The 112,896-nt window shown below is 58.4% G+C and carries 108 protein-coding genes and 2 pseudogenes (2 of these 110 cut by a window edge); 43 read left to right on the top strand and 67 right to left on the bottom strand.

Features of this window, described 5'->3' with window-relative positions; translation table 11 throughout:
* The 8 genes in view from ACI514_RS14800 to ACI514_RS14765 are tightly spaced (at most 21 nt apart) and all read right to left on the bottom strand, a layout consistent with a single transcriptional unit that may run on beyond the window.
* Positions 1-899 carry the 5' portion of an O-antigen ligase family protein gene (locus tag ACI514_RS14800; RefSeq protein WP_405124165.1) on the bottom strand. Its footprint begins 469 nt before the window's first position, so only the first 899 of its 1,368 coding nucleotides appear in the window; the start codon lies at positions 897-899; the stop codon falls past the left edge of the window.
* A complete protein-coding gene (locus ACI514_RS14795) occupies positions 896-1,987 on the bottom strand; it encodes a glycosyltransferase family 4 protein (protein ID WP_160057250.1) in 1,092 nt (363 codons plus the stop codon). The genes ACI514_RS14800 and ACI514_RS14795 overlap by 4 nt, the downstream gene beginning before the upstream one ends.
* Positions 1,984-3,573, bottom strand: a complete 1,590-nt coding sequence (locus ACI514_RS14790; protein WP_122600406.1) for a Wzz/FepE/Etk N-terminal domain-containing protein — start codon at positions 3,571-3,573, stop codon at positions 1,984-1,986. The genes ACI514_RS14795 and ACI514_RS14790 overlap by 4 nt, the downstream gene beginning before the upstream one ends.
* 16 nt (positions 3,574-3,589) lie before the next feature.
* A complete protein-coding gene (locus ACI514_RS14785) occupies positions 3,590-4,612 on the bottom strand; it encodes a polysaccharide biosynthesis/export family protein (protein WP_038369600.1) in 1,023 nt (340 codons plus the stop codon).
* 21 nt (positions 4,613-4,633) lie between these two features.
* Complete coding sequence (locus ACI514_RS14780; protein WP_405124164.1) at positions 4,634-5,281, bottom strand: CpsD/CapB family tyrosine-protein kinase; 648 nt, start codon at positions 5,279-5,281, stop codon at positions 4,634-4,636.
* Positions 5,281-6,027 carry a sugar transferase gene (locus tag ACI514_RS14775; RefSeq protein ID WP_122854624.1) on the bottom strand — a complete coding sequence of 249 codons (747 nt, stop codon included), beginning with the start codon at positions 6,025-6,027 and terminating at the stop codon, positions 5,281-5,283. The genes ACI514_RS14780 and ACI514_RS14775 overlap by 1 nt, the downstream gene beginning before the upstream one ends.
* Before the next feature lie 18 nt (positions 6,028-6,045).
* A complete protein-coding gene (locus ACI514_RS14770) occupies positions 6,046-7,083 on the bottom strand; it encodes an NAD-dependent epimerase (RefSeq protein ID WP_405124163.1) in 1,038 nt (345 codons plus the stop codon).
* A complete protein-coding gene (locus ACI514_RS14765) occupies positions 7,080-8,432 on the bottom strand; it encodes a UDP-glucose/GDP-mannose dehydrogenase family protein (RefSeq protein ID WP_160057252.1) in 1,353 nt (450 codons plus the stop codon). Before ACI514_RS14765 ends, ACI514_RS14770 begins: the two co-directional genes overlap by 4 nt.
* 387 nt (positions 8,433-8,819) lie before the next feature.
* Between ACI514_RS14765 and ACI514_RS14760 the strand changes: the two genes are divergently transcribed.
* From ACI514_RS14760 to ACI514_RS14730, 7 genes are all read left to right on the top strand, one after another.
* Positions 8,820-10,517, top strand: coding sequence for a sulfatase-like hydrolase/transferase (locus ACI514_RS14760; RefSeq protein ID WP_405124162.1), 1,698 nt, complete (start codon positions 8,820-8,822; stop codon positions 10,515-10,517).
* Positions 10,518-10,691: 174 nt separating this feature from the next.
* On the top strand, positions 10,692-11,345 hold the full coding sequence (locus ACI514_RS14755) for an ABC transporter ATP-binding protein (protein WP_405124161.1): 654 nt from the start codon (positions 10,692-10,694) through the stop codon (positions 11,343-11,345).
* Positions 11,342-13,813 carry an FtsX-like permease family protein gene (locus tag ACI514_RS14750; protein ID WP_160057255.1) on the top strand — a complete coding sequence of 824 codons (2,472 nt, stop codon included), beginning with the start codon at positions 11,342-11,344 and terminating at the stop codon, positions 13,811-13,813. The genes ACI514_RS14755 and ACI514_RS14750 overlap by 4 nt, the downstream gene beginning before the upstream one ends.
* Positions 13,803-14,870, top strand: coding sequence for a lipocalin-like domain-containing protein (locus ACI514_RS14745; RefSeq protein ID WP_405124160.1), 1,068 nt, complete (start codon positions 13,803-13,805; stop codon positions 14,868-14,870). Before ACI514_RS14750 ends, ACI514_RS14745 begins: the two co-directional genes overlap by 11 nt.
* A 167-nt stretch (positions 14,871-15,037) precedes the next feature.
* Positions 15,038-15,280 (top strand): hypothetical protein, encoded by a 243-nt coding sequence (locus tag ACI514_RS14740; RefSeq protein ID WP_160057257.1) that lies wholly within the window; start codon positions 15,038-15,040, stop codon positions 15,278-15,280.
* Between the two features lie 10 nt (positions 15,281-15,290).
* A complete protein-coding gene (locus tag ACI514_RS14735) occupies positions 15,291-15,488 on the top strand; it encodes a hypothetical protein (protein WP_160057258.1) in 198 nt (65 codons plus the stop codon).
* A gap of 85 nt (positions 15,489-15,573) precedes the next feature.
* Positions 15,574-16,158, top strand: coding sequence for a hypothetical protein (locus ACI514_RS14730; protein ID WP_405124159.1), 585 nt, complete (start codon positions 15,574-15,576; stop codon positions 16,156-16,158).
* A 349-nt stretch (positions 16,159-16,507) separates the two neighbouring features.
* Here ACI514_RS14730 and ACI514_RS14725 read toward each other — a convergent pair whose 3' ends face one another.
* Entirely contained in the window at positions 16,508-17,317 is an 810-nt protein-coding gene (locus ACI514_RS14725) for a glycosyltransferase family 2 protein (RefSeq protein ID WP_160057260.1), read from the bottom strand.
* Between the two features lie 224 nt (positions 17,318-17,541).
* Here ACI514_RS14725 and ACI514_RS14720 point away from each other — a divergent pair, with 224 nt between their 5' ends.
* The gene (locus tag ACI514_RS14720) at positions 17,542-18,354 is read left to right on the top strand and encodes a VanW family protein (protein WP_405124158.1); all 813 of its coding nucleotides are present in this window, start codon (positions 17,542-17,544) and stop codon (positions 18,352-18,354) included.
* Between the two features lie 267 nt (positions 18,355-18,621).
* Here the strand turns inward: ACI514_RS14720 and ACI514_RS14715 are convergent, their stop codons facing one another.
* From ACI514_RS14715 to ACI514_RS14630, 18 genes are all read right to left on the bottom strand, one after another.
* Entirely contained in the window at positions 18,622-19,176 is a 555-nt protein-coding gene (locus tag ACI514_RS14715; protein WP_405124157.1) for a tetratricopeptide repeat protein, read from the bottom strand.
* A gap of 57 nt (positions 19,177-19,233) precedes the next feature.
* Positions 19,234-19,590, bottom strand: coding sequence for a hypothetical protein (locus ACI514_RS14710; RefSeq protein WP_405124156.1), 357 nt, complete (start codon positions 19,588-19,590; stop codon positions 19,234-19,236).
* A complete protein-coding gene (locus tag ACI514_RS14705; RefSeq protein ID WP_238785244.1) occupies positions 19,587-20,636 on the bottom strand; it encodes a DUF6708 domain-containing protein in 1,050 nt (349 codons plus the stop codon). The genes ACI514_RS14710 and ACI514_RS14705 overlap by 4 nt, the downstream gene beginning before the upstream one ends.
* 113 nt (positions 20,637-20,749) lie before the next feature.
* Entirely contained in the window at positions 20,750-21,802 is a 1,053-nt protein-coding gene (locus tag ACI514_RS14700) for a DUF6708 domain-containing protein (protein WP_238785247.1), read from the bottom strand.
* 158 nt (positions 21,803-21,960) lie between these two features.
* The gene (locus ACI514_RS14695) at positions 21,961-22,938 is read right to left on the bottom strand and encodes a tetratricopeptide repeat protein (RefSeq protein WP_405124155.1); all 978 of its coding nucleotides are present in this window, start codon (positions 22,936-22,938) and stop codon (positions 21,961-21,963) included.
* Positions 22,939-22,955: 17 nt separating this feature from the next.
* A complete protein-coding gene (locus ACI514_RS14690; protein ID WP_238785250.1) occupies positions 22,956-23,924 on the bottom strand; it encodes a tetratricopeptide repeat protein in 969 nt (322 codons plus the stop codon).
* Between the two features lie 69 nt (positions 23,925-23,993).
* Positions 23,994-25,121 carry a tetratricopeptide repeat protein gene (locus ACI514_RS14685; protein WP_405124154.1) on the bottom strand — a complete coding sequence of 376 codons (1,128 nt, stop codon included), beginning with the start codon at positions 25,119-25,121 and terminating at the stop codon, positions 23,994-23,996.
* Between the two features lie 111 nt (positions 25,122-25,232).
* Positions 25,233-26,204, bottom strand: a complete 972-nt coding sequence (locus ACI514_RS14680; RefSeq protein WP_160057264.1) for a tetratricopeptide repeat protein — start codon at positions 26,202-26,204, stop codon at positions 25,233-25,235.
* A complete protein-coding gene (locus tag ACI514_RS14675) occupies positions 26,197-29,208 on the bottom strand; it encodes a hypothetical protein (RefSeq protein WP_160057265.1) in 3,012 nt (1,003 codons plus the stop codon). Before ACI514_RS14675 ends, ACI514_RS14680 begins: the two co-directional genes overlap by 8 nt.
* A 1-nt stretch (position 29,209) precedes the next feature.
* Positions 29,210-30,043: a DUF4123 domain-containing protein gene (locus ACI514_RS14670; RefSeq protein ID WP_160057266.1), complete on the bottom strand. Its 834-nt coding sequence runs from the start codon at positions 30,041-30,043 to the stop codon at positions 29,210-29,212.
* Positions 30,028-32,106 carry a type VI secretion system tip protein TssI/VgrG gene (gene tssI / locus ACI514_RS14665; protein WP_405124153.1) on the bottom strand — a complete coding sequence of 693 codons (2,079 nt, stop codon included), beginning with the start codon at positions 32,104-32,106 and terminating at the stop codon, positions 30,028-30,030. The genes ACI514_RS14670 and tssI overlap by 16 nt, the downstream gene beginning before the upstream one ends.
* 130 nt (positions 32,107-32,236) lie before the next feature.
* Positions 32,237-32,752, bottom strand: coding sequence for an Hcp family type VI secretion system effector (locus ACI514_RS14660; RefSeq protein WP_007919523.1), 516 nt, complete (start codon positions 32,750-32,752; stop codon positions 32,237-32,239).
* A gap of 430 nt (positions 32,753-33,182) precedes the next feature.
* On the bottom strand, positions 33,183-34,562 hold the full coding sequence (locus ACI514_RS14655) for a VOC family protein (protein WP_405124152.1): 1,380 nt from the start codon (positions 34,560-34,562) through the stop codon (positions 33,183-33,185).
* Positions 34,563-34,650: 88 nt separating this feature from the next.
* Positions 34,651-35,871 carry a glycolate oxidase subunit GlcF gene (gene glcF / locus ACI514_RS14650; protein WP_405124151.1) on the bottom strand — a complete coding sequence of 407 codons (1,221 nt, stop codon included), beginning with the start codon at positions 35,869-35,871 and terminating at the stop codon, positions 34,651-34,653.
* Between the two features lie 2 nt (positions 35,872-35,873).
* Positions 35,874-36,923 (bottom strand): glycolate oxidase subunit GlcE, encoded by a 1,050-nt coding sequence (gene glcE, locus ACI514_RS14645; protein ID WP_405124150.1) that lies wholly within the window; start codon positions 36,921-36,923, stop codon positions 35,874-35,876.
* Positions 36,923-38,422, bottom strand: coding sequence for a glycolate oxidase subunit GlcD (gene glcD, locus ACI514_RS14640; RefSeq protein WP_405124149.1), 1,500 nt, complete (start codon positions 38,420-38,422; stop codon positions 36,923-36,925). Before glcD ends, glcE begins: the two co-directional genes overlap by 1 nt.
* 132 nt (positions 38,423-38,554) lie before the next feature.
* The gene (locus ACI514_RS14635) at positions 38,555-39,481 is read right to left on the bottom strand and encodes an alpha/beta fold hydrolase (protein WP_160057271.1); all 927 of its coding nucleotides are present in this window, start codon (positions 39,479-39,481) and stop codon (positions 38,555-38,557) included.
* Between the two features lie 21 nt (positions 39,482-39,502).
* On the bottom strand, positions 39,503-40,957 hold the full coding sequence (locus ACI514_RS14630) for a flavin-containing monooxygenase (protein WP_405124148.1): 1,455 nt from the start codon (positions 40,955-40,957) through the stop codon (positions 39,503-39,505).
* Between the two features lie 177 nt (positions 40,958-41,134).
* On the opposite strand from ACI514_RS14630, the gene ACI514_RS14625 reads away from it, so the two are divergent.
* Positions 41,135-42,208, top strand: coding sequence for a diguanylate cyclase (locus tag ACI514_RS14625; protein ID WP_077572152.1), 1,074 nt, complete (start codon positions 41,135-41,137; stop codon positions 42,206-42,208).
* A 213-nt stretch (positions 42,209-42,421) separates the two neighbouring features.
* On the top strand, positions 42,422-43,660 hold the full coding sequence (locus tag ACI514_RS14620) for a M20/M25/M40 family metallo-hydrolase (protein ID WP_405124147.1): 1,239 nt from the start codon (positions 42,422-42,424) through the stop codon (positions 43,658-43,660).
* A 511-nt stretch (positions 43,661-44,171) separates the two neighbouring features.
* On the opposite strand, the gene ACI514_RS14615 is transcribed toward ACI514_RS14620, so the two are convergent.
* The 8 genes from ACI514_RS14615 to ACI514_RS14580 all read right to left on the bottom strand — a co-directional run bounded on the left by ACI514_RS14615 (position 44,172) and on the right by ACI514_RS14580 (position 52,436).
* On the bottom strand, positions 44,172-45,041 hold the full coding sequence (locus tag ACI514_RS14615; protein WP_007919546.1) for an oxaloacetate decarboxylase: 870 nt from the start codon (positions 45,039-45,041) through the stop codon (positions 44,172-44,174).
* Between the two features lie 167 nt (positions 45,042-45,208).
* A complete protein-coding gene (gene astA, locus ACI514_RS14610; protein WP_077572158.1) occupies positions 45,209-46,243 on the bottom strand; it encodes an arginine N-succinyltransferase in 1,035 nt (344 codons plus the stop codon).
* 61 nt (positions 46,244-46,304) lie between these two features.
* Positions 46,305-47,321 carry an arginine N-succinyltransferase gene (locus ACI514_RS14605; RefSeq protein WP_160057275.1) on the bottom strand — a complete coding sequence of 339 codons (1,017 nt, stop codon included), beginning with the start codon at positions 47,319-47,321 and terminating at the stop codon, positions 46,305-46,307.
* 118 nt (positions 47,322-47,439) lie between these two features.
* Positions 47,440-48,789 (bottom strand): APC family permease, encoded by a 1,350-nt coding sequence (locus tag ACI514_RS14600; protein WP_077572161.1) that lies wholly within the window; start codon positions 48,787-48,789, stop codon positions 47,440-47,442.
* An 81-nt stretch (positions 48,790-48,870) separates the two neighbouring features.
* On the bottom strand, positions 48,871-49,623 hold the full coding sequence (locus tag ACI514_RS14595) for an N-formylglutamate amidohydrolase (protein WP_405124146.1): 753 nt from the start codon (positions 49,621-49,623) through the stop codon (positions 48,871-48,873).
* A complete protein-coding gene (locus ACI514_RS14590) occupies positions 49,607-50,938 on the bottom strand; it encodes a glutamine synthetase (protein WP_405124145.1) in 1,332 nt (443 codons plus the stop codon). The genes ACI514_RS14595 and ACI514_RS14590 overlap by 17 nt, the downstream gene beginning before the upstream one ends.
* Positions 50,935-51,579 carry an isochorismatase family cysteine hydrolase gene (locus ACI514_RS14585; protein WP_405124144.1) on the bottom strand — a complete coding sequence of 215 codons (645 nt, stop codon included), beginning with the start codon at positions 51,577-51,579 and terminating at the stop codon, positions 50,935-50,937. The genes ACI514_RS14590 and ACI514_RS14585 overlap by 4 nt, the downstream gene beginning before the upstream one ends.
* Positions 51,580-51,581: 2 nt before the next feature.
* Positions 51,582-52,436, bottom strand: coding sequence for a MurR/RpiR family transcriptional regulator (locus ACI514_RS14580; protein WP_405124143.1), 855 nt, complete (start codon positions 52,434-52,436; stop codon positions 51,582-51,584).
* Positions 52,437-52,764: 328 nt separating this feature from the next.
* Here ACI514_RS14580 and ACI514_RS14575 point away from each other — a divergent pair, with 328 nt between their 5' ends.
* Together ACI514_RS14575 and cobF are read left to right on the top strand one after the other, a co-directional pair.
* Complete coding sequence (locus ACI514_RS14575) at positions 52,765-53,334, top strand: histidine phosphatase family protein (RefSeq protein WP_405124142.1); 570 nt, start codon at positions 52,765-52,767, stop codon at positions 53,332-53,334.
* A complete protein-coding gene (gene cobF / locus ACI514_RS14570; RefSeq protein ID WP_160057281.1) occupies positions 53,334-54,089 on the top strand; it encodes a precorrin-6A synthase (deacetylating) in 756 nt (251 codons plus the stop codon). Before ACI514_RS14575 ends, cobF begins: the two co-directional genes overlap by 1 nt.
* A 218-nt stretch (positions 54,090-54,307) precedes the next feature.
* Here cobF and ACI514_RS14565 read toward each other — a convergent pair whose 3' ends face one another.
* Genes ACI514_RS14565 through ACI514_RS14555 form a run of 3 tightly spaced genes read right to left on the bottom strand, consistent with a single transcriptional unit; the run spans position 54,308 to position 56,889 of the window.
* Positions 54,308-55,489, bottom strand: a complete 1,182-nt coding sequence (locus tag ACI514_RS14565) for an acetyl-CoA C-acetyltransferase (RefSeq protein WP_160057282.1) — start codon at positions 55,487-55,489, stop codon at positions 54,308-54,310.
* An 11-nt stretch (positions 55,490-55,500) separates the two neighbouring features.
* Entirely contained in the window at positions 55,501-56,166 is a 666-nt protein-coding gene (locus ACI514_RS14560; protein ID WP_122843518.1) for a CoA transferase subunit B, read from the bottom strand.
* Positions 56,167-56,190: 24 nt separating this feature from the next.
* On the bottom strand, positions 56,191-56,889 hold the full coding sequence (locus ACI514_RS14555; RefSeq protein WP_016983257.1) for a CoA transferase subunit A: 699 nt from the start codon (positions 56,887-56,889) through the stop codon (positions 56,191-56,193).
* Positions 56,890-57,180: 291 nt separating this feature from the next.
* On the opposite strand from ACI514_RS14555, the gene ACI514_RS14550 reads away from it, so the two are divergent.
* Positions 57,181-58,068 (top strand): LysR family transcriptional regulator, encoded by an 888-nt coding sequence (locus ACI514_RS14550; protein WP_160057283.1) that lies wholly within the window; start codon positions 57,181-57,183, stop codon positions 58,066-58,068.
* A 200-nt stretch (positions 58,069-58,268) separates the two neighbouring features.
* Here ACI514_RS14550 and ACI514_RS14545 read toward each other — a convergent pair whose 3' ends face one another.
* Together ACI514_RS14545 and ACI514_RS14540 are read right to left on the bottom strand one after the other, a co-directional pair.
* Positions 58,269-59,111, bottom strand: a complete 843-nt coding sequence (locus tag ACI514_RS14545; protein WP_405124141.1) for an NAD-dependent protein deacetylase — start codon at positions 59,109-59,111, stop codon at positions 58,269-58,271.
* 55 nt (positions 59,112-59,166) lie between these two features.
* Entirely contained in the window at positions 59,167-60,213 is a 1,047-nt protein-coding gene (locus ACI514_RS14540) for a class I SAM-dependent methyltransferase (protein WP_160060072.1), read from the bottom strand.
* 406 nt (positions 60,214-60,619) lie between these two features.
* Between ACI514_RS14540 and ACI514_RS14535 the strand changes: the two genes are divergently transcribed.
* Together ACI514_RS14535 and ACI514_RS14530 are read left to right on the top strand one after the other, a co-directional pair.
* The gene (locus ACI514_RS14535; RefSeq protein WP_160057285.1) at positions 60,620-61,459 is read left to right on the top strand and encodes a DUF692 domain-containing protein; all 840 of its coding nucleotides are present in this window, start codon (positions 60,620-60,622) and stop codon (positions 61,457-61,459) included.
* A complete protein-coding gene (locus tag ACI514_RS14530; RefSeq protein WP_405124140.1) occupies positions 61,452-62,204 on the top strand; it encodes a DUF2063 domain-containing protein in 753 nt (250 codons plus the stop codon). The genes ACI514_RS14535 and ACI514_RS14530 overlap by 8 nt, the downstream gene beginning before the upstream one ends.
* 66 nt (positions 62,205-62,270) lie before the next feature.
* On the opposite strand, the gene ACI514_RS14525 is transcribed toward ACI514_RS14530, so the two are convergent.
* Both ACI514_RS14525 and ACI514_RS14520 read right to left on the bottom strand, forming a co-directional pair.
* Positions 62,271-63,578: an ATP-binding protein gene (locus ACI514_RS14525; protein ID WP_405124139.1), complete on the bottom strand. Its 1,308-nt coding sequence runs from the start codon at positions 63,576-63,578 to the stop codon at positions 62,271-62,273.
* Positions 63,575-64,315 carry a response regulator gene (locus tag ACI514_RS14520; protein WP_007919579.1) on the bottom strand — a complete coding sequence of 247 codons (741 nt, stop codon included), beginning with the start codon at positions 64,313-64,315 and terminating at the stop codon, positions 63,575-63,577. The genes ACI514_RS14525 and ACI514_RS14520 overlap by 4 nt, the downstream gene beginning before the upstream one ends.
* 298 nt (positions 64,316-64,613) lie before the next feature.
* On the opposite strand from ACI514_RS14520, the gene ACI514_RS14515 reads away from it, so the two are divergent.
* Genes ACI514_RS14515 through ACI514_RS14505 form a run of 3 tightly spaced genes read left to right on the top strand, consistent with a single transcriptional unit; the run spans position 64,614 to position 66,536 of the window.
* Positions 64,614-64,877 (top strand): DUF2790 domain-containing protein, encoded by a 264-nt coding sequence (locus ACI514_RS14515; RefSeq protein WP_405124138.1) that lies wholly within the window; start codon positions 64,614-64,616, stop codon positions 64,875-64,877.
* Between the two features lie 29 nt (positions 64,878-64,906).
* Positions 64,907-65,287, top strand: a complete 381-nt coding sequence (locus ACI514_RS14510) for a hypothetical protein (RefSeq protein ID WP_160057289.1) — start codon at positions 64,907-64,909, stop codon at positions 65,285-65,287.
* A gap of 37 nt (positions 65,288-65,324) precedes the next feature.
* Positions 65,325-66,536 (top strand): cytochrome c biogenesis protein DipZ, encoded by a 1,212-nt coding sequence (locus tag ACI514_RS14505; RefSeq protein WP_405124137.1) that lies wholly within the window; start codon positions 65,325-65,327, stop codon positions 66,534-66,536.
* Positions 66,537-66,553: 17 nt separating this feature from the next.
* Here ACI514_RS14505 and ACI514_RS14500 read toward each other — a convergent pair whose 3' ends face one another.
* The gene (locus ACI514_RS14500) at positions 66,554-67,015 is read right to left on the bottom strand and encodes a GNAT family N-acetyltransferase (RefSeq protein WP_405124136.1); all 462 of its coding nucleotides are present in this window, start codon (positions 67,013-67,015) and stop codon (positions 66,554-66,556) included.
* Between the two features lie 225 nt (positions 67,016-67,240).
* On the opposite strand from ACI514_RS14500, the gene ACI514_RS14495 reads away from it, so the two are divergent.
* Positions 67,241-67,513 (top strand): DUF4242 domain-containing protein, encoded by a 273-nt coding sequence (locus ACI514_RS14495; protein ID WP_405124135.1) that lies wholly within the window; start codon positions 67,241-67,243, stop codon positions 67,511-67,513.
* A 33-nt stretch (positions 67,514-67,546) separates the two neighbouring features.
* Positions 67,547-68,359 (top strand): class I SAM-dependent methyltransferase, encoded by an 813-nt coding sequence (locus tag ACI514_RS14490; protein ID WP_405124134.1) that lies wholly within the window; start codon positions 67,547-67,549, stop codon positions 68,357-68,359.
* Positions 68,360-68,484: 125 nt separating this feature from the next.
* On the opposite strand, the gene pcsA is transcribed toward ACI514_RS14490, so the two are convergent.
* Positions 68,485-69,207, bottom strand: a complete 723-nt coding sequence (pcsA, locus tag ACI514_RS14485) for a phosphatidylcholine synthase (RefSeq protein WP_105709010.1) — start codon at positions 69,205-69,207, stop codon at positions 68,485-68,487.
* 259 nt (positions 69,208-69,466) lie between these two features.
* Here pcsA and ACI514_RS14480 point away from each other — a divergent pair, with 259 nt between their 5' ends.
* Positions 69,467-70,228 (top strand): tellurite resistance TerB family protein, encoded by a 762-nt coding sequence (locus ACI514_RS14480; protein ID WP_405124133.1) that lies wholly within the window; start codon positions 69,467-69,469, stop codon positions 70,226-70,228.
* An 8-nt stretch (positions 70,229-70,236) separates the two neighbouring features.
* Here the strand turns inward: ACI514_RS14480 and ACI514_RS14475 are convergent.
* Positions 70,237-70,694 (bottom strand): annotated as a pseudogene (locus ACI514_RS14475) (REP-associated tyrosine transposase).
* A gap of 312 nt (positions 70,695-71,006) precedes the next feature.
* Here ACI514_RS14475 and ACI514_RS14470 point away from each other — a divergent pair.
* The 3 genes from ACI514_RS14470 to ligD are packed head-to-tail and all read left to right on the top strand — an operon-like array spanning position 71,007 to position 75,957.
* Positions 71,007-72,383 carry an iron-containing redox enzyme family protein gene (locus ACI514_RS14470; RefSeq protein WP_160057296.1) on the top strand — a complete coding sequence of 459 codons (1,377 nt, stop codon included), beginning with the start codon at positions 71,007-71,009 and terminating at the stop codon, positions 72,381-72,383.
* An 11-nt stretch (positions 72,384-72,394) separates the two neighbouring features.
* The gene (locus ACI514_RS14465; protein WP_160057297.1) at positions 72,395-73,348 is read left to right on the top strand and encodes a class I SAM-dependent methyltransferase; all 954 of its coding nucleotides are present in this window, start codon (positions 72,395-72,397) and stop codon (positions 73,346-73,348) included.
* Between the two features lie 17 nt (positions 73,349-73,365).
* On the top strand, positions 73,366-75,957 hold the full coding sequence (ligD, locus tag ACI514_RS14460) for a DNA ligase D (RefSeq protein ID WP_405124132.1): 2,592 nt from the start codon (positions 73,366-73,368) through the stop codon (positions 75,955-75,957).
* Here ligD and ACI514_RS14455 read toward each other — a convergent pair whose 3' ends face one another.
* The 3 genes from ACI514_RS14455 to sodC form a co-directional block, all read right to left on the bottom strand.
* The gene (locus ACI514_RS14455; RefSeq protein ID WP_405124131.1) at positions 75,958-76,359 is read right to left on the bottom strand and encodes a hypothetical protein; all 402 of its coding nucleotides are present in this window, start codon (positions 76,357-76,359) and stop codon (positions 75,958-75,960) included.
* Positions 76,360-76,439: 80 nt separating this feature from the next.
* Positions 76,440-76,754, bottom strand: a complete 315-nt coding sequence (locus ACI514_RS14450) for a DUF2388 domain-containing protein (RefSeq protein ID WP_141129811.1) — start codon at positions 76,752-76,754, stop codon at positions 76,440-76,442.
* A gap of 159 nt (positions 76,755-76,913) precedes the next feature.
* Positions 76,914-77,435 carry a superoxide dismutase [Cu-Zn] SodC gene (gene sodC, locus ACI514_RS14445; protein ID WP_405124130.1) on the bottom strand — a complete coding sequence of 174 codons (522 nt, stop codon included), beginning with the start codon at positions 77,433-77,435 and terminating at the stop codon, positions 76,914-76,916.
* 245 nt (positions 77,436-77,680) lie between these two features.
* Between sodC and ACI514_RS14440 the strand changes: the two are divergent.
* Together ACI514_RS14440 and ACI514_RS14435 are read left to right on the top strand one after the other, a co-directional pair.
* A pseudogene (locus tag ACI514_RS14440) lies at positions 77,681-78,436 on the top strand (MCP four helix bundle domain-containing protein); the annotation flags it as partial.
* Positions 78,431-79,294 carry a methyl-accepting chemotaxis protein gene (locus tag ACI514_RS14435; RefSeq protein WP_405124224.1) on the top strand — a complete coding sequence of 288 codons (864 nt, stop codon included), beginning with the start codon at positions 78,431-78,433 and terminating at the stop codon, positions 79,292-79,294. The pseudogene ACI514_RS14440 and the gene ACI514_RS14435, both read left to right, overlap by 6 nt.
* Before the next feature lie 141 nt (positions 79,295-79,435).
* Here the strand turns inward: ACI514_RS14435 and ACI514_RS14430 are convergent, their stop codons facing one another.
* Positions 79,436-79,867 (bottom strand): nuclear transport factor 2 family protein, encoded by a 432-nt coding sequence (locus ACI514_RS14430; RefSeq protein WP_095120253.1) that lies wholly within the window; start codon positions 79,865-79,867, stop codon positions 79,436-79,438.
* A gap of 470 nt (positions 79,868-80,337) precedes the next feature.
* Between ACI514_RS14430 and mqo the strand changes: the two genes are divergently transcribed.
* Positions 80,338-81,984, top strand: a complete 1,647-nt coding sequence (gene mqo, locus ACI514_RS14425; RefSeq protein ID WP_160057302.1) for a malate dehydrogenase (quinone) — start codon at positions 80,338-80,340, stop codon at positions 81,982-81,984.
* Positions 81,985-82,160: 176 nt separating this feature from the next.
* Here the strand turns inward: mqo and ACI514_RS14420 are convergent, their stop codons facing one another.
* Positions 82,161-82,589, bottom strand: a complete 429-nt coding sequence (locus ACI514_RS14420; RefSeq protein WP_160057303.1) for a nuclear transport factor 2 family protein — start codon at positions 82,587-82,589, stop codon at positions 82,161-82,163.
* Positions 82,590-83,023: 434 nt separating this feature from the next.
* Here ACI514_RS14420 and ACI514_RS14415 point away from each other — a divergent pair, with 434 nt between their 5' ends.
* Positions 83,024-83,470: an NUDIX hydrolase gene (locus tag ACI514_RS14415; protein ID WP_160057304.1), complete on the top strand. Its 447-nt coding sequence runs from the start codon at positions 83,024-83,026 to the stop codon at positions 83,468-83,470.
* A 184-nt stretch (positions 83,471-83,654) separates the two neighbouring features.
* Here ACI514_RS14415 and ACI514_RS14410 read toward each other — a convergent pair whose 3' ends face one another.
* Positions 83,655-83,846: a hypothetical protein gene (locus tag ACI514_RS14410; RefSeq protein ID WP_160057305.1), complete on the bottom strand. Its 192-nt coding sequence runs from the start codon at positions 83,844-83,846 to the stop codon at positions 83,655-83,657.
* A gap of 205 nt (positions 83,847-84,051) precedes the next feature.
* On the opposite strand from ACI514_RS14410, the gene ACI514_RS14405 reads away from it, so the two are divergent.
* From ACI514_RS14405 to ACI514_RS14390, 4 genes are all read left to right on the top strand, one after another.
* Complete coding sequence (locus ACI514_RS14405; RefSeq protein ID WP_405124129.1) at positions 84,052-85,548, top strand: helix-turn-helix transcriptional regulator; 1,497 nt, start codon at positions 84,052-84,054, stop codon at positions 85,546-85,548.
* A gap of 137 nt (positions 85,549-85,685) precedes the next feature.
* Entirely contained in the window at positions 85,686-85,943 is a 258-nt protein-coding gene (locus ACI514_RS14400; RefSeq protein ID WP_160057307.1) for a DUF1652 domain-containing protein, read from the top strand.
* A 697-nt stretch (positions 85,944-86,640) separates the two neighbouring features.
* Positions 86,641-86,853: a hypothetical protein gene (locus ACI514_RS14395; RefSeq protein WP_160057308.1), complete on the top strand. Its 213-nt coding sequence runs from the start codon at positions 86,641-86,643 to the stop codon at positions 86,851-86,853.
* Complete coding sequence (locus tag ACI514_RS14390; RefSeq protein WP_405124128.1) at positions 86,838-87,488, top strand: trimeric intracellular cation channel family protein; 651 nt, start codon at positions 86,838-86,840, stop codon at positions 87,486-87,488. Before ACI514_RS14395 ends, ACI514_RS14390 begins: the two co-directional genes overlap by 16 nt.
* A gap of 118 nt (positions 87,489-87,606) precedes the next feature.
* On the opposite strand, the gene ACI514_RS14385 is transcribed toward ACI514_RS14390, so the two are convergent.
* From ACI514_RS14385 to ACI514_RS14355, 7 genes are all read right to left on the bottom strand, one after another.
* Positions 87,607-88,374 (bottom strand): SDR family oxidoreductase, encoded by a 768-nt coding sequence (locus tag ACI514_RS14385; protein ID WP_034152479.1) that lies wholly within the window; start codon positions 88,372-88,374, stop codon positions 87,607-87,609.
* 22 nt (positions 88,375-88,396) lie between these two features.
* On the bottom strand, positions 88,397-89,464 hold the full coding sequence (locus ACI514_RS14380) for a phosphotransferase family protein (protein WP_160057309.1): 1,068 nt from the start codon (positions 89,462-89,464) through the stop codon (positions 88,397-88,399).
* A gap of 190 nt (positions 89,465-89,654) precedes the next feature.
* Complete coding sequence (locus tag ACI514_RS14375; protein ID WP_405124127.1) at positions 89,655-90,623, bottom strand: 2-hydroxyacid dehydrogenase; 969 nt, start codon at positions 90,621-90,623, stop codon at positions 89,655-89,657.
* Between the two features lie 172 nt (positions 90,624-90,795).
* Positions 90,796-91,224 carry a hypothetical protein gene (locus tag ACI514_RS14370; protein ID WP_160057311.1) on the bottom strand — a complete coding sequence of 143 codons (429 nt, stop codon included), beginning with the start codon at positions 91,222-91,224 and terminating at the stop codon, positions 90,796-90,798.
* Positions 91,225-91,239: 15 nt separating this feature from the next.
* A complete protein-coding gene (locus ACI514_RS14365) occupies positions 91,240-91,716 on the bottom strand; it encodes a DUF4822 domain-containing protein (RefSeq protein WP_405124126.1) in 477 nt (158 codons plus the stop codon).
* 357 nt (positions 91,717-92,073) lie between these two features.
* A complete protein-coding gene (locus ACI514_RS14360) occupies positions 92,074-92,598 on the bottom strand; it encodes a cysteine hydrolase family protein (protein WP_160057313.1) in 525 nt (174 codons plus the stop codon).
* 219 nt (positions 92,599-92,817) lie between these two features.
* Positions 92,818-93,201, bottom strand: coding sequence for a tautomerase family protein (locus tag ACI514_RS14355; RefSeq protein WP_122607114.1), 384 nt, complete (start codon positions 93,199-93,201; stop codon positions 92,818-92,820).
* Between the two features lie 251 nt (positions 93,202-93,452).
* Between ACI514_RS14355 and ACI514_RS14350 the strand changes: the two genes are divergently transcribed.
* The 4 genes from ACI514_RS14350 to ACI514_RS14335 all read left to right on the top strand — a co-directional run bounded on the left by ACI514_RS14350 (position 93,453) and on the right by ACI514_RS14335 (position 97,143).
* Complete coding sequence (locus tag ACI514_RS14350; RefSeq protein WP_405124125.1) at positions 93,453-93,647, top strand: hypothetical protein; 195 nt, start codon at positions 93,453-93,455, stop codon at positions 93,645-93,647.
* A 69-nt stretch (positions 93,648-93,716) separates the two neighbouring features.
* Positions 93,717-93,899, top strand: coding sequence for a hypothetical protein (locus tag ACI514_RS14345; protein ID WP_160057316.1), 183 nt, complete (start codon positions 93,717-93,719; stop codon positions 93,897-93,899).
* A gap of 233 nt (positions 93,900-94,132) precedes the next feature.
* Entirely contained in the window at positions 94,133-95,413 is a 1,281-nt protein-coding gene (locus ACI514_RS14340; protein WP_160057317.1) for an HAAAP family serine/threonine permease, read from the top strand.
* Positions 95,414-95,493: 80 nt separating this feature from the next.
* A complete protein-coding gene (locus ACI514_RS14335) occupies positions 95,494-97,143 on the top strand; it encodes a SulP family inorganic anion transporter (protein WP_405124124.1) in 1,650 nt (549 codons plus the stop codon).
* A gap of 51 nt (positions 97,144-97,194) precedes the next feature.
* Here ACI514_RS14335 and acnB read toward each other — a convergent pair whose 3' ends face one another.
* Entirely contained in the window at positions 97,195-99,804 is a 2,610-nt protein-coding gene (gene acnB / locus ACI514_RS14330; RefSeq protein ID WP_160060074.1) for a bifunctional aconitate hydratase 2/2-methylisocitrate dehydratase, read from the bottom strand.
* Between the two features lie 468 nt (positions 99,805-100,272).
* Here acnB and ACI514_RS14325 point away from each other — a divergent pair, with 468 nt between their 5' ends.
* On the top strand, positions 100,273-100,743 hold the full coding sequence (locus ACI514_RS14325) for a DUF1289 domain-containing protein (RefSeq protein WP_038366489.1): 471 nt from the start codon (positions 100,273-100,275) through the stop codon (positions 100,741-100,743).
* A gap of 53 nt (positions 100,744-100,796) precedes the next feature.
* Here the strand turns inward: ACI514_RS14325 and ACI514_RS14320 are convergent, their stop codons facing one another.
* Positions 100,797-101,660, bottom strand: coding sequence for a universal stress protein (locus ACI514_RS14320; protein WP_160057319.1), 864 nt, complete (start codon positions 101,658-101,660; stop codon positions 100,797-100,799).
* 159 nt (positions 101,661-101,819) lie between these two features.
* Here ACI514_RS14320 and ACI514_RS14315 point away from each other — a divergent pair, with 159 nt between their 5' ends.
* From ACI514_RS14315 to ACI514_RS14305, 3 genes are all read left to right on the top strand, one after another.
* Positions 101,820-102,428, top strand: coding sequence for a tRNA-(ms[2]io[6]A)-hydroxylase (locus tag ACI514_RS14315; RefSeq protein WP_127926765.1), 609 nt, complete (start codon positions 101,820-101,822; stop codon positions 102,426-102,428).
* A 244-nt stretch (positions 102,429-102,672) separates the two neighbouring features.
* Positions 102,673-103,380 carry a winged helix-turn-helix domain-containing protein gene (locus ACI514_RS14310; RefSeq protein WP_160057320.1) on the top strand — a complete coding sequence of 236 codons (708 nt, stop codon included), beginning with the start codon at positions 102,673-102,675 and terminating at the stop codon, positions 103,378-103,380.
* The gene (locus ACI514_RS14305) at positions 103,381-104,667 is read left to right on the top strand and encodes an ATP-binding protein (protein ID WP_405124123.1); all 1,287 of its coding nucleotides are present in this window, start codon (positions 103,381-103,383) and stop codon (positions 104,665-104,667) included.
* Between the two features lie 164 nt (positions 104,668-104,831).
* Here the strand turns inward: ACI514_RS14305 and ACI514_RS14300 are convergent, their stop codons facing one another.
* Positions 104,832-105,320 carry a GFA family protein gene (locus ACI514_RS14300; RefSeq protein ID WP_405124122.1) on the bottom strand — a complete coding sequence of 163 codons (489 nt, stop codon included), beginning with the start codon at positions 105,318-105,320 and terminating at the stop codon, positions 104,832-104,834.
* 138 nt (positions 105,321-105,458) lie between these two features.
* Between ACI514_RS14300 and glsB the strand changes: the two genes are divergently transcribed.
* Together glsB and ACI514_RS14290 are read left to right on the top strand one after the other, a co-directional pair.
* The gene (gene glsB / locus ACI514_RS14295; protein WP_034152462.1) at positions 105,459-106,367 is read left to right on the top strand and encodes a glutaminase B; all 909 of its coding nucleotides are present in this window, start codon (positions 105,459-105,461) and stop codon (positions 106,365-106,367) included.
* A 180-nt stretch (positions 106,368-106,547) separates the two neighbouring features.
* Complete coding sequence (locus tag ACI514_RS14290; RefSeq protein ID WP_405124121.1) at positions 106,548-108,050, top strand: aldehyde dehydrogenase family protein; 1,503 nt, start codon at positions 106,548-106,550, stop codon at positions 108,048-108,050.
* A gap of 50 nt (positions 108,051-108,100) precedes the next feature.
* On the opposite strand, the gene ACI514_RS14285 is transcribed toward ACI514_RS14290, so the two are convergent.
* From ACI514_RS14285 to cynS, 3 genes are all read right to left on the bottom strand, one after another.
* On the bottom strand, positions 108,101-108,760 hold the full coding sequence (locus tag ACI514_RS14285; protein WP_160057324.1) for a carbonic anhydrase: 660 nt from the start codon (positions 108,758-108,760) through the stop codon (positions 108,101-108,103).
* 12 nt (positions 108,761-108,772) lie between these two features.
* Complete coding sequence (locus tag ACI514_RS14280) at positions 108,773-109,009, bottom strand: DUF2790 domain-containing protein (RefSeq protein ID WP_405124120.1); 237 nt, start codon at positions 109,007-109,009, stop codon at positions 108,773-108,775.
* 81 nt (positions 109,010-109,090) lie between these two features.
* On the bottom strand, positions 109,091-109,558 hold the full coding sequence (gene cynS / locus ACI514_RS14275; protein WP_016982959.1) for a cyanase: 468 nt from the start codon (positions 109,556-109,558) through the stop codon (positions 109,091-109,093).
* A gap of 121 nt (positions 109,559-109,679) precedes the next feature.
* On the opposite strand from cynS, the gene cynR reads away from it, so the two are divergent.
* Complete coding sequence (gene cynR / locus ACI514_RS14270; protein WP_160057326.1) at positions 109,680-110,567, top strand: transcriptional regulator CynR; 888 nt, start codon at positions 109,680-109,682, stop codon at positions 110,565-110,567.
* A gap of 229 nt (positions 110,568-110,796) precedes the next feature.
* On the opposite strand, the gene ACI514_RS14265 is transcribed toward cynR, so the two are convergent.
* The 3 genes from ACI514_RS14265 to ACI514_RS14255 form a co-directional block, all read right to left on the bottom strand.
* Positions 110,797-111,126 (bottom strand): hypothetical protein, encoded by a 330-nt coding sequence (locus tag ACI514_RS14265; protein WP_160057327.1) that lies wholly within the window; start codon positions 111,124-111,126, stop codon positions 110,797-110,799.
* Between the two features lie 510 nt (positions 111,127-111,636).
* Positions 111,637-112,140 carry a GNAT family N-acetyltransferase gene (locus tag ACI514_RS14260; RefSeq protein ID WP_405124119.1) on the bottom strand — a complete coding sequence of 168 codons (504 nt, stop codon included), beginning with the start codon at positions 112,138-112,140 and terminating at the stop codon, positions 111,637-111,639.
* A 48-nt stretch (positions 112,141-112,188) separates the two neighbouring features.
* Positions 112,189-112,896, bottom strand: the end of a protein-coding gene (locus ACI514_RS14255; RefSeq protein ID WP_405124118.1) for a DNA topoisomerase III. Its footprint extends 1,239 nt past the window's final position; the window shows 708 of its 1,947 coding nt (coding positions 1,240-1,947); its start codon lies beyond the right edge, outside the window; it ends in the stop codon at positions 112,189-112,191.

The raw sequence follows: 112,896 nt of genomic DNA, 5'->3' as shown, positions 1-112,896 counted from the left end.
TGAGCCTTGGCCCCGGCGCTCAAGATACTCAGCGACTGGATGCGCGCCAGGTAACCGGCAGGCATCGCATACATCGCCAATGGCAGCACGATGGCCGCGCCGAGCATGGCGAATCCGAAATGCCGGGGGCGGATGCGGTTGAGGTGCTGGCGGTAATGCCAGACCCCGATCGCCAGACTCAAGGCCAGTACCACCAAGCCCGAGCGCGACTCCGTTTTGGTCATGCCGCCGAGCAGCAAAAGACAGCAGCCCGCCCAGAACAGACGGTGCAGCAGATTCGGGCCGCGAATCACCAACAGCAGGCCCAGCGGCACGGCGAAGGCGATCAGCAGAGCAAAGGCATTCGGGTCTTCGAGCAGGCCGGCGGCGCGGCCCTTGTCCTGGAATCGGCTGGAAAACATCGCCATCGCGCAGGTGGCGCTGACGCTGAGCGTGACCAGCCGGGCGAACAGATCGAGGTTCAGCTCGCGGCCGACCAACAAGGTGATCACGAACAGAATCAGGCCCACGCTCAGTTCACGCAGATGACTCTGTGACATGCCCATGTTGTCGGTGGCGAGCAGGCTCAGCAGGTACAGCGCCATGAAGCCGATCAGGTAGCGCCACAGATTGCTGCGCAGGCGCTGCGATGGAATCTGATGCAATGCCAGTTGCAACGCCAGGATCAGCGCCAGCGAAGCACCGATCAATTTGCTCCCGGATAACGCGCTGTCCTTGAAGAACCCTTCAAACGGCACCAGCGCGGCAATGCCCAGCAGGCCCCACGACGGTTTGCGGTACAGCACCGTGAAACCCAGCAGCCCCAACACCGCCCCCGGCGCCAGATACGGATAAGGACTGACCAGCAAAGCCATGCAGACCAGTGCCAGCAGGCTGACGATCGAGAGCGGGAAAATCATGCGCGTGCCTCCGGTGCCGTGTGGATGTACAGCTGCGACCAGCGTTCAGCCAAAGCCTTGAGGTCGTAGCGTTCCTGTTGTGTGCGTCTGGCGTTGTCGCGTAGTTGTGCGGCCAGCTTCGGTTCGGCCAGCAACGTGTCGAGCTGACGGGCGAGGGCGGCGGTATCGGTCGGTGCGGCGAGCAGGCCGTTGTGGCGGTCCTGCAAGACATCGGGAATGCCACCGATCGCGAACGCCACCACCGGCACACCGGCCTGCATCGCTTCGAGCAGAATCATCGGCGTACCCTCGGTGCGCGAGCTGATCACCAGCGCATCGAGTTGCTGCCACCAGCCTTGCATCGCCGTCTGATAGCCCGGCAAGCGAATCCGCTGTGGTAAACCGGCAGCGTCGATACGCGCCTGCAAGGCCTCACGTTCCGGACCGTCACCGAGCATCACGGCGTCCAGTTGCGGATGCTGGTGACACAACGCAATCAGCGCATCGAGAAACAGATCCGGGCCTTTCTCGCTGCTCAACCGACCGACGTAACCGACCAGCCAGCGTTGTCGTTCCAGTGCCGGCGGCAGCGCAGGCGCCGCTGGCAAACCGTTGGGAATCACCTGCAACTTCTCGGCACGGACGCCGGCCTGACGGTGCAGCACAGCGATGCTTTGCGCGACGCAGACCACCCGCTTCACCGAGGCCGTGCGGCACAGTTGCAGGCTTAGCCAGGTGTAGAACTTCTGCTTGCGACTGCGCGGGGTGAAACCGTGCTGAGTGATCACCAGCGGCAGGCGCAACACAGTGGCGCCGAACCAGCCGAACAGTAGCCCTTTGAAGTTGTGCGTGTTGAGCAACGGCTTGTCACTACGGCGCTGATGCAAGTGCCACAGCAGTCCGCCGAGCCCGGCACAGGCGCGAGCGTCCACCCCGGCCTCGCGAAAGCGCTCGATCAGCTCTGGTGGCGCATCGAGGAACAGCACCTGGTGCTGCCCCGGCGTCGCCAGGCAATGATCCAGCAACATCCGCTCGGCTCCGTAGAAGCCGCCGCTGCTGAGCAAATGAATGATCGGCAGGGCGACGCACGGGGTAGACGCCGCGTTCAATTGCGCACCCAGTGAACCAGGCTCGGCACGGTCCAGTTCTTGTGCGGATTGCCCGGCTGCGATGTTTCTTCGTTGAGCACCAACAGCACCGGCAGGCCCAGTTCATGGCTGATTTGCGCAGGATGCTTGAAGCGGTGATCGAAGAACTCACGTACATAGACGAAGGCAATGGCCAGCAGCAGACCGGTGAGCAGACCAAACGGAATGATCAGCATCGGTTTCGGAAACGCCGCCTCGGTCGGTTCATACGGCGGGCTCAAGACACGGGCGTTGGACAAGTCGTTATCCAGCGCTCGCGTCGTGCTGCTTTCGGCAAAGCGTTGCGCATAGGTTGAGAACGCTGCATGCAATGCGCCGATCTCGGTGTCCATCTGGCGCAGCTTGCTTTGGGTCTGCTGCAATTGATGGATGCGATTCTTGAACTCGGCAATGCGCGCGGTTTTCTGCTCGATGACCTGGCTGACCACCGACAGGTCGATCGTGCGTTCCTGGATGCGGTTGTTGACCACTTTGAGGAACTGCTGGCGTGTCCGGGCAATCTGCTCGCGGGCCAGCAACATCGGTTCGCTGCTGGGCTGAAATATCGCGAGGTCGTTCATATAGCGGCTGACCTGAGTGGTCAGCGCCTCGCCCATCTGCCGGATCTCGCGATCCTCGAACGCGATGTTGTCCACCGTCGTCGTGAAGGTGAACGGAAAGGTGTAGTCATTGAGTTTGTTGGTGTTGGCGGTGGCCAGGCTGGTTTTCAGGTAATCGAGCCAGCGCTGGCTTTGCAGCAAGCGATCGCGATACAGGTTGAGTGCCTGCTCTTCGGTGTTGATCGCGTTGAGGCGAAAGGTGATTTCCTCTTTCGGATCGGACGAACCGACGCTTTCCAGCAGGCTCAGCCGCTCGCCTTCCAGACCGTCGAGGCGGACCTGATACTGAAGCTTCTTGGTCTCGTAGAACGAGTGCGGCAGCTCGATCGATTGCAACGCCTGACGATCGACCAGATAGTTGCGCAACAGCGTGGCAACGAACGTCGTGCCCTGGGCGGGATCGGGGAAGCTGTAGACGATCGAGATGACATTGGAACCCGGCAGGGTTTCGATCTTCAGATTGTCGATGGCCTCCTGGGTCAAGCCGTCCAGTGCCGTGTCGCGCACCGGATCGGTTTCCATCCCCAGTGCATCACGCAGCGGATTGATCACGTATTCGCGCAGCGGCGTGCTGACATAACGCTTGAACGGTTCGGCCAGTTTGCTGAGCATCCCCGGCGGCGGGTTGTACTGACCCTGGTCGCGCAGTTCGCTGATGGTCTGACGAATCAGTGCCGGCGAACGGAGGATGTTGCTTTCGGTTTCCATGTCCGCCAGCGATGGCGGAATGAAGGTGGCGTTGTCCTGGGTCAGCGAGGTGGTCGCATCGCCCTGAGACAGTTTTTTCGACTGCACGATCACCTGCGCGGTGATATCGAAGCTCTGTTTGAGCAACAGCGGCAGCAACAGCGCGATCACTGCAAAGATCAGGAAGATGCGCTTCACCAGTTGCTTGTTGGCGAAGAAAATCCTGAAGAACTCGTGCAGGTAATTTTCTTTTGGGTTCATGTCGTTCACCTGAGAGTCAGTTGTCACTGCCTTTGTTGTCGACGCGGTAGCCGAAGCTGAACCCCACGCCCTGGAACAGCACCACATCGGCCAGTTGGCGGGCGAGTTCGCCGGCGCTGGCCAGTTTGGTTTTCGGTACGTAGAGCATGTCGTCCGGTTGCAGGTAGGCGATCTGTGGCGCATCGCCCGACAGCGCTTTCTCGACGTCGTAGTTCATGGCCTGCACCTGATTGCCGTTGCGCCGCATGATCACCACCGAATCGAGACGCGCCTTGACATTGGTACCGCGTGCCAGGGTCAGCGCCTCAAGCACCGACACCGGCCGGCGGATCGGGTACGAGCCCGGCTGAGCGACTTCGCCGAGCACGTAGATCTCGTTGCCGGCGGTGGATTTCAGCAGCACATCCACCGTCATCCGTCCCGGCAGTTGCGCGTATTTGCTGTTGAGGAAGGTTTCCAGTTGATTGACCGTCATGCCTTGCAGCGGCACGGCGCCTATTTCCGGAAAACTCGCATAGCCATCGGTGCCGACGGTGATTTCGCGGCTCATGCCGGTGGCCGGGTGGTTAAGCGCGCTTTTGAGGTTTTGCTCGTTGCTCAGCGGGCTGAGAATCTGCACCGAGAGTTGATTGCGGTTGGGCTGGAACAACTGCTTGCGTTGATAGGCGCGCTGGATTTCCTGCCGCGCCTCGTCGCTGGTCAGCCCGGCAATTTTCACCGAGGTGTTGGCGCCCGGCAGTTCGATGGTGCCGTCAGGCAGCACCAGTTGCGTGCCGTTGAGCTGACTGGCGGCGGTGAAGTTCAGGCCGATCTGGTCACCCGACTGCACGCGATAAGCGTCCGAGCCGCTGGTACTGATGTGGAAAATCACATCCAGCACGTCTTTCGGGCGCAGGGTCTGCTCGACCCTCGGCATGTCGGTAGCTTGCGCATTGGCCGGTGTGGCGGTGAGGATATTCACCGGCATGTTGCGGGTGTCGGAATTGCTGGAGCAGCCTGCAAGCGGCAGCAACAGCAGGACAAGCATTTTGGCGTTCATGGCGTCATCCTTTGCGTTCGCTTACAGGTTTTTGTAAAGCCATTTGGGCATGTAGTACTTGCGCCGGTTGAACACGCTACCGACCACTTTTGCCCCGGCCTGAGTCAGGCGTTGCACGGCGGCTTGCGCGACTTCCCAGCGCGTGTCTTCGGCGCGTACGACAAGCACCACGCCATCGACTTGCGTGCTGATGACCAGCGTGTCGGCGTCGGAGTACACCGCGTCGCCATCGATCACCACAAAGCGATACTGGCTGCCCAATTGATCAAGCAACGGGCTCAGACGCTCGGCGGTCAGGTGCTCCAGGGTGCGGATCGGCCGGCCATTGGGCAGCACGTGGAACGGCAGGCTTGAGACCTGCACCACGCAGTCCTGCAACAGCGGCGGGTTGTCGGGGTTGAACAGCAAGTCGCGCAGGCCGCGCTCCTTGTTCAGGTTCAACTGCTGGGTGAGGTTGCTCGCCGACTGACTGGCATCGACCAGCAATACTTGGCCGCTACTCATTTGTGCCAGTTGGCTGGCCAGCGCCAGCGCACTGGTGGTGGTGCCTGAGCCGGGGTTGGCGGCGGTCAGGAACAGGATCCGCAGATCGAGATCCAGCACGGTCGAGGTCAGGTTCGATTCGCTGGGGGTGGCGATGCTCAGGCTTTTGTTGGTTGAACCGTCCATTAGCTTGCTCCGTGGCCGCTGAATACTTTGAAGGGGGTTTTCAACAGAATCTTCAGATCAAGCAGAAGGCTCTGCTCGGCGATGTAGCTGAGGTCCAACTCAACGCGCTGGTCGAAGTCGATATTGCTGCGTCCGGAGATCTGCCACAGGCCGGTCATGCCGGGGTAGATCGCCAGACGCGCGAGGTGATTGTCCTTGTAGCGATAGGCGTTGAACGAGGTCGGACGCGGGCCGACCAGGCGCATGTCGCCGGTCACTACATTGATCAGGTTGGGCAGTTCATCAAGGCTGGTGCGCCGCAGGAAACCGCCGATGCGGGTGATGCGCGGGTCGTGGTCGATCTTGAAATCGATCGCGTCGGCACCGTGCTTGTTGAGGTGACGCAGTGACTCTTTCAACTCTTCGGCGTTGGCGACCATGGTGCGGAATTTGTACATGCCGAATTTGCGCCCGCGATAACCGGTGCGTTTCTGCACGAACATCACCGGGCCTTCGCTGGTGAATTTGATGGTCAGCGCCAGACCAATCAACAACGGCGAAATCAGCAGCAGAATCATCAGCGCACCGAGGCAAGCGACCACGCGATTGGTGCGTGACAGTTGCCATGGGCGACCGCCGTCGCGGCCCGTGAACCAGCCGCGACCCTGGCGATGAATCGCCGCGTCGAGCCGCATTCGGTGCTCGGGATCCACGCGCTTGTCGCGGCGCATTTCTAGGATCGGTACACCTTTCTCATGTCCAGTCATGGAGTCCTCCACAGTAATTCAGCCGCGAACGGCGCGTGGGCGATAGGCAGTGGGGTAGTAGTCGCGGAACCAGGCGATAAAGCGTCCGAGTCCCTCATCCAGCTCTATCCGGGGCTGAAATCCGGTGGCCTGGGCCAGATCGCTGGCCTCGGCGCAAGTGTTGAGCACGTCGCCCGGTTGCAGCGGCAGCAACTCGACAATGGCGGTCTGACCGAGGTGCTTTTCCAGCAGCGCCAGATAGGTTTTCAGCTCGACCGGGTGCTGCCCGCCGATATTGAACAGGCGCCACGGCGCCATGCTGCTGGCCGGGTCGGGCTGCTCGCGATCCCACTGCGGATTGACCTGCGGTGGCTGCTTGATGAGGCGGGCGATGCTTTCGATGATGTCGTCGATGTAGGTGAAGTCGCGCTGGTGCTCGCCGTAGTTGAACAGCTTCAGCGGCGTGCCTTCGCTGATCGCCCGGGCGAACTGGATCGGCGACATGTCTGGCCGGCCCCACGGCCCGTACACGGTAAAAAAACGCAGGCCGGTGCAGGGAATGCCGAACAGGTGGCTGTAACTGTGCGCCATCAGTTCATTGGCTTTCTTGGTCGCGGCGTACAGCGACAACGGGTGATTGACGCCGTCCTGCACCGAGTAAGGTGTGTGCTGGTTGGCGCCGTAGACTGAACTCGACGACGCGTAGATCAGGTGCTCGACCGGGTGATGCCGGCAGCTTTCCAGAATGTTCAGAAAACCGTTGAGATTGCTGTCCAGATACGCACGTGGATTTTCCAGCGAGTAACGCACCCCGGCCTGCGCCGCGAGGTGGATCACCACTTGCGGACGTTCGCGGACAAACAGTTCTTCGATGGCCGAGGCATCGGCCAGGTCAACCGTAGCGAGCTGGAAATCGCCGGCCTGCTCACGCACCCACTGCACGCGGTCGTGCTTGAGCTGCGGGTCGTAGTAGCCGTTGAAATTGTCCAGACCGACCACTGAATGCCCGTCGCGCAGCAGCCGCAGTACGCAATGGGCACCAATGAAACCGGCCGCACCGGTGACCAAGACCTTCATGGCCGTAGTCCTTCAGGGGCAATGTGGCGCAAGCCGATGCCGCTGTAATGCAGGCCGGCGGCCGCCACTTGTTCCGGGTTGTACAGATTGCGGCCGTCGATGATTACCTTCGAGCGCAGCTTTTCGGCGAGCAACTCGAAATCGACCACACGGAAGTTTTTCCACTCGGTGCAGATCACCAGTGCGTCGGCGTCTTCCAGGGTGTCGTCGCGGGTCGCGCACAGGTGCAAATCGTTACGGTAACCGTAAATGCGCCGGCATTCGGACATGGCCTCCGGGTCGTAGGCTTGCACGCTGGCACCTTCGGCCCACAGCGCATCCATCAGATAACGGCTCGGGGCTTCGCGCATGTCATCGGTGTTTGGCTTGAATGCCAGGCCCCAGATCGCGATCGATTTACCCGCCAGGCCCTGCGGGAACTGTGCTTTGAGTTTGCTGAAGAGGATGTGCCGCTGCAGGTCGTTGACGTCGGTGACGCTGCGCAGCAACTTCAGCGGCATGCCGTTGTGTTCGGCGGTGTGCAGCAGGGCGCGCAGGTCTTTGGGAAAGCACGAGCCACCGAAGCCGCAGCCCGGATAGATGAAGTGGTAGCCGATGCGCGGATCAGAGCCGATGCCTTTGCGCACCGCTTCGATGTCGGCGCCAAGCAGTTCGGTGAGATTGGCCAGCTCATTCATGAAGCTGATGCGCGTGGCAAGCATGGCGTTGGCCGCGTACTTGGTCAGCTCGGCGCTGCGGTTGTCCATGAACATCAGTTTTTCGCGGTTGCGGCAGAACGGTGCGTACAACTCGCTCATCTGCTCGCGGGCTACATCGTCACGGGTGCCGACGATGATCCGATCCGGGCGCATGCAGTCGGCGAGGGCGCTACCTTCCTTGAGGAATTCCGGGTTGGACACCACCCGCACTGTCAGGCTGCTCTTATCGCGGCGTTGCAGTTCGCTGTTGGCGGCGGCCAACACCTGATCCGCCGTGCCGACCGGCACCGTCGATTTGATGATCAATGTGCGATCGGCCTCCATGTACGAGGCGATTTGCCGGGCAACGTTGAGCACGTGACTGAGGTCGGCAGAGCCATCCTCATCGGCCGGGGTGCCGACGGCGATGAAAATCAACTCGGCATGCTCGACCGCGTCGCTGGCCTGAGTACTGAACAACAGACGGCCGGCCTTGATGTTTTCCTCAAGCGTGCTCGATAAACCTGGCTCGCTAATGGGCGGCACTGCTTGTTGCAGTTGTTTAATTTTGTTTGGGTCAATGTCCACGCATAAAACGCGATGACCGACATCTGCAAGTGCGGCGGCTTGTATAAGTCCGACATAGCCAGTGCCAAATACGCTCACGTCCATCTGCGCACCTCAATAACACCAAAAGTTAACTACGGAATGAGATAGTTAAAGGGGTATAGCGCAGCGTTTGAAAAGCGTGTCAGCAAAATGACATGTTGCATCTGTATAACACTTGAGCATTTTTTGGCGATTGGCCATCAAGTCATTGCTGCGATTGAATTTGTTGCTTTTGTGCAGATTTGTTCAGATTTAAAATATGCGATAAACGGTCGTAGGCCGCTAATTTAAAGGCTTGTAGCGTTTCGGTTGTGTCAGATTTGAGTCACCGTTTTTTTGACGCTTTCTACAGAAAACAGTCAATTCTTGCGCTTTGATGGCTGGGTGCTAGTGTCAGGTTCTGACTGACAAACCTTTGACTCCCTGCCGTTTTGCCCGATCGGTATCGCCATGTTCAAATATGCCAAAGAATTGTTCTTAATTGTTTATTTGTTGATTTATTCCGAATATTACATTGATCGGTTAAATGCTATCGGCCTCGGTTTTGCTGTACTTCTTTTTGGCGCGATGTTTTTGGCGCTTACTTTTGCGTTATATCTAATGGCGTATATAAGGCAGGCTCTCATTCGCCACGTGTTCGCATTGGCAATGTTTGTCTCGGCAGTGTTTTTCGATGTCTATACCCGGGTCACGGCGGATTACCTGACCTACAGCGGTTTCGTCTCATTGGTTTACTCCGGCGGTTTCATCCAGGAGGCGGCGTACCAGTACCGGGACGCGCTCCTGCGTGGCGTGCTCAGCGGTTTGCTGTTGCTACTCGGCATCGGTCTGAAGCCCCGCCATGGTCTGGCGATTCCCAACGCGCTGCGTGTGGCGGCGCCGTTGTGCGGCGTGTTGCTGCTCAGTGCCGTGCTGTTCTTGCGTGCGGGAGAGGGCGCTCGTGGCTTGCCGATCATGTACACGCCGCTGGCCTATCTGAATCTGTTTGCCTACGAAGCACTGCATAACACGGTCGGCCCGCGCGAACCGGTGACACTGGCGCGCACCTCGCAAGCGGTCGGCCATGACATCGTGCTGATCATCGACGAAAGCATTTCCGGCAATTATCTGGATATCAACGCGCCGTTCGGTGTGCACAGCAATCTCAAGCAGGCGCACCCCGGCGTCGACATCTTCAATTACGGCTACGCCGCGTCCATTGCCAATTGCAGCGCCGACACCAACGTGACCCTGCGTTACGGCGGCACCCGCGCCGATTACATGCGCATCAACACCACGCTGCCGTCGATCTGGCAGTACGCCAAGAAGGCTGGGCTGCGCACCGTGTACATCGACGCCCAGCGCACCGCCGGCAATCTGCAGAATCTGATGACCGATACCGAAAAGAAGGACATCGACCAGTTCGTGCAATTCGACCAGACCAGCGTGCGCGATCGCGACATGGCGGCAGCGGCGAAGCTCATCGAATTGCTCAACGATGACAAGCCGGAGCTGGTGGTGATCAACAAGGTCGGCGCGCACTTCCCGGTGCATGACAAATACCCGGATGCGTTCATGGCTTACCGCCCGACCTTGCCGCGCGGGCAGTTCACCGAGGTGGCCGATACCGGCGAGCGCAACGGTTTCAATGGCCAGCCGGATGACTGGGTGCTGTACCGCAATGCCTACAAGAACACCGTGTTGTGGAATGTCGGTGAGTTTTTTGCGCGGGTGTTCGCCGAGGCCAGTCTGAACAATGCGTTACTGATCTATACCTCTGATCATGGCCAGGATCTGCACGAACGCGGTAATCCGGGTTTGAACACTCACTGCGGCGGCGATCCGGTGGAGGAGGAGGGCCTGGTGCCGTTGGTGGTGATTCAGGGCAGCGCTCTAAAGACGCTGGACTGGTCGGCGCAATTGGCGGCGAACAAGGATCGTTCCAGCCACTACAACATCTTCCCGACCCTGCTGCAGTTGATGGGCTACGACCTGGCGGGGATCGAGGCTGTTTATGGCAAGCCACTGAGTGTCGCGACGGCGGATGAATTTACGTTCAACTACCGCTTCAATGCGCGGTTGGGGGCCAAGCCTGAGTGGAAGCACATTGATCTGGGCAGCATTGTCACGCCGACGCAGGCGCCGGCGAGTGTGGCAGTCGGGCAGTAAGTTTTGAGTTGGCTGGGCTGACGCTTTCGCGAGCAGGCTCGCTCCCACATTTGGAACGCGATCAACCTGTGGGAGCGAGCCTGCTCGCGAAGGGGCCGGTCAATTCAACGCTGAGTTCAAGTCTGTCATCGCCATCCGCTATCCTTGCCCCACACTGACTGATCAGGTGGCGGCATGCTTCGTGTTGAAAACGTCTTCAAAAGCTATCTCACCCCGCAAGGTCCATTGCCGGTGTTGCAAGGCGTCGACCTGTCGCTCGAATCCGGCAGCAGCCTCGCGCTGATGGGCGAATCCGGCAGTGGCAAAAGCACGTTGCTGCACCTGGTGGCCGGTCTCGACAAAGTCGACAGCGGCAGCATCCGCAGTGGCGAGCATCGATTGGAAGCGATGAACGAGGCGCAACTGGCGAATTGGCGGCGAACGGAAATCGGTCTGGTGTTCCAGCAGTTCAACCTGATCGGCAGTCTGCGCGTCGAGGACAATCTGGCCTTTCAGGCGCGTCTGGCCGGGCGCCATGAACCACGATGGCAGGCGCATCTGGTGCAACGCTTAGGGCTGGGCGATTTGCTCAAGCGTTATCCGGAGCAGCTTTCCGGTGGCCAGCAGCAGCGCGTTGCGTTGGGCCGGGCATTGGCGTCGCAGCCGAAATTGCTGCTGGCCGATGAACCCACCGGTAGCCTCGATGAAGCGACCAGTGATGAAGTCCTGCGGCTGTTGCTGGAATTGCTCGACGACACGCCGACCACGTTGTTGATGGTCACCCACAGCCAACGGGTCGCGGCGCGTCTGGCGCAGCGAGTGGTGTTGTCCAGTGGGCGGCTGACGTGATCGTTTTCCGTCAGACCCTGCGTGCTCTGCTCAGCCATTGGCGGCGCCATCCGGTGCAGTTTTTCAGTGTGCTGACCGGGTTGTGGCTGGCGACCAGTCTGCTCACCGGCGTCGAAGCGCTGAACAGTCAGGCGCGCGATAGTTACGCGCGGGCCAGCCAGTTGATCGGCGACGAACCGCAGGCCAGTCTCGGTACGCCGAATGGCGCGACGTTCGCGCAGCAATGGTTCGTTGATCTGCGCCGACAGGGCTGGCCGGTGTCGCCGCTGTTGCAAGGTCGGGTGCTGCTCAAGGGCTTCGACAATCAGCGGCTGCAATTGATGGGCATCGAACCGGTGTCGCTGCCGGCCGATTCGGCGGTGGCCGGTCAGGCGTTGCCGATCGAGCGTGTCGTCGAGTTTTTCACGCCGCCCGGAAATACGTGGATTTCCCCGGATACCTTGCAGGCGCTGAATCTGCGCGAAGGTGATACGCCGCAAACGCTCAATGGCTTGAAACTGCCACCGCTGCTCGCGCAGAAGGAAATGGCGCCGGGCGTGTTGCTGGTGGACATCGGCGTCGCACAAACCCTGTTGGAACAGCCCGGGCAATTGTCGCGGCTGTTGCTGCCCAAGGATTTTCACGCCGAGTTGCCTGCCGTGTTCAAAGGTCAGTTGCAGCTAAAAAGCAGCGGTGAGGAAAACAATCTGGCGCGACTGACCGAGAGTTTTCACCTCAATCTCGATGCGTTGGGATTTCTCTCGTTCGTGGTCGGCTTGTTCATCGTCCACGCCGCGATTGGCCTGGCTCTTGAGCAACGGCGCGGTCTGCTGCGTACGCTGCGCGCCTGCGGGGTCAGCGCGCGGATGTTGATCTGTTGCTTGATCGTTGAGTTGGGGGTTCTTGCACTGATCGGCGGATTGTTCGGCGTGATCAGCGGCTATTGGCTGGCGAGTGTGTTGCTGCCGGACGTCGCCGCCAGCCTGCGCGGTTTGTACGGCGCAGAAGTGGCGGGGCAGTTGCGTCTGAGTTCTTGGTGGTGGTTCAGCGGCATCGGTTTGAGCCTGCTCGGCGCCTTGCTCGCCGGGGCCAACAGTCTGCTGCGCGCCGCCCGTTTGCCGTTGTTGGCCGTGGCGGATCCGCAAGCCTGGCATCAGCAATATGCGCGTTGGTTGCGTCGGCAGGGCTGGTTGGCGGCAGGGTTGGGTTTGATTGCGTTGGTGGCATTGATCTGGGGCGACAGTCTGGCCAGCGGTTTTGTCTTGATGGCCGGATTGCTGATCGGCGCGGCATTGGCGCTGCCGGTGTTGCTCAGCGCGTTGTTGAATCAGTTGCTCGGGCGCAGTCGCTCGGTGCTGGGGCAGTGGTTTCTCGCCGATTGCCGTCAGCAATTGCCAGCACTGAGTCTGGCGCTGATGGCGTTGCTCCTGGCGCTTGCCGCCAACATCGGCGCGGGGAGCATGACCGCCGGTTTTCGCCAGACCTTCGATGACTGGCTCGAACAACGCCTTAGTGCCGAGCTGTATATCAATCCGAGCAATCCGGCGCAGTCGCGGGAAATGTACAGCTGGCTCAAGCAGCAGCCGAACGTCGCGGCAGTGCTGCCCAACTGGCAGGTCGCGGTGACATTGCAGGGCTGGCCGGCGGAGGTGTTCGGCATTATCGATCACGCGCATTATCGCCAGCATTGGCCGTTGCTCGATGTCAGTGGCAGCGACCCATGGGCGCATCTGGCCACCGACGATGCGGTGATGCTCAGCGAACAGCTGGCGCGTCGACTGAAGGTGCGCGCGGGTGATCGACTGACGATTCCTGCGCCGAATGGTGCGTGGACGCCGCGCATCGTCGGCATCTACGCCGATTACGGCAATCCCAAGGGGCACTTGCTGGTCAACATCCATCACCTGCTGCGTGGCTGGCCGCAACTGACGCCGAACCGTTTCAATCTGCGTATCGAACCGCAGAACATTCCGCCGTTGTTGAATAGCCTGCAGGCGCGCTTTCAACTGGATGACAGCCGCATCGTCGATCAGGCGCGGCTCAAGGGCTGGTCGGTGCAGGTTTTCGAACGGACCTTTGCGGCGACGGCGGCGTTGAACAGCTTGACCCTGGCGGTGGCGGGCGTGGCGCTGTTCATCAGCCTGCTGACCCAGAGTCAAAGTCGCCTCGGCCAACTCGCACCGCTGTGGGCGCTGGGCGTAACGCGGCGGCAATTGATGCTGCTCAATCTTGGTCAGACCTGGCTGTTGGCGGTGCTGACGCTGGTGCTGGCGTTGCCGCTGGGAATCGCGCTGGCGTGGTGTCTGGACGCGGTGATCAATGTGCAGGCGTTTGGCTGGCGGCTGCCGTTGCGGGTGTTTCCTTGGCAATTGCTGCAGTTGATGGGGTTGGCATTATTGGCGACGTTACTGGCTTCGGCATGGCCGCTGTACTCGCTGTACCGCACGCAACCAGCGGACCTGCTGAGGACGTTTGCCCATGAGGATTAACCTCGTTGTGCTCCTGGTTTTGTTGCTGCTCGGTGGTTGCGATCAATCGGCTCCGGAGCAAAAAGGCTTCGCCGGGATGGGCGATCAGGCGTTGGCGTTTACGCCGGTGGTGCCGGGGCGGGTGTTCAGTTTTCCGGCAGATCACGGGGCGCATGACGGTTTTCGCATTGAGTGGTGGTACGTCACCGCCAATCTAAAGGATCAGCAGGGCAATGAGTTTGGCGTGCAGTGGACGCTGTTTCGCAGTGCGCTGAAACCGCTGGCGGAGCAGGCCGGATGGGCTGATCAGACGATCTGGCTGGGGCATGCGGCGGTGACTTCGAGCACGGTGCATCACGCCGCCGAACGTTACGCCCGAGGCGGGGTGGGGCAGGCGGGTGTGCAACTGGCGCCGTTCGAGGCGTGGATCGATGATTGGCGGTTCGCCAGTCAGGCGCAGGATCCGCTGAGCGACCTGCAACTCAGCGCTCGCGACAAGAATTTCGCCTATCAACTGCACCTCACCTCAAGTCGCCCGTTGGTGTTGCAGGGCGACAAGGGTTTCAGTCAGAAATCCGAAGAAGGTCAGGCGTCGTATTACTACAGCCAGCCGTTTTTTCAGGCCAGCGGCACGTTGCAGATTGACGGCCAGAGCTACACCGTCAGCGGCCCGGCATGGCTTGATCGCGAATGGAGCAGCCAGCCGCTGACCGCAAATCAAACCGGTTGGGACTGGTTTTCCCTGCATCTGGACAGCGGCGAACACGTGATGCTGTACCGCATGCGCCAGAAGGACGGCGCGCCGTATCTCACCGGCACGTGGATAGCCGCCGATGGCCAGACGCAAACCCTGCGCAGTTCGCAGATTCAGCTCACCCCGCAAAAAACCTCTAAAGTAGCCGGCCGGGCGATGCCGGTGAAATGGTCGATCAAAATCCCCGACAAACACCTCGACATCAGCCTCGACGCGCTCAACCCCAACGCCTGGATGAACCTGCGCATCCCTTACTGGGAAGGCCCGGTGCACATCAGCGGCAGTCATTCCGGCCAGGGCTATCTGGAAATGACCGGGTACTGAAAGGTACCCACGAATCCCTGGAGGAGCTGCCGAAGGCTGCGATCTTTTGATCTTGTTTTTTAAAAGCAAAATCAAAAGATCGCAGCCTTCGGCAGCTCCTACAATGGATCGGTTTGAACTTGGCTTGGTGTGTTGTCCTCTACAGAAAAATCTGCCGAGGATTAGCCATGAGCGACGACCTGCAACCCCCAGACATGACCACTTGGCAGCGCCTGTTCGACGACGAAACCTACTGGCAGCAATCCCCCGACGCGCATTATTTCGACCTGCAGCGCATCGCCGACGATATGCTCGGCCAAGGCGCCATCGATCTTGAGCAATGGCAGATCCTGCGCGGCAAAGCCGACGACCTGCATAAGGATTCCCCCGCCATCAACGTCACCCGTGAACTCGACGACCCCGAAGCCTGAGGACAACCCCATGAAACCCATCACCCAAGGCGAACACCCCGACGAACCCCGGCCACCGGGCGAGACCGAACGTGACAACGACGCCCTACGGCCCACCGACCCGAAACAGCGTGAAAACAATGGCAAAGGCACGCCCAGTGGCGAATCCACCGCGCAAGACATCGCTAAGCAACAAACCTCGCCGTCACAAACCAAAGCCAAGCCCTGAACTGCGTCTATGCTCAGTGTCACGCTCGTCGCCGAAGTCGATTCGGCGGCGAGTGCTGCCATTAATCACAGGGAAGGTATCGCTTATGAAGCTCGACGCACTGGCCAAGGCCATCACCCTCGCAACCGTACTGTCCGCCACCAGCTTCGGCGCACTGGCTGCCGATATTCCGCTGTCTGCCACAGTTGAAGCCGATCAGGTCACCACCAAAGTGATCTCCGTCGATGCCGCCAACCATCAGGTTGTGCTCGAAGGCGCGGAAGGCAAGCCGGTTCACGTTCAGCTCAGCGACAAGGCGAAAAACCTCGCCAATCTCAAGGCCGGCGATCAGGTCAACATCCAGGTACAGCGTTCCGTCGCTGCTTACCTCGACACCGATGTGGATAAAGGTCTGCCTGGCACCACCGAACGTACCGGTGAGTTGCGTAAGGCTCCGGGCAGCGATAACCCCGGTGGCGAAGCGTACCGTCAGGTTCAGGTGCAACTGAAAATCACCAAAATTGATTTGAAAACAAATCAGGTGACCCTGCAAACCCCGGCGGGCGTATCGAAAGTCCTCGACGTGAAACAGCCTGAAATTCAAGCCAAGCTGAAAGATCTGAAAGAAGGGCAGAGCGTTATTGTCACTTACACCGATATCTTGAAAGTGACCAGTCAACACGAAAGTTGAGCTTTAACTCTACAGGATGACTGCTCTTGTACAGTTTTTGTATGAGAGTAGTCATACTATTAGTGTGGTTTGACCTCATTGAAAGTTTCATGAAAGGAATCGCCGATAAATATCTATTAACGTTTCCGTACATAAATTTCATATTCAAGAATGAGGACATAAGCGCCAACTTCTATTAAAATCCACCCCGTTCGCCCAGTGTCAGGGCTCTTTACCGGTGCATGGATTGCCAGGCCATTACACTGGGCGAACACCTCTTCGGAGTGGATGTATACAATTTCTGCAAACAAAAAGGGCGACTTTATAGTCGCCCTTTTTGTTTGCTGTGAATTAGTCCGAGGTGTGCGCTTCAGCTGTGTCTAGCTGCCCCTTGAAAGCGCTTCAACGTGGCCTGATACATTTTTGTCCTGCGGTGATTTTCCCCGTAGGTGCCGGCAGCCGCGACAGTTCCTGACTGAATGTGATCCAGATAGCTAAAAATCTTGCGTGGCGACAGAAACTTGATGCCATAGCCCAGGCTGCTCATGCGATCTTGCAGCGCATAACCGGGCACCTGCTCATCCATGCAGAAGTGCAAGCCCAGGGACTTCATCAAACGTGCGTTCCACAATGTGCAGAAACTTTTCAGATGAGTTTCTTTGTAGGGTCTTGGCATTTTCGAACGCAGGCCAAGACGCACTTTTGCTTTACGAACATAGTGCTTGCAGAAACGCGAAGTTAAACGCCAGGTGTCACGCACAATCCCGCGATTGAGTTGTTCGACACAACCGACTGCGGCCATATCCGGGTTTTTCGTGCATTCACGCATCATCATGGCGAACACTTCTTTGTCGTAGACAAAGGTGTCGGTGTGCAACAGGAACAAGTAATCGGTGTCGACTTTTTCCAGTGCCAGATCCAGCGCCTTGCCGTGCGCAATATGGCCGATTTCCTTACCCGGGGAAGGCCGTTCAATCAAGTTGATCCAGTCGAGCGAACGCAAGTAATCGAGACTGGCATCCGCCGAATCGTTGTCCACCACCCACACAGGAATGCGTTGTTCCTGGACATGCTCACGCAAAAGCTCGAGGCACATTCGGGTGATGTCCGGGGTTTTGTAATTTACCAAGACAAGGCTGAAATTCGACGCTGGCTGGGCTGGTAAATCAAACGCTTTCATGTCGGAAGGACTCATCTGCGATTCAAAGACAACAGGGTTTCGTTGCCGCGATCGTAGCGAGGCAACCTTAGTCGAACCTTAATTTGCGGATGTGACGGTAGATGTATGCCGAAGAGAGGCTGCTGGTCTTATGAAATGCATGGGGTGCTGCCGATCATTACCGGATAAAATGCGCGCCCCTCTCACGGTTCAAGGAAGAAACGGCGCACGCCGTTGTGTCACGGATGAAACCACTTTCCCTTTACCACCCGGCCTTGTACTGGCTGCGCGTGTGGCAAAAAAGACTGTTCCGCCAGATTGCCTGGCACTGTTCCAGCAAACGCTACGCACGCCCCGTTGCTGCAGCTGAGCGTCTGCCATATCGCTACCTCAAACACACCTCGAAACTCATCCGCAAACTCGGCGACTCCGACCTCGCCCTGCAACACAACAAAGTCATCAACCTCAAACTCGCCGTCGCCGCCATCGACGGCGTCATCATCGGCCCCGGCGAACACTTCTCCTTCTGCCGCCTCGTCGGCCGCCCGACGTTGAAGCGTGGCTACGTTGAAGGCATGGAGCTGTCCTTCGGCGAGGCTCGACGCGGGGTAGGCGGAGGCATTTGCCAACTGAGCAACCTGATTCACTGGATGGCCATTCATTCGCCGCTGGTGGTGGTCGAACGCTCCAACCACAGCTTCGACCCGTTTCCGGATGAGGGGAGGGTGCTGCCGTTCGGGTCCGGGGCGGCGATTTTCTACAACTACGTTGATCTGGTGCTGCATAACCCGACGGATCGGAGCTTTCAGCTGAAGTTGAACGTCGGCGAGACACAACTCGAAGGGGAGTTGTTGTGTGATCGGGTGAGGGAATATCGCTATCACGTGTTCCAGGAGGCACACCGGTTTGTGCGGGAAGGCAGCAGGGTGTTTCGCGAGAACGAGATTTGGCGAGAGGTCAGGGAAAAAGGGCAGGTGGGGGCGTTGGTGGAAAGGGAGAGGCTTTATCGGAATCGGGTCGTGGTGAAGTATGACGTGGCGGGCGAACTGGTTGAGTAGATGCATTGTGGGTGCGGGGTTTCAGCTTCGATGACGTAAGTGTTGTTCTTCAGCTTTTCGTGGATTTTTTATGCGGGTTAGCTGTTTACCGAGTAAGGGGGCAGGCCATTCGGGGGGAGACCACTTCTAGAAGAAAGAAAACGTGGTTTATCCCCCATTGTTCCCATTCGCCGTCGGTGATCGTAGAGCGCTCCAGCCGCAGCTTCGCCCGCTCCGGGATCAGGCCCCGGCTCCGGGGCGGTGATTTTCTTTAACTACCAAGAGATCTCAGTAGCCATAAACAGGGACGAAATAAGAAAGCGGTGGGTGCGTTTTTTTCCATTCTTCTGCGAATAGAAGGCCTTGCTTGATTTCTTGCTCCGTCATTTTTTCAGCTATATCAGGCAGTATCATCCTTCCATCTTCACCTGCTGTCCCGCCGCCCTCGAATTTAGACATCAGATAGGCTAGTCCATAAGCCTCAATCATGTTTTTTGGATAGTCTAGATCGTTTGGCAAATGGGCTAACCTGAGAGCGTAATTCCCGACTGCGCTGGCATAACCGTTTTCGGCCGATTGTTTCAGCCAATAAGCAACTTCTTCTTTCTTGCCATCATGTTCGAATAGATAGTTGGCATAAAGATACATTGCCTTGGGATATCCACCTTCAGCTGAGGCTTTGTACCACTTTTGAATGGTTCTATCGCGGCTACCCGGAATAAGAAACCATCCGTCTCCGTCATCGTAGATTCCAGCGAGTGTATTTTGCGCTAAAGGATCACCTGCCTCAGCGGCCATCTCCAGCCAACTAAAGCCTTGTCTAGTGATGAATAAAACGGTCATCGCTTCAGTGTCGTTGTTCTTGGCTCGTTCCTGAGCTATTTGTATTACTTGATCACGCTATTCGTCTGCACCTTTGCCACCGCAGCCTTTCATATCGAGACAAATATTGTTTTTACTGCTTAGTCTCAACATTGCGTAGAGGTGGCCCTGATTCGCTGCTGCTTCATACCATTTTCTCGCTTCACCGGTTGTGTATCGGTTGCTCAGGCGAATTGCCTCTGCGAGGTAATACTGAGCTGTCTCGTCCCCGGCTATGGCAGCACTCTCTAGTAAAGGTTGAGAATCATACCAGTCGCTTTGCTGATATAAAGTTAGACCTTTTTCTTTTGCTAGCTGCTGCTCTTGGGTTAATTGCGCAAAAGCTGTGCAGGGGAAAAGGGTGGATAGAAGTGTGATTAGTACAAGCTTAATCAAAGGTTCATTCCTTGTGTCCGTTTGTCATTGGCTTTGTTTTTTAAATAGCTGAATAAATCTCGACCTTTTGCAAATTCTTTTAGAATTGTCGCAGTCTCATCGATTAGTTCTTTGCTAGGTTTCGCTCGTTGTTCCACTGGAAGTGGCTTTGACCATTCTAAAACTGCTTTAGGGAAGCCGGACTTTGGTCTCCCATTTGCCCAGTTAGAAATATAGCAAGGTAGTGTCCATCCACTAAAAAATTGAATTACTAGAAAACCAAAAATATAGCGTATAAAAGAATGTTCGGATCGATAGCTGCGACGACACAAATGGAAGAATTCTATACTTCCCTCTTCAAGTTCCTCGGAGTGGTGGGTTGGAGTCGTTTTAGGTCCTTCCTCCATGTATATGCGTATCGCCTCCCATTCAGAAACAGCCAGGTTGAAACTGCCAGTTGATATATCGGTCCATAGGACGTCACCGGTTAGCGTCTCTCGTAACCCAATCATTAATTTATGTTCAGGCATCATGGCATGTTGAGTTATTAGTTGCCCTGATGACACGCAGACAATAATGTCTTCCCATTGTACATAGCGTGGGTGGTCACCGCGCCTCGCTATGAATGCTATCTCGCGGCGGTGGCGATTGAAACGAATAGGAGGATGCACGCTAACTTGACGAACTGCGTACATGAAAATGAAAAGGTAAACAGCAGAAAGAGTCCAGATAAATCCTTGGGTAAAGGCGTTTGTAAAAAAATCAAACCAGCTAGCGAGAAAAGGCTGAATATCCCTTCTAAGCCAAGAGCCAAAGCCAGATACGAATAGAAAGAACAGTGTTATGAAGGCTATCGAACCAATGCCTGCCCGTGCCATAAACTCAAAGTTGCCTCGGCCGACAGCAAAGTCTAAATAGGTTTCGTTGCTCGTACGATGTAGTTGCCTTGAGCTAAACGGTGCCGTACCCGTTGGGAGCGGTTTGGGGGATAGATAAAGGAAGTCAATTCCCGACTTGTTTTCGGTATCTCCTGCCTTTGGCAAACGGCCGTATTTTTTAGCAGGCATTGAGTTGTTCCGGTAGAGTGTGGCATCCCTTGCGGTTGCTCTGTTGTATATGGCATCTTACGGGAACTAGGAATGCACCATATATGCCAGCGACGCAGAGTCCTAGGTAGTAATTATTCATTTGTCTCGGATTTTGTATCCATATCAGAGAATTTTACGCTGAAGTAATCTAAAAGAGTCTTCTCTCTTGCGAAGTGCTTGCGGATTTCTTCGGTTTCCGCAACTAGCTCTTTGCTGGGCTTTGCATGATCGGCTAGTGGGAGAGGCGTTGACCACTCTAATACTTCTTTGGGGAATAGCGCTTTAGGACGATTGTTAATCCATTCGGATATGTGGCATGGTAAAGTCCAACCACTAAATAACTGAATTGTGATAAAGCCCCAGATGTAACGTACTAGGGAATGTTCTTCGCGATAGCTCTCACGGCATAATTTGAAAAACTCGACAGTACCTTCTTCAAGTTCGTCGCTATAATTGGTTGGGAGGCTGTCTATACCATTCTCCATGTAAGCTCTAATAGCTTCCCATTCTGATAGCGCCAGACTTAAGCTACCACATGGTATTACACTCCAAAGGACTTCGCCGCTGGTCGTCTCGCGCAGACCGATCATTAGCTTGTGTTCTGGGGTCACAGAATATTGTGTTATCAGCTTGCCGGAAGATACGCAGGCTATAACGCTTTCCCAAGATGTATATCTGGGCTTGTCTCCCTTTTTAGCTACGTATACAACTTCGCGGCGCTCACGATTAAAACGTAGAGGCGGGTTTGAAGAGAGTTCATTGGCTAACTTTATAAAGTAATAAAGATAGAGTGCAGCAATCGATAGAATTATGAACCATATCACGGGGTTGAAGAAAAAGCTCGCCCAAGCACTCAGGAACGGCTCTGAGTATCTTCTGATCCAAGAAGCGAAAGCCGAGAAGAAAAAAAGTGAGGTAATAATTAACATTATCGAACCAATACCGATTCGCGCCATGAACTCGAAGTTCCCTTGCCCTGTAGAAAAGTCCAGGAAGGTACTATTGGCATTGCGGTGTAGTTGCCGAGAGCTGATCGCAGGCATCCCGGTTGGTATCGGTTTCGGAGACAAGTATATTATTTCTAGTCCATTTTCTTTTTCGAAGTCCCCCGCGTGGGGTAATCGCTCATACTTACTTTTAAGCACTTGGGTTCTCCACGCTTGCTTCCTTTGCTCCTGCGGCGGCTCTGAAAGAAATGGCTGTTTTGGAAGGAAAAAGCGACGGATTATTTAATTGCTGAAGTGTCTGTTAAATAAATCTATCGCTTTGTGTTGTTGGTTGTTCTCTATTTGCAATGGATTTGCTAGTAACCGTATGTCGGATGGAAATACGATAAAGGAGGGTGGGATTTTTCCCATTCTTTTGCGAATGATATTCCTAGCTTTATTTCTCCAGGTTGCATTTTTTTTGCTATTTCCAGGAGGTTCAATCTTGCATCTTCCGGTGCGATTGCTCCGCCTTTGAGGCTTGCTATCAAGTAGGTGAAGCCGTAAGCCTTAACGAGATCTAAAGGAAATCCATAAGTATCTGGAAGATGGGCAATATTTAATGCATAACCCCCTAGTGCATTTATATGTCCGGATTCAGCTGTTTTTTTGAGCCAGCTTCCTACTTCTTCTTTACTACCATTGTGTTCATATAAATAGTTTGCATACAGATACATGCCCGGAGGAAAACCTCCTTCTGCTGAAGCCTTAAACCATTTTTTAACTGCTTTCTCGCGACTCCCAGGGATCAAAAACCATCCCTCTCCACTTTGGTAAGCACTAGCGAGCCGCTGTTGAGCAAAATTATCACCCGATTCTGCGGCTCGTTCCAGCCATTCCAATCCTTGATTTGCCGTAAACAGCACAACCATTGCCTCAGTATCACCTTTGTCGGCACGTTCATGGGCAATTTTTAAAGCTTGCTCTCTCCAATCAACATTACCTTTCCCCGCGCAGTCATCTAGTAAATTGCAAGGATCCTTTTTACTACTTAGACGTAGCATAGCGTAAAGTTCACCTTGCTCTGCCGCAGCTACGTACCAATTTCTGGCCTCCTCTGTCATGTAGCGATTACTCAGTCGTATCGCCTCACCTAGAAAATATTGAGATTTTTTATCGCCGGCCTCAGCCGCGGTTCGTAAAAACGGTTGCGAGGAAGTCCATGCACCTTGCTTGTAAAGCATAATGCCAGTTTCTTTCGCTACCGCTTGATTTTCAATTAATTGGGCGTTGGAAATTGATGTTGTGGAAACCCACAAGGCGATGCTTAAGAAAAGAGGGCGGAGAGCGGACACAGATAAACTTCCTTAGGTCAGTAGCCGTAAGCCGGAACAAAGTAGGAAAGTGGTGGGTGAGTCTTTTCCCAATCTTTGGCAAAGCGAATCCCATCCTCGATTTCTTGAGGACTCATCTTTTCGGCAATTTCAGAGAGGCTTCTTCGAGCATCCTCAGGGGCTACGCCACCGCCTTGCAAATGGGAGATAAGGTAGGTGATTCCATAGGCTTCTACCAAGTCAAAAGGGAATCCGTAACTGTCAGGGAGATGCGCGACAGTGAGGGCATATCCACCAGCAGCATCAATATGACCTGACTCAGCCGCTTTTTTTAGCCAATATCCTACATCTTCTTTGCGCGCATTATTTTCATATAAAAAATTTGAGTATAGGTACATGCCCGGCGGGTAACCGCTGTCAGCTGAAGCTTTGAACCATTTTTCAACGGCTTTCTCGCGACTACCAGGAATAAGGAACCAACCCTCACCATCTTTGTACTTACCAGCGAGCGTTTTTTGAGCAAATCCACTGCCTGCTGTCGCTGCCTTTTCTAACCATTGCAAACCTTGGCTAGCGGTGAATAAAAAAATCATTGCCTCAGTATCGCCTTTCTCGGCGCGTTCATTTGCAATCTGCAGCGCATAACTCCGCCATTCTTCATCGTTTTTACCTAAGCAACTTTCCATCTCTTTGCACAAGTTATGCGCACTCAGCCGAAGCATTGCGTACAAATTTCCTTGATTGGCTGCGGATTTATACCATTTTTTTGCATCTTCGGTGGTGTAGCGGTGGCTGAGGCGGATAGCCTCTCCCAGGTAATATTGCGCTGTACTATCCCCTGCATCTGCCGCGATTTTCAGTAGTGGCTGTGAATCGTACCAATCACTTTGTTGATAAAGAATAATCCCGTAATTTCTTGCTAATAGCTGTTGTGTTGTTAGCTGTGCGAAAGCTGGAGTGAATAAATATATTGAGTATAAAATGATGGTATATATTATTTTAGTCAATGATTCGTCCTGTATGGAAAGCTTTGACTACTTGAATGGAGAGAAATTATGGCCAGTGTTTACGTTCGATTAAGTATGGTGGCTATGGATTCTTGTCTCTGGTGCAAAAAAGTCTAATCTGTCAATGGTATTTTTAATCGGGGGCATGCCATATGTAAAACATGACAAACTGTGTTCTGCCCCTGAATGTAATTGAGCGGAGGTTGGGTTGTTAAGAATATTTAATCGTCTAGTATCCGTATATTGGGTCAAAATAGGATAAGGGAGGGTGATTTTTTTCCATTCTTTCGAAAACTCAATCCCTGCTGTTATTTCTGCAGGGTTCATCTTTTTAGCTAAATCCGGGAGCAGACGCTTTGCATCTTCTGGTGCTGTTCCTGCTTCCAGTTTCGAAAGTAAAAGCGTCAAACCGTATGCTTCAATCAGATTTTCTGGGTAACCAAGCTCATTGGACGGATCTGAAATTTTGTATGCGTAGGTGCCAACTGCATCTATATGGCTGTGCTCCGCTGATTTTTTCACCCAGTATGCGATCTCTTCTTTACTACCATTATGGTCGTATAAGTAATTCGCATAGAGGAACATACCTCTCGGGTTACCACCTTCCGATGACGCTTTAAACCATTTGATAATCGATTTTTTTCGACTACCTGGAATCAAAAACCACCCGGCACCGCTTTTGTAAGCGCTAGCCAGCATTTGTTGTGCGTAACTGTCACCTGCTTCGGCCGCTTTCTCAAGCCATGGCAGGCCCTGACCAGCCGTATATAGGACGGTCATTGCTTCTGTGTCGCCTTTTTTTGCTCGTTCTTGAGCCGTTGTTAGTGAACGCTCTCGCCAGTCCACTCCATTTTTATCTGTGCAGGTACCCATACTTCCGCACAAATCATTTTTGTTGCTTAAGCGGAGCATTGCATATAAAGAACCTTGCTCAGCTGAGGCCTCATACCATTTTTTTGCGTCTGGAGTGATATAGCGCTGACTGAGTCTAATAGCTTCGCCCAAATAATATTGTGCGTCACGATCCCCTGCCTCTGCAGCAATGTTCAGGAAGGGCTGGGAGTCGTACCAGTCGCTCTGTTTGAAAAGAATAACTCCCGTTTCTCCTGCTTCTTTTTGCGCTGCTGTCATTCCGGCGGAAGCTGGGTTAGATAGTGCTAACGAGAGCAATAAAAATAAGGTGATATTTTTGATCATTGATGGGGTCTATAAAATTTTAATTTCTTGTTATATGATCGTTGGTTTTACAAATGCCCAAGGGCTAGTCGCACTTAGAATATTTGGCGGTAGCCTTGGGAATAAATTGGCTTAATATCCGTAAATTGGATCAAAATAGGAAAGCGGAGGGTGTGTCTTTTCCCATTCCTTTGCGAATGAAATCCCCATTTCGATTTCTTCAGGTTTCATTTTTTCTGCAATCTCAGGGAGGCTGATCTTCGCTTCCCTTGGCGCTGCTCCCCCTCCTTGAAGCTGTGTTATCAAATAGGTAAAGCCATAGGCTTTGACTAAATCGAGCGGAAAGTCGTAGCTGTTCGGAAGGTGGGCGATATTGAGGGCATAGCTTCCAAGTGCATCGATATGTCCTGCTTCGGCTGTTTTTTTAAGCCAATGTCCTATCTCTTCCTTTTTTCCATTGTGCTCATATAGGTAGTTAGCATAAAGGTACATTCCGGGAGGATAGCCCCCTTCCGCAGACGCCTTAAACCACTTCTTGACTGCTTTCTCTCGACTGCCTGGGATCAGGAACGAACCCTGTCCACTTTGGTAGGCACTTGCTAGAAGTTGCTGGGCAAAGTTATCCCCCAACTCTGCAGCCTTTTCTAGCCACTCCAAACCTTGTTTAGCAGTAAAGAGTACAACCATCGCCTCTGTGTCACCTGCTGCTGCACGTTTGAGGGCGATTTTTATTGATTTTTCCCTCCAGGTTTCACCGCTTTTCTCTAAGCAAGTGCCGACTTCGTGGCATAAGTCGTCTTTACTGCTAATTCGAAGCATCGCATAAAGGTCGTCTTGGTTAGCAGCAGCCTCATACCATTTTCTCGCTTCTTCAGTCATATAGCGATTGCTTAAACGAATGGCCTCACCCAAGAAGTATTGGGATTTTACATCGCCAGCTTCGGCTGCAGTTCTTAGAAAGGGCTGAGACGAGGACCAAGCGCTTTGGTGATACAGAGCAATACCCTTATTTCGCGCTTCGCTCTGTTGCTCAGTTAATTGGGCAGCAGAAACGCAGTTGAATAACACTGTCAACAGCAGTCCGGATAAAACATGCTTAATCAATGCTAGGTCCTTTGTAAATGGATTCTAATTCTTGAATAGGTGCAAAAGCGGGCCCCTTATAAACAATGCTGCGTTCACAGTATTTGTTCAAACGTGCGCCGAGTTTTGAAGCGGTAAGCCGATATCTTGAGCGCATTTTATTGTTGGCGTCGGCGAATCCAAGAACTCGCTCTGCCATAAAGGCGTCTAGTTTTGCCATGTTCTTACAGTAGTTGTTACCCGCTTGATTAGGGCGCATTCCATCTCGATTCATGCAAATGATCGTTTCTTCAAATTGTCGATTAGCATCGTTTTTGTTAGCTATCCATCCTAGGCATAGTTCAATCGCCTGCTGTTGAAGAAGCTGAGCATTGTCCTCATTAAAACTTTGTTTTTCCTCACCTTCTTCCTCTACGGTAAACGGTTTAGAGGAGGTGCTCAACGCAAATAATAAGGCGCCAAAAGCTTGGGGCTGTAGGTTGTAAACCCAATCTTGCATTTCTTTCTGATGCTCATCTTTAACGATTGAGTACGCAATGACCCCCCCACGCCCCCCCTCAGTCAGCGCATCAAATATCCCTTTAACAATCGCATACCCACGCACATAGGCAAACGCCACATCGATACCAGTGGCGCCGAGGAAGCTCAGTTTTTGCAGGTAGTCCAACGCTTCGCCATCGACCCACTCAAGATCCTTGTATTGGTTCGCGGCCATTTCCTGTCGCACCAGTTCCGTCAAAGCCACGATGCTGTCGTAGCCGACTTCAAAGGTCAAATACCCTTTGACGCCTGCGCCCCAAACCAGCGCGCCCTTGATCGATAACAGCAGTAGGCCGTTTTGCATCCGCAGTTGCATGTCGCCGGTGTAGCCGGCGCCGATGGCCACGGCCACTTCAACTTCCAGTTTGGCCATAGGGCGCCACTGGTTGGCTGAAATGCGATTGGGCACGGGAGCAGGTGGGAGGACGCTTGGGGGAGGGCACCAGAACAGCTTACCGGTGACTTTGCACCCGGCTTGGGCGCCGGCAAACACCTCGAACTTGGCGAGGTCGCCGGATTTCTCGGCAATGTCCACACCGACCAGGCTGGTGTAGCCGGTTTTCTGGTCCAGGGTCAGGTCGCGTGACAGCATGAGGCTTGCGCCAGCGAATCCCCAGGCCTTGGCTTCCAGATCCAGAGACAGTTTGCCGAAGTTGACGCTGCGCACGCTGCCGTCCTGGGCCTTGTATTTCGCGACCCAAGGATCGGCTTTTGCCCGTTTCGGGAATTCGACTTTGAGTAAGCTGACTTCCCCGCGCCACGCAGTTACATCCAGTGCTACTTCTACGTTGGCAATCTGAGGGGAACCACTTTTCAGCGTGGGGCCTTCCATTTTGACTTCGGACAGCAGGTTGGCACTTTCCGGGAGCAAGCATCGAACCAGTTGGGCCTGCGGGCTGTTGTCGAACAGCATGAGGTTGCGCAACTGTTTATCTTCGAAAACCATGGCTTTGAGGTTTTCGCCCCAGCTTTTGCGTTTGGCTTCGGCTTTGATGCTTTCGACTCTGTAGCCTTTGGCTTCCAGTGCGGTGAAGAATTTTTCAGGCACGAAAAGTCCATGTTCATCGAACCATGGTCCCTTTTCATCGAACTGCAGCGCGCCTTCCTGTTCCAGCCAATCACTGAATATCCGGTCGTCGTCGGATTCTTTGGCAATCGACTTGGGCAAACTGGTCGCGAGTTCTTTGAGTTGACCCTCGAATGCGTTGCCGCTGACCTGTGCCAGATGTTTCAGGCTGATGTGGTTCAGGATCGTCGTCGACGATGCGCTGCTGAGCTCACGCAGTGGAATGTTTGTTTTGGCCAGTCGTTCGAGGGGTTTTGGCTTGTAGCTTTCCGCGTCCCAGAGAAACAGACGGGGCGGCTTCAGTGTTCGAACGCGTGCTTCGGCGGTGTTCTGAATTCGCTCTGCCTCGTCATTCAGGTCGTACCACTGTTTCTGCAAGCTGACGAAGAGCACGCCGGGTGGAGCAGATTTGCCGCCAGTGGCCGAGACCCATTGGGAGTAACGTTCTTCGATCTTTTTCTCAAGCTCATCGCGTTTGGTGGTCAGCTCGATGAATGCCTGAAAATCCTCGGTACCGGCGTATTGGTCATCGGGACTCAGCGCAAACTCGGGAACTGCAATCCCGCACTCGGCAAGCTCGACGATGGCATTGATGTACTTGGACATCAGGTCTTTCAACGCCAGGATGTTGATTTGCACACCCTTGAGTTTCTTTTCGTCGATCTCGCCGGTTTCAATCAGCTTTTTGTGAAGGGCCTTATATTCTTTCAGATGTTCCCAAGCCGAGGCGATCTTCTTGGTGCCTGGATCGAACATTTTGTAGCCGTGGGCTTTCGCCTTGTCGCGCTCTTTAATGTACGTATCGATGGCTTCACAGGCCTTTAACGCGCGAGGGGTATAGAAGACGCCGTTTTCTCGTTTGTACCCCAACGTTTTTGCTTTTTCGTCGGAAACTTTTTCGAGGGTTTCCATGTTTTTCTGGTTTTTCTCGATGCGTTGTCCAGCGTGGAACATCTCGCGCTCGGCGTGCATCGTGGCGTCGCTATCACCCTTTGCTTTTGCCGTTTCCCAATCCTTGCGGCACTGCGCCTTTTTGGCAGTGTCTTCGGGGATTGCCGACTTCGACGCCAGGTAACTGCTATGTTGCTCGCCTTCGAGAAAGGCTTCCGGGCCAGGGGTGAGGAAATAGTCCATCAAACCCGCGTCGGCGATGTTGCTCATGCGCGTGGCTTTATCAGCGTCGACGGTTTTCTGTTTGAGCAGGCTGACGCTTTCCTTGAGTTTCTCGGACGTGCGCTTGGGCAACAGCCAGAAACGGCGCTGACCGGTGACGTAGATGATGTCGTCATAGCTGCCGCTGCAGCCCGGCTTCTTGTCTTTGCAGAACGTTTCCGCGTCGGCAGTCTTTTTTGGTGGATCGGCCGGAATGACAACAGGTGGTTGTTCTGGCGCGGGTGTTTGTTCGGACGTACCTGTCATCTCAGACTTCCAGTCGTTGTACTTTCTCGAATGCCGGCATGTCGCTGCTCAGCACGTTCATGACGTCGGTGCGGGCCTGCAACGGACCTTGGTTCAGATTCGGCAGCAGGTGCTCAAGATGACGTCCTTCTTCAATGCCGTGATCCACCAGCAGTTGCAAATTATCGGCCACGTCAGACAATTGCGAATCCGATAAGCCCGCTGCGGACTCGGCGTTCCGCAGCCGAATCCAGTACCACCAGCGGATCTCATCGAACACTATCAGCGTGTCGCTCTTCAGGTGCAGCGGATATTTTTGTTCGCCATTAGAGGCATCAACTTTTTCTGTTTGTTCCCAAACACGCCATTGTTGATCGTCGCTGTGGGCGGGCGGGGTGTAGACGCTGGCCCAGGGGCCGAACAGCGCTCGGGCGGGTACCGTCAGCGCCAGCGCGCTCCAGAATGCCGGGTCGTAGTAGCGCGCCAGCGAGTCACCATGAGACGGGTCGTTCATGCGCAGGAGGCGACGAGCATGCAAGAGCGCGGTCTCTGGCTTTTCACGCGAGGTCAGCAAAATTCCCGCGCGGTTGTCGCGGCATAGCTCTATGGCTTGGGCGGCGGCAGGACTTCCCGGTGTCAGTTGCAGCCAGATCGGACTGACATCATTCATTTCGGCAAACGGCGTGTCCTGAAACAGCTTTTCAACACCATTCAACCCGGACTGTTGATAAAGCTTTTCCAGAGCCCGAGGCTGGCGAACGCTGTCGATGATTCCATACAGGGTGCGGTTTCCACTGTTGCCCGATGGCGTTGTGGCCACGGGTTGTTCAAGGAAATGACTCAGCCATTCAGACATGGGCAAACCTCTCGCGAGCAAGCGCCATTGGCTTGCTTTCCACAGATCGGAACAAGGGGCAGGCCTTGAACGCTTTTTCGTACAAACGGATTGGTCATTGGCGGGACTAACACCTTGCCAGCCTTGTCAGCGTCAGCCTGTTTCACGACGCCCGGCAACAAAGGAGCCGCGCCGGTGCCACTCCCCGGGCTACCACCGGAGTTCATATTGATCACCGGCCCACTCATGGTCACGCCACCAGCATCAATCTTGATGAAGCTGCCGCCGCCGATCAGGGTCAGCTCACTACCGGCTTCCATCACCACTTTCATGCCGCTGCTGAGGTGGATTTCCTGGCCGGCGTCGATGAACTGGCCGGTGCCGATCTTGATGTGCTGGTTCACGCCGACGGTGAGGTGGTCGTTGGCGCGGGTTTCGACTTTGCGGTCGGCGTAGACGGTGTGGTGTTCTTCGGCTTTGAATTCGCTGTAGCTGTTCTGTTCGACGGTGTCGTGGCGTTCGTTGCCGACGCGGATTTTCTGGTCGTGCTCGATGTTTTCGTCCCAGTCGCGCTGGGCGTGCAGATAGATCTGCTCCTGGCCTTTTTTGTCTTCGATGCGCAGTTCGTTGTAGCCGCCACCGCCCATGGAACTGAGGGTCTTGAAGGTGCTGCGGGTCTTGTTTGCCGGCAGTGGATAGGGGACGGTGTTTTCCTTGTGGTACAGGCAGCCGCTGATCAACGGTTGATCGGGGTCGCCTTCAAGGAAGGTGACGAGCACTTCCATGCCGATGCGTGGGATGGCGATGCCGCCGTATTGCGCGCCAGCCCAGGCACTGGAGACGCGCAACCAGCAGCTGGTTTTGTCGTCGGCTTCGCCTTCGCGGTCCCAGTGGAACTGGACTTTGACGCGGCCGTATTCGTCGCAGTGGATCTCTTCACCTTTCGGGCCGGTGACCACAGCGCTCTGGCTGCCGAGGATGCGCGGTTTCGGGTGGCGCAGGGGCGGGCGGTTCGGCACGTCCCATGGGGTCGCCTGGAAGCGGTTGCGATAGCCCTGGTGGAAATCGTCTTTCAGCGCGGTGGTGTCGCTGGTCACCGACTCTTCGAGGACCTGCGGCTGCTTGCCTTCGTGGTGGACTTCGGTGAGCAGCCAGAGGTCATTCCATTTGGCTTTCGGGTGCGCGGTCAGGGCGAGGAAGTGGCCGCTGACCAGCAACGGTTGATCGCTCTTGCCTTCAGCCAGCTTGAAATCGCTGCGATGACGTTCGAGGGCGCGTTTGGCCAGGTGTTTGCCGCGCTCGCGGTCGATGAAACGACCTGGGTAATCGTAGTCTTCGAGGTCGGGCAGGGCGTCGCCACGGTTTTCGCTTTCGAGGGTGAGGCGTGGTTTTTCGAAGTCGTAATCGCGGCGGGTGGTGCGGCTGGTGCGGGTTTCCAGGCGCAGGTCGAAGCGCTTGATCACCGGGTCGCTGGCGACCATGCCGGAGTCTTGCTGATAGGCCACAGGCTTGAGTTTCGGGAACACCGTCTGGTCATCGCCGAACAGCAGTTTGTGCGCCGTCGCCGTGTGCTCGAAGTGGTAGTGGATACCTTCTTCTTCGCACAGGCGCTGGATGAAATGCAGGTCCGACTCATCGTATTGCACGCAGTAGATGCGCTCGGGATAAATCGAACCGGTCTTGAATTCGTAGGCGTTGCTTTGAATGCCGTGCTCTTCGAGGACCATGCCGATGATTTTCGGCACGCTGAGGTTCTGGAAGATGCGCTGGTTGACGCGATGCGCCAGGTAGGACAGTTGCGGGCGCAGGGTCACCGAGTAACGGGTCAGGCGTTTGCCGGAATCACCTTGCGCGGCGCGGTAGATCTGACCGTGGATGCCGCTGCCGTCGGGCGACAGTTGCAGGAAGGCCGGTTTGTGCAACAGGGTTTCGAGGTCCAGCGACGGCTGCTCACTGACCAGCTCCACCTCGAACACAAAAGGCTGGCTGATGGCTTCCCGACCGGTGAGGGTAAACACCTGGAAATCGGCGGAAAGGCCTTCGATGGTCAGGGCAAAGTGGGTTTCATTGGCCGGCGCGAACATCCCTTGTTCCTCGTGCTGTACAGCGGCGTACGTCGACGACCGCAAAGCGGCTCAACTTACGCGAAATTCTGGAGGGCGAAAACAACATCGACCAGCAGAGCTGGCCGATGCTTGTAACGATCAGCCGTAATTAAACGACTGGAGCACGCCAGTCATCGGAACCCGAAGTACCGGATACTTCGTGGGTCCAGGTGATTTTACGGTAGGTGAACTGCACTTCTTCCAGGTGGGTGAAGTGCGAGTTGCCTGGATCCTGGCAGTTGTGCATTTTGTTGTTGATGGCGACGATGATCGCGTCTTCCAGTTTGGTGGTGTAGTAGTGCTCTTGGGTGCCTTGAGCAGAAGTACGGAACCACTGGATAACGATTTCGCTCATGCGCTCGCCGGAGGTCAGAGCAGCTTGCAGCAGAGGCGAAGCCTTGTCGTAGACCTTGGTGATCACAACTGGCTTGTGAACGCGCTGACCGGTTGGCTGACCGGATTGTGGGTCACGCGGGATGATCACGTCGTGGCTGAAAGCCTGAACCATAACCTGGTCTTCGTGGCCTTCCTGGTAGGTGTTGCCTACGGAGTCAGCGGTGAAAGCGCCTGCAGTGATCAGGCCTTGTTTTTCGCCGGTAACCGACATGTACGCTGGTGTTGCCATGGGGTGCTCTCCTTGCGGAATAATTTAAGGTGCCCGGGAGGCGAAATCGCCCGGTGGGTGCCTGACTGTTATCAAGGAGCGTGCCAACAATTGTGGCGACCATGCGGGCCGGGGTGTTTGTCTGATTTTTCAGGCGCTTGTGCGAAATAAAGCGCTCGCTCAAGGCAAAAGTGCGCAAGAAGTTGCGCAGTACTGCGCAACTTCTTGCGCACTTGGCTGCAGGCCTTGTGCGACGTGGCTCTCAGCGGTTTTATCAGGCTTTTTTGCAAAACAAGTGCGCAACTTCTTGCGCACAATGGCCAGATGCCATCATTTGATCGAGGCGGCTGATTAAAACTTTTAGATCAAAAGATCGCAGCCTTCGGCAGCTCCTACATTTGGAATGTATTTTTCCTGTAGGAGCTGCCGAAGGCTGCGATCTTTTCGGCCGTTACCGGGAAAGTGTGGACAGACAATTATCGATCGAACGCTGCTGCGTCGCGGCATACAACCCCAACTCATCAATAGTCGCGCGCCCCAGCGCCTGCTCGAAGGCCTGCCGATTGGAATGCTCGCCATAATGCGCCTGTGCCGCGTCGCCAAGGTTCGACTGAAAAATCCCCGCCGCACTCACCGGCAGGAAATCTTCGTACACCAACGGCTGCGCTTTCACATAGCCATCGCGCAACAAGTCCTCCAGAGACGATTGCCCAAGCCCTCCAGCGGCCAGCCCTTTTTCCGTGGCGAAATAGCGAAAGTACGCCAACCCTTGTTCTCGCATACCCTCGGCACTGTCAGGGAATTCGCCAAAGTGCTGAGCCATCAGCGCGTTGTAGCGTGCGGCATTGCCTTCGTTGGGGAAGTCACCGAGTTCATCGCGCGCGGCATTCAGCAAGCGGTCATACAGCGCCCGACCTTTGGGCGTGAGCGCCGCGCCGCGCTGTTCGATTTCGCCGAAACGCGCGCTGTGACTGCCACGGGTTTGGTTCTGATCGGTGAAGGCGATCGGCTCGTCCAGTGCCTTGAAACTGGTTTGGCGCAGCAGGATCGGGCACTGCCGGCGCGGCGGGCCTTCGATCACGGCTTTCGGGGTGATGCCATGGGCCGGCATCTGTTCCTGGACGCGGTCGATGTCCAGCGTGCGTGGCGTCAGGTGATTGATGTGCGGGCCTTTGAATGCGACCACATCGGCGATCAAGCGATGTTGGGCGCTCAAAGATTGATATTGCGCAGCGGTAACCGTGGCGCTGTGATGCCAGCGAAAGGTTTCCAATGCCTGTAGGACGAATGCCTCGGCCTCGCTTTCATTCAGTCCGCCCGCGTTTTCAGCTTGCGCGATCAGGCGCAACGCCTCCGAGGTAAAGATCGAACGCTTGGCCAGCACTGATTCGGCAAAGGCACGCAGTTGCGCATCCTCAATCAACTCGAGGCGCAACAGCGACGTAAACACGCGAAACGGGCTGACTTGCAGCGCCTCTTCATGCACCGCGCGAAACGCTGTGGAATGCACCGGCACGCCCGCTGGGGTCAGGTCGTAATAACCCACCGGTTGCATGCCCATCACTGCAAACAGGCGGGCGAGGGTGGCCAGCTCCGTCGCGGTGCCGACACGAATGGCGCCATGGCGCTCCATGTCCAGCCGTTGGATTTCGCCGGTGCTGTCGAGCTGGCAGGCGATGTCCGGCTGACGTGCAAGCACCTCGCGGTTGGTTTGCTCGACCAATTGCATCAGCGCGCCGTACAGCGGCACTTCTTCGCGGTACATGTCGGACATCGCTTTGGAGAAGCGTTGGCGGATCAGGTCGGGGCTGACGAACGGCTGCACGGTCATGAAAAAAATTCCTGCCACGGTCACGAAATGGATGAGGGAAAAGATCGCAGCCTTCTCGCACGCGGGCAAACGAAGAATCCTACGAACTTCATTCTGCCAACGACTGATCCACCAGTTCGATCCAGTGCATCACCCGCGTGCGTCCGGCGCTGGCCAGATGACTCTGGCAGCCGACGTTGGAAGTGACGATCAGCTCAGGGCGGCCACTCTCCAGCGCATTGAGGCGGTTGTCGCGCAGTTGCCGGGCCAGCACCGGTTGCGTCAGCGAATACGTGCCTGCCGAGCCGCAGCACAAATGGCCGTCGGGCACGGCGGCGAGGTTGAAACCGAGGCGTGTCAGCACGGCTTCCACCGCGCCGCCCAGTTTCAACGCGTGCTGCAAAGTGCACGGGCAATGCACGGCAATCCGCCGTTCAGTGGCGGCGCAGATCTGTTCGAGCGGTTCCTGCGCGAGTATCTGCACCAGATCCAGCGTCCGCTCGCTGATTTCCCGGGCCTTGGCCGCATACAGCGGATCGTCTTCCAGCAAATGCCCGTAATCCTTGATGAATGCGCCGCAACCGCTGGCGGTTTGCACAATCGCTTCGGCGCCGTTTTGCAGGTGCGGCCACCAGGCATCGATGTTCTGCCGGGCACGGTCGAGGCCTTTGGCCTGGGCGTCGAGGTGATAGTCCAATGCGCCGCAACACCCGGCCTCGGCCACCGGGGTGACGCTGATGCCCAAGCGATCCAGCACCCGCGCCGTGGCGTCATTGGTGTTTGGCGATAACCCCGGTTGTACGCAGCCTTCAAGCAGCAGCACTTGCCGGGCATGGCGCGGGGCGGGACGCAAACCGGAAAACGGCAGATGCTGCGGCAGTTTGCTTTCAAGCAAGCGCGGCAACAGCGGCCGGAACGTCGTGCCTACCCGCAGCAAGCCTTTGAACAACCCCGGATTCGGCGCCAATGCGCGCAACCCTTCGCGCAATAGGCGTTGCGCGGCCGGACGTGGCACCGCGTGATCGACCACCGCGCGGCCGATGTCGAGCAGGTTGTGATAGTCGACGCCGGACGGGCAGGTGGTTTCGCAGTTACGGCACGACAGGCAGCGGTCCAGATGCAGTTGCGTCTGTGCAGTGGCCGGCGCACCTTCGAGCACTTGCTTGATCAGGTAGATGCGCCCGCGCGGGCCATCCAGTTCATCGCCGAGTAACTGATAGGTCGGGCAGGTCGCGTTGCAGAAACCGCAATGCACGCAGGTGCGCAGAATCTTTTCCGCCTCGGCGGCGCGGGGCAGTTGCCGTGACTGTTCGCTGAGGGTGGTTTGCATGGCTAGAACTCCGCGTACATGCGCCCGGGGTTGAACAGCCCTTGCGGGTCGAGTTGCGCTTTGAGTTGTCGGTGATAGCGCAGCAGTGTCCAGGCTAGCGGCTGGAATGGCGAAGAGCTGGCGCCGTGGGTGAAGCAGGTGGCATGGCCGCCGAGTTCCTGAGCGAGAATATGAATGTGCTCAACGTCGGATTTCAGCCAGCGTTGTGCCCCGGCCCAGTCGATCAGTTGCTCGCCGGGCAGATCCAGTGGCCCGAGATTGTTCGGCAACGACAAGCGCCACAGCGGCAGACCTTCGTTGAAAAAGGCTAGACGCTGCTCATTCAGATCTCGCCAGAACCCTGAATCCAGCGGCTCACCACCGAGTCGTTGATGCGCCGCCGTCACCGAACCTTCGCCGCCTTCAAGCCGCAGATACAGACTCTGACCATCGTGACACGCGGCACTGATCGGCAGCGGTTGCTGACCCCATTCGGCAAGCTTGGCCAGTGCCCGCGAGCAGTCCATATCGAGACGAATGCTCAGACACTGGCGTGGTTTCGGCAGGACTTTCAGCGACACTTCGGTGAGCACGCCGAGGCAGCCGTAACTGCCGGCCATCAACCGCGACAGGTCATAACCGGCGACGTTCTTCATCACTTCGCCGCCGAAGCGCAGGTGCTGACCGAGGCCAGTGATCACCCGCGTGCCAAGGACGAAGTCGCGCACCGAGCCCGACCACGGTCGTCGTGGCCCGGACAAACCGGTGGCGATCATGCCGCCGACTGTCGCGCCTTCACCGAACGCCGGCGGTTCGCACGGCAGCATTTGTCCGGCGGCATCCAGCGCTGCAAACAGCTCGGACAAAGGCGTGCCGGCGCGCGCCGTGACCACCAGTTCGGTAGGCTCATAACGGACGATGCCGCAGTGGGCGCGGGTGTCGAGCACTTCCCCGGCGACCTCGCGGCCGAGAAACGCTTTGCTGTTGCCACCCTGAATCTTCAGCGGCGTGGCATTGGCCCGCGCCTCGTTGACCTGATCGAGCAGGGCGCTGGCGGCGTCGACATCGGCCATCAGAAGCGCTCCAGTTCGGGGAATGGCAGTTGCCCGGCGTGAATGTGCATCGCGCCGAATTCGGCGCAGCGGTGCAGGGTCGGAATGTTCTTGCCGGGGTTGAGCAGGCCTTGTGGGTCGAACGCGGTTTTTACTGCATGGAACAGGCTTAGTTCGTCGTTGTTGAATTGCGCGCACATCTGATTGATTTTCTCGCGGCCGACGCCGTGTTCGCCGGTGATGCTGCCGCCGACCTGCACGCACAGTTCGAGGATCTTGCCGCCCAAGGCTTCGGCGCGGTGCAGCTCGCCGGGTTGGTTGGCGTCGAACAGAATCAGCGGGTGCATGTTGCCATCACCGGCATGGAACACGTTGGCCACGCGCAATCCATATTCTTCGCCGAGGCGGGCGATGCCTTGCAAGACGCCGGGCAATTCGCGGCGCGGGATGGTGCCGTCCATGCAGTAGTAGTCCGGTGACAAACGGCCGATCGCGGGAAACGCATTTTTGCGCCCGGCCCAGAAGCGCACGCGCTCGGCTTCGTCGCGGGCCTGACGCACTTCGGTGGCGCCGGCCGCGGTCATGACCTCGCGCACCCGTTGGCAATCGTCGTGGACATCGGCTTCGACGCCATCGAGTTCGCACAGCAGAATCGCCTCGGCATCGACCGGGTAACCGGCGTGGATGAAATCTTCAGCGGCGCGAATGGCGAGGTTGTCCATCATCTCCAGGCCGCCGGGAATGATCCCCGCCGCGATGATTTCGGCGACCGCGCGGCCGGCCTTTTCCACTGAATCGAAACTGGCCAGCAGGACTTTCGCGACTTGCGGTTTGGGCAGCAGTTTGACCGTGACTTCGGTGATGATCCCCAGCAAACCTTCGGAACCGGTGAACAACGCGAGCAGATCGAAACCCGCTGAGTCGAGCGCGTCCGAACCCAGGGTCAGGCGTTCGCCTTCAATGGTCAGCACTTCGATTTTCAGCAGGTTGTGCACGGTCAAACCGTACTTGAGGCAATGCACGCCGCCAGCGTTTTCGGCGACGTTGCCGCCGATCGAACAGGCGATTTGCGAGGACGGATCCGGCGCGTAATACAGACCGAAAGGCGCGGCTGCCTGGGAAATCGCCAGATTAGGCACCCCCGGTTGCACCCGCGCGGTGCGCGCGGCGGGATCGATGTGCAGGATATTATTGAAGCGCGCCATCACCAGCAGCAGGCCCTGTTCCAGCGGCAAGGCGCCGCCGGACAACCCGGTACCGGCGCCACGCGCAACCACCGGGACGTTCTTCTGATGGCAGAGTTTGAGCAGGGTTTGCACTTGCTCAAGTCGTCGGGGCAGGGCGACCAGCATCGGCGTGGTGCGGTAGGCGGAGAGGCCGTCGCATTCATAGGGTTTGAGTTCTTCCTCGCGCCACAGAATATCCAGATCAGGCAGCGCTTGCTGCAATGCCTTGAGGAATTCGGCCTTGTTCACCTTCGGTAACGGGCCGTCGAGGCGTTCGTCATAAAGAATGTTCATCTACACCTCAGACCTCGTCAGCTTGTAGGAGCCGTCGAGTGAAACGAGGCTGCGATCTTTTGATCTTGTTTTTTACAAGCAGAATCAAAAGATCGCAGCCTTCGGCAGCTCCTACACAGGATGTGTTGAGTGTCATTTCTGGCTTCCGAGGAATTCACGATACAGGCGTGCAGTATTCCCCGGCTGTTCAACCATCGGCATGTGCCCGACATGATCCCAGACATCCACGCGCAAATTGGCGATGCCCTTGCTCCACACCGGCACGCTGCTGACATCGATCAGCCGATCCTTGCGCCCCCAGAGCAACAGCGCCGGGCACTTGATGTCGGGCAGTTTCGGCTCCATCGGCGGGCTGGCGCGAAAATCGCGGAAGATCTCTTCCAGTTCATCGCGTTGTTGCTCGTAGCGCTGGGCGATGGCGTCCAGCACCAGGTTCGGCACCCACGGTGGCGACTCCATGGTCATCGCGTAAAACTGGCGAAATTCTTCCCGGGAGTTGATCAGAAACGGGTTATGCCCGCGCGCCAGATGCCGCTCCATGTCGCTGACCTCGGGCGCGGTGACGCCCGCCGGGTCGATCAATGCCATCGAAGCGATGCGGTCCGGATAAGTCGCCGCCAGCCACGCGGCGATGTAGCCGCCCATCGAGTTGCCGATCACATGGACTTTCTCCACGCCGCAGACGTCGAGCAACTGGATCATGCGTTTGGCTTGCAGCGGAATGTCATAACCGCCGCCCGCCTTGAAGCCGGTTTCACCATGGCCGGCGAGGTCCGGGATGATCACCCGATACTGGCGCACAAAGTGCCGGGAAAAGCGCAGCCACAGGTTCTTCTCGCCGCTGTAGCCATGCAGCATCAGAATCGCGCTGGCCGCTTCGTACGGCCCGCCCTGCCAGGTCGAGACGGTCATCTCGGCGATCGGCACTTCGATCTTGTGCAATTTGTACAACTTGGCCTCGATGGCCATGTTCAGGTCGTACAGCCAATGACCGACCGCCGGATAACTCAACCAGCTCCAGGCCACGAAAACCGCGAGGGCGACAAACAGCAAAAGCATCGACGTCTTCCTTTTACGTGTTCAGGACAGAATGTGGTCGGCCGGTTTCAGCGCTCGGGTCAAGCGGTGATAGCTGAAACTGAAGCCGGGAAACATCGCGATCACATGACCGCTCTTGCTTTGATACCAACTGTGGCAGCCGCCGGACTTCCAGACCGTGCGCTCCATCTCCCGATGAATCATCTCAGTGTAGGTACGTTCCGCATCACGGCGCACTTCGATGCTGCGCAGACCTTTGGCCTGCACGGTGCGAATGCAGTCGAGGATGTAGTTCATCTGCGACTCGATGATGAACAGCGCCGAGGTGTGCCCAATGCCGGTGTTGGGCCCGGTGACGATAAACAAGTTGGGAAAGTCCGGCAGGCTGGTGCCCAGATAGGCGCGCGGGTATTGCGCCCAGACCTCTCTGAGTTGTACGGCGTTTTTTCCGCTGACCGGGTAGGAAATCACCCCGTCGGTGGCGGCGTAACCGGTCGACCAGACGATCAGATCAACATCGATGTGCTGACCGTCCTGAGTGTTGATCCCGGTTTCGTCGATGGAAGCGATGCCTTGCTCGCGGGTATGCAAGGTGACGTTGGCGCGACTCAGCGCCGGGTAATAGGTGCTGGAAACCAGCACCCGTTTGCAGCCGATGGTGAAGTCCGGGGTGAGTTTTTCTCGTAGCACCGGGTCCGGCACCTGGCGTTTGAGAAAGCGCAGGGCGTGCTGCTGGACCATGTGAATCGCCGCTTTCGAGTATTTGAAGGCGATGACCCGGGTTTCGAATTGCCAGTAAATCAGCCAGCGCAATAGTTTGTAGGCGGGTTTGCGGCCAAGCAGCCAGCGTTGCAACGGCCCGAACTGACGATCGGCGCGGGGCAGCACCCAATGCGGCGTGCGCTGGAACACGTGCAGTTGCTCGACCTGCGGCGCAATCGCCGGAATCACCTGCACCGCGCTGGCACCGCTGCCGACGATGGCCACGCGTTTACCGCGGTAGTCGTAGCTGTGATCCCAATTGTTTGTATGAAAAGTCTTGCCTTGAAAGCGATCCTGGCCGGGAAAGTGCGGAATGACCGGTTGGCTCAATGGCCCGGTGGCATTGATCAGGAACTGCGCATAAAAGGTGCCTTTGCTGGCGGTGTGCACAGCCCAGCGTTTTTCCGTGTCGTCCCATTCGACGCGCTCGACATTGGCTTGCAGCTCCACGCGTTTGCGCAAATCGAACTGCTCGATCACATGCTCGGTGTAGTGCTGCAGTTCGGCCTGTCCGGCGAACATCTGCGACCAGCGGTACGGCGCAAACGACAGCGAATACAGCGGCGATGGCACGTCCACCGCCGCGCCGGGGTAGGTGTTCTGGCACCAGGTGCCGCCAAAGAAGTCCCGTCGCTCCAGCAGGCGAAAATCGTCGATCCCGGCCTTGAGCAGGTTGACCGCAGCACATTGACCGCCAAAACCACTGCCGATGATCAACACTTTATAGATGTGCATGGGCCTCCTTCTTATAGTTTTTTTTCCATTTTGCTCCTTTCATGTATAGCCAAATATTTGCACTGTGTGCGGCCATGATGTCGCTCTATTCAGCCCGCTGGCCGGTGATGGCTATTTAACGTCGCCCTGTTAGACTTCCAGCACATCCGTCCTGCGGTGTGCGTGATCGAGGTCCTTATGGGAAATACCGGAGGAAAGGGACTTTCATTGGCCAGGAGGCTTTATACGTCGCGCATCCTCGGGTTGATTCTGGGGCTCGTGTGCGTGAGCGTGGCGATGTACTCGCTCGATCCGCCGCTGTGGGTCTGGGCACTGATGTTTTTCAACGGCCTGGTCTGGCCGCATCTGGCGTTTCAATGGGCACGCCGCGCCCGGGTTCCTTACCACGCTGAACACCGCAATCTGTTGATCGACGCCTTTTTCGGCGGCTTTTGGCTTGCCGCCATGCATTTCAATCCGCTGCCCACGGCGACGACCATTTCGATGATGGCGATGAACAACGTCGCTATCGGTGGTTCACGTTTTCTATTGGCAGGCTCGGCGGCGCAATTGCTCGGGGTCGGCGTCGGGCTGGTGGTGTTTGCTCCGGCATTCGTTCCTCAGACCACGCCTGCGCAAATGTATGCCTGTTTCCCGTTACTGCTGCTGTACCCGTTGGCGCTGGGCTGGATCTGCTTTCGCCAGGCCTACACCTTGGGTCGGCATAAACGCGAATTGCTTGCCCTGAGCCGCACCGACAGCCTCACCGGGTTGCTCAATCACGGCGCCTGGAAGGATCAACTGGAGATTGCTTTTCAGCGCTGTAAACGGCAGAAACAGGGCGCGGCGATTGCGCTGATCGACATCGATCACTTCAAGGCAATCAACGACACTTACGGCCATGTTGCGGGCGACATCGTGTTGCGCCAGTTGAGCAAATTACTTAAACAAAACCTGCGGGCGACTGACGTTGCCGGGCGTTACGGCGGTGATGAGTTCTGCGTGATTTTGCCGGATCTGCCGCTGTTCAACGCCGCGCAAGCCATGGAAGCGTTGCGCGAGCGTTTCGCGATTCTGGGTTATGAGCAGAATCCGGCGTTGAAGGTCAGTTTGAGTATCGGCCTGGCGGCGTACGATCCGGCGCATGCCGACGCGACACGCTGGCTCAATGATGCCGATCAGGCGTTGTACGAGGCCAAGGCGAGCGGGCGTAATCGGGTGATCTGCAATTGTGATGGCAAGCCCCGGCGGACGTTGCTGGATTCGGTTTGACCGCTACACCGTAGATCCCCTGTGGGAGCGAGCCTGCTCGCGAAAGCGCTGGGTCAGTCAACATTGATATCGCCTGACACGACGCCTTCGCGAGCAGGCTCGCTCCCACAGGGTTTGTGTGTTGTCGGTTAGATCAGTGTCGCATTCGGTGTAGAGCCTCGCGCCGATGTCGGGTACGGTTGAATCCCCCCGACGCGAAACAAGGATCGCTTCATGACGTGCTCATTTTCTCGCTCCCTGTTGGCCGCCAGTCTCGGCCTGTCTCTTGCTTTCTCCGCTGCCTACGCCTTCGCCGAACCGCACAAACAAGTGCTCGCCGATGCCGAGCAATACCAGCCAGAAGCGCTGAAACTGTTGGAGCGGCTGGTCAATATCGACTCCGGTTCAGGTTACGAGCCGGGCCTCAAGCAAGTCGGCGATATCGCCATCGATGAGCTGAAAAAACTCGGCGCCACCATCGAACTGGTACCGAACACACCGGAAAAATCCAACCATGTACTCGCGACGCTGAAAGGCACCGGCAAGGCGAAAATCCTGCTGATGGCGCACATGGACACGGTGTTCAAGGAAGGTTCAGCGGCCGAGCGGCCGTTTCACATCAAGGATGGTCGTGCTTACGGGCCGGGGGTGATGGATGACAAGGGCGGCATCGTCGCCGGGATCTATGCGCTGAAAGTCCTGAAAAACCTCGACTTCAAGGACTACGCGCAAATCACTTTTCTGCTCGACGCCAGCGAAGAAACCGGCTCGGACGTCGCCACCGACCTGATCAAGAAAACCGCAAAACAGCACGACGTGACCCTCAATCTGGAGCCGGGGCGCCCGGCCGATGGATTGGTGGTGTGGCGCAAGGGCAGCGCGACGGCGCTGGTCGAGGTCAAGGGCAAAGCCGCACACGCCGGCGTCGCTCCGGAACTGGGGCGCAATGCCGCAATGGAAGCGGCGCACCAGATTCTGCAACTGGGCAAACTCGGCGATGAAGCGAAGAAAACCACCATCAACTTCACCGTGCTCAAGGCCGGCGACCGCACCAACGTGATTCCCGATCAAGCCACGGCCAAGGCCGACGTGCGCGCGGCGGTGCCGGAGGAGTTCGACCGGATCGAGAAGGATCTGGCGCGGGTGTCCCAGGACAAGCTGATTGCTGATACGGAAGTGAAGACGTCTCTGCAGCGCGGCTTGCCACCGATGCCGCAGACGCCTGAGTCGGATCGCCTGATGGCCATGGCTCAGGGGATTTACGGCGAGATTGGCCGCAAGTTGACGGAGGAGGGCAGTGGCGGTGCGGCGGATGCCAGTCTGTCCGCCGGGGTCGGCACGCCGACACTGGATGGCTTCGGGATTGTTGGTGGCAATATTCATACGCCGGAGGAATACGCCGAAGTGGCGAGCGTGGCGCCGCGGATTTATCTGTTGTCGCGGATGATTATGGAGTTGGCCAAGTCGCGGTGAGTGGGTTCGTGGTGTGACTGATGCGGGTGGGGTGTCAGGTGCATTTGCCCTCACCCTAACCCTCTCCCAGAGGGAGAGGGGACTGACCGTGTTGTGTGTGATTAACACGGCGACCTGAAAGATCCATTTTGAATTCAAAATCGGATTCAGCGCGGTATCACAAGTCGGCGTAGCTCCCGAGCATCCCCCAATCAGTTCCCTCTCCCTCTGGGCGGTCCGACGTTTCGGGAGGGCTAGGGTGAGGGGCTTTTGTGGGAAAAGTGGAAGCTGTGAGTGACCAGTGCGGTACATCTGTTGATGCGCGAGGGCTGTGCGATTCTGAATGTGATTCAGGCGCGGGCGGTGCAGCGGGAGGAGGCTTACAAGACACCGGTTTAGCGGTGTAGCGGCTGTTGCTATCGCGAGCAGGCTCACTCCTACAGTAGATCTTCAGTGCACACAGTATTTGTGTTCAACACTGATCAATTGTAGGAGTGAGCCTGCTCGCGATGGCGTCAGCCCGGCCAACCCATCACTCCTTGACGCTCATGTATTCCTTGGCCCAGAGAATGTATTCCTCCGGCTGGGTATAGGTGTGCGTCAACTCGGTAGCGCTCAGGTCGGACGCCTGGGTAAAGATCTGCCGCTGTTCGCGCAGGCTGTCATACGTCGCTTTGATCGCGGCAAAGTAAGCGCCATGCCCATCAATGGTCACGCGCACACCGAGTTCGGCCAGACGCTTGTCGTCGCGCAGCGCCGGGTTGCCGTAGGTCACCAGCATCAGCGGTACGGTCAGGTGTTCGGCGATTTGCTCGAGCTGATCGAAATCCTGAATCCCGACCATGCAAATACCGTCAGCCCCGGCCGCCTGATACTGGCGAGTGCGGCTGATGATTTCCTGGTTCGGCAGGATGCCGGCGTTGGTACGGGCGATGATCGCCATTTCCGTATCAACCCGGGCTTCCAATGCCGCGCGGATCTTGCCGACGCCTTCGGCCACGGTGATCAGGTCGGTGGATTTGCGGCCGAATTGTGCCGGCAGCAAGGTGTCTTCGATGGTCAGGGCGGCGACCCCGGCGCGTTCCAGTTCGACGATGGTGCGCATCACGTTGAGGGCGTTGCCGTAGCCGTGGTCGGCGTCGGCGATCACCGGCAATTGGGCGACGCGGCCGATGCGGGTGGCCTGTTCGGCGAACTCGCTGAGGGTGATCAGGGCAAAGTCCGGGGCACCGAGCACCTGCAACGAGGCCACGGAACCGCCGAGAATCCCCACTTCAAAACCCAGGTCAGCGGCAATGCGCGCGGACATCGGATCGAACACCGACGCCGTGTGATAGCAGGTGTCGGAAGCCAGCAGTTGACGGAAGTTACGGCGCAAATCTTGATGGGAAAGCCTGGTCATACGAGTTCCACCAATACAAAGGAATGGAAAGGCTTGAACAAAGGTGTCAACGCCGAAGAATGAAAAGGCTATCACGCGAATGGGTCAATGATCATGACGAATTTGCAAGGGACAGGTTGTCGCGGACGCTTTTGCTGAAAGGATTTACCTTTTTGCGATGGTGACCGTCAGGCCGCCACCGCCTGTTGCTGTTGATTGGGCAGCATCGCCGCGCGCACCGAATTGCCCGGTTGCAGTTGCAGGCGCTTGGCCGTGAGGCGGTCAATCACCAGGCTGCTGCCGACCCGGCGGGCGCGGGCGACGGTGATGCGGCAGTTTTCCAGACGACGATTGTGAATCAGCCACAACGGTGCCTGTTCATCCGGGCTGCCGAGGCTCAAGGTCAGCTCAAGACTTTCGCGCACGGTGCGGATATTGCGCACTGGCGCCTCGATCACCGGGCCGCCGTCGAAAATGTCAATGTAGCCTTTGTGGGTAAACCCTTCGGCCTGGAGGATTTTCAGTGCCGGCTCGGTATTCGGGTGTGCCTGGCCGATCGCCGCCTGCGCCTGTTCGGTGAGCATGCAGGTGTACAACGGCTGGCGCGGCATCAGTTCGGCGATGAACGATTTGTTACCCAGCCCGGACAAGTGATCGGCATGGCTGAAGTCCATTTGAAAGAAATGCCGGCCCAGGCTGTCCCAGAACGGCGAACAACCGTGTTCATCGGCACTGCCGCGCAATTCGGCAATCATCTTCTCGCCGAACAGGTGCGGGAATTCGGCAACGAACAGCAGGCGCCCCAGTGACAACAAGCGGCCATTACTGCCGTGACGCTGATCATGGCCGAGAAACAGCGAGCACAGTTCCGATTGGCCGGTCAGTTCGTTGTTGAGAAACAGCGTCGGGATCTGTCGTTGAATACCCAGGTCCGGCGCCGAACTCACGGTCAACCCGACCCGGTAGTTGTACCAGGGCTCGCGCAGGCCGACCGCCCCGGCCAATGCGCTGACGCCGACCACGCGCATGTCGTCGTCTTCGAGTACAAAGAGATAGTCCGCGTCGGCCCGCTCCACCTGTTCGGCGAACGCCCGTTGTGCCCAACGGACCCGGTGGGACAGGCGATCTTCGTTGGCCGGCAGGGTGGTGAACCCCGGGCCGGCCTGTTGCACCAGCGCCATCAAGGCTGGCAGGTCGCTGACTTTGACCGGGCGGACAATCATGCTGTAACTCCTTCTGCGCGCCTGTTCGGGCACTGTCGTTGACTGCGCAACCGCGCGGGTTTCACAGGGCAATCAGCCGGATCGGGCTGCCATCGGTCACGTTCAGCGCCGCACACATTGCAGGGGTGAGGGGCAGCGGTTGATCGGTCTGGTAATCGAGTTCGGCCATGATTGCGCGGAAGCCGTGCAGCGCATCGTTGCTCAGCAGATAACGGCCACGGGCATCGATCTGTGGCCGTTGCTGCACCGTTGCGGTCTGGCTGCGGGCAATCGAACGGATATTCGACGTGCGCGCATACAGGGTCGGGCCGGCGTCGAACAAGTCGATGTAGCTATTGGTTTCGAAGCCTTCGCGCTCAAGAATGTCGAACGCTTCCTGACCGTCCGGGTGAATACGACCGATACAATCCTGCGCCGCTTGCGGCAGCATCGGCACGTAGATCGGGTATTGCGGCATCAGTTCAGCCAGGAACGAGCGGCTCTGCAGGCCGCAAAGACGTTCGGCCTCGGCGTAGGGCAGATCGAAGAAATGTTTGCCCAGCGCATCCCAGAACGGTGAATTGCCGGTCTCGTCGCTGTAGCCGACGATTTCGGTAATCACCGCTTCGGCAAAGCGCGGCGCATGGGCAGCGATGAACAACAGGCGCGCGCGGGACAGCAATTCGGAAAATGGCGTGCGCACCAGCCCGGCGTCGATATGAAAACCGCGCAGCAGCGTGTGATCGTTGAGGTCATGGCACAGCGACAGCGCTGGCACGCCGTGTTCGATGTTCAGCTCGCGGGACGCACTGGTGAAGTGGCGGTTGCGCAGGCTGTAGAACGGCTCGTCGAAGCCTGCAGTCGCGAGAATTTCCGAGCAGCCAACCAGCCGCTGATCGTCCAGATCCTCCAGCACAAAGAAGTAATTCTCCGGGCCGTGGGCCGTCGCTGCGCTGGCGAACGAGGCACAGGAACCGGCGATTTTCGCGCGCAGGCGCTCGCTGTCGTCCGGCAGGGAGGTCACGCCCACCAGACTGTCGCGGGCCAATTGTTGGAGCTGGGGCAGGTCAGTCTGCTCGACTGGGCGTAGGACCAGCATGGATGTACTCCTGTATCAAAAGGTTCGGCAAAGTCGCCGAACCTGACTATCACTGTCGGTTTCCACGCGATAAATCGGCGGTCGCCTGATTTGTTGTCAGACGCCGCTCTTTTTCTTGTCAGCCGTTGCTCGGGTCGGGCAGCGCGGTGCTGGCGCCGAGCTTGTTAAGGAAGAACAGGTACACCAGACCCAGAGCAATCCAGATCAGCCCGAGTTTCTGCGCATCGACGCCCATGTTGTACATGATGGCCGCGACGATAATGAAGCCGATCACCGGGCAGATCAGGTGACGCACGACCTGACCGGACTTTTGCCGACGCCAGTAGTAGTTGATCACTGTCAGGTGCAGCAGCATGAAGCCGCTGAGCGCGCCGAAGTTGACCAGCGAGGTCAGGGTGTCGACCGAGTTGATGAACAGGTAGCAGATCACCAGCGACAGCACCGCCACCAGATAAATGCTCAGGTACGGTGTGTTGTGTTTTGGGTGCACCTTGGCCAGCACTTTCGGCAGCTTGCCGTCGCGCGCCATGCCGAACAGCAGGCGCGAAACAGCGGCTTGCGAGGTGATGGCCACGGCCACGCCCCAGGCCAGCGCCGTCGCAACAGCGGTCAGGGTCGCCAGCCAGCTGCCGGCGGCGATTTCGGCGATTTCATAGAACGCAGTGTCAGCGGATTTGAAGCCCATGCCGGCTGCCAGATCGGTGGCGATCCAGGTTTGTGCGACGAAAATCACGCCCATGACCACCAGGGTTATCAACGCGGCTTTGCCGACGCTCTTGCCCGGATCGCCTTTGATTTCTTCGGCCAGCGTCGAAATCGCATCGAAGCCGAGGAACGACAGCACCGCAATCGACACCGCTTGCATCAGTAGGGCGAAGTTGAAGGTTTCCGCGTGATACAGCGGCGCCAGGGTCAGCTCGCCGTTACCGCCACCGTTGTGCAAGGCATTCCAGGCGTAGAACAGGAAGATGCCGAGTACTACCAGTTGCGCCAGAAGGAAGATGATGTTCATCCGCGCGGTGAAAGTGATGCCGCGCAGGTTGACGAAGGTCGCGCTGACCAGAAACGCCAGAATGAAGCCGACTTTCGGAATGTCCGGGTACAAATGGTTGAGCGCCATCGCCGCGTAAACGTAGAGCAGCGGCGGAATCAGCAGGTAATCGAGCAGCATCAGCCAACCGGCGATGAAGCCGACGTGTTGATTGAGGCCGCGTTGCGCGTAGGAATACACCGAGCCGGCAATCGGAAAAGCCTTGGCCATGCTGCCGTAGCTCAGCGCGGTGAACAGCATCGCCACCATGCCGATGATGTACGCCAGCGGCACCATCCCCGGGGCCTCGGCGTTGACGTAGCCATACACACCGAACGGGGCGATGGGGATCATGAAGATCATCCCGTACACCACCAGGTCGGTCAGCGTCAGGCTACGTTTCAACTCTTGCTTGTAGCCGAATTCTTCAATTTCCATGAAGCGCAACTCCTTGTCAGCCAGTCGGTCGTTTTAGTTGTTATCGGTCCATCGTTTACAGCATCAGCCGTCTTTTATTCATTACAGCAATGGCGCGAGGTATCCGGCCCAGCGCGATACGGCTTCGGGGCTGCGCAGCAAGTCGTTGCGCACCTCGATCAGCACCGAGTCGAGGCCACGGGCATCGCCGTGTACCGGCACGGTCATGTCGCCCAGCGGATCAATCCTGTACGGCTGATTGCCGGCCACTTTCAGCGGATGTTCAGCGAGGCCGTCGAGCAGGCGTTGCGCATAGGCCTTGGCCTGACCGAACAGCACGCCGGCTTCCAGCGGTCGCGGCTGGCCGTAATACACCGGGGTGAAACTGTGAATCCCGACCACGCGCACTGCCTGGCCCTGTGCAACACGTTCATCGATCAAGGTTTGCAAGCGCGCGTGAAACGGCTTGAACAGGGTCTGGCGGCGGTACTCACGGGTGGTTTCGTCAAGTTCGCGGTTGCCCGGCACCTGATAAATCTCGCTCTGCGCCGGAATGCTGTCCGGGGCGTGGCGGGGCCGGTTCAGATCGATCAGCAGGCGCGAATAATTGGCGCTCAACAGGGTGGCGCCGAGCATCTCTGATAGTTGCTCGGCCAGTTGCAGTGCGCCAATGTCCCAAGCGATGTGTTCAGCGGCGGCGGCAGTGTCCAGGCCCAGGTTGTTCAGGGCTTCGGGGATGTAGCGGCTGGCGTGTTCGCACACCAGAATCACCGGGTGCGTCGAGTCGGCGCGGCTCAGGTTGTAGGCCGGTCGGGTGTACAACCCCAACTCGGTGGATTCAGTACAGGCGTGCATAGTGCTCACACAAGTCAGCGGGCGAGAGCTGTTCCGTCAGCGCCAGTTCCTCGGTTTTCAGGGCGTAGTAGGTGTCGAGCAGCGGCTTGGGCAGCCATGCAGTGAAGGCGCCACTGTTGCGCAGGCAATCCAGCGCCTGGGCCAGCGAGGCGGGCAGGGCGACGATGCCCCGGGCCTGGCGTTGCTCGTCGTTGAGTGAATCGGGAATTTCGTTGGTGATCGCGTTCAGCGCCAGACGCTGTTCGATGCCCAGTCGTCCGGCGATCAGCAGCGCCGCCATGGCCAGATGCGGCGAGGCGGTGGCGTCCATGGCGCGGAATTCGAGGTTGAATTGGTTGGCCACAGGCTTGCCGCCAAGGGTTACGGTCGGGCAGATACGCAGCGCCGCCTCGCGGTTCTGTTGACCCAGACAAGCGTAAGACGCGCTCCAGTGATGCGGCTGCAAGCGCTCGTACGACACCGGCGTCGGCGCAGTGAACGCACAGAGGGCCGGCAAGTAATGCAGGATCCCCGCCGCCCAATGCTGGCCGAGACTCGACAGACCGTTGCTGGTGCCAGCGTCGTAAAGCATCGGCTGGCCGCCCAGATCGAGCAGGCTGACGTGCAGATGCACGCCGTTGCACACCGCGTCGGCGGCGGTCTTCGGCGCGAAGCTCAGGTCGAGGCCCATTTGCCGAGCGATCTCACGGGTGATCTCGCGCACATTGACGGCGCGATCCGCCGCCGCCACGCCGAGCGTCGGGCGGCAGGTGATTTCGTATTGGTGCTTGCCGTATTCGGGCAGAAACATTTCCGGCTCGACACCGCCGGCGCGCAAGGCACTGAGCAGCCAGCCGCCGAACTCGGCACCCTGACGCTGAGCTTCGAGGGAAAACGCCAGATGCTCGGCAAAACCGGCATGCAGGTTGAATTCGTGTTCGAACGCGGCGTTGACCTGCAAGCCCAGTTCATCGCGATAACGCTCGATTTCATCGCGCAACAACGTGCGCGGGCAGGCGCCCCACGGGCGGCCATCGGTTTCGCGAATATCGCCGTGGATAAAATCCAGCGCCGGCGCGTCGGCGTCCGGGCCGTTGCCGACGGTGACGCGGCTGCCCAGATCGGGAATCAACCGCAGATCGCCATAGGCGCCCCACGGATTGGTTGAAGCAATGATGTCCTGTGGCGTCAACGCGCTGTTGGCCGGCACCCAGCCGCACCCGGCGGCTTGATAGTGCTCAAGCTCATCAGTGGGAAACGAACGGCCACGGGTGATGCCGATCAGGTCGGTGGTGACCAGCGTGGTCATCGGCAGCGGCGTCAGGCGGGCGCTCATGGCCGCATCTCCTGCAGGCGAGCGAGCACGGTGTCGGTGTCGGTGATCCAGCAGTAACCCTTGATCGCATTCAGGCAGGCGTGATGGCGTTCGGCGCTATAGGTGGCGCAGGCATCTTCGACCAGCGTGACCAGATAGCCGCGATCAGCAGCGTCGCGCACGGCCATATCCACACATTGGTCGGTGACGATGCCGGCGATAATCAGATGACGGGTTTCCAGGTTGCGCAGCACGTAGTCGATGTTGGTCGAGTTGAACACCCCGGACGAGGTCTTCGGCAGGACGATTTCGTTTTCCACCGGGGTCAGGTCTTCAATGATCCTGGCCTGCACGCTGCCTTTGGGCAGGTGCATGTCCGAAAGTTTGTGATCAAGCGAGCGGTCGCGGCCATCCGCGGTGAGGCTTTCGATAATGGTGTGCAGCACGTTCTGCCGCGCTTCGCGAAAAGCGCTGAGCAGGCGACGTTGGTTGGGCACCACCTGCATGTGCGCGCGGGTCAGGAAATACTCGGCGTCAGGCCCGTTGAGGTGCGCGTCGAACTGCGGTTCGAGCCAGGCACGCTGCATGTCCACCAGCAACAGTGCGGTGTGATCGCTGACAAACGGCAAGTCCCGCGGCGAGCGGTGGGGAAGGCTGAACATCCTTATTTATCCTCCAGCAGGTGGGTGTTGAAGTCATTGCGCAGGGCATCGATACCTTCCAGGCGATCGGCGAGGTTTTCGGTGCGCAGGGTCAGGCAGGCGATCAGCGCTTCGACCTGAGCCAGCGCCGGCACCATGGTGTCGAACGGCGAGGCCGATTCGACCGGTGCGCTGATGATCAGGTCGGCCAGTTCGCGCAGCGGCGAGGCATAGATGTCGGTGAACAGCACCACGCGCGCGTTGTTGTTCTTCGCAGCACTGGCGACGCGCAGGGCCTGCGTCTGGTAGCGGCGATAATCGAACACCAGCACTACGTCCTGGCGCTGCAGATCAAACAAACGATCGGGCAGTTGCGCGTTGTCTTCCAGGGCAAAGCAACCGGGGCGCAGCAGGCGCAGGTGATTGAGCAGGTAGGTGGCCATCAGGCTGCTGAAGCGCCCGCCGAAGCAGTACACCTGATGCCGGGCATCGAGCAGCCAGTCGGTGAGAATGCGCACGTCTTCGGGTTGGGTCAGCGATTGGGTGTCGACCAGCAGGCGATGGCTGTCGCCCAGGTAGTGGCTCCAGGCGTCGTCCTTGTGCTGATGGGCGCGCGGTTGCAACAGCGTGCGCGGCGAGCGCAGGCGATGGTCCATGTCACTGAGCAGGGCATCCTGGAATTCGGCATAACCACCGAAACCGAGTTTTTTCACCAGCCGCACAATGGTCGGATCGCTGACGCCGGCATGTTCGGCCAGACGCGCCATCGGCCCCAGACCGTTGCGTGGGTACTGATCAAGCAAGGCGCGAACGACTTTGCGCTCCGACGGCGTAAGCTCCAGGCCGGGATCGGTGATCAGGTCTCTGAGAGGGGGCATCCGGGCTCCTGCTGGATGAGGTGTTGAATTCGCTTCAAAATCCATTAAAACAGTATTTATGTAACTAGCGTTACATGTCTAGTGAATTTTTTTGCATGTTGAAAGGCCTGCAAAATGGGCCAAGATGCCCGTTTAACAAGGGCTACACCGAATTCGACTGATTTTGTAGTCCATCGCCCATAACCGTGTCAGATATTGCCGTATTTCTGCCTTTGTCCGCTGTTGCCGGGGTGAACAAACAGTCCCGCAGCCCTCCGTTTACGGCACAATTGCCGACAGAACGGCTTTGTGTCGTTGATTTACATGAAGGCCTTCCGGAGCGATCCCTGTGCAAACCACCCGTTTGACATTGATTTGCCATGCGCGAACCGTCGCACAGAAACTGGCGTGTTTTCCTACGAATGAGCCTGTTGAAAATGGCGAGTTGGCGTCGGCTGCATTGGCCCAGCGTTTCGACGCTGCGCGACGCTTGATTTGCGCGCCGGAATTGCGCACGCGGCAGACGGCGGCGTGGCTTGGCGCGGATGCGCAAGTGGATGAGACGCTGCGCGATTGTGACTGGGGACGTTGGCACGGGATGTCGATCAAGGATCTGCAACGCTCGGAAGACGCCGCGCTGCAGGCTTGGCTGGAAGATCCCCACGCCACGCCCCATGGTGGTGAGTCGGTGGCGCAGTTGTGTGAGCGCGTGGCGCAGTGGCTGGCCAGCCTGCAAGCCACGCCGGGGCATGTGGTAGCGGTGACGCATCCGTTTGTCATCCGCGCGGCGCTCATCCACGTGATGCGCGGTTCGGCGTTTCATGACATTGATGTCGAACCGCTGTCGATGGTCGAACTACGCTTCACCGGGCGCTGGCGCCTGCTTCTGCCAAGTCTGGAGGTTAAAGGAGCACCTTGATGAAACAACTGCTGGTAATCGGCATCGGGGCCGGTAACCCCGACTACATCACGATGCAGGCCGTGAAGGCGCTGAACCGGGTCGACGTGTTTTTTCTGATGGATAAAGGCCAGAGCAAGGACAAGCTGATCGACCTGCGTCGTGGGATCTGTGAGCGCTACATTGACGACCCCGACTACCGCTTCGTCGAAGCCCACAGCCCGGAACGCGAACGGGGCGATGTCGACTACACGGCCAGTGTCGATGATCTGAACCGCGCCAAGCAGCAGACCTTCGAACGCCTGATCAATGACGAATTGTCTGATGGTCAGTGCGGCGGTTTCCTGGTGTGGGGCGACCCGGCGTTGTACGACAGCACTGTGCGTATCCTCCAGGCAATACTGGCCTCGGGCACGTGTGCCTTCGAGTTTGACGTGATTCCCGGGATCACCAGCGTTCAGGCGTTGGCGGCGCAGCATAAGGTGCCGCTGAACACGATCGGTCGTTCCATCGAAATCACTACCGGGCGGCGTTTGGCGGCCGGGCAGGTGAGTGATACGGACAGTCTGGTGGTGATGCTCGATGCTGAAGACTCTTATCACCATGTCGCCGATCAGCAGACCGAGATTTACTGGGGGGCCTACCTGGGCACGCCGGATGAGATTCTGATCAGTGGCAGGCTTGCCGATGTCGCGGATGAGATCGAGCGGGTGCGCAAGGCTGCGCGGGCGGAGCATGGGTGGATCATGGATACGTATTTGTTACGCAAGCCATAGATTTTCGCTGGCTGGGATGGCTTCTTCGCGAGCAGGTTCGCTCCCACATTTTGAAATGCATTTCCCTGTGGGAGCGAGCCTGCTCGCGAAGGCGCCGGAACATTCAACGCACATTTCGAGCAGGCAAAAAAACACCCGGTGCAACGCAAGTCGCACCGGGTTTTTGTTGCCAGCCAACGACGGATGTCGTGGATCCGCCGATCACTGTTGAACTCTGGTTATGCGCGTTCCAGCGCCAGCGCCACACCTTGGCCACCGCCGATGCACAGGGTCGCCAGACCCTTTTTCGCATCACGCTTGATCATTTCATGCAGCAGGGTCACCAGCACGCGGCAACCCGAGGCACCGATCGGGTGCCCCAAGGCGATGGCGCCGCCGTTGACGTTGACCTTGTCCAGATCCCACTGGAGATCCTTGGCCACTGCCAGCGATTGTGCGGCGAAGGCTTCGTTGGCCTCGATCAGGTCGAGCTGATCGATATTCCAGCCAGCCTTGTCCAGGCAGCGGCGGGTCGCCGATACCGGGCCGATGCCCATAATTGCTGGATCAACGCCTGCGTTGGCATAGGCGGCGATTTTTGCCAGCACAGGCAGGCCGAGGGATTTGGCTTTTTCGGCACTCATCAGAATCACCGCAGCGGCGCCGTCGTTCAGCGACGAGGCGTTGCCAGCGGTGACGCTGCCGTCCTTTTTGAACGCCGGGCGCAGTTTCGCCAGGGATTCTGCGGTGGTGTCGCCACGCGGCTGTTCGTCGACCTTGAAGGCAACAGGATCGCCTTTGCGCTGCGGGATCAGGATCGGGGTGATCTCATCGACAAAGCGACCGGCCTCAATCGCGGCAGCGGCTTTCTGCTGCGAGGCTGCGGCGAACGCGTCCTGCTGTTCGCGGCTGATGTCGTACTTGTCGACGAGGTTCTCGGCGGTGATGCCCATGTGGTAATCGTTGAACGCATCCCACAGACCGTCACTGATCATGGTGTCGACGATTTGCGCGTGGCCCATGCGCAGACCGGTGCGTGCGCCCGGCATCACGTAGTTGGACAGGCTCATGTTTTCCTGGCCGCCGGCGATGATCACCTCAGCGTCGCCGCAACGGATCGCCTGTGCGCCGAGGTGCAGGGCTTTCAGGCCCGAGCCGCACACTTTGTTCAGGGTCAGCGCTGGTACGGCGTGGGGCAAGCCAGCCTTGATCGCCGACTGACGCGCCGGGTTCTGGCCAGCGCCGGCGGTAAGAACTTGGCCCATGATCACTTCATCGACTTGAGCACCGTCCAGGCCGGTTTGTTCGAGCAACTGGCGGATCACCGCCGCGCCCAGATCAACGGCGGAAACGCTGGCCAGGGAACCCTGGAAACTGCCGATCGCGGTACGCGTGGCGGCAACAATTACGACGTCTTGCATTTTCGAATTCCTCACTGGGCAGCGAACTGCATTTCCGGTACGTGATCCGGGACGATCAGTTTACCAGCGGTTTTGGCGACGATTTCCTCGACGCTGACGCCAGGTGCGCGTTCCTTGAGGACAAAAGCGCCATTTTCGATTTCCAGGTACGCGAGGTCGGTCAGCACACGTTTGATGCAACCGGCGCCGGTCAGCGGCAGGCTGCATTTGGCGAGCAGCTTGGACTCTCCGTCCTTGGATGCGTGGGTCATGATTACGATGATGTTGTCGGCGCCAGCCACCAGATCCATCGCGCCGCCCATGCCCTTGACCAGTTTGCCGGGGATCATCCACGAAGCGATGTTGCCTTCGACGTCGACTTCGAACGCGCCGAGCACGGTCAGGTCGACGTGGCCGCCGCGAATCATTGCAAAGGACTCGGCGGAGTTGAAAATCGACGCGCCGATGCGCGCGGTCACGGTCTGTTTGCCGGCGTTGATCATGTCGGCGTCGATGGTGTCTTCAGTCGGGAAAGGGCCCATGCCGAGCAGGCCGTTTTCCGATTGCAGCATGACTTCCATGCCGTCGGGAATGTAGTTGGCGACCAGGGTCGGAATGCCGATGCCGAGGTTTACGTAGAAGCCGTCCTGCATTTCGCGGGCGACGCGCTGAGCCATTTGTTCGCGGGTAAGTGCCATGTTTTTATTCTCCGTCAGCCTGAATTATTTGCGGATGGTGCGCTGTTCGATGCGTTTTTCGAACGTGCCGCAAATGACCCGATCGACGTAGATGCCCGGGGTGTGGATCTGCGATGGATCGAGTTCGCCGGGTTCGACGATTTCTTCGACTTCAACCACGGTGATCTTGCCGGCGGTGGCGGCCAGCGGATTGAAGTTCTGCGCGGTGTGACGGTAGATGACGTTGCCGAAGTGGTCGGCTTTCCAGCCTTTGACGATAGCGAAGTCGCCGGTGATGGATTCTTCCATCAGGTACTTGCGCCCTTTGAACTCACGCACTTCCTTGCCTTCGGCGACCGGGGTGCCGACGCCGGTGGCGGTGAAGAAGGCCGGAATGCCGGCGCCGCCCGCGCGCATTTTCTCGGCGAGAGTGCCTTGCGGGGTCAGGATGACTTCGATGTCGCCCTTGAGCAGTTGCTCTTCGAACAGCTTGTTTTCGCCGACGTAGGAGGCGATGACTTTGCTGATTTGACGATCGGTGAGCAGCACGCCGAGGCCAAAGCCGTCGACGCCGCAGTTGTTGGAGACGACGGTGAGGTCGCGGGTGCCTTTGCGCTTGATCTCGGCGATCAGGTTTTCCGGAATGCCGCACAGACCGAACCCGCCGGCGATGACGGTCATGCCGTCCTCAAGCCCGGCGAGGGCTTCCTCGTAGGAACTCACGCGCTTGTCGAAACCTGCCATATGCACCTCTTTTATTATTTGCGGGCGGCTGGCTAGCCGAATGGTTGGAGTGTCTCGCTGAAGAATATATTTGTTAAGTTGATTTTTAAGGTTGATTGATTGATAAAGCTCAATAGTCGCGTTATGGCGGCTGCTTTGATCGATCCCACGCTCCGCGTGGGAATGCCTCTAGGGACGCTCCCCGTCCAGTGACGCGGAGCGTCCCGGCCTGCATTCCCACGCAGGAGCGTGGGAACGATCATCATGGCTTGCCGCTTAACGCTTGTAGCTTACAACTGGAGCGAAGCGACCATGACCATCAAACAGATCCGCGCCTTCCTCGCCGTGGCACAGAGCCTGAGTTTTGCCGTGGCCTGCGAGCGTCTGCACCTGTCGCAATCAGCCTTGAGCCTGACCATCAAAGCGCTGGAAGAGGGCTTGGGCGGTCGCCTGTTCAGCCGCAACACCCGCAATGTGGCGCTGACCGCAGAAGGTGAGTCGCTGCTACCGCTGGCGCGGCGGCTGATCGCCGACTGGGACAACGCCGAAGATGAAATGCGCCAGCGTTTCAGCCTGCAACGCGGGCGGGTGACGCTAGCGGCGATGCCGTCGTTTGCCGGCAATCTGCTTCCGCCGATCCTCAAGACCTTTCGCGCGCGTTATCCGAACGTCAACGTCACGGTCAATGACGTGATCAACGAGCAGGTGCTGGAGATGGTTCGTGATCGTCAGGTGGAACTGGGGGTGGCGTTCGAGCCGATGCAAAACACTGCGATGACGTTCACGCCGTTGTATATGGATCGCTTTGTTGCGGTGGTATCGAAGGATTCGCCGTTGGCCCAGCGTGCTGAGATCGATTGGCAGACGTTGCTTCAGGAGCCGTTTATCACCTTGCAGCGGCCATCGACGGTGCGGGTGATGCTCGAAGAGCACTTGCAGGCTCGCGGTATGAAGTTGCCGGTGGAATTTGAAAGCCATCAATTAGCGACCGTCGGACGCATGGTCGCCAGCGGGCTGGGTGTCAGTGCCGTCCCAGCGTTGTGCGCCGGGCAGATGCAGGAGCTTGGCGCCCATTGCCTGACGCTGGACGACTCGGTGGAACGGGCGATTGGTGTGTTGACCGAGCCGGGCAATGAACTGTCGGCGGCGGCGCAGGCGTTGTTCGATATTCTCAAGGCTGAAGATCTGGGGCGACTGTGAGATCTACCCCCTCACCCCAACCCTCTCCCCCAAGGGGGCGAGGGGGAAGGGAGCTGATCGGGGGTATTTCAGAAAATGGGTTCGACTCGAAATTTTCAGGTCGATGTATCGCTTGACTACAACTCGGTCAGTTCCCTCTCCCTTGGGAGAGGGCTAGGGTGAGGGGCCTGGGTCCTGAGTCGAGCGCAGAGTGCAGCAACTCACCGATCCAGCTCCCTGACCAACAGGGGTAGAAGCTGTTCACACGACGCTTCAATCTTCAAATCGAGCAAGTCATCCGCGCGGGTCTTGCCCAGATTGATCGCAATCAGCGGCTTACCGCGATCGGCAATCACCCGGCACAAACGAAACGCCGAATACGCCATCAACGACGACCCCACAACCAACATCCCCGCCGCATTTTCCGCTGCCGCCATCGCCCGAGCCGCCGTGGGCTGCGCGACGTTTTCGCCGAAAAACACCACGTCCGGTTTCATCCGCTCGCCAAAGCAATGCGGACAGTGCGGTACCTGAAAACGCGCCTCCAACGCCGGATCGAGCAGGGTGTCGCCATCCGGCGCCTGCACCGCATCGACCCCGGCCAGATATGGATTTTGCCGTTCCATCAATTGTTGAATCGAATCGCGCTCGCTGCGCTGGCCGCAGTCCAGGCACAGGACGCGATGCAGGCTGCCGTGCAGCTCAATGACATCCTGACTGCCGGCCTGATCGTGCAGGGTGTCGACGTTCTGGGTAATCAAGTCGTGGATCAGCCCGTGGCGCTGCAAACCGGCCAACGCCTCGTGCGCTGCATTCGGCTGCGCCTGACGCACCCTCGGCCAACCCAGCATGGCCCGCGCCCAGTAGCGGCGGCGTGATTCGGGGGCGGCCAGAAACTCCTGATACATCATAGGTTGCCGCCCACGGCGTACACCGTCGCTGTCGCGGTAATCCGGAATGCCCGACGGCGTGCTGATACCGGCCCCGGTCAATACGAGGAAATCGCCGTCCGCCATCACTTGCTGGAGCGTGTCGAGGTGTTCGCGGGTCGGGCTGTCGAGCATGGTCAGCGCTCCGGATAAGGACGATGCCAGCAGGTTAGCACGCGACCCGCGAGGCTTACTTGCGCGCCTCCAGAATCAGGTTGAACGGTGTTTGCGTGGCCCGGCGGAAGTGCTTGAACCCGGCCTCGACAAACACTTTACGCAAGCGTATTTCCCCGGCTTGCGCACCTAGGCCGAGGCCGACTTCCTGCGACAGCGAGTTCGGTGTGCAGATAAATGTCGAGGCCGCGTAGAACAGCCGTCCTACCGGGTTGATGTTGTCGTCCAGCGTGTCGTTGGCGAACGGTTCGACCAGCAACACCGTGCCGTCGTCCTTCAGTGAATCATAGGCGTGGCGGGCTGCACCGACCGGGTCGCCCATGTCGTGCAGGCAGTCGAAATAGCAGATCAGGTCGTAGTCATTGCCCGGGTAGCTCTTCGCCGAGCCCTGGAAGAACTTCGCCCGGCTGCTGACTCCGCCTTCCTCGGCGCGCTGGGTGGCGACCGTGATCGACGGCGCGTGATAGTCGTAGCCGACGAAACGCGAGTTGGGGAATGCCTGGGCCATGATCACCGTCGAGGCGCCGTGGCCGCAGCCGATGTCGGCGACTTTGGCGCCTTCTTCAAGCTTGGCCACCACACCGTCCAGCGCCGGCAGCCATTCGGCGATCAGGTGACCTTTGTAGCCGGGCCGGAAGAACCGTTCGGTGCCGGTGAACATGCACGGATGGTGATCGCCCCAGGGCAGGGCGCCATTGCCGCGCATGGCTTTGACCAGTTTGTCTTTGTCATGGAAAAACGATGCCACCACGCCGAGGCCACCGGCGACGTAAACCGGCGAGTCTTCGACGGCCAACGCCAGCGCCTGTTCTTCCGGTAAACGAAACTGGCCGTCGTGGTGTTCCATGTAGCCGGAGGCCGCGTGAGCGCTGAGCCATTCGCGCACCAGACGCGGGTTGCAGGTGGTTTTTGCCGCGAGGGCATCGGCACTGACCGGCTGACTGTCGGCCATGGCCCGGTACAAGCCGAGCTCTTCGCCGACGATGACATTGGCCAGCATCGCCGCGCCGCCCATGTCGTTGACCAGTTTGGCCATGAATTGGTTGAGCTTCGCCTCGTCCATCATGTGTGCTCCTGAAACAGGATCACGGTCCGGCGGCGTCGAAGGTCGAGGCGTGCGCCACCGGGCGGTGGTCACGGAGTTGGGCAGGGCACGGCTGACGTCCTGCGTCCCCCTCGACTGGGTAATAAAGGAGTCTAGCCCCGGTCCGCGACTGCCGCTGTATTTGTAAACACTGAAAAAACCTGTGGGAGCGAGCCCGCTCGCGAAGAGGCCAGTACAGTCAACATCGTTGTCGACTGTTCAGCAGTCTTCGCGAGCAGGCTCGCTCCCACAGGTTTTTGGCGTGTATCACTGTGTATCGCGGTTGTTGAGAGATACATCGGGCTGCAAATGTTTATTCAGTTGTACACACCAGCGATACAGCCAGCGCTTCAACTGGAGAAAACCCACTGCTGAGGTACTCCCTATGCAAACGCCTGTCTCATCACTGCAACCGAGCGTCGGCCTCGGCCTGCGCCGTGGCCTGCTGAAAGACCTGCAAGCGGCCCGCACCGGCGCTTTCGACTTTCTCGAAGTCGCCCCGGAGAACTGGATCGGCGTTGGCGGCGCTCATGGCGCGGCGTTGCGTGAACTGGCCGAACGCTACCCGTTGTCCTGTCACGGCTTGTCGCTGTCACTTGGCGGACCGGCGCCGCTGGACGTCGGGTTCTTGCAGGAAGTGCGGATGTTTCTCGACCATTACAACGTGCCGCTGTACAGCGAACACCTGAGTTATTGCAGCGATGACGGGCATCTGTATGACTTGCTGCCATTGCCGTTTACCGAAGAAGCGGTGCACCACGTCGCCGCACGGATCCGTCAGGCTCAGGACATTCTCGGCCGGCGTCTGGCCGTGGAAAATGTCTCCTATTACGCCGCACCGCGTCAGGACATGGACGAGGTGTGCTTCACCAACGCCGTGTTGCGCGAGGCCGATTGCGATCTGCTGCTGGACGTCAACAATGTCTACGTCAATGCGATCAACCACGGATTTGATCCGCAAGCGTTTCTCGCCGCTATCGAGCCGAGCAGGGTGGTCGGCATGCATGTGGCCGGGCATTTTGATGAGTCCGACACGCTGAAAATCGACACCCATGGGGCCTCAGTCAAACCGGTCGTGTGGTCTCTGCTGGCGGAGGCTTACAGGCGGTTTGGCGCGCAGCCAACGCTGCTTGAGCGGGACTTCAACTTCCCGGCGTTTTCCGAACTGGTCGCTGAGTTGCAAACCATTCGCCACTTGCAGGCGGGGGGCGACCATCGTGGATAACCTGATACTGCAACAACAGGCACTGACCCGATACTTGCGCGATCCCGACCATCAATCGCCGCCGGCCGAGATGAACGCGGCGCGGGTCAATGTCTATCGCGATCTGGTGTTCAACAACGTATCGCAACTGTTGAGCGGCACGTTTCCGGTGTTGATCCGCATCGTCGGTGAGAAACGTTGGGGTCTGCTGGTGCGCGGCTTTTTGCGCGACTGGCGGGCGCAGACGCCGAAGTTTGGCGAGATTGCCGAAACCTTTCTCGACTACCTGGCCACGCAACCACAGGTGTTGCGCGAAGGTCAGTGGCCGGCGTTTTTGCTGGAGCTGGCACATTACGAATGGGTTGAGATGGTTTTGCAGCAATCTGATGCCCAAGCGCTGCTGCCGACCGATCCGGCGTTATTGCTGGAACGCCCGTTGCTGATCTCGGCACTGGCCTGGCCGTTGGCGTATGTCTGGCCGGTGCACGAACTCGATCCGCACCATCAACCCGCCACGCCCCCGGCGCAACCGACGCTGTTGCTGGTGCGGCGTACGGCAGACTGGAGTATGAAGTTTTCCGAACTGAGTCCGCTGGCTTGGCGCTTGCTGCAGCGCATCACTGAGTTTGCGTCGTTGACGGGGCGCGAGCAGTTGCAAGCTCTGGCGCAGGAGGCCGGGCAGCCCGCCAGCAATTCGTTCATGGATAACGGCCTGGTGTTGTTGCGCCAGATGCATGAGGACCAAGTGATCGGTCTGGCACCTTGAGTACTAATATTGCGCCGCACACTGTGGGAGCGAGCAAGCTCGCTCCCACAAGGACTTTCGCTGTTCTCAGGGGTGCAGGGGGAGTTTCAGTTCCGCACACAATCCGCCACCCTCGCGGTTGCTCAAGGTCAACGAACCACCCAGCGCCATCGCCAGCTGCTGGGCGATGGCCAGTCCCAGTCCGGTGCCGCCGGTGTCGCGATTGCGCGAATTTTCTACGCGATAAAACGGTTGCAGCACCTGCGCCAGTTCGGCATCGGCGATGCCCGGGCCACGGTCCATGACGGTGATTGCCAGGTTGCCTTTGTTGGCTTCGACCCAGACTTCGGCGGCGCCGGCGAACTTCAGCGCGTTATCGGTGAGGTTCACCAGCACCCGGCGCAACGCATGAGGACGGGTGTCGATGACCGCCGCACTCTTGCCGACCAGTTGCACCTGCTTGCCCATGTCCTGATAGTCGAACACCAGGCTTTCGAGGAACGAATCCATGTTGGTGCGGCGACTTTCCTCGGTCGAGCCATGGATGCTGCGCGCATACGCCACGCCTTCGCGCACCAGATGTTCCATCTCGCTGAGGTCATTCCACAGTTTGTCTTTTTCAGCGCAATCGTCCATAAGCTCGGCGCGCAGTTTCATCCGCGTGATCGGCGTTTGCAGGTCGTGGGAAATCGCCGCCAGTAGTTGCATGCGCTCTTTGAGGTAAGCGGCGATGCGCGCCTGCATCGTGTTGAATGCACGTGCCGCGTAAACCACTTCGTTCGGGCCGCTTTCGTCGAGGTTGATCGGGTGGGCGTTGGGGTCAAGGGTTTCCACGGCGTTGGCCAGACGGGTCAGCGGGCGAACCGCAATACGCACCGCCAGCCAGGTGCAGGCGATCATCAGCGCCAGTTGGCCGAGCAAAACCACCGGCAACCAGGGCGATAACGGGACCATGGCGGGGCGCACGTCGATGGTCACTGGACTGCCGTCGCTCAGGCGCAGATGGCCCTGAAAGTGTTTCTTCGGCCCGGGAATATCGGTGAAGGTCAGCGGATAGCGTTCACCGATGGCTTCGGTGATCGAGGTAACGGCCACCGGCACATTTCCGACCTCGATCGGCGTGCCCGGTTCGCCTTCGCTCAACAAGTAGCCGTAATTTTTTCGCGCCAGACGCTCGAGCCAGGCAGGGCGCTCTTCGGCAGGCAGTCGATCAAGGATCGCAATCGAAGTCGACACGTCGGTCTCGAGATTGCCGAGCATGGTGTTTTTCGCGCTTTGATAACGCTCGTAATACTGCGCGCCGAACGACAGCGCCTGAGCGAGCAGCAAGCCAATCAGGAAAATCAGCGACAGGCGCGAGGCGAGGGTGCGTGGCCAGTGCAGATTGACGCTCATGCCGGGGCACCAAGAATTTCGACCGGCAACGAGAACACATAACCCTCGCTGCGCACGGTCTTGATGTAGGCCGGCTCGCGCGCATCATCGAGCAGACGCTGGCGCAAACGGCTGACCAGCAAATCGATCGAGCGGTCGAACAGGTCAGCGTCACGGCCCTGCGTTAGATTGAGCAGTTGATCGCGGCTGAGCACCCGTTGCGGGTGATCGAGAAAAACCCGCAGCAATCGATACTCGGCACCGCTGAGGGCGACCATGGTGCCGTCCTTGTCGAGCAGATGACGGGCTGAGGTGTCCAGTTGCCAACGGCCGAAGGCCAGCAAGCGACCGGCCTCGGTGACCACCAGATTCGGCGGCAGCATGCGCGTGCGGCGCAGCACGGCGTTGATCCGCGCGAGCAATTCGCGGGCGGCGAACGGTTTGGTCAGGTAATCGTCGGCGCCCATTTCCAGGCCGATGATGCGGTCGGTTTCATCGTTGCGTGCGGTCAGCATCAACACTGGCGTGGCCTTGTGTTTGCCCACGCGCAGTTCGCGGCACAGCTGCAGGCCATCGTCGCCGGGCATCATGATATCGAGCACGATCAGGTCGACGGTGTTGGCTTCGAGAAAGCTGCGCATCTGCCGGCCATCGGCGACCACGGTGGTGCGCAGGCCGTTTTTCTTCAGGTAGTTGCCTACCAGTTCACGGATCTCGCGGTCGTCGTCGACGATGAGAATGTGATCGACATGATCCATCGGTTCAAGCCTCAGTCAGAAGGGGAATGCCGTGCAGTCTATAGAGCCTTCAGTGGCTCGCCTGCCTGCCTTTGTATTGCAGTGTATCTGCCATGTCGGCGGATACACGGAGACGCAAAAACGCGATTTTTACAGGGTTTTGTATCGCTGTGTATCCCCCGATGGCAGGGATACACAGCGATTGAAACGCGCCTGTTCCTGACACAGACGCGATACCTCGCGAGCCTCAAATAGGCTCCATCGAGGCCCACACAGATCGCCTCGGCTCAAACCCCACTGAAGCCTTGAGGAACACGCCATGAATGACAAATCCGTAATTGCCGCCTGCCTGTTTGCCGCCCTGAACATCTGCACGCTGTCGGCCCGCGCCGAAGCCGATGTCACCGCGCAAACCTACACCTACGGCACCCACCTGGATATCCAGAAAGTGATCTCGCTGAAACAGGACAATTCAGTGAATTGCGGGATTGTCGAGGCGCGCATGACCTACCTCGATTCGGCCGGTCAGACCCGCGTACTCGATTACAGCAAATTCGCCGACGGCTGCAACAACGACAACTAAGCCATCACTCTTTATAGAAGGAAACAGCCATGAACAACGTATCGCGTTTTTTGACCGCCATCGCTTTCTCTCTCGCCGGCGTCGCCGCCCATGCCAACGCCGCGGTTGAACAGCATAGCTGCCACAGCAGCGCCTGCTTCCAACTGACTCCGGTGGCCAAGCAGGGCAGCGACGGCTTGATTGCCGCGGACGGTTCCAGCCGCACGCCACAGGGCCAGATGTTTGCCGCGGACGGTTCCAGCCGTACACCACAAGGCCAGATGGTTGCTGCAGACGGTTCCAGCCGCACGCCACAAGGCCAGATGGTTGCCGCCGATGGCTCCAGCCGCACGCCGCAGGGCCAGATGTTTGCCGAGAACGGCGCCAGCCGTACGCCGCAGAGCCATTGGCTGGAAAGTCAGAGCGTCTGAATGGCTCGTCACATTCATTGATCAAGGGTGACTCACTATGTACCTCATCGCATTTCTCGGCGGTCTGCTGACCGTGCTCAGCCCCTGCATTCTGCCGGTGGTGCCGTTTCTGTTTGCCGGCGCCCAACGCAGCCGCGCTTCGATACTGCTGACCCTCGGCGGCATGGCCTTGACCTTCGCGCTCATCTCCAGCCTGGCCGTGGTCAGCAGCGAGTGGGTGATCCAGGCCAGCAACAGCGGACGTTACGTCGCCCTGATCGTAATGAGCGTGTTCGCCCTGTCACTGATCTCGGCGCGCATCGGTGACTGGCTGACGCGACCGTTCGTGATGCTCGGCAACCGTCTCGACCCGGGCATGCGGAAAAAGGCCGGACCGATGGCTTCGATCATGCTCGGCGTGGCTACCGGACTGCTTTGGGCTCCGTGCGCCGGACCGATTCTCGGCGTGATCCTCACCGGGGCCATGCTGCAAGGCGCCAACGCGCAGACTAGCCTGTTGCTGCTGGCCTACGGCGCCGGCAGTGCATTGTCGCTGGGTACGTTGATCTTCATCGGACGCGGCTTGGTCAATCGCCTGAAACCGTCGATTCCGTTCACCGGCTGGTTGCGTCGTGGTGCCGGTGTTGCGGTACTCGCGACGGCGGCGGTAATTGCCACTGGCTTCGATAAAACCTTGCTGGCGAACACGTCCTCCCAAGGCGTGGCCAGCGTCGAGAAAAGCGTGCTGGAAAACGTGCCGAAAGTGGTCGACTACTTCGTCAGCAAAGTCCGTGCGGACTCGCCGATGGAGGAGGGCACAGGCGCGATGCCGTCGCTGGCCGGCGCAGTGCAATGGCTGAACTCGCCCGAGCTGAGCGCTGAGTCACTGCGCGGCAAAGTGGTGCTGGTGGACTTCTGGACCTACGACTGCATCAACTGCCAGCACACCTTGCCGTACGTAAAGGACTGGGCTAAGAAATACGAAAAGGACGGGCTCGTGGTGATCGGTGTCCACACCCCGGAATACGGCTACGAGCGGATCATCGACAACGTCCGGGATCAGGTGAAAAAACTCGGCATTACTTACCCGGTGGCCATCGATAACAACTATGCGATCTGGCGCAACTTCGACAATCAATACTGGCCGGCGCATTACCTGATCGACGCCAAAGGGCAAGTGCGTTACAGCCACTTCGGCGAAGGTCGCTACGAAGCGCAGGAGCAGATGATCCAGCAATTGCTGCAAGAGGCGAAAGCGCCTGCCGCTTGATCAGCAAAGGCAATGGTTCAGAGGTCACGCACCATGAGCCATTGTTCGTTGTCCCAGGCGCGAAAACGCTCCAGGACTTGCCAGCCGCGCTTGGCGTAGTAGTCCTGCTTGTTCTGCGTGTGCAGATACAGGCGTGCAAAGCCGCAGTCTTTCGCCTCTCGGCAAATCCCTGCAATCAAACGCTCCGCCAGACCTTGCCCGCGTGCTTCAGGGCTGACGAACACGCAGGCCAGCCAAGGTCCGAGATCGGGCCGCAGGGCGAGGTCATCGCGTGCCAGCGCGGCGCCGCCGACCAGATGATCACCGTCCATGGCGATCAGGCAGGACCAGTCGCCATTGCTTTGGCCCTCGGCAAATTCACGCTGCCATTCGGCCAGCGGGTGATCGACGTATTCGTAGGGGAATTGTTCGTGGATCCATTGAGCATAACGGTCGCTGTAGTGCATGTGGTGCGCGAGCCAATCGAGTTTCAGTGACATCAGTCGAGTCCGTTCCAGAAGCGAGAGCGCATCAGAAACCAATCTCCGAACCTTGGCAATCGTCAAGGTGTTCCAGACGCTTTACAGATATCCACCACTCATCGGCAAACCCTCGGTTTTCCGGGCTTGCCAGACGATTGGCAGGGACGCCGGCCGAACTCGGCGCGATAGTGCAGGAGCAGGGTCACTGCCGGCCTTGCCACATAAAAAGAACGCGAGGTTGCCATGCCGAAATTCGTGATTGAACGCGAGATTCCAGGGGCCGGGAAGCTGTCGGACGCAGAACTCAAAGCCGTGTCGAAAACGTCCTGTGATGTCTTGCGTGAACTCGGTCCGCAAGTGCAGTGGCTGCAGAGCTACGTTACCGCTGACAAGATCTATTGCGTGTACATCGCACCTGACGAAGAGCAGGTACGCGAACACGCCAGGCTTGGAGGATTTCCTGCCAACAGTGTGGCGCGGGTGATGACGGTCATCGATCCGACGACGGCCGAATGATCACCGACCCCACCCGCAGCGGAGTTCACGCTTATGAGTACCCCGATTGATCTGACTGCCTTGAAAGAACGCCAGAAAATCGCCTGGGCCAGTGGCGACTACGCCGTGATTGGCACGACGTTGCAAATCGTTGGCGAAAACCTTGCCGAAGCCTGCGACCTGCGTTGCGACGAGGAGGTGCTGGATGTCGCTGCCGGCAATGGCAATGCAACGCTGGCGGCGGCGCGGCGCGGTTGCCTGGTCACCTCGACCGATTACGTCGCGGCGCTGCTGGAACGCGGCCAGGATCGTGCCCGCGCGGAGCATCTGGACGTGACGTTTCAGGTTGCCGATGCCGAAGCGCTGCCGTTCGCCGACGAGAGCTACGACGCCGTGCTGTCGACCTTTGGCGTGATGTTCGCACCGGATCAGGACAAGGCTGCCGCCGAACTGGGACGGGTTTGTCGCCGTGGCGGGCGGATCGGTCTGGCCAACTGGACGCCGGAAGGTTTCGTCGGCCAGATGTTCAAAAACCTCGGCCGGCATCTGCCACCACCTGCCGGCGCACAACCTCCCTCGAATTGGGGCTCCGATGCGTGGCTGCACAAACATTTCGATGACCGCGATTTTCTGCTGCGTGTGACGCGGCGCGAGTTCAACTTCCGCTATCGCTCGGCCGCGCATTTCATCGACATCTTCCGCCATTGGTACGGGCCGGTGCACAAGGCCTTCGCGGCACTGCCGCCGGAGAGCGGGCAGGCGCTGGAAAGTGATCTGGCGGATTTGCTAAACCGTTTGAACCGGGCAGGGGAGGAGTCGCTGGTGGTGCCGAGTGAATATCTGGAGGTGGTGATCACTAAACGCTGAATGAAGATCCCTGTAGGAGTGAGCCTGTTCGCGATAGCGGTCTTTCAGTCAAAAAATATTCAGCTGACAGACCGCGATCGCGAGCAGGCTCACTCCTACAATGGATTTGTGTTGGGCTCTGGAGCCTATTTCACCTGCGGCCGTTCAAACCACTCCAGCGCCGTGCGCCAGATGCAGATCCCCAGAAAATACGCCGACATCAGCAACCACAAGCCCATTACCAACGGGTTGATCACCGGGTGGTTGAGCACCAGCGACAAACTGCACAGCAGCCAGATTGCCGTCACCGCAATGTTGATCGGCATGAACCGGCGCACACGGAACGGGTGGAGGAATTTCATCCGCGTCACCGTCAGCAACGCCAGGCCAATCACCGTCAGAAAAGTGATCCACGGCCCCGGGCCGATGATGTACAGGCACAGCGCGACCACATTCCACGCCGCCGGAAACCCGACAAAGTAGTTGTCCTTGCTCTTCATGTTGACGTTGCAGAAACAGAACAGCGACGACACCAGAATCAGCGACACGGTCAGCAGCAGGGTGTAGTCGGGCAACGGAATGTAGCGATAGATAAACAGTGCCGGAATGAATACATAGGTCAGGTAATCGATCACCAGATCGAGGATCGAACCATCGAAGCTCGGCAGCACCGACTGCACGTTGACCTTGCGCGCCAGCGCGCCGTCGAGGCCGTCGACAATCAGCGCTACGCCCAGCCACATCAGGCAGTGGGTCGGCTGGTTCTCCAACAGGGCGAGGGTGGCCAGAAAAGCAGTGACCACGCCAGTCGCGGTAAAACCATGGGCGCCCCATGCTTTGAGCCTGGCGATGTGTACGGTCGATATCACGGGGGCGTTCTCCAGAAAGTGAAGCAAGCCGGGTATCACCCTTGAGTAACAGGGCGCCGGCAAACCGGGTCGGGGTTGCAGCTATCGACCGGTCTGGCCGGGATAAGGTTCACCAATGATCAATCTTAGCTGGCCGGCGAAAAAATACGCGGGCGAAATCCGCCAAGGCATTGAGTGTCAGCCAAACGGTGCTGGCGCTATGGCTTAAGGGGTCTATCGTTGCCAGACGCAGTCACTGCCAATGTTTGAGGATGACGTCATGAACACCAGCGATTTGCTTGAACAACTGCTGCGAGGCCAGGCCCCGGCGGGACAACAATCTTCAGCGTCTGCCGGCGGTGGTTTGGGTGGGTTGCTGGGTGGGCTGCTCGGTGGCGGCTCGGGCGCGGCCAGCGGCGGCGGATCTGCCGGTGGACTTGGCGGCTTGGGTGGCTTGCTCGGTGGTTTGCTCGGCGGCGGTGCCGGTGGAGGGCTGGGCGGCGCCTTCGGTGGCGCACTGGGCGGCGGGGGCGGTACGCAAAGTCGTTCCGGCGGTACCAATTATGCGGCGCTGGCATCGCTGGGAATGATGGCGTTCCAGGCGTATCAGGCCTGGCAACGCAGCCAGGCCAGCTCGGCACCGCAACAAACACCGCAAACGGCTAACCTCCTGGCTGGCCCGGAGATTGAAGAACACAGCCACGCGGTATTGCGCGCGTTGATCGCAGCAGCCAAGGCTGACGGGCGTATCGATGAATCCGAGAAACACCTGATCAGCAGCGAAATCGGCAAACACACCGACGATCCGCAGTTGCAGCAATGGCTCAATGCCGAAGTCGCCAAGCCGCTGGATCCTGAGGAAGTAGCGCAATCGGCAAACGGTGACCCAGCCGTCGCCGCCGAAATGTACCTGGCCAGCGTGATGCTGGTGGACGACCAGCAGGACGCCGAGCGCAGTTATCTGGATGAGCTGGCAGCAGCGTTGAATATCGACCCGCAGTTGCAGGTGCATCTGGAGCAGCAAGCCAAGGGCCAGGCCTGAAAGCAACATCAAAACCAGATTGCATCCCATAACGGGTAGTCCCCCACACGCCGAACCAATCCGGCGCGTTTCGGGTTCATAACGATATATCGGGCCGCCGCTTTAAGATCTTCATCGCGACGCAACGCGCGGTCGTAGTAACCGCGTTGCCATAACCGTCCCTGACTGCCGCGCTTGAGATTGATCGAACGACAACTGCGCGATTTCACGCGGCATATGAGCGCTGCCAATGAACCTTGTTTCAATTCAATCAGCCAATGCAGATGATCCGGCATCACCACCCACGCCAGCGACTGAACCATTCCCTCGTCATTGGCTGCACGCATTTGCTCTACCAGCAGTCTTCCCAAACGCAATCCGAAAACACCGACTGACGTTCGTGAACGGCGGCGGTAAGCAGATAAATACGTCCATCCTCGCTATAGCGTCCCTTGCGTAATCCACACGCCTTTGCAGCAACAGGCATTCCTTTGCCCTCCCAAAAACATCGTCCCTGAACGTTAGCCATCCCTCACCGTTACGCGAACTCAACCCATTGCACGATGTAACCCTGAGCTGCCGAAGGCTGCGATCTTTTGATCTTGTTTTTGAAATCACAATCAAAAGATCGTCCGATCGCGGCTCGAGCCTTCGGCAGCTCCTACACGGTGTTTCAGTGCATTTGACGGCCGTCCGTCCGGGCAATTTTCACGTCGATTGAATTTTTCACAGGCGCCGCCTCTCTGCTGCTGTAGAGGCGTGTGGAACAGCGTCCTGCCAACCGACCGAGAATTTTGCCATGACTGTCCTGACAAACCTGCAGGCCGCGCCTGCCCAACCGCATCTTATGAATGCCGCCGGGAATATCCGCCAGGTCTATGAAGCGCTGTTGCGCGATGACAATCCCCAAGAGCTTGCGCAGGCGTTTTTGCAGGAGCAACTGCAACACGCCGCGCCCCTCACCGATGCTCTTCCTGAAGACCCGACGACGTGGCACGCCTGGGTGGCCGAACATTGCGCCGATGTCGCCCGGCAATACGCCGACTATCTGCAACAACGCAAGTCCGGCGGGCCTCGGCAATTCTTCCGTGGCAAAGCGCAGGCGCTGTATTTCCTGCGAGCGGTGGCGCCGACCAAACTGGTCGACGGCGCCTGGCTTTTTGGCCTCTTGCCGCGCTGGCAGGACCCGCGTTTCCAAGGCTTGCTGCGCACCTTTCTGGAAGAACTGGGCGAAGGCAATCCGGCGCAAAATCACGTGGTGATTTACCAGAAATTGCTCGCCGAGCACGATTTGCAGGATGGCAACGCCATCGACGATGAACGCTACCTGCAAGGCGCGATACAACTAGCCCTAGGTGTCTGTGGCACTGATTACTTGCCCGAAGTGATCGGCTACAACCTCGGCTATGAACAGCTGCCGTTGCACTTGTTGATCAGCAGCTACGAACTCAGCGAACTGGGCATCGATCCTTACTATTTCACCCTGCATGTGACCATCGACAACGCCAGCACCGGCCATGCGCAAAAGGCTGTGCAGGCGGCGCTCGATCTGCTGCCGCTGGAGGCCGATCGCGGCGAATTTCTGCGCCGGGTAGCGCTGGGCTATCGACTCAACGATCTGGGGCAGGGCAGTCGCGCGATCATCGAAGGTTTCGACCTTGAGCGGGAGCTGCTGGCGATGCTCGAACGCAAGTGTCCGTTCGCCCAGCACATGCATTCCGATTACTGCCGCTTCGAAGGGCAGACCGTCAATCAGTGGCTGGCTGCACCGGAGCAATTGCCCGGATTTCTGCAGGCATTGCAGAACAAAGGCTGGATCAAACGCCACGAAGACCCGCAGGCGAGCCGCTTTTGGCAGCTGATCGCGGGCGACGGTGCGGCGATGTTTGGCGTGTTCAATGCCTACGAGAAACAACTGGTGCACGACTGGATTGCGGGTGACTGGACCTCTTCGGATAAAACCAAACCCGCTCGACGGCACAGTCAGACCGCAGCGGCCATCGAAGGGCTTGAACAGGATCCCGATGTACAGGCACTCGACGCCGCGCTGCAAGGTCAGGACGGATTGGCGCAGATGGCGATCCTGATCCCCTGGCTCGCCCCGGCCCGCCATGCACACCCGGCCGGACTGCTCGCTACCCGGCGTTTTATCGAACTCAAATCCCGCTTGCCTTAAGGACCTTGCCGATGAATCAGGAAGAACAACTCTGCCCCAACGATCTTGTGCTGCTGCACCTCGGCCGGCGCTTGTTGGCAGATGGATATCGGTTCACCACCCCGACGCCGTTGACCCATCAAAGGGTCAACCAGCGTGACGAGGGTCAGATGGCCGACTCTTTGCGCGATGTGTTCGGCTGGTCGCGGCCATTCGCGCCGGGGTTGTTGTCGGCCGATGAGCAGCGGCAACTGCACGACGCGCAGGTCATTGATAATTACGAAGGCCACCTGAAGAGTCGCGTGCGCTGGTCGAGCCTGGATGATTTGCTGTTCGTGCATTCGGCATTCCCCACCGAGGCGGCTGATGCGGTGTTTTTCGGCCCTGACACCTATCGTTTTGCGCAACTGATCCACACTCACCTGCAGCAAAACTTCGCGCCGATCCATCGCGCGGTGGACATCGGCTGTGGGGCTGGCGTCGGTGCGATTCTCATCGGCCGCGCCCGTCGCGAGGCACAGGTGCTGGCGCTGGACATCAACCCTGCCGCGCTGCGTCTGACTGCTATCAATGCCGCGCTGGCGGAAGTTGCCAACGTTGAAGCGCACGCCAGTGATCTGTTGCAGGGCGTCGACGGCGAGTTCGACCTGATCGTCGCCAACCCGCCGTACATGGCCGATCCGGCCGAGCGCGCCTATCGCCATGGTGGCGGCACGCTTGGGGCAGGGTTGTCGCTGCGCATCGTCGAGCAGGCACTGAATCGGCTGGCACCTGGTGGCTCGCTGCTGCTCTACACGGGCGTGGCGATGGTCGATGGTCGCGATCCGTTTCTCGACACCGTGCTACCGCGACTCGACGAAAAGCGCTTCGGCTGGACGTACCGCGAACTCGATCCGGATGTCTTCGGCGAAGAGTTGCTCAACCCCGGCTATCAACGAGTCGACCGCATCGCAGTGGTGGCGCTGACCGTGACCCGAATGGGTTGAAACAAGGCAGGTGGACGATGAACAGGAACCTCGACGACTACAACCGCATGCGCGATTTTTCGGCGACCTCGGAACCGGCCGCCGTCAAGCGCTCGGGGCGTAAAACCGCTACGGATCACGCGTTGCAGTTCTGCATCCAGAAGCACGATGCTTCGCACCTGCATTACGACTTTCGCCTGGAACTCGACGGCGCCTTGAAGAGCTGGGCAGTGCCGAAAGGGCCGTCGCTCGACCCCAAGGTCAAGCGTCTGGCGGTGCATGTCGAGGATCATCCGCTGGATTACGCGACGTTCGAAGGCAGCATTCCCGAAGGGCATTACGGCGCCGGGGATGTGATTGTCTGGGATCGTGGCGTATGGATTCCGCTGGAGGACCCGCACAAGGCCTACGAAAAGGGCAAGCTCAAGTTCGAATTGCAAGGCGAAAAGCTCGGCGGTATCTGGAACCTGGTGCGCACGCACATGCCAGGCAAGAAAGAGCAATGGTTTCTGATCAAGCATCAGGACAGCGCTGCACGGCCGCAGGATGACTACGACGTGTTGCTGGCCGAACCGGACAGTGTCCTGAGCGAACGCACGATCGTCGACAAACCCAAACTGGCCGCCGAGCAAAGCAAACCGCTGAAGAAACCTGCGGCGAAAACCCGCAAGCCCGTGAGCGGCAAGCTCACCGGCGCGCACAAGGCCAAACTGCCGACGCAACTCAAGCCAGAACTGGCCACGCTGGTCGACAGTGCGCCCGAAGGGCAGTGGAGTTACGAGATCAAATTCGACGGCTACCGGATCATGGCGCGCATTGATCATGATCAGGTGCAGTTGTTTACCCGCAACGGTCACGACTGGACGCACAAGTTGCCGCAACAGGCCGCAGCTCTGGCGGCGCTGGGATTGGAATCGGCGTGGCTGGACGGGGAAATGGTCGTCGCCAACGATCAGGGCGTCCCGGATTTTCAGGCCCTGCAAAATGCCTTTGAAGCAGGGCGTAGCGGCAACATCCTCTACTACCTGTTCGATCTGCCGTATCTCAACGGTGTCGACCTGCGTGAAGTGCCGGTTGAAGAGCGGCGCGCTGCGCTGGCCACGGTGCTCGGCGTCCACGAACAACCGTTGCTGCGTTTCTCTGAAGCCTTCGACGAAACCCCGGATGCACTGCTCAACAGTGCCTGCCAGATGCAGATGGAAGGCCTGATCGGCAAACGCCTAGGCTCGCCGTATGTGTCGCGGCGCAGTGGCGACTGGATCAAGCTCAAGTGCAAACACCGTCAGGAGTTCGTGATCGTTGGTTACACCGATCCGAAAGGTTCGCGCAGTGCCTTTGGCGCATTGCTGTTGGGGCTGCACGATCGCGACAGCGGCGAATTGCGCTATGCCGGTAAGGTCGGCACCGGTTTCAACGAATCAACGTTGAAAAGCATTCTGGCCCAACTCAAACCCTTGCAGGTGAAGAAGGCGGCGGTGGTCAATCCACCCAGCGGCTTCGAGGTCAAAGGCGTGCACTGGCTCAAGCCGAAACTGCTGGCAGAAGTCGCATTCGCCGAAATGACCAAGGACGGTTCGGTGCGCCACGCTGTATTCCATGGCTTGCGCGATGACAAACCGGCCAAGGGCATCACAGAGGAGCGAGCGAAACCGGTGAAGACTGCAGAGAAGAAAACGCCTGCGAAGAAAGCGCCGAAAAAGGCCCCGGCGAGCAACACCGAAACCGCGCCGTCTCAACTTGGACTAGCCAACGGCAAGGTGCGCATCACACACCCGGATCGGGTGATCGACGCAGTCAGTGGCACCACCAAGATGCAACTGGCCGAGTATTACGCCAGCGTTGCCGAATGGATTCTGCCGCAGCTCAAGGATCGCCCGGTGGCCCTGGTGCGTGCCCCGGACGGCATCGCCGGCGAACTGTTCTTCCAGAAAAACGCCGAACGCCTGGCGATCCCCGGCATCACCACGCTGGACAAGGACGTTACCGGGCAGCCGGTGATGTTGATCAACAACGCCGAAGCGCTGATCGGCGCGGTGCAGATGAGCACGGTCGAACTGCACACCTGGAACGCCACCACGATCGATCTGGACAAGCCCGATCGCTTCGTTCTCGACCTCGACCCGGATCCGGCACTGCCATGGAAAAGCATGGTCGAAGCGACGGCACTGACATTGACCGTACTTGATGAACTGGGCCTCAAAGCGTTTCTCAAAACCAGCGGCGGCAAGGGCATCCACCTAGTGGTGCCGCTGACCCGCAAACTTGGCTGGGACGAGGTCAAGGACTTCAGCCACGCCATCGTCCGTCATATTGCCAAGCTGTTGCCGGAGCGGTTTTCGGCGGTGTCCGGGCCGAAAAACCGCGTCGGGCGAATCTTTATCGATTACCTGCGCAACGGTCTGGGCGCCACCACCATCTGCGCTTACGCCGCGCGCACCCGCGAAGGCTTGCCGGTGTCGGTGCCGCTGTTTCGCGAGGAGGTCGCCGAGATCAAGGGCGGCAATCAGTGGAACGTGCATAACGTTCACCAGCGACTGGTTGAAGTCGGTGACGAGCCGTGGGCCGACATGAGGAAAACCCGGCAAATCATTACCGCCGAGATGCGTAAACGCCTGGGTCTGAAAAAGTGATCAGGTGTCGCGCAGCAAGTCGTGGGCGTTGAGCAGTTCGAAAGCGATCTCCGGGCGATTTTCCAGTCCGCGGCGAATGGCCGCCGGAATCGCTGCACGGGTCTTGCGGCACAGGCCCGGTAATTCGTCGATCTGAATGGCAATGCCGCGCATGGTGCGCACTTCATTGAAGCCGGGGGCGACGTCGACGCGAATGCCCAGTTGCTCGAACATGCGCTGTTGCAGATGCTTGAGATCATTCAGGTCCTTGAGCATTTCAAGGCGAGCAAGCAGGCGTTTTTCTTCCTCTCTGGTCAGGCGCAGGATGCGCAGATCCGCATCGGGCATTTCCAGCAACGGGTCGCGCCCGCAATTGCAGGCGCCGGGCGGGCAGGGTAAGCGCAAGGGCACAGAAGTCGTCATGGCCTCCATCATAGAGGCCGTCGGACAGTTTTGCCTATGCGCCGTCAGCGGCCATCCATCGGCTGCTTTATCCGTGACGGCTACTGATTCAGGCCTTCGTAATGCACCAGAATCGCGTTGGCCAGATCTTCATCGCTGGCGTTGATGCCAGGATTGTCCTGGCGAACCTGTTGCAGTACCGATTCAAGATAAACCCCACGAATGGCCCCGCCACTGGCGACAAAAGCAGACAAGTCGTCACGGGCCGGAATCACCATTTTGTGATCCTTGAAGGTCGAGTACAGCGACGCGGAGACACCGGCCGAGGTGGCGACATCTCCGGCATCGACTTTGGCCAGAGCGGAACCAACGGGCAGGCATAGGAGTAAAGAAGAAACGAGCACTAACTTGCGCATGACGGTGTTCCTCCACAAGCGCGAAGCAAAAAGGGAAGGACTACATAATGTGAGAGGGGCGCGCGCGGCGGGAGTTCCGTGGCGCAACAAAGTCTGCGTTATTGCAAACAGGCGCGGGCAACGCCATGGCGGGTTGCCCGTCTTTCACTCTGTAATGAGTCAGATCACTCCACAGGCCATGCGATCACCGCCACCGCCCAGCGGTTTGGGCATGTCGGCGTGGTTGTCGCCGCCAGCGTGAATCATCAGCGCGTGGCCTTTGATTTCGGAGATTTTTTTCAGGCGCGGCGCCAGAACCGGGTAGTTGGCGATGCCGTCGGCAGTCACGTAGACCGCTGGAAGGTCGCCCAAATGACCATCAGCGTACGGGCCGAGGTGCTTGCCGGTTTTCTGCGGGTCGAAATGTCCGCCTGCGGCGAGTGCGGCGCCTTTCACGCCATCCTTCATGCCGGCTTCGCAGCTGCCGTTTTCATGCACGTGAAAACCATGGATGCCGGCAGGCAGGGATTTCAGATCCGGGGTGAATAGCAGGCCATAGGCGGTTTCACTGATGGTGACCGAGCCGATCGCCTGCGGCGCACCGTCGGCGCTGACCAGATTGATGGCGACTTTTTCCGTCGCCGCGTGTGCGGTGCCGATGGCGAAGGTGCCGAGCAAACCCAACCACAATGCGCGTTTCATAGGCGTTTCCTTTTGCTGTACGAATGTTCAGAGCGACGGACTCAATAGCCTGACGGCATTAACCGGCGATGAAGGCGTTGGCCGTGCGCGTTGAAAAGTGAGACTTGCTGCGCAATCCGAAAGTTTTGCTGCCTTTAGCCAGCATGCCGACACCTGCTGACACGCTCTGGCGCGGCAGACCTGCGCAAATAGGCTTAACTGAAGGCTGACAAGCGCTTACGGGCGTAACGAGAGAGGAAAATCCGGTGTCGATCAAACTGCGTTTAGTGTTGCTGATTGTGACAAGTCTGCTGACGGCGTTGATCGTGAGTCTGGTCAGTTACGTCGGCAACCAGCGGATGGCCTCAGCGGTCAGCGATAACGCGGTCAGCATGAGCGCGCTGCGCAACCACATGGAAGCCGACATGATGCACGACGCCCTGCGCGCCGATGTCTACTCGGCGATGCTGGTCGGGCTAGGCAAAAGCACCAGCACGGCGAGCGAGGTGCGCGATTCGATCAACGAACATGCCGGGCATTTTCGCGAAGTGCTCGAGGAGAACCTCAAACTGCCGATCAACCCGAGATTGCGCACGGCCCTGGAAAAGATCAAACCGAGCCTCGATACCTACATCAACGCGGGTGAACGGATCGTCGGGTTGGCCTTGGACAATCCTGATGCCGCTCAACAGGAACTGGGCACCTTCAACACGGCGTTTGGTCAGCTTGAAGAGCAAATGGCTGCGTTAAGCGAGTCGATCGAGTCCAATACGCTGCAGACCAGCGCAGCAACCGAATCAGCGATCCGTAGCGCCAACGTTGCGCTCGGCGTGGTGTTGATCGCCAGTCTTGTGCTGCTCTTGATCCAGGGGCGCTGGGTCATTTTGAGCATCATGGGGCCGTTGAAGACCGCCAGTCGCATCGCCGAAAGCATCGCCCACGGCAACCTCAGCGAGCTGATTGCCGAACCGTCCGGCAAGGATGAAGCCAGTGTCTTGATTCGTACATTGGCGACCATGCAGCGCGACTTGCGCAACATGATCGATGTGGTGCGGCGCAATGCTCACGGCGTCAGTGGCATGAGCGAACAGCTCAGCCACGGCTGCCATCAGGTTGCCGACAGCAGTCAGCAGCAAAGCGTGGCTGCCGGCACCATGGCCGCCGCCGCCAGCCAGATGACCGCGAGCATCGAGGAAATCACCCGCCACGCCGAACGCGCCCTGAGCATGGCCAATCAAGCCGAAACCCTGGCGAAAGAGGGCGGTGGTGTGATTCATCAAGTGGTCAGCGACATGGACGATATCGCGCGCTCGGCGCAACAGTCGGCACAGGTGATCCGCACGCTGGATCAGGAATCCGAAGCCATCTTCAACATCATTCAGGTGATCAAGAGCATCGCCGACCAGACCAACCTGCTGGCGCTCAACGCCGCCATTGAAGCGGCCCGGGCCGGCGAGCAGGGAAGGGGGTTTGCGGTGGTCGCGGATGAAGTGCGTAGTCTGGCGGCACGCACCAGCGCTTCTACCCAGGAAATCGCCGCGATGGTCGCGCGCATTCAGCACAGCACCCGCGAGGCAGTCAGCAGCATGGAGGCGGGTGTCGCGCAGGTCGACAAGGGCATGGCGGTGACGGCGGATGTCGAGCGGGCCATCCGCGAAATCCTCGAGGCGACGTTGAGCACGACGCAACTGGTCAACGACATCACCCGCACGATTGGCGAGCAGAGTCAGGCCAGTAACGAAATTGCCCATCAGGTGGAAATGATTGCCGGGATGTCCGAGGGCAATAGCCGTGTGATCGGGCAAACGGCGAATACCACCGATGAGTTGTCGAGTCTGGCGGGGCAGTTGGCGCAGTCGGTGGATCGGTTTCGGTTGTGACCAGAAAGATGTGTAGTGCCTGGGCTGCCGCCTTCGCGAGCAGGCTCGCTCCCACCTTTGGAATGCGTTCCCCTGTGGGAGCGAGCCTGCTCGCGAAGAGGGCAGCCCAGTCAACATCTATTCAGAGTCAGTTAACCCCGATCAAAACTTGAACGCCTGCCGCCCCACCAACAACCACTTGCCGTCCTGCTTCTGCCAGATCTGGAAATTCTCGATCTCGGTCGGTATCACCTCGGTCCCCTTCAACGCCTGCGCGGAAAAGTGGTGGCGCACCAGCGCGGTATCGCCGGACAGGGTAATGGTCTGGTTCTGCATCTCTAGCGTCTTGAACGCGCTCTTGCCGGTTTCGATATCGGCGATGAATTCTTTCTTGTCCTGAATCTTGCCGCTGGAATGGCCGTAGGTCAGGTTGGGCGCGGTGAGGGCGTTCAGTTCGGCGATGTCCTTGTGCAGCATTGCCTGGGTCAGATGATCCACCGCTTGGGCGACATCTTTTTCCGCCGGGGCAGACGCAGCCATGGCGTAACCGTTGAAGGCACAGAGAAAGCCGATCAGGAGTCGGGTCTTGGTCATGACATGTGTTTCCTTGTTGTTATGGGTGATGACTGGTTCGTCGGTCATCGTACAACCTAGCAGATAATGATTGGATAAGGCACTGCCCCAAAGCGCTAATCGTCGGGGTCATGTTCAGCCTTCATCGGCCGATACCGTCCAGAGCGGAAAAAGACTCTCAGGTCGGGAACAGACGCGCGGGTTTGCCCTGACGTGATATTCTTCGCGCCAACTTGGTTTGACCTTATTCAGTTTGCTTGCCTCAGGGCGGGCCGACGGAATCCCTGTCGCTCAAGTAGCTGAGCCAATAATGATAAGAAGTCAGTTCAGAAGGGACATTAACTGAGGTCGATGCAACATGTCGGCCTTGTGTGCCCACCCGTCAAAATTGAAGTGTGCCGGAATCTGCGACGCTAGCCTGAGCGTCATCAAAGCGGATCGCATACAGATAACAGCGGCGGGCGGAAGGCGTTTTATCATAGGTGCAACAGATGTTTAAGAAAGTGAACACAGCCCTGCTGGGTCTGGCTTTGGCGATGGGGATGACATCCGCCAATGCTGACGAAGCAAAGAAAGTCGACGTCCTGCTGATCGGCGGCGGCATCATGAGCACCACCCTCGGTGTGTGGATCAATGAGCTGGAGCCAAGCTGGTCGATGGAAATGGTCGAGCGCCTCGACGGCGTCGCCCTGGAAAGCTCCAACGGCTGGAACAACGCCGGTACCGGTCACTCGGCGCTCGCTGAGCTGAACTACACCCCGGAAGACGACAAAGGCAACGTAACGATCCCGAAAGCCGTCGAGATCAACGAAGCGTTCCAGGTCTCCCGTCAGTTCTGGGCCTGGCAGGTTCAGCAAGGCGTTCTGAAGAACCCTCGCTCGTTCATCAACACCACTCCGCACATGAGCTTCGTGTGGGGCGATGACAACATCAAGTTCCTGAAAAAGCGCTACGAAGCCTTGCAAGCGAGCCCGCTGTTCGCCGGCATGCAGTACTCCGAAGACCCGGCTGTGATCAAGAAGTGGGTTCCGCTGATGATGGAAGGGCGTGACCCGAACCAGAAAATCGCGGCCACCTGGAGCCCGCTGGGTACTGACATGAACTTCGGCGAAATCACCCGCCAGTTCGCTGCCCACCTGCAGACCAAGCCTAACTTCGATCTGAAACTGTCGAGCGAAGTGCAGGACATCACCAAGAATGCCGACGGCACTTGGCGCGTCAGCTACAAAAACCTGAAAGACGGCACTAAAACCGAAACCGACGCCAAGTTCGTCTTCATCGGCGCTGGCGGCGGTGCACTGCACCTGCTGCAGAAGTCGGGCATTCCTGAAGCCAAGGAATACGCTGGCTTCCCGGTAGGCGGCTCGTTCCTGGTGACCGATAACCCGGCCATCGCTGAACAGCACCTGGCCAAGGCCTACGGTAAAGCCTCGGTTGGCGCACCACCGATGTCCGTTCCGCACCTGGACACCCGTGTTCTGGACGGCAAGCGCGTCATCCTGTTTGGCCCATTCGCGACCTTCAGCACCAAGTTCCTGAAGGAAGGTTCGTACCTGGACCTGCTGACCAGCACCACCACCCACAACATCTGGCCTATGACCAAGGTCGGCATCAAGGAATACCCGCTGGTCGAGTACCTGGCTGGTCAACTGATGCTGTCGGATGAAGACCGTCTGAACGCGCTGAAGGAATACTTCCCGAACGCTAAAGCCGAAGACTGGCGCCTGTGGCAAGCCGGCCAACGCGTGCAAATCATCAAGCGTGATGAAGCCGCTGGTGGCGTGCTGAAACTGGGCACCGAAATCGTTGCTGCACAAGACGGCTCCATCGCCGGCCTGCTGGGCGCATCGCCAGGCGCGTCGACCGCTGCACCGATCATGCTGAGCGTGCTGCAGAAAGTCTTCAAAGACAAAGTTGCATCGCCTGAGTGGCAAACCAAGCTGCACCAGATCGTGCCAAGCTACGGCACTCAGCTGAACAGCGATCCAGCCAAAGTGGCTGCAGAATGGGCCTACACCGCCAAGATCCTCGAACTGCCGACGCCTCCAGTGATCGGTCAGGTGACTGCTCCTGCGGCACCTGCAGCTGAGAAAGCTGAAGCGCCGAAGGAAAACGCTGCACGTGACATGGCGCTGTAACTAGCCGCCTGACACACAAAGCCCACTGAACCGGCGACGGTCAGTGGGCTTTTTTTTGCATTTGCCCTTTACGTCCCTGTAGGAACTGCCGAAGGCTGCGATCTTTTGATCTTGAAGAAAAGTCAAAGATCGCAGCCTTCGGCAGCTCCTACGGGGTTATATCTGTGCTCAGGTGTTTAGGCTTTTGCCTTGGCCAGATAAGCGCCGAGTCGTCGCCCCATCTCTTCCCCCAACGCCTGCAATCCGCTCAGCGGGCGAACCATTACCTCGAATTCGACAATCTTGCCGTGCTCATTGAAGCGAATCATGTCGATACCTTTCAGCTCCTTCGAACCCACCTTGGCGCTGAACTCCAGAATCACATTCAAGCCATCGGCAGTCGCCAGTTCGCGGTGGTAGATGAAGTCTTCAAACACCTCAAATACGGTATTGAGGATCATCGACACTACCGGCGCACCCGGGTAAGGCGTATGCGCCATCGGCGAGCGGAACACGGCTTGCGGATCAAGCAATGAGGGCAGGGCGCTCAAACTGCCGGTGCGGATCATTTCGTGCCATTGCTTCAGGGATTCGGCGACGTTGGCTTGCAGGTTCAGGTCAGTCATGTGCACTCCGCGATGTTGTTGGTTTTCTGGCGACCGCCATGACTCTAGATCAATCTCAGTGAAAGGAAACCCTTGTGTGCCGACCTGAATATCGGCCCATGGCCGGTGCAGATCAGATGCGTATCTGATCCGTATTTTTTCGTCTTATCTGACGCTGTTACCGGCGCAGCCAAACGTCCAAAATGCCCCGGCAGTGCGGTCACTCGCGACAGTCCTTCATTCCGAAGCGCCCAGTGCACCGCAAGCTCAGCATTGAGGAGAGCAACATGAACAAGATGGCGATTTTTCTGGGTGGCTTTCTGACACTGACCATTCTGATCGGCCTGCTCGCAACGATTTCTCCGGTCTGAGATGGCCACCGGGTGATGTCGGAGGAGTTGCGCGCGAATCGTGTTTAAATGCCGCGCCTTCAGAGCTGGAAATGGACGTCACCCATGGCCGAACAACGGATCCGCGCCCTCGCACTTTGCGTTTTTCATCACAACGGCAAAATTCTGGTCAATGAGTTCCGTGATCCGGTCAGCCAGCAAACCTGCTTTCGGCCTATTGGCGGCGGTATTGAATTTGGCGAGACCAGCGCCGAAGCGATCGTGCGCGAAGTGCAGGAGGAGTTGGGCCTGTCCGTGAGTGACGTGCGCCTGCTCGGCACACTCGAAAGCCTCTTCGTCTACAACGGCAAACCGGGTCATGAAATCGTTCAGGTGTATGACGCGACGTTTATCGACCGTAGCGTTTACGCGCACCCACAGATCGATGGACATGAAAGCGACGGCGCTCCCTTCACCGCGCGCTGGCACGACAGCTCAAGCTTCAGCGCGCTAGCGCCTTTGGTACCGAAAGGTTTGCACGATATGCTGGAGAATGCCGGATTGCTGGTTTGATAATCGGCTAAGGAAAGGTTCATCGGGGCGCCGTGGTTAGTTTGGCAATCGCGGCCCAAGTGATGACGGTTTCTGTACCGGCCTCTTCGCGAGCAGGCTCGCTCCCACAGGATTGCAGGTGAACACAAGTTTTGTGACCGACCTCGATCAGGGTGGGAGCGAGCCTGCTGGCGAAAACTGAGTATCAGCCACCGTTGTTGCGACGACGTTCAATACCCTCCGGGCCGCCGCTGTCCAGCAACCTTCTTTCCACCAAGACATTCTCAAGCGCCTGACGCTCGACCGGCGCCATTTGGTGTTCACGCTTTTTCAGCTCCAGCAGAATCGGGCTGGACCAGGCGCGGTAGGTCTGTTCGATGTTGCGACGCGACGTCATCAGTCTCTCCTTGATCAAGAGCCCGGTGTTGCGGGCAGGGGCTCAATCCGATGAGGTATTAACGTTAGACGACAAAGCCGGAAGTCGCGAATGTGCCGCGAAGGCCTACAAAGGGATTTGTACCGTTGCGAACATTTATGCTCGGCACGATCAGAGGTCGCCGCGGTCGTACTCTTCACATGGGCGTATCACTTGTGGAGATCCAATGAGCCAGGAAGTCCTGACCACCGAAACCAACCGCCGCCAGTTGCAGCAGATTATCGCCGGGCTGTCCGACGGGGTGATTCTGCTGGAGCTGGATCAGAGAATTCTCTGGGCCAACGAAGCGGCCCTGGTCATGCACGGTGTCAAGCGGATCACCGATCTGGGCCACAATGCCGACGAATACGCCAAGAAATTCAACCTGCGCTATCGCAATAATCACTCGATCACCGCCGAAAACTATCCGATCAGCCGGGTAGCGCGCTGTGAGAGTTTCAATGACGTGTTGATTGAAGTGTCGCCGAGCGACGACCCCGAGCGCATCTGGGTGCACAGCGTGCGCAGCATGATTCTCACCGATCGCGAAGGGCAGCCCGAGTCGTTGGTGCTGATCATGAGCGACGTCACCGACTGGGCCAACGCCGAGCAACGCTTCGAAAGGACGTTCAACGCCAACCCGGCACCGGCGGTGATCTGCCGGCTCAGTGATCTGCGTTACATCAAGGTCAATTCGGGGTTTCTGGACATGACCGGGTACACCCGTGAGCAAGTGATTGGCACGTCCTCTTATGAAATCGATATTTTCGAGCAGGCCGAACACCGCGATCTGGCGATTCAGCGCCTGCGCGATGTCGCGACCATCCCGCAGATGCAGGCCGAATTGCGCCTGCCCGATGGCAGCAGCAAGCAAGTGATCGTCGCCGGGCAGCCGCTGACGCTCAACGATGAGGATTGCATGCTGTTTTCCTTCGTCGACATGGAGTTGCGACACAAAGCCGAAGTGGCGCTGCGTCAGAGTGAGGAGCGTTTCGCCAAGGCGTTCCGCCTGACGCCGGTGCCGATCCTGATCTGCAGTGCCGACGAGCAGCAGGTGATCGACGTCAATCAGGCCTTCCTCGAAACCCTGGCCTACGACAGCGAGGACGTACTCGGCAAAACCGTCACGCAGCTGGATTTCATCGATGACAGCGGCGCTTGTACTCGGTTGCTGGCGGCGCTGGCGAAAAACGGTCGGGTAGATCGGGTGGATGTGCGGGTGCGCAGGAAGGATGCGGATCTGCTCGAATGTGCGCTGTCCGCCGACACCGTGAATATTCAGGACACACCGTGTTATTTGCTGGTGTTGATGGACATCACCGAGCGCAAGCGCACCGAGCTTGAACTGGTGGCGGCGATTGAGGAGGTGATGAAAGATGCTTCGTGGTTCAGTCGGACGCTGATCGAAAAACTGGCCAATGTGAAGAAGGTCAACTCGCCGCAATTGCCTACCGTTTCGTTTACCGATCTGACGGCGCGTGAACGTGATGTGCTGGGGCTGATCTGTGAAGGGCTGGCGGACAAGGAGATCGCGGCGCGGCTGAAACTCGCGCCGAACACGGTGCGTAATCATGTCGCCACGGTGTATTCCAAGCTGGATGTGCACAGTCGCAGTGAGGCGATTGTCTGGGCGCGGGAGCGTGGATTGTTCTCCGGGGAGTCGGGTGGCAAGGGTCAGCGATAGGGTGCAAATGCACTAGTGGGTCTGGTGCAATTTGAGGTGTTGGCGGGCGGCGGCTGTTCTTAGTCTGGTGGGGTGCGGTGCAAGCCTTTTGAGGTTTGTGGTCGCGTCCCTTCGAAGTTGGTAAAGGAACAGCTGCAATGATGAATCTTGCGCAGTTGCGCGCTCAGCTTGAACGCAGTTTTTCGCCGCTGGCGTGTGAGTGTCTGGTGGATGGTGATCATTCGCTTACCGTAAAGCTTTATCACCCGGTGTCGGGGCAGGTGGATCTGGTGATCAGTGGGTTGAAGCTTGATGGGTTGCGTTCGCCTGAGTCGGTCGAGGCGTTGGTTGAAGAGTTGCGGTATGAGCTTGAGAGCAATTCTTTGCGTTCGTCTCGGGATTCGGGTTTGGCTTAGGGCTTTTGGGCTTGGCGGCCTTTGGGCCGACCATGCTCTTGGGGGTTGGGGGGGATATCCGTTTCTTCGGGGGCTGCGGCTGGCGGTTCCGCTCTTACAGCGGGTCACTTTTTCAGACGCCAAAAAGTAACCAAAAGGCTGGGCCCCGGCGTTCGGCCCACTCGCTAAAGCTCGGGGTTCCTTCGTTCCGGGATCGATCCGGGGGCAGCGCCTACGGTTTGCTTCGCTGCACCTCCTCTCGCTGTGTTTGGCTTCGCCAAACGGTCGCTGCGCTCCCACCCCCGGATCAATCCCTCCACTCAGCCTGCCGAAGGGGCCAGCACGGCAAGATCAAGAGCTGCAGCCGAGCTAACGCTCATCCTGTTGAGTGGTTAGAAGCCGATGCGGTTTGCTTTTGCTTTTGCTTTTCTGTAGGAGTGAGCCTGCTCGCGATGGCGGCCTGACAGCCGACCAATATCTTCCAGATGTACATGATCCCTGTGGGAGTGAGCCTGCTCGCGAAGAGGCCTTGTCTGGCAAAGCACATTTCAAGTTGCCAATTCTCTCGAATCCGAACGCAAAATCGACAGCCACTTTCTCCCGATCCGGCCGATTCACTGGCGCTTGCAGGGCGCTCGGCTATAAAGAATGAGTGGTCAGGTCTTCCGTGGTCGGTTGGGTCGCGGGAGTTGCTCTTCCATTCATCGCGGGTCGTCCTATGAACAATCTTGGGAAACGCGTGTTGCCGTTGGTTTTTTTTACCGTTTTGCTGGCGGGTTGTGCCAGTCCACCGCCACCTCCACCGGTAGCGCCACCTCCGCCACCGGAACGTACTTGCCAGGTGCTCGAAAACACTGAAGTCGCCGGTGACGTGTACGCCGACGGGCAGGTGACTCGACACATCACCACCACCCGTTGCGTCACGCAGTAGCGCCGGCGGGGCGCAAGTCCCGGGTTGAGCGGATTGTGCTGGTGGCCGATCTGGCCGGTATGGCGGTGTTTGCCGTGGAAGGTGCGATTGCGGCGATGCGCAGTCAGCTCGACTTGCTCGGGGTGATGGTGATTGCGTTTATCGTCGCCCTCGGCGGCGGGGTTACTCGTGACTTGCTGATTGGTGCGACGCCACCCAATGCCGTGGCCGACTGGCGCTATCCGGCACTGGCGTTTTTCATGGGCGGGCTGGCGTTTGTCTTTCATGAGCAGGTGCTGGGCTGGTCCGGTTCAACCCTGATCGTGCTGGACGCTGCGGGGTTGGCGTTGTTTGCCGTGGCGGGTGCGCAGAAGGCGTTGAATTACGGCATTACGCCGTTTGTGGCGATGCTGATGGGCACGATCACCGGCGTTGGCGGCGGGGTGATTCGTGACATTGTGCTGGCGCGGATACCGGTGGTGTTGCAGGCGGATTTGTATGCGAGCTCGGCGTTTGTCGGTGCGGCGGTGTTGATCGTTGCGCGCAGGTTGGGCGTTTCACCGGTAGCGGCGGCGTTGCTGGCGGGGGCGGGGTGTTTGATGTTGCGTTTGCTGTCGGTGCATTTTGGCTGGCAGTTACCCAGAGTCATTGCCTGATACACAAATCCCTGTAGGAGCTGCCGAAGGCTGCGATCTTTTGACTTTGATTTATTCAGATCAAGATCAAAAGATCGCAGCCTTCGGCAGCTCCTACAAATTCGATTTCAGATCCGGATCAGGAAAGAAATCCACCGTCGACGTTGAGCGCAACCCCGGTGGTGTAGCTCGACGCATCACTGGCCAGGTACAACACCGCACCGGCCATTTCACTCGGATCCGCCACGCGCTTGAGTGGGATCTGCGTCAGCGCTTGCTTGAGGATCGCATCGTTCTTCACCAGCGCCGAGGCGAATTTGGTGTCGGTCAGGCCCGGCAGCAGGGCGTTGCAGCGGATGCCGAACTGCGCGCATTCCTTGGCAAACACTTTGGTCATGTTGATCACCGCCGCTTTGGTCACCGAGTAGATGCCCTGGAAGATCCCCGGCGAAATGCCGTTGATCGACGCGACGTTGATGATGCTGCCGCCACCGTTTTCGCGCATCAGCTTGCCGGCCTCGACCGACATGAAGAAGTAGCCGCGAATATTCACGTCGACAGTCTTCTGGAACGCGCTCAGATCGGTGTCCAGCACGTTGCAGAATTGCGGGTTGGTCGCGGCATTGTTGACCAGAATGTCGAGGCGGCCGAACTGTTCCTTGATCCCGGCGAAGACCTGGCTGATCTGCTCCATTTCACCGATGTGGCAGGCCACGGCTGTTGCTTTGCCGCCAGCAGCGATGATCGCATCGGCGACGTGCTGGCAGCCGTCGAGTTTGCGGCTCGAGACGATCACGTGGGCGCCTTGCTGGGCCAACAGTTTGGCGATGGCTTCACCGATGCCACGGCTGGCGCCGGAAACGAAAGCGATCTTGCCGTCGAGGTCGAACAACTGAGTCTTGGACATAAGGGTTCCTGGGTGTGGGCCGTCAGAGGCTCGATTTCGCAATGACCTGCAAGCTCATCTGCTCCAGCAGTTTGTTCATGTGAATGAACTGCGCGAAGCGTTTGTCCTGGGTCTGGCCATGGTAGAAGCGGTAGTAGATCTGCTGCACGATGCCGGCCAGACGGAACAGGCCGTAGGTGTAGTAGAAGTCGAAATTGTCGATCTGGATGCCCGAACGCTCGGCGTAGTAATCGACGAACTCGCGGCGGGTGAGCATGCCCGGTGCGTGGCTCGGCTGGCGGCGCATCAGTTGCACCGGCGCCGGGTCCTCGGCCTGAATCCAATAGGCGAGGGTGTTGCCCAGGTCCATCAGCGGGTCGCCGAGGGTGGTCAGTTCCCAATCCAGAACACCAATGATCTGCATCGGATTCTGCGGATCGAGGATGACGTTGTCGAAGCGATAGTCGTTGTGGACGATGCTTGAAGTCGGGTGGTCGGCCGGCATCTTGTCGTTGAGCCAGGCTTTGACCTTTTCCCAGTGTGGCGCGTCGGGGGTCAGGGCTTTTTCGTAGCGTTCGCTCCAGCCTTTGATCTGGCGCGCGACGTAGCCCTCCGGTTTGCCCAGGTCGCCGAGGCCGCAGGCGTTGTAATCGACGCGGTGCAGTTCGACGAAGCGATCGATGAAGCTTTTGCACAGCGCTTCGGTTTTTGCCGAATCGAGGCCCAGTTCCGGCGGCAGTTCCGAGCGCAGGATGATCCCCTTGACCCGTTCCATCACATAAAACTCGGCGCCGATTACCGATTCGTCGGTGCAGTGCACGTAGGCTTTCGGGCAATACGGGAAGCCGTCACGCAATTGATTGAGGATGCGGAATTCGCGGCCCATGTCGTGGGCGGATTTGGCCTTGTGGCCGAACGGCGGACGGCGCAGGACGAATTCCTGTTCCGGGTATTCCAGCAGGTAGGTCAGGTTCGACGCACCGCCGGGGAACTGGCTGATCGCAGGTGTGCCGCTGAGGCCCGGAATGTGCGCCTTGAGGTACGGATCGATCAGGCTGGCATCGAGTTCTTCGCCAGAGCGGATACGGGTGGACTGGTCAGTAAGCGCCATGCTTATCCCTTCTGCTTATTTTGGAGGCCAGACATCATTGGCTAATCTAATGGCGCGCCCGATTGCTCACAAGCGCGGTACGGTCTTATAGGTTAGCGTGTTGCCGGATAATCAGCGTTCCGAATAAGCGCAGAAGCCCTATGCACAAGCCGCCGCAGGCTGCGGCGTTTCTGCAGCGGTCGGGTGTTGGTCAGTGCACGCGCTGGTTGTTGAGTTTCGGTGGAAGAGCGATGGGCGTCAGCACCGGTTCGCCGGAGAAGAATGCCACGAGGTTTTTGCCCACCAGTTCCACTGTGCCTTGCGTCGCTTCCGGTGACAGGCCTGCGACGTGTGGCGTCAGCAGCACGTTACTCAGGGTTTTCAGCGCATCGGGCACTTGCGGCTCGTGGTCGAACACATCCAGTGCCGCACCGGCAATTCGGCGTTGTTCAAGCGCCGTGATCAGATCCGTCGTGGCAATCACACTGGCGCGGGCGATGTTGACGATAAAGCCCTTCGGCCCGAGCGCATCCAGCACCGGACGAGTGACCAGATGCTGTGTGCCGATTCCGCCAGGCGTGGCAATGATCAGGAAGTCCGATGCCCGCGCCAGTTCGGTCGGCGTTGAGCAGAACGCATAAGGCACATCGCTGCGCACCTGGCGGCTGTGGTAGCTGATTTCCATGTCAAAGCCGAGATTGGCGCGTTTGGCGATCGCCATGCCCACGGCGCCCAGCCCGAGAATCCCCAAGCGTTTGCCGGCCAGCGACGGACGCATGATTTTTGGCCATTCACCCCGGCGTACCGCAGCGTCGCAACGCGGAATATCCCGCACCAGCGCCAGCAGCATCGCCATTGCATGGTCGGCCACCGACGAAGCGTTGACCCCGGCACCATTGGTGACGGTGATACCACGGTTGCTGGCGGCCTGCAGGTCGACGTGTTCGTACCCGGCGCCGATGACGGTGATAATTTTCAGCGCGGGCAGGGCGGCGATTTCTTCCGCTGTCAGGCCCAGCGGGCCGCGTGTCAGCACCGCGTCGATACGGCTGCCGTGGGTGGCGATGGCTTGCGCACGTTCGGCGGGCGTGGGAGCGAGGATCAGGTGAAAGCCCTGATGTTCGAGAATCGGTAAATAGTCATTGATGGTTTCAACCAGTACCAGAACGGTTGCGGGCATTGCGCGGCTCCTGTGATCGGCGGCGGGTTGGTCGCGAAAGTCGTTTCAGAGTGCTGAATCCGCAGCGGCTTGGCAATCATTGTCATTCACGCAGTGGTGCTTTTGATTCTGGACGGCTTCGGGCAAGAAGCAAGGGGAGGCAGCACACCGGTGATCCGCTGTGCTGTCGGCATCATTGGGCCGCTTGGGCTTTGGATTGTTCAGCCAGGGCAATCGGCTTGAAATCGTAGGTCGGATAAAACTCGGTTCGGTAACTGCCCCACGCGGTGTTTTCCAGGGCGAGGTTCACTTCTGCCAGTCTGGAGGCGGGAAAGCGCACGGTCACCACCTGGCCAATGCCCATCATGATGTTCCAGCTCACCACTTCGACCCCGGCGGGAGGAAAGGTTTTGTAAAAGCCTTGTTGCGTCAGCTGGGCTTTGAGCTCGTTCAACGGACGGGTCTGATCATGTTTGAGAAACACGGTCAGCATCATGGCGTTGTCGGCCGTGGCAACTGCATTTTTGGCGGGTTGGGCGGCGGCTTGCGCGTTGACACCGGCGCAATATACCGATGAGACAACTAACGTGGAAATCAGCAGGGTTTTAAGTGACTTTTGCATCATCGACTCCTGGCTTTATTGTTTGATGGCGGACTTTGTTTCAATAGTTCCGGTATACGGTGCATGAACGACATGAATGCGCACCAGCGAGTTGTTTTCCATCATGTCGCGAGGGACTTCCCGAGAATAAGTGAATTCAACGCTGTTCATTGTTTCCAGCTGCCTGACAATCGTTTTGGTGGGGCCGATATCAGGCACCAGTACGTGCTGTTTTTGATCGCCGGTGACAAAGAAGTAACCTCCACCACCCTTGCTGTACTTTGACTCGCCTGTGTCGGCGTAAAAGAACTCATAGCGATTACGCTCGGGATCCCACGTCGATATCCCCACGACATCGGGATACTTTGCTTTAACGTCGGTTTCAGGGGCACCGTCGATATATACCCGGGTTGTCAGCCAGCGGGGCGAGGAAGCCAGTTCGCGGACGTCAGCGCTGGCGGGCGAGGAGAACAGTACGGCCAACAACAGGCCGGTCATCAGGTTCTTTTGCATGCGGTGATCCTCTTGAAAAACTTTAAAGATCGCTTGCTATTGGTTGTTTGAACTCACGGCGTGAAAAATATAGACCCGCTGTGGAGGGATATTCAATGGCTGCGTAGTTGCTTGTAACAAATGCCTGTTGTTTGGTTTCTGGTCGTGTTTTGTTGCAGGTTTTTTCGGTGTTATTAGTTGTAGGAAAATTCTGAGTAGTGGGTGTGTGATGAGCTTGTTTGTTGGCGAGTTCTGTCATTAATGTCGCGATTAATGTTAATGACCTACACGGTGTTGTAGGACGGGGAATAGGGTTACAAATTCCTGATTGACGCAACTGCAGTCAATGAAGTTGCGTCGATTTCAAGAGGCGCTTTTTCAGAACGTCACTTGCGCGCTGTCGATTAACCGCGCGAAGGCGCCGCCGAGGGTTGCGTTGTGATGCTCGATGATCGCTGCGGCCGGTAGCGCAGCAGTGTCCATGCAAGTGTGAGCATCAACGACCAGCAGTGGCTTGAAGCCGAGGTCTGCGGCGGCGCGGCAGGTGCTGTCGATGCAGAACTGGCTTTTCATGCCAACGATATAAAGGTCATCGACTTGCGCGGATTCGAGTTGCCGAGCCAATTGAGTGCCATGGAAGGCATTCGGCCGGGATTTGTCGAAGAGGGTGTCGAGATCAGCGTCCAGTTCAAGCGCTGGCAGCAATTGCCAGAATGGGCTGCCAGCGGCAATCGGTGAGTCTTCCGGGCCGGTGTGGCGAACGGCGAAGATTGGCACTTGACTGGCGCGTGCCTGAGCGATCAGGCGCTGGATGTTGGCCAGAATCCGTTCGCCGTCGCAGGGCTTTTCCGGGCCGTGGAAAAGGCCGACCTGCATATCGATGATCAACAGTGCTGCGGGCATGGTGCTTCTCCTTGAGTGCTGCAGATGCCGCACGGACGGGAGAAACAACAAGGCCCCGTCCATTGCTGGCGGGGCCCTGGGTTTGCTGCGCTGGGTTTACCTCACGCACAAACACCACGGCCCGCCGGTGGCGGTCGTGGTGGTGCGGGTGAGTTGCAGCGCGCGAATGTTCATGGAACCGATCATGCTGGCACCGATGCCGGGCTGTCAATCACCCGCTCAAGTGACGTATTGCGCAATGCCGTTACCGAATGACCAGTTCTCTTTTTTCACCTCCACCAGATTGATGAAGACGTCTTCCAGGCGCACCGCCAGTTGGGTGTGCAGGCTTTCGGCGATGGTTTTGAACAGCAACTGTTTCTTCTCTACCGAGCGCCCTTCGCTGATGGTGATCTGAATGAACACCACGCCGTCGCTGCGCTGGATTCCCAGATACTGCGGGTCGTAGACGAAGTGCTGGCTATCGTGCTCGGTGAGGATCTGGAAGTTGTCGTGCTCCGGCACATCGATACAACTGCGCAGGGCGGAATAGATCTGCTCACCGATGCGTTTGGCGAAAGTTGGGTCGGGGTTTTGTTTGATGTCGACGCGAACGAGGGGCATGGGCAGAGACTCCGGTGGGAGGGGACTCATTCACGCTAGAACATATCAACCAGATTGAAAGTATGGGGTGATGACCTCGTTGCTGTTTTTGTATGAGGCTACCTACGAAACTCGAGGATTTTACCTACGCATTTGGCAGAGCCATCTGCTATCGGGCAGACGGTCCACGCGAAATCATGGGGCAGCAATGGGAGGTGGTCCAGGATGGAAAAGCTTCCCGAGCGTTAACTGTCAGCAGCCAAGGAAGGTTCATGCATCTTGATGACTACAAAAATGTGGAGATCGAAAGGCTACAAACGGAAACCCAAAAGCTCGGCGCGGAGAGGCGCAAGCTCTTGGCGGAGGAAGCAAAACTGAAACTTGAGACTTTTTTGTATCCCCTTGTGGTGGGGGCTGGGGCATTAACTGCAATTGCCACCGCCGTTGGGCTTTATCTGAAGCTGTAAGAGAGCGCAGCAGGTTGCCGTTGCGCATGCGTGTTGATTCAGAGCACCAAAAAAAGGGAAGGGGGCAGTATGAGCACAGAGGAAAGCAGAGCCAGGATAGACCGACTGTATCAAGAGGAGTTTGAGTTCAGAGAAGCCATGAAGCCCTTTCGCAAAGCCGAAAGGCGTGAAACGGTTTTGCTGTTTGGCCTTGGAATGCTGATGGGTGCGGTGGGGATCGCTTTCGTGATGGTGTTGGCTCGAGCCCTCTGAATACCCTTGCATGTGCCTGTTAACGACATCATGAATACCTGTTTACGACAGATAATTTCCCGAAAACGACACCAAACGGATCTGCTCCGCACAACCATTCCTCAGCTAAGTCTTTGCTTCTGCTCATTTATCGCGGAGAATCGCGCCCCTGTTTCGGCCGGAGCATGTCTGTCGGTTTTTTCCGACGCGTCCTGACCGAGTGGCAAGTGACCGGAATGCGGAGATCCGACCGGATGAATGATCAGGCCAATAGCGTCGAAGAGCGCTTTGATGCAGCAGCACCCGCTGAACTTTCGAGCTGGAATCGCCAGGACACCACCTGGATGTTGGGACTGTTCGGGACGGCCATCGGCGCCGGCACCCTGTTTCTGCCGATCAACGCAGGTCTGGGTGGCTTCTGGCCGCTGGTGGTCCTCGCGCTGCTGGCGTTCCCGATGACCTTCTACGCGCACCGTGGCCTGACCCGTTTCGTACTTTCCGGTCGCGAAGGCGCCGACATCACGGAAGTGGTCGAGCAGCATTTCGGCATCAAGGCCGGTGCGCTGATCACCTTGCTGTACTTCTTCGCCATTTTCCCGATCCTGCTGATCTACAGTGTTGGCCTGACCAACACGGTCGCCAGTTTCCTCGAACACCAACTGCACATCACACCGCCACCGCGCGCGCTGCTGTCGTTCGTGTTGATCCTCGGTCTGCTGGCCGTGGTGCGCTGCGGTGAGCAGGCGATCGTCAAGGCGATGAGCCTGATGGTTTACCCGTTTATCGTCGCGTTGCTGTTCCTCGCGGTGTACCTGATTCCGCACTGGAACGGCGGCATCCTTGCTACCGCTTCGCACGTGCCAGCGCCGTCGGCGTTGCTGCACACACTGTGGCTGGCGATTCCGGTGATGGTGTTCTCGTTCAACCATTCGCCGATCATCTCGGCGTTTGCGGTCGATCAGAAGCGTCGTTATGGCGTCCACGCTGAAGAGCGCAGCTCGCAGATCCTGTCCCGCGCGCACCTGCTGATGGTGGCGATGGTGCTGTTCTTCGTCTTCAGCTGCGTGCTGACCCTGACGCCGGAGCAACTGGCGGAAGCCAAGGCGCAGAACCTGTCGATCCTGTCGTACCTGGCCAACCATTTCAGCAATCCGACCATCGCCTTCGCGGCGCCGTTGATTGCGTTTGTGGCGATCTCCAAGTCGTTCCTCGGTCACTACATCGGCGCCAGCGAAGGTCTCAAAGGCCTGATCATCAAAAGCGGCAAACGTCCGGGCGCCAAGGCGCTGGATCGCATCGTGGCGGCGTTCATGCTGGTGGTGTGCTGGATCGTGGCGACCCTGAACCCAAGCATTCTGGGCATGATCGAAACCATCGGCGGCCCGGTGATCGCAGCGATTCTGTTCCTGATGCCGATGTACGCCATCCGTAAGGTGCCGGCGATGGCGCGTTATCGTGGTCAGGCGTCTAACGTGTTTGTCACCGCAGTAGGTCTGGTGGCGATTTCGGCGCTGATTTATTCGCTGACCGCGTAAGCCACAACTCCAGATACTCAGCTACAGTGGCCGCTGCATACGGTGTATGCAGCGGCTTTTTTTCGTCTGGAGACAGTGGATTGTCGAGCGCCCCGCAACCTGAACCACCCAATCGCTGGCAGGATGTGCTGGCCGGCCTATCGATAGCCGGCCTCTTGCTGCCCGAAGCGGTGGCGTATTCGACCATCGCCGCTCTGGCGCCACAGGCCGGGGTTATCGCCCTGTTTGCCGGGCTGTTGTGTTACGGGGTGTTCGGCACCAGTCGTTTTGCGATTGTCTCGGCCACTTCCTCTTCGGCCGCCGTGTTGGCTGCGGCAACGGCGACCCTGGCCAATGGAGACCCGCAGTTGCGCTCAACGTTGGCGGTTGGCCTGGTCTTGGTCACGGGCGTGTTGTTTTTGCTGGCCGGGGCCTTTCGTCTGGGCAGTGTCACGTCCTTCATCGCCAAACCGGTTTTGCGTGGATTCGCCTTCGGTCTGGCGCTGACGATCATTCTCAAGCAGGTCGCCAGTGTGGTCGGCGTGCATCTGACCGACGCCAATCTGGTGCGCTTCGCCCCGCAACTGCTTGAGCAACTGCCGCAATGGAACTGGCCGGCCGCAGGTGTCGCTGCCGTTGCGCTGGTATTGCTCGGGCTGTTTTCACGATTCCCTCGTCTACCCGGTGGCTTGCTGGTGGTAATGATCGGCATCGCCGCCGGGCAATGGCTGAACCTGCCAGCGCATGGTGTGAAGATGATCGGCATTATCGACCTCAGCCTGGACGTCCCCAACCTGCCGGCGCTGCCGTTCGCCGACTGGCTACGACTGGGGGAGGTGGGGTTTGCGTTGGTGATGATTCTGTATGCGGAGTCTTACGGATCGATCAGTTCCTATGCGCTCAAGCATGGCGACCGCGTCACCTCAAACCGTGATCTGTTGGCGCTGGGAGCGTCGAACCTGCTCTCCGGGTTGTTTCATGGCATGCCGGCAGGGGCTGGGTACTCGGCGACCTCGGCAAATGAAGCCGCAGGGGCGACGTCTCGCTGGGCCGGCGGGGTAGCCGCGTTGGTGGTGTTGATCATCGTGTTGACGGTGTTGCCGTGGATTGCCCTGACGCCGGAGCCGATTCTTGCCGCGATTGTCATGCATGCGTTGGGTCGCGGTTTGAGTTTGCAGCCGCTGGGCCGCTACTTCATCTGGCGCCGGGATCGTGTGCTGGTTATCTGTGCGGTCTCGGCCGTTTTGATGTTGGGCGTGCTGGACGGCTTGCTGGTCTCGGTGGCGATCAGTGTGCTGTTGATGCTCAAGCAGATGTCGGCAGCGGACATTCAAGTGTTGGGACGGATTGATGGCGGGCACGATTTTGTCGATGTGCAGCGTCATCCCATTGCGCAAACGGAACCCGGCGTACTGATCATTCGACCGAGTGAAGCGTTGTTTTTTGCCAACGTTGAACGAATTCTGGGGGCGGCGTTACGGCTGATCCGCCATGCAGAGGTGCCGGTGCACACGGTGATTCTGAGTCTTGAGGAGACGCCTGACCTGGATGGCACCAGTATTGAGGCGATGCAGGAGTTTTTCCTGCGGGTGCATCAGGAAGGCAAGCGATTGATTCTGGCGCGGCTCAAGCATGAAGCGCTGACGGTGTTGGACGCATTGCCTGAAGTGCAGGCCAACGGTGTGATCCTCAGCGGTTTGAGCGTCGATGGCGCCGTGCAGAAAGCCCTCAAACCAGACCCCAAGGCATAAAAAAACGCCGCTCATCTCACGATGGGCGGCGTTTTTCATTGCGTTGCAACGTTAGGCTTGAACGACCGGGATGTTGGCGTTCGCAGCAGCTTCACGGAACTCGGCGATCTGGTCGAAGGACAGATAGCGGTAGATATCGGCCGCCATGCTGTCGATCTTGCCAGCGTATTCCATGTACTCCTCGACGGTCGGCAGGCGACCCAGGATCGAAGCCACGGACGCCAGCTCGGCCGAAGCCAGGTAGACGTTCGCGCCGTCGCCCAGACGGTTCGGGAAGTTACGGGTCGACGTCGACACCACGGTGCTGTTCGGCTCTACACGTGCCTGGTTACCCATGCACAGCGAGCAGCCTGGCATTTCCATGCGTGCGCCAGCCTTGCCGTAGATGCCGTAGTAGCCTTCTTCGGTCAGTTGGTGAGCGTCCATTTTGGTCGGCGGCGACAGCCACAGACGGGTTGGCAGCTGACCCTTGACCTGATCCAGCAACTTACCGGCAGCGCGGAAGTGACCGATGTTGGTCATGCACGAACCGATGAACACTTCGTCGATCTTCTCGCCAGCAACGCTGGACAGCAGACGGGCGTCGTCCGGATCATTCGGCGCGCACAGTACCGGCTCGTTGATGTCGGCCAGATCGATTTCGATGACTTCGGCGTATTCGGCGTCGGCATCGGCTTCCATCAGTTCCGGGTTGGCAACCCAGGCTTCCATCGCTTGAGCGCGACGTTCCAGAGTACGTGCATCGCCGTAGCCTTCACCGATCATCCAGCGCAGCAGGGTGATGTTGGAGTTCAGGTACTCGGTGATCGACTCTTTCGACAGCTTGATGGTGCAACCGGCAGCCGAACGTTCGGCCGAGGCGTCGGACAGTTCGAACGCCTGCTCCAGGGTCAGACCTTCCAGACCTTCGATTTCCAGGATGCGGCCGGAGAAGGCGTTTTTCTTGCCTTTCTTCTCGACGGTCAGCAGACCGTTCTGGATGGCGAAGTAAGGAATGGCATGAACCAGGTCACGCAGGGTGATGCCAGGCTTCATTTTGCCTTTGAAACGCACCAGAATCGATTCCGGCATGTCCAGCGGCATAACGCCGGTGGCAGCGGCAAACGCAACCAGACCGGAACCGGCCGGGAACGAAATGCCCATCGGGAAACGGGTGTGCGAGTCACCACCGGTACCGACGGTGTCTGGCAGCAGCATGCGGTTCAGCCACGAGTGGATGATGCCGTCGCCCGGACGCAGGGAAACGCCGCCGCGGGTCATGATGAAGTCAGGCAGGGTATGGTGGGTGGTCACGTCGATCGGCTTTGGATACGCCGCGGTGTGGCAGAACGACTGCATCACCAGATCAGCGGAGAAGCCCAGGCACGCCAGGTCTTTCAGTTCGTCACGGGTCATTGGACCGGTGGTGTCCTGAGAACCTACGGTGGTCATCTTCGGTTCGCAGTAGGTGCCAGGACGGATGCCTTTGCCTTCTGCCAGACCGCAAGCCTTGCCGACCATTTTCTGCGCCAGGGTGTAACCCTTGGTGCTTTCGATCGGTGCATCAGGCTTCTTGAACAGGTCGAACGGTGGCAGACCCAGTTCGGCGCGAGCCTTCTCGGTCAGGCCACGGCCGATGATCAGCGGGATACGGCCGCCGGCACGGACTTCGTCCAACAGCACCGGGGTTTTCATTTCGAAGGTGGTCAGGACTTCGTCGGTGCCGTGTTTGCAGACTTTGCCAGCATGCGGGTACAGGTCGATCACGTCGCCCATGTTCATGTTGGAAACGTCGAACTCGATTGGCAGTGCGCCGGCATCTTCCATGGTGTTGTAGAAGATCGGAGCGATTTTGCTGCCGAAGCAGAAACCGCCAGCACGCTTGTTCGGCACGTAAGGAACGTCGTCGCCGAAGAACCACAGCACCGAGTTGGTGGCCGATTTACGCGAGGAACCGGTACCGACCACGTCACCGACGTAGGCGATCGGGAAGCCTTGACCGCGCATTTCTTCGATCTGCTTCATCGGGCCGATGGCGCCCTGTTGATCAGGAACGATGCCGTCACGGGCCATTTTCAGCATGGCCAGGGCGTGCAGCGGGATGTCTGGACGCGACCACGCATCTGGAGCAGGGGACAGGTCGTCGGTGTTGGTTTCGCCGGTGACCTTGAATACGCGCAGGCTGATCTTGTCTTCCAGCGTTGGGCGGTTCTTGAACCACTCGCCGTCAGCCCAGGATTGCAGCACGGCTTTAGCGTGAGCATTGCCGTTCTTGGCTTTTTCCGCGACGTCGTGGAACGCATCGAACATCAGCAGGGTGTGCTTGAGTTGCGCGGCGGCGACTGGCGCCAGTTCGGCGTCGTCGAGCAGGTCAACCAGAGTGACGATGTTGTAGCCGCCCTGCATGGTGCCGAGCAGTTCTACAGCGCGCTTTTTGTCCAGCAGAGGGGAGGAAACTTCGCCCTTGGCCAGTGCAGACAGGAAACCGGCTTTAACGTAAGCCGCTTCGTCCACGCCTGGTGGAATGCGATTGGTGATCAGGTCAACGAGGAATTCTTCTTCGCCAGCCGGAGGGTTTTTCAGCAGCTCGACCAGGCCTGCTGTTTGTTCGGCGTTAAGCGGCTGGGGAACGATACCCAGGGCTGCACGCTCTTCGATATGTTTGCGGTAGGCTTCAAGCACAGTTATTACCCTCATCAGTGGTCCCAAATGGGTGTCCGGGACGCTCATCCCGAAATTGCCGTACTCATGCTCCTCACGACGTTGTGGGTCGTTCGGCCAGAATTACCGGCAATTCCTTACAGAAGCTGCTTTCAAAGTTTTACGCCTGCAGAACGGGGAACTGATGAGGGTTGGCGCTGGATTTTTCCCCGCTGGAAAAATCCCTCGCCAACACCGCTCTGAAGGAACGACTGTGCTCGTGACGCTTTGAAAACAGCTTCTAACGGACATTGGCGCCTTAAAAGGCTGGCTGATTCTACGGCAAAAAAAATTTAAAGGTAAGTCGGGCTCTATTGGACTTTCGTGGCAATGCGCGTGTCTGGGTCAAACGCGCGGTGCGACTGAGACCCTGATGTTTGAGGGGTGATCAATGCCCGACAAAGGGCTAACATGCCGACCTGTTCCGCGTTTCAGTGTTTTGCCTATCTTATGCCCAATCAGACCATCAAGACCCCCTGCGTCGGCCTCTGCTCCACTGTTTACGGTGATCTGGTGTGCCGTGGGTGCAAGCGTTTCCACCACGAAGTGATCCACTGGAATGGGTACAACGAGGAGGAAAAACGCGCGGTGTGGCTGCGTCTGGAGCAATTGCTGTCACAAGTGATGGCAGGCAAGGTCGAGATTTTCGATTCGGCGCGCCTGCGCGAGCAACTGGAGCAGCGCAAGATCCGCTTCGTGCCGCATCAGTCGGAATATTGCTGGGCGTATCAGCTGATTGCTCGCGGTGCGCGGGTGATCATTAATCTGGAAGCCTACGGAATGGTGTTGCTGCCGGAGTTTCGCGACTGGAACCTGCCGGAACTGCGCGATGCCATTGATCGGGAATTCTTCCTGCTGTCGGAAGCGCATTATCAGCGCTACATCGCCCCGGGCTTTTTGAAAGACGCTTTCGGCGCCTAGAAGCTTCGCGAGCAGGCTCACTCCTACAGGGATCGCATTTCAAATGTGGCTGTTCAGTGTTTCACCGCCAACTCCACCAGATGATCCTCAACCTCCTGCGGTTTGAGCACCAGCACATCGCTCTCCAGTGCATCCAGCACAACTTCCGCCGTATTCCCGATCAACGCCCCTGACAACCCGGTACGCGCCACCGTGCCAATCACGGTCACCGCTGCCTGCAGCTTGTGCGCCATGAACGGGATCAACACATCCGCCGGGCCTTCCTCGATGTGCAGGTGCTCGTCATCGACATCGAATTCCGCCTGAAACGCCCGGCATTGCTCGCGATAACGCGCCTCGATGGTTTCACTCAGTTGCAGCGTCGGGTCCGCTGCTGACAGCATCGGCGATGGATGCGCGGCGATCACATGCAAATGCGCTTTGGCCAGACTGGCAATGTCGTAGCCATGATCAATGATCGTTGTGTGCAGATGCCGGTGCTCACCATCGGCATTGCCCACGTCCACCGCCGCCAGAATCACCTTGTCCTTCCACGAACCGGCGGTTTTCACCAGCAACACCGGGGTAGGGCAGTGGCGCAATAGCTTCCAGTCCGCCGGGGTCAGCAGGGCTTTTTTCAACGAACTGTCAGGGAAATGCTGTTTGATCACCAACCCGCAACCTTCGGCCTGCTGCACATCGATGATGGTTTCGTGCAGGCTCTCGTTCCACGCCTGCTCGGTGGTCACGCTGTAGCCGTCGGCCAGCAGTGCGGCTTTGAGCACGCCGAGCATACCGGCGTGATCGTGCTTCTTGTCGCACACCAGCAGGTGCAGATGGGCCTGGGTCACGCCCGCGATCAACTTGGCGCGCTTGAGCGCCAGGCTTTCCGAATGTTCGGGTTCGATGACCACCAGAATGCTGCGAATGGCTTGCATGAGCGGAGTCTCCAGCAAAGAAAAGGCACGGCGTTGCACAACTATAGTTGCTGCTCGATCATGCGCGACTTGATGCATATCAACGCCAGCCGCTGGTGGTCTGCGGGCAGGCCGGTATAATCGGCGCCCTTCGCTCGAACACCTTTTACCGTGAGCCCCATGATCCTTCCCGAAATCCACGAATTCCTTGGCTGCCGCACCCCCGACGCCTGGGTTCAGGCGGCACTGGCCGATCAGGAAACCCTGCTGATCGACCACAAGAACTGCGAGTTCAAGGCTGCCAGCACCGCCCTGAGCCTGATTGCCAAGTACCATTCCCACGTCGACCTGATCAACATGATGTCGCGTCTGGCCCGGGAAGAACTGGTGCACCACGAGCAGGTCATGCGCATCATGAAACGGCGCAAGATCGAACTGCGCCAGCTCCACGCCGGTCGTTATGCCTCGGGCTTGCGCAAGGTCGTGCGCAGCCACGAGCCGGTGAAACTGGTGGATACGCTGGTGGTCGGCGCGTTTATCGAAGCGCGCAGTTGCGAGCGGTTCGAAGCGCTGGTGCCGCATCTGGACGAAGAACTCGGCAAGTTCTACTTTGGCCTGCTGAAAAGCGAGGCGCGGCATTTTCAGGGGTATTTGAAGCTGGCCTATCAGTACGGTGATGCGAAAGATATTGCCCAGGTCATCGACAAGGTCCGCGCCGCCGAGCAGGAACTGATCGAATCGCCGGATGAAGAGTTTCGCTTCCACAGCGGTGTGCCTGCCAACACTTAAAGATCAAAAGATCGTCCGAACGCGGCCCGAGCCTTCGGCAGCTCCTACACTTGGAAATGCGTTTCCCTGTAGGAGCTGCCGAAGGCTGCGATCTTTTGCGTTTGAATGTTAAAAACTCTTAAGAGTATGAAACATCACCGAAAACCGGCCCCAGCGGCCGGTTTTTGCTGCCTGAAGCAAACGCCTTCAGCGCGATTGCCGCCATAATGCCGACCACTTCACACTTGGGTGGCAGACGGTCGTTATGGATAACCTGGGTTTTGGCAAAGTTCTGTTGGTGGAAGACGATGAGCGTCTGGCGGCGCTGATCGCGCACTTTCTCGAACAACACGGCTACGAGGTGCGCACCGTGCTGCGCGGCGACCTGGCCGTGGCTGCCTTTCTGGAATTCAAGCCGAAAGTCGTGGTGCTCGACCTGATGTTGCCGGGGCAGAGCGGTTTGCACGTGTGCCGCGAGATTCGCAGTGTATCGGACACGCCGATCGTGATTCTGACTGCCAAGGAGGACGATCTCGACCACATTCTCGGGCTGGAATCCGGCGCCGATGACTATGTGATCAAACCGATCAAGCCGCCGGTGTTGCTGGCCCGGCTGCGGGCGCTGCAACGGCGCCAGGTGCCGGATAGCAATGTCGTCAGTTTTCTGGAGTTCGGCCAGTTGAGCGTCGACCGCAGTTGTCGGGAAGTGCGGCTGGCGGGCGAGGTCATCGAAATGACCACCATGGAATTCGAGCTGCTGTGGTTGCTGGCCAGCGCGGCCGGCAAGGTGCTGTCGCGTGATGACATCCTCAATCGCATGCGCGGGATCGCCTTCGACGGGCTCAATCGCAGCGTCGACGTTTACATCAGCAAGTTGCGCAACAAACTCAAAGACAACCCCCGTGAGCCGATGTGCATCAAGACCGTGTGGGGCAAGGGTTATCTGTTCAATCCGTTCGCTTGGGAGCTGTAGATGCTGCGGTTATTTCTCGGGCTGTTTCTGGTCATGACAATTGGTCTGGTGCTGGCGTTGCAGACGGTCGAACGTACCTTTGATGCCTTGCTCGATTACCAGATGCAGGACTACAACCGTGAGGCCGTGCGCGGGCAGGCATGGACATTGGGCCAGCAGTTGCGTGACCTCGACGGCCCGGCCCGGGAAAAGCAGCTAGAAACGATCCGCCCGCATTACGGCTTGGGGCTGACGCTGGTCGACACTTCTGAACTCGCCCTGAGTGACGAGGAAAAGGCCGAACTGGCTAAAGGGTTGCTGGTGATCCGCGACAAGTACACCCAGTACATTTCGGCGATTGATGAGGGGCCGCAATTACTCAGTATTCGCTTGCCGGCCGAGCCGAGTCTGATGCCGTTCTACATCGCCGGCGCCTACCTGATGATTGCCGTGATGATCGGCATCGTCCTGTTTTTCTGGGTGCGTCCGCACTGGCGCGATCTGGAGAAACTGCGTCTGGCTGCCGAGCGTTTCGGCGACAACGATCTGTCGGTGCGCATCCAGTTGTCGAAGCGCTCGAACATCCGCGATCTGGCCGAGCACTTCAACCTGATGGCCGCACGCATCGAAGGCCTGATCGCCAACCAGCGTGAGCTGACCAACGCCGTCTCCCACGAACTGCGCACACCGATTGCGCGGCTGTCGTTTGAACTCGACCAGCTCAAACAGCAACCGGACGCCAGTCAGAACCGCGAGCTGATTGCCGACATGTACGCTGACCTCGGCGAACTCGAGGAAATGGTCTCGGAACTGCTGACCTACGCCAGCCTCGAGCGCGGTGCGACGGTAATCAAACGCGAAAACATTCAGGCTGCCAATTGGCTCGACAGTGTGGTTGGCAGCGTGGCGCTGGAGGCCGAAGCGGCGGGAGTGCAATTGCTGATCGGTGATTGCCGGCTCGACACCGTGCGTATCGAGCCGCGATTCATGGCGCGGGCGGTGATCAATCTGCTGCGCAACGCGATTCGTTACGCCGAGCAGCGAGTTGAGGTGACGCTGGTGCGCACCGGCGATTATTACGAAGTGCGGGTCAACGACGATGGGCCGGGCGTACCGGTGCATGGGCGGGAGAAGATCTTCGAACCGTTTTCGCGGCTGGATGCCAGCCGGGATCGGCGTACGGGTGGGTTTGGCTTGGGTTTGGCGTTGGTACGCCGAGTGTCGCAGTCCCATGGCGGGCAGGTTGAAGTGGGCGATTCGGCTTGGGGTGGGGCGTCGTTCTGGATGACCTGGGCGCATCTGGATTGAATGCTGTTGCCTGCGCCGGCCCCTTCGCGAGCAGGCTCGCTCCCACAAATGGAATGCGTTCTTCTGTGGGAGCGAGCCTGCTCGCGAAAGCGTCGGGTCAGTCAGCATGGGTGTGTCTGATCCACCGCTATCGCGAGCAGGCTCGCTCCTACAGGGGGCACGGTTCAGCGGGTCAAGCCGAGACGTTCATGCCACTGGGCGATGGATTCTTCGGGGTAGGCGTCGAACTGTTGGTCTTTGGTTTTGGCCTCGACTTCGACCCAGGGCGCTTTCGAACCGAGCATCAGATGTGTGTGCTCCGGCGGCACCGGCAAAGGCGTGTCGATGGCCGAGGCGAACGGGTGGATCAGCTCCGGCCATTCAGGGCTGAACAGCCACAAACCGCTGCCACACAGTGAACAGAAATGCCGTTCGGCCGTGCTGCGATGGGCGCGCTTGTCGCCTTCGTCTTTCATCTTCGCGTGGTAAACACTGATGTGTTTGCGCCCGCGCACTTTGAGACTGGTCGCGTCGCCGCCGAGGTTGATCGCATAACCGCCGCCGCCCTGGGTCTTGCGGCAGATCGAGCAGTAGCAGCGTTGATAAGGGTAGGGGTGGGCGCTGGTGAGGCTGAATGTGACCTCGCCGCAATGGCAGGAGCCTTCGAGATGCATGGGAGCTCTCCGGTTTCTGAATGTGCGGTTGAGCCTAGAACATTCAGTGCGATGGCGGTCGGTGTGATTCGACGGGCGGGGGCAGCGTCTAGCCCCAGTGTCCCCGCAATCCCATGGGGCGAGACTTCGGAACCCGGCATGCAAGCGCTGTTGAACGAGATTCTTGACGCTGTCCGCCCGCTGATCGGGCAAGGCAAGGTGGCTGACTACATTCCCGCCCTCGGCACTGTGCCGGCCAATCAACTGGGCATCGCCGTGTACGGCAACGACGGCGAGATGTATTGCGCCGGGGACGCCGAGACACCGTTCTCGGTGCAGAGTATTTCCAAGGTGTTCAGCCTGGTGCAGGCGATCGATCATTCCGGCGAAGCGATCTGGGAGCGCCTTGGTCACGAGCCGTCCGGGCAGCCGTTCAACTCGCTGGTGCAGCTGGAATTCGAGCGCGGTCGGCCACGCAACCCATTCATCAATGCCGGCGCGCTGGTGATCTGCGATATCAACCAGTCACGCTTTGCCGCACCGACCCTGTCGATGCGCGATTTCGTCCGGCGCCTGTCCGGCAATCCGCAGATCATGATCGACGGCAAAGTCGCCGATTCTGAATATCAACACCGTGCGCGCAATGCGGCGATGGCGTATCTGATGCAGTCGTTCGGCAATTTTCACAACGATGTCGAAGCGGTGCTGCGCAGCTATTTCAGCCACTGCGCGTTGCGCATGAACTGCATTGATCTGGCGCGGGCGTTCTGCTTTCTGGCCAACGACGGTTTTTGCAAACACAGCGGCGAACAGATCCTCACGCGTCGGCAAACCCAGCAGGTCAACTCGATCATGGCCACCAGCGGGCTGTATGACGAAGCGGGTAACTTCGCTTACCGCGTTGGCTTGCCGGGCAAGAGCGGCGTTGGTGGCGGGATTGTCGCGGTGGTGCCAGGGCAGTTCACGGTGTGCGTGTGGTCGCCGGAATTGAATGCGGCGGGGAACTCGCTGGCGGGGATGGCGGCGCTGGAGATGCTCAGTTCGCGGATTGGCTGGTCAGTATTTTGATCTGAAACCCAATCCCTGTAGGAGTGAGCCTGCTCGCGATAGCTTAGTGTCAGTCAACATGTGTATATCTGATCCACCGTTATCGCGAGCAGGCTCACTCCTACAAGGGGTTTTGTGTTGCCTGGGGAGAGGGTGTTCCTATACATTTTCCGGCCGCTCCCTGCATGGTGAATCCGCTTCATGTCTCTTGCGCTCGAACGTCTAGTCGCTGGCACGCCGATCCCTTTCGCTGGTAACCGCGTCACCGTGGTCAGCCCCGAACTGGCCGCGCGCTTTCAGCCCGGTGATCACCTGCTGGTGGAGCAGGTCAGTGGCGAGCTGCTGTTGATCCCCGTGGCGGATCAGCAAGCGGCGTCGGTAGCGATCGAGCGCGCAGCCGCCGCATTCACTGCGCTGTCGGCTGTATCCGATGAAGCGATCAGCACGTTTTTTGACCTGTTCGCGCAACGTCTGGAAAACCCGGCGTGCTGGGCGCACATCGAAACCGCCAACCTTGCCGACATCGAACGCGCCAAGGCGCGCGGCCGCTCCACCACCCGGCTGCTCGCCGACGAGCGCATGCGCGGCGACATGATTGCCGGCCTGCGTGCCTGGCGAGATGCCGCCGCCACGCGCGGTAAAGTCATCAGCAGTGTCGAGCACGACGGCTGGAAGGTCGAACAAGTGGTCTCGCCGCTGGGCATTGTCGCGTTTGTCTTTGAAGGTCGGCCGAACGTGTTCGCCGATGCGGCCGGTGTCTTGCGCACCGGCAACACCGCTGTGCTGCGTATCGGCAGCGATGCCTTGGGCACCGCGCAAGCCATCGTCACTCACGCACTGAACCCGGCGCTGACTGATGCCGGTCTGCCGGCGGGCGCGGTCTCGTTGGTGGAAAGCGTCAATCACGCGGCTGGTTGGGCGATGTTTGCTGATCGACGTTTGTCGCTGGCGGTGGCGCGCGGCTCGGGTCGTGCGGTCAGTCAGTTGGGCAGCATTGCCCAGCAGGCTGGCACCGCGGTCAGCCTGCATGGCACGGGTGGCGCGTGGTTGATCGCCGATCGTGCTGCCGATGCCACACGTTTTGCCGCCGTGGTGCGCAACTCGCTGGACCGCAAAGTGTGCAACACCCTCAACGTCTGCCTGATCCAGCGTGATCGCGCGGCGGAACTGGTGCCGCTGTTTCTTGATGCGCTGCAACAGGCCGGTACTGCGCGTGGCCAGGGCTGCAAATTGCACATCGTTGAAGGCAGTGAAGGATGCTTGCCGAGTGAGTGGCAGAACGCGACGGTCGAGGTCTATCGCGCCGAGGGTTTTCAGACCGAAGCGTTGGCTGAACCTTTGGCGGAGTCGGCGCTGGGCCGCGAATGGGAATGGGAAGAAACCCCGGAAGTCAGCCTGATGATCGTTGACGATCTGGATCAGGCGATTGCGCTGTTCAACCGCTACAGCCCGCAGTTCACTGTGTCTTTGATCAGTGAGGATGCAGCCGTACAAGAGCGTTTCTACAACGCGGTGAATGCGCCGTTCGTGGGCAATGGCATTACCCGTTGGGTCGACGGCCAGTACGCGCTGAACAAGCCGGAGCTGGGTCTTTCGAACTGGGAGAGCGGGCGCTTGTTTGCGCGCAGTGCGATTCTTTCGGGGGATGGCGTGTTCACTGTGCGCAGCCGCATGACCCAGATCGATCTCACAGTAAAACGCTGATCTGGCGGACAATGATCGTTCCCACGCAGAGCGTGGGAACGATCAGTTGCTCAGGCCGCGTGGGTGGTTTGTGCATGAATCGCGCAAGTCGCCGGTTGCTCGGCCAGTGGCACAAACGTGCGGCGGTCCGAGGACAGCGCATCGATCGAGCCGGTCTCGATGTCATACACCCAGCCGTGCAGGTTCAGCAGGCCTTTCTCCTGCGCCAGACGCACGCTCGGGTGGGTCTGAATGTTCGCCAGTTGCGCGATCACGTTTTCGCGTACCATCGAGCTCAACTTCGCCGCGTCATTGGCATGTGGCCGCGCTTCGTTAACCACTTTCGCCGACTCGGCATGCTGCAGCCAGCCGCTGACCGCAGGTAAGTGATCCATGCATTTGCACTTCGCGATCGCGGTCATCGCGCCGCAGTCCGAATGCCCGCAGATCACAATGTCGGTCACCCCGAGCACCGCCACCGCGTATTCCACCGTCGCCGAAACCCCGCCCGGATGCGGGCTGTAGGACGGCACGATATTGCCGGCGTTGCGGATCACGAACAGTTCGCCGGGTTCTTGTTGGGTCAATAATTCTGGCACTACTCGGCTGTCGGAACAGGTGATGAACAAGGTGCCGGGCTGTTGCGTGGTCGCCAGGTGTTTGAACAGTTCGGTGCGTTGCGGAAACGCTTCGTTCTGGAATTTCAGGAAGCCATCAATCAGGTTTTTCATGGTGTTGTCCTCTCAGTTCGAGCAACCGCTGCCGAATTCGCTGTATTGAAGAGTGTGTTTGCCGCCGTGGCTGTCCAGATACGTCATCTCCACCGGCACTACGCCACACACATCGGTAACCGGGGTAATGCTCAGCACTTGAGCGATGTCCAGTGGCATGCCGTAGCGGTAGGCGACGACCTCGTCAGCGGCAGATGCCTGGGCGCAAACGCCGCCGAGCAGGGCCAGAATCAACAGAATTTTTTGCATGGGGCAGCCTCCAGATGTGTTGGGTGACGGGTAGCCATTCGAGGTGGGTTGGCCCGCACGCTCGGTGCGGGCCTGGGCGGATCAGAACGGACGCAGGGGCAGGAATTTGCCATCGAGGGTGACCACCGCGCGGGAGCCGCCTTCCGGGTCTTCGACTTTCTTGATGTCGAGTTTGAAGTTGATCGCGCTGATGATGCCGTCGCCGAACTGCTCGTGAACCAAGGCTTTGAGGGTGGTGCCGTAGATCTGGATCATCTCGTGGAAGCGGTAGATGGTCGGGTCGGTCGGCACACCGCTGAGGCTGCCACGCAGGGGGATGATCTGCATCGCCGCGACGTCTTCAGCGCTCAGTTCGAGTTTGTCGCCGACCACTTGGGCGGCGTTTTCTGGCAGCGGGTGCTGGCCGAGCAGGGCAGCGGTGACGTACGCCAGGCTGAGGCCGGTGCCGTCGGCCAGATCCTGCCACGACAGATCTTTGCGTGCCTTGGCGTCGAGAACGCGGGTGGTCAGGGCCAGGCTGGTGTCGTTGTAGGCGTGGGACTGTTGCATGGTGTCACTCCTTTCAGGGGTTGGCTTGCTGTGTGGGATTGATCTTCTGCCGATTCATCCATAGCGTCCAAGACCGATATACAATGCTTCGCATAAGTCCTGCCTATAGATGGTATTTCCCATGCTGCTGCGACATTTGCGTTATCTGCTGGCCGTTGCCGATCACGGCGGCTTCACCCGTGCCGCCGAGGCGTTGCATGTGTCGCAGCCGACCCTGTCGCAGCAGATTCGCCAACTGGAAGAAACCCTGGGGGTGAACCTGTTTGATCGCACTTCGCGCACGGTAAAACCGACGGATGCCGGCGCGGCTTACATCGAATGCGCGCGACGGGTGCTGGTCGAGCTGGAGGCGGGCAAGCGCGCGCTGCATGACGTGAAGGATCTGTCTCGCGGCACGTTGCGTCTGGCGATGACGCCGACGTTCATGGCGTATCTGGTCGGGCCATTGGTGCGCGACTTTGCCGCGCGGTATCCGGGGATTCATTTGCAGATCTTCGAGTTGTCGATGGATGACATTGAGGCGGGGTTGGCGGATGACTCTCTGGATATCGCGATTGCGTTTACGCCGGTGCGCAGCGCCGATATCGAGTGTATTCCGGCGTTTACCGAAACCTTGGGGATCATGGTCGGGCGGGAGCATCCGTTGTATGACAGTCGCTCGGTACTGACGCCGGGGGATATTGCTTCGCTGGACTTTGCCTTGTTGGCGCCCGACTTCATCACGCGGTTATCGGTGGACGAGTATTTCCGCCAGCACGGGATTACGCCACAGGTGCGGATCGAGGTGAATTCGGTGAGTACGTTGCTGGAAGTGGTGCGGCATTCGCCGCTGGCGACGATGTTGCCGGAAGCGATTGCGACGGAGGATCGGGCGTTGCGCCGGTTGCGCGTGGAGAGTGATGCGCCGCAGCGTGGAGCGGCGTTGTTGCGGCGGCGCAATAATTATCACAGTGCGGCGGCGGTGGCGTTTGTGGAATTGGTGTTGGGCATGGGAAGCCCCTCACCCTAACCCTCTCCCAGAGGTAGAGGGGACTGACCGAGATGTTTGTGCGATCTACGCCGACCTGAGAAACCTGAGTCGAACTCAGGTTCTTAAAGCACCATAAATCGGCTCCCTCTCCCTCGGGAGAGGGCTGGGGTGAGGGGCTACAATTCCAGTCACGCCAAATCAATGCAAGCGAACAAAAAAGGCCTGCTTCCTTTAAGGAAGCAGGCCTTTCAATTATTTAATGACTAACTCAGCAGAACCGATCAATCACCCGAACTTCATTATTGTTCTGCATCGAACCCCACGCCTGTTTCAGCGTTTGCAGAACATTCCCGATGAAGTCCTTGTCGGCCGCGGCTTTCTTGCCAACATAACCGTGGCCGCGACGGTACATCTTCAGGCGGGCCAGCAGGTTCTGATGGTTGCGGTCGAACTCGTCTTCGTCAGCATGGGTCGCCAGGCAGTCGATATGTACCTGACCCGACTTGCTGATCCACAGAATATGGCTGTCGTGGCTGTCTTTCTGCGCAGCGAACATACGAGCCAGTTCTTCGATAGTTGGTTGATTGTTCAGATTCATGATATTGCCCCTTGACCAGTCTGGTGATCTTTCAAAGTTGATTCGCTAATACAGGTAGCCCATCGGTTAGTTGATCCCTGGCACCGAAACCAGGACGTCAGCGCTCGCCCGTGTGCAGTACGGGGTCGTGCATCTGTTGCATGTAGTCGTGTTGAATAACTGCTACGCAATAGCGTCACAACGAGGAGAAGCAGCGAAAACCGGGAGGCTCCTTGACGACATTTACCGTGTCGACCACAAGCGTCTTGAGAATTTTCGCCAGCGCTTCTCGTCCTTGTACTGGACGTTCAGGCCAGGTCAGCTTCTTCAATCTGCCTTGTGGGCAGCGTGTATCCGGAAAAAACAACTCGGCGGTCAGACGAGTTTGCTCAAGCGTGTTACCGATGTTCCCGATCGGGGAACGTCTTCATCATGCAAAAGCAAAACGATGCCGTCAACGGTTTTGTAGTGATTATTTTTGCTCACTACATATTGTCGGACAAAGCAGTTTTGGAATGAGAAAGAATTCGTTCAGGCAACGGAAAAAGGCGTGCGCAGCGCATAGAAGGTGCATGGATAACCGCCTACTTCGCGCTGCTGCAGGGTGAAGTGGGCGTCGCTCAATAACGGAATCAGCCTGGCCCAGAAGCGCTGGGCCGGCAGGTTGGCGTCGATATGGAAAATCTGCCATTGACCGAGGATCTGGCTCAAGAGGGCAGAGACGACAAACTGCGCGACGCCTTGGCCACGAAAGCGTCGCGCGATGAAAAAGTATCCGATGTTGTGCTCAGCCCCGGCGATATGCGTTTCGTTATCGACGGTCACGAAACCGGCGAGTTCGCCGTCGACGCGAATCAGAAATGGTTGGGTGGCCGGGTGGCGCCAGTAGTCGATTTTCGGCTGGATGGAGAAGAAACCATGCGGAGCGAGCTTTAGCGGCAGCCATTCGCTGAAGTCGTACATGTAGAACTGCATGAGGTTTTCGATGATTTCCAGCTCATCGCGCCGGGCTGGGTGCAGTTCGATATTGGCCATACGCCGGGTTCCTGAAAGTGATGAGCCTTGCAGAAACACTAGCGGGTTTTATTTGGCAGCTGGTTTCGGCGTGCGTTTGGTGGTGCCTGTGGTTTTGCTGCGGGTCGATGATTTGCGTTTCTTCTTCCACGGGGCCGCCGCTTTACCGGCCGGCGGCGGGCCGCTGATGGTCAGGCTGAGGCTGGAGCAGCGCGTCACCTGTTTGCTCATCCATGCAGCTTGTTTGGTGACGAACTCTTCAAGACTCATTTCGCCACTTTGCACCATGTCCAGCGCCTGTTCCCAGATCGCCGTAGTGCCGGGGTCGGCAATCGCGCGTGGCACTGCGTCGATCAGGCTGAACGCCGCCGGCGTGGCAGCGAGGGCTTTGCCGTTTTTCACCAGATAACCACGGTCAATCAAGCCCTGAATGATCGAGGCGCGGGTGGCTTCCGTGCCAATGCCGGTGGTGTCCTTGAGTTTCTGTTTGAGCAGTGGATCCTCGACCAGTTTGGCGACGTTCTTCATCGCCTTGATCAGATCGCCCTCGGTGTAGGGCTTGGGCGGTTGCGTCCACAGATCCTTGAGTTTCACAGAGGCGATGGCGCATTCAATGCCTTGGCTCAGGGCCGGCAAGGTTTGCGGCGCGGGAGCTTCGCGGCCCTTGGCCGGCGCCAGTGCCTCGGGCAGCGCGCGTTTCCAGCCTGGTTCGATGATCTGCTTGCCGACCGCGCGCAACGCTTCACCGGCGCAATCGAAGTCGGCCTGGGTGCGATC

It is taken from the genome of Pseudomonas sp. M20 (genome assembly GCF_045037865.1).
In the GTDB taxonomy this organism is placed as follows: Bacteria; Pseudomonadota; Gammaproteobacteria; order Pseudomonadales; family Pseudomonadaceae; genus Aquipseudomonas.
This window is presented reverse-complemented; position numbering and strand designations above follow the sequence as displayed.

Bases quoted from the DNA above. Each gene is read 5' to 3' on its own strand.
- ACI514_RS14745 (WP_405124160.1), top strand. From the start codon at position 13,803: ATGAGGATTAACCTCGTTGTGCTCCTGGTTTTGTTGCTGCTCGGTGGT.
- ACI514_RS14490 (WP_405124134.1), top strand. From the start codon at position 67,547: ATGAGTACCCCGATTGATCTGACTGCCTTGAAAGAACGCCAGAAAATC.
- ACI514_RS14660 (WP_007919523.1), bottom strand. From the start codon at position 32,752: ATGGCAACACCAGCGTACATGTCGGTTACCGGCGAAAAACAAGGCCTG.
- ACI514_RS14540 (WP_160060072.1), bottom strand. From the start codon at position 60,213: ATGGACGAGGCGAAGCTCAACCAATTCATGGCCAAACTGGTCAACGAC.
- ACI514_RS14300 (WP_405124122.1), bottom strand. From the start codon at position 105,320: ATGCATCTCGAAGGCTCCTGCCATTGCGGCGAGGTCACATTCAGCCTC.
- ACI514_RS14595 (WP_405124146.1), bottom strand. From the start codon at position 49,623: ATGCACGCCTGTACTGAATCCACCGAGTTGGGGTTGTACACCCGACCG.
- ACI514_RS14265 (WP_160057327.1), bottom strand. From the start codon at position 111,126: ATGAATCTGAACAATCAACCAACTATCGAAGAACTGGCTCGTATGTTC.
- sodC (WP_405124130.1), bottom strand. From the start codon at position 77,435: ATGAAACGCGCATTGTGGTTGGGTTTGCTCGGCACCTTCGCCATCGGC.
- ACI514_RS14285 (WP_160057324.1), bottom strand. From the start codon at position 108,760: ATGAAAAACCTGATTGATGGCTTCCTGAAATTCCAGAACGAAGCGTTT.
- ACI514_RS14685 (WP_405124154.1), bottom strand. From the start codon at position 25,121: ATGATCAAAAATATCACCTTATTTTTATTGCTCTCGTTAGCACTATCT.
- ACI514_RS14400 (WP_160057307.1), top strand. From the start codon at position 85,686: ATGATGAATCTTGCGCAGTTGCGCGCTCAGCTTGAACGCAGTTTTTCG.
- ACI514_RS14410 (WP_160057305.1), bottom strand. From the start codon at position 83,846: ATGACGTCGCGTCGCAACATCGAACAGACCTACCGCGCCTGGTCCAGC.
- ACI514_RS14310 (WP_160057320.1), top strand. From the start codon at position 102,673: ATGGATAACCTGGGTTTTGGCAAAGTTCTGTTGGTGGAAGACGATGAG.
- ACI514_RS14740 (WP_160057257.1), top strand. From the start codon at position 15,038: ATGAGCGACGACCTGCAACCCCCAGACATGACCACTTGGCAGCGCCTG.
- ACI514_RS14305 (WP_405124123.1), top strand. From the start codon at position 103,381: ATGCTGCGGTTATTTCTCGGGCTGTTTCTGGTCATGACAATTGGTCTG.
- cynR (WP_160057326.1), top strand. From the start codon at position 109,680: ATGCTGCTGCGACATTTGCGTTATCTGCTGGCCGTTGCCGATCACGGC.
- ACI514_RS14280 (WP_405124120.1), bottom strand. From the start codon at position 109,009: ATGCAAAAAATTCTGTTGATTCTGGCCCTGCTCGGCGGCGTTTGCGCC.
- ACI514_RS14605 (WP_160057275.1), bottom strand. From the start codon at position 47,321: ATGCTGGTCCTACGCCCAGTCGAGCAGACTGACCTGCCCCAGCTCCAA.
- ACI514_RS14515 (WP_405124138.1), top strand. From the start codon at position 64,614: ATGAATGACAAATCCGTAATTGCCGCCTGCCTGTTTGCCGCCCTGAAC.
- glcF (WP_405124151.1), bottom strand. From the start codon at position 35,871: ATGCAAACCACCCTCAGCGAACAGTCACGGCAACTGCCCCGCGCCGCC.
- ACI514_RS14370 (WP_160057311.1), bottom strand. From the start codon at position 91,224: ATGCAAAAGTCACTTAAAACCCTGCTGATTTCCACGTTAGTTGTCTCA.
- ACI514_RS14320 (WP_160057319.1), bottom strand. From the start codon at position 101,660: ATGCAAGCCATTCGCAGCATTCTGGTGGTCATCGAACCCGAACATTCG.
- ACI514_RS14635 (WP_160057271.1), bottom strand. From the start codon at position 39,481: ATGCTTTTGCTGTTTGTCGCCCTCGCGGTTTTCGTGGCCTGGAGCTGG.
- ACI514_RS14355 (WP_122607114.1), bottom strand. From the start codon at position 93,201: ATGCCCCTCGTTCGCGTCGACATCAAACAAAACCCCGACCCAACTTTC.
- ACI514_RS14715 (WP_405124157.1), bottom strand. From the start codon at position 19,176: ATGACCGTTTTATTCATCACTAGACAAGGCTTTAGTTGGCTGGAGATG.
- astA (WP_077572158.1), bottom strand. From the start codon at position 46,243: ATGATTGTCCGCCCGGTCAAAGTCAGCGACCTGCCAGCCTTGATGGCG.
- ACI514_RS14455 (WP_405124131.1), bottom strand. From the start codon at position 76,359: ATGACGACTTCTGTGCCCTTGCGCTTACCCTGCCCGCCCGGCGCCTGC.
- ACI514_RS14730 (WP_405124159.1), top strand. From the start codon at position 15,574: ATGAAGCTCGACGCACTGGCCAAGGCCATCACCCTCGCAACCGTACTG.
- ACI514_RS14625 (WP_077572152.1), top strand. From the start codon at position 41,135: ATGGGAAATACCGGAGGAAAGGGACTTTCATTGGCCAGGAGGCTTTAT.
- ACI514_RS14495 (WP_405124135.1), top strand. From the start codon at position 67,241: ATGCCGAAATTCGTGATTGAACGCGAGATTCCAGGGGCCGGGAAGCTG.
- ligD (WP_405124132.1), top strand. From the start codon at position 73,366: ATGAACAGGAACCTCGACGACTACAACCGCATGCGCGATTTTTCGGCG.
- ACI514_RS14290 (WP_405124121.1), top strand. From the start codon at position 106,548: ATGTCTCTTGCGCTCGAACGTCTAGTCGCTGGCACGCCGATCCCTTTC.
- ACI514_RS14420 (WP_160057303.1), bottom strand. From the start codon at position 82,589: ATGACTGACCTGAACCTGCAAGCCAACGTCGCCGAATCCCTGAAGCAA.
- ACI514_RS14760 (WP_405124162.1), top strand. From the start codon at position 8,820: ATGTTCAAATATGCCAAAGAATTGTTCTTAATTGTTTATTTGTTGATT.
- cynS (WP_016982959.1), bottom strand. From the start codon at position 109,558: ATGCAACAGTCCCACGCCTACAACGACACCAGCCTGGCCCTGACCACC.
- ACI514_RS14430 (WP_095120253.1), bottom strand. From the start codon at position 79,867: ATGACCAAGACCCGACTCCTGATCGGCTTTCTCTGTGCCTTCAACGGT.
- ACI514_RS14765 (WP_160057252.1), bottom strand. From the start codon at position 8,432: ATGGACGTGAGCGTATTTGGCACTGGCTATGTCGGACTTATACAAGCC.
- ACI514_RS14725 (WP_160057260.1), bottom strand. From the start codon at position 17,317: ATGAAAGCGTTTGATTTACCAGCCCAGCCAGCGTCGAATTTCAGCCTT.
- mqo (WP_160057302.1), top strand. From the start codon at position 80,338: ATGTTTAAGAAAGTGAACACAGCCCTGCTGGGTCTGGCTTTGGCGATG.
- ACI514_RS14500 (WP_405124136.1), bottom strand. From the start codon at position 67,015: ATGTCACTGAAACTCGATTGGCTCGCGCACCACATGCACTACAGCGAC.
- ACI514_RS14770 (WP_405124163.1), bottom strand. From the start codon at position 7,083: ATGAAGGTCTTGGTCACCGGTGCGGCCGGTTTCATTGGTGCCCATTGC.
- glcD (WP_405124149.1), bottom strand. From the start codon at position 38,422: ATGAACATTCTTTATGACGAACGCCTCGACGGCCCGTTACCGAAGGTG.
- ACI514_RS14600 (WP_077572161.1), bottom strand. From the start codon at position 48,789: ATGGAAATTGAAGAATTCGGCTACAAGCAAGAGTTGAAACGTAGCCTG.
- ACI514_RS14415 (WP_160057304.1), top strand. From the start codon at position 83,024: ATGGCCGAACAACGGATCCGCGCCCTCGCACTTTGCGTTTTTCATCAC.
- ACI514_RS14565 (WP_160057282.1), bottom strand. From the start codon at position 55,489: ATGCAAGACGTCGTAATTGTTGCCGCCACGCGTACCGCGATCGGCAGT.
- cobF (WP_160057281.1), top strand. From the start codon at position 53,334: ATGAAACAACTGCTGGTAATCGGCATCGGGGCCGGTAACCCCGACTAC.
- ACI514_RS14340 (WP_160057317.1), top strand. From the start codon at position 94,133: ATGAATGATCAGGCCAATAGCGTCGAAGAGCGCTTTGATGCAGCAGCA.
- ACI514_RS14580 (WP_405124143.1), bottom strand. From the start codon at position 52,436: ATGCCCCCTCTCAGAGACCTGATCACCGATCCCGGCCTGGAGCTTACG.
- ACI514_RS14260 (WP_405124119.1), bottom strand. From the start codon at position 112,140: ATGGCCAATATCGAACTGCACCCAGCCCGGCGCGATGAGCTGGAAATC.
- ACI514_RS14510 (WP_160057289.1), top strand. From the start codon at position 64,907: ATGAACAACGTATCGCGTTTTTTGACCGCCATCGCTTTCTCTCTCGCC.
- ACI514_RS14385 (WP_034152479.1), bottom strand. From the start codon at position 88,374: ATGTCCAAGACTCAGTTGTTCGACCTCGACGGCAAGATCGCTTTCGTT.
- ACI514_RS14780 (WP_405124164.1), bottom strand. From the start codon at position 5,281: ATGGACGGTTCAACCAACAAAAGCCTGAGCATCGCCACCCCCAGCGAA.
- ACI514_RS14670 (WP_160057266.1), bottom strand. From the start codon at position 30,043: ATGTCTGAATGGCTGAGTCATTTCCTTGAACAACCCGTGGCCACAACG.
- ACI514_RS14755 (WP_405124161.1), top strand. From the start codon at position 10,692: ATGCTTCGTGTTGAAAACGTCTTCAAAAGCTATCTCACCCCGCAAGGT.
- ACI514_RS14345 (WP_160057316.1), top strand. From the start codon at position 93,717: ATGAGCACAGAGGAAAGCAGAGCCAGGATAGACCGACTGTATCAAGAG.
- ACI514_RS14470 (WP_160057296.1), top strand. From the start codon at position 71,007: ATGACTGTCCTGACAAACCTGCAGGCCGCGCCTGCCCAACCGCATCTT.
- ACI514_RS14720 (WP_405124158.1), top strand. From the start codon at position 17,542: ATGAAACCACTTTCCCTTTACCACCCGGCCTTGTACTGGCTGCGCGTG.
- ACI514_RS14325 (WP_038366489.1), top strand. From the start codon at position 100,273: ATGCCCAATCAGACCATCAAGACCCCCTGCGTCGGCCTCTGCTCCACT.
- ACI514_RS14365 (WP_405124126.1), bottom strand. From the start codon at position 91,716: ATGCAAAAGAACCTGATGACCGGCCTGTTGTTGGCCGTACTGTTCTCC.
- ACI514_RS14435 (WP_405124224.1), top strand. From the start codon at position 78,431: ATGCAGCGCGACTTGCGCAACATGATCGATGTGGTGCGGCGCAATGCT.
- ACI514_RS14465 (WP_160057297.1), top strand. From the start codon at position 72,395: ATGAATCAGGAAGAACAACTCTGCCCCAACGATCTTGTGCTGCTGCAC.
- ACI514_RS14505 (WP_405124137.1), top strand. From the start codon at position 65,325: ATGTACCTCATCGCATTTCTCGGCGGTCTGCTGACCGTGCTCAGCCCC.
- ACI514_RS14705 (WP_238785244.1), bottom strand. From the start codon at position 20,636: ATGCCTGCTAAAAAATACGGCCGTTTGCCAAAGGCAGGAGATACCGAA.
- ACI514_RS14790 (WP_122600406.1), bottom strand. From the start codon at position 3,573: ATGAACCCAAAAGAAAATTACCTGCACGAGTTCTTCAGGATTTTCTTC.
- ACI514_RS14525 (WP_405124139.1), bottom strand. From the start codon at position 63,578: ATGAGCGTCAATCTGCACTGGCCACGCACCCTCGCCTCGCGCCTGTCG.
- ACI514_RS14315 (WP_127926765.1), top strand. From the start codon at position 101,820: ATGATCCTTCCCGAAATCCACGAATTCCTTGGCTGCCGCACCCCCGAC.
- ACI514_RS14520 (WP_007919579.1), bottom strand. From the start codon at position 64,315: ATGGATCATGTCGATCACATTCTCATCGTCGACGACGACCGCGAGATC.
- ACI514_RS14615 (WP_007919546.1), bottom strand. From the start codon at position 45,041: ATGACCAGGCTTTCCCATCAAGATTTGCGCCGTAACTTCCGTCAACTG.
- ACI514_RS14555 (WP_016983257.1), bottom strand. From the start codon at position 56,889: ATGGCAGGTTTCGACAAGCGCGTGAGTTCCTACGAGGAAGCCCTCGCC.
- tssI (WP_405124153.1), bottom strand. From the start codon at position 32,106: ATGTTCGCGCCGGCCAATGAAACCCACTTTGCCCTGACCATCGAAGGC.
- ACI514_RS14785 (WP_038369600.1), bottom strand. From the start codon at position 4,612: ATGAACGCCAAAATGCTTGTCCTGCTGTTGCTGCCGCTTGCAGGCTGC.
- ACI514_RS14480 (WP_405124133.1), top strand. From the start codon at position 69,467: ATGAACACCAGCGATTTGCTTGAACAACTGCTGCGAGGCCAGGCCCCG.
- ACI514_RS14620 (WP_405124147.1), top strand. From the start codon at position 42,422: ATGACGTGCTCATTTTCTCGCTCCCTGTTGGCCGCCAGTCTCGGCCTG.
- ACI514_RS14545 (WP_405124141.1), bottom strand. From the start codon at position 59,111: ATGCTCGACAGCCCGACCCGCGAACACCTCGACACGCTCCAGCAAGTG.
- ACI514_RS14360 (WP_160057313.1), bottom strand. From the start codon at position 92,598: ATGCCCGCAGCACTGTTGATCATCGATATGCAGGTCGGCCTTTTCCAC.
- ACI514_RS14405 (WP_405124129.1), top strand. From the start codon at position 84,052: ATGAGCCAGGAAGTCCTGACCACCGAAACCAACCGCCGCCAGTTGCAG.
- ACI514_RS14375 (WP_405124127.1), bottom strand. From the start codon at position 90,623: ATGCCCGCAACCGTTCTGGTACTGGTTGAAACCATCAATGACTATTTA.
- ACI514_RS14550 (WP_160057283.1), top strand. From the start codon at position 57,181: ATGACCATCAAACAGATCCGCGCCTTCCTCGCCGTGGCACAGAGCCTG.
- ACI514_RS14560 (WP_122843518.1), bottom strand. From the start codon at position 56,166: ATGGCACTTACCCGCGAACAAATGGCTCAGCGCGTCGCCCGCGAAATG.
- ACI514_RS14395 (WP_160057308.1), top strand. From the start codon at position 86,641: ATGAACAATCTTGGGAAACGCGTGTTGCCGTTGGTTTTTTTTACCGTT.
- ACI514_RS14380 (WP_160057309.1), bottom strand. From the start codon at position 89,464: ATGGCGCTTACTGACCAGTCCACCCGTATCCGCTCTGGCGAAGAACTC.
- ACI514_RS14735 (WP_160057258.1), top strand. From the start codon at position 15,291: ATGAAACCCATCACCCAAGGCGAACACCCCGACGAACCCCGGCCACCG.
- ACI514_RS14675 (WP_160057265.1), bottom strand. From the start codon at position 29,208: ATGACAGGTACGTCCGAACAAACACCCGCGCCAGAACAACCACCTGTT.
- ACI514_RS14450 (WP_141129811.1), bottom strand. From the start codon at position 76,754: ATGCGCAAGTTAGTGCTCGTTTCTTCTTTACTCCTATGCCTGCCCGTT.
- ACI514_RS14775 (WP_122854624.1), bottom strand. From the start codon at position 6,027: ATGACTGGACATGAGAAAGGTGTACCGATCCTAGAAATGCGCCGCGAC.
- ACI514_RS14655 (WP_405124152.1), bottom strand. From the start codon at position 34,562: ATGACCGTGCAGCCGTTCGTCAGCCCCGACCTGATCCGCCAACGCTTC.
- ACI514_RS14350 (WP_405124125.1), top strand. From the start codon at position 93,453: ATGCATCTTGATGACTACAAAAATGTGGAGATCGAAAGGCTACAAACG.
- ACI514_RS14630 (WP_405124148.1), bottom strand. From the start codon at position 40,957: ATGCACATCTATAAAGTGTTGATCATCGGCAGTGGTTTTGGCGGTCAA.
- ACI514_RS14585 (WP_405124144.1), bottom strand. From the start codon at position 51,579: ATGTTCAGCCTTCCCCACCGCTCGCCGCGGGACTTGCCGTTTGTCAGC.
- ACI514_RS14535 (WP_160057285.1), top strand. From the start codon at position 60,620: ATGCAAACGCCTGTCTCATCACTGCAACCGAGCGTCGGCCTCGGCCTG.
- glcE (WP_405124150.1), bottom strand. From the start codon at position 36,923: ATGGCCGATGTCGACGCCGCCAGCGCCCTGCTCGATCAGGTCAACGAG.
- ACI514_RS14590 (WP_405124145.1), bottom strand. From the start codon at position 50,938: ATGAGCGCCCGCCTGACGCCGCTGCCGATGACCACGCTGGTCACCACC.
- glsB (WP_034152462.1), top strand. From the start codon at position 105,459: ATGCAAGCGCTGTTGAACGAGATTCTTGACGCTGTCCGCCCGCTGATC.